Below are 115,343 nucleotides of genomic sequence, written 5' to 3' on the forward strand. Positions count from 1 at the left end.
TGACCTCCCAGATAGCAACCCTAAGCCAGGCCCCACAAGCCTTAGCAGCAAATGGCGCCTATGAGTTTAAGCTTCTGAGTCATCGTATTTCAGCGGGATTTCCGAGTCCGGCGGCCGATTATGCCGAGGAAGGCCTTGATTTAAACCACTATTTAATCCAAAACAAGCCAGCCACTTTTATGTTCACCGTAAAAGGGGATTCAATGATGGGTGCGGGTATTTGTGACGGTGACAAGGTGGTAGTTGATAAAGCCCTCAAGCCAAAAAATAAAGACATCGTAGTTGCTGTAGTGGATGACGAGTACACCATCAAGCGCCTCTATCAATTGCGCGGCAAAACAGAACTTCAGCCAGAGAACCCCAATTACGAACCCATTACCTTTAATGAGAGTAGCCAACTCCAAATTTGGGGTGTAGTGGTTGGGGTAGTGCGTAGATACAGCCATGCTAGTAGCAGAAATGGTAAATCTATATGAGCATCAAGATGCCAGAAAACGCTATAAATCAAGCGTGCCAAACCAACCAGCTTTTCGCACTCGTTGATGTGAACAACTTCTACGTATCTTGTGAGCGGGTATTTGCGCCCAAGTTGGAAGATGTGCCGATGGTAGTTCTATCCAATAACGATGGCTGCGCAGTAGCACGTAGTGCTGAAGTTAAAGCGCTGGGCGTGAAGATGGGTACACCTTGGTTTCAGATGAAGGATCTGGCTCAGCAACATGGTATCCAAGCTTATTCCTCAAACTACACCTTGTATGGTGATATGAGCGGCAGGGTAGTGGAAGTCTTAAGAAAGTTCACACCCAATTTAGAGGTCTACAGTATTGATGAGAGCTTTTTGGCAATCGAGACGGTACTCAAGCAATACGCCAATCCCACTAGCCTAGGCCAAATCATCAAGCAAGATGTGAAAGACTCAACAGGCTTGCCTGTATGCGTTGGTATCGGTGCTAGCAAGACTCTCGCTAAGCTTGCCAATCACTTGGCTAAAAAGCACCCCCAGTTTACTGGTGTCTGTGACATCAGTTCTATGGCTAAAGAGGCCCTCTATCAATGGATGGCGGAGACAGCAGTAGGTGAGGTATGGGGTATTGGCGGGAAGACTGCCAAAAAACTTAAAGAGCTCAAGATCAATAGCGTCTTTGATCTGGTGCAAACTTCACCACAATCAATGCGCCAACAATTTGGTGTCGTGATTGAGCGTATTTGTTATGAGTTGCGTGGCGTATCCTGTTTGCAACTAGAAGAAGTGGCCCCAGCTAAACAACAGATTATTTCCTCAAGAAGTTTTGGTAAACCAGTTAGCTCCATGGATGAGTTGGCTGAATCTGTGGCTACCCATGCTGCAAGAGGTGCCGAGAAGCTCAGAAGTCAAAAGTCAGTCACGGGCGCGCTCACCATCTTTGTGCAAACTAATCCACACAAACCGTTTGAGCCGCAACACCATCAAAGCATCACAGTGGTTCTGAGTGATCCTAGCGATAACACCTTAACGCTCACTAGCGCTGCATTAAAAGGTTTGAGACAAATCTACAAAGCTGGCTTTAAGTACAAGAAGGCCGGAGTCATTCTTAATCTCTTGGCTGATAAGCCCACTATGCAGCAATCACTATTTGATGATATGGAAGTCAAAGGCAAATCCGCTGGCCTCATGAAAGCATTGGACTCGATCAATAGTCGTTTTGGTAACGCTGCCATTAAAACTGCAGCAGCGGGTACTAAACAAGACTGGCAAATGAGGTCAGGCAATAAGTCACCGAACTACACCACGCAGTGGGATGAATTACCCGTAGCGCGCTAAGAAATAGACGAGAAATAGGTGAAGAAAAAACAACAAACAACAATAAAAAATGAAGCAATTCTTACTAGCTCATTTCATGAGCCAGTAAGACTCTATTCTGAACACATAGAGGAAAAACAGAAGTAAAGACAGAGGTAAAGACAGAGGTAAATAACAGTAACAAATAACAGTGACAAGCAATAGCAATACAAAATTAATTAAACGTAGATAACACCAGGAGAAATCAAATGGAACTATTAAATAACTTTAACGGCATTTCACTCGCAGTGATCATGGTTTTGTCGTACTGCGCAGTATTGAAAAATACTAAGCGTCATGAGGGCGACACAAAACAAGTATTTACTCGTAAGTATCAGTAAGAGCAATACAAGAAATATGCAGCAGGCCTAGAAGGGGAATAAGGAAATCACGGACTCCTTATTCCCTAGTGAAGGTAGGGCATAGATATAAATACCCTTACATTGGGTACGTGCATTAATGTTATAAAAATGCCATGAATAGGGCTAAAATCATTTTCATGAATGATGACAAGTTGGCCAATGTAGATAAAAAGTTACGCCCATTGCCGCGCTGGATATTTATGTCCCGCTGGTTACAAGCGCCCTTATATATTGGCTTGATTGTTGCTCAGGGAGTTTATGTTTGGCAGTTTTGGTTGGAGTTGGTGCATCTCATTAGCATGATGGCCGATAAGTCCATGACTGAAACAGCATTGATGCTGATTGTCTTAGGCTTGATTGATGTGGTCATGATTTCCAACTTGCTGGTGATGGTGATTGTTGGCGGTTGGGAGACTTTTGTTTCTCGCTTGGAGCTAGAGAACCACCCAGATCAACCCGAGTGGTTATCGCATGTCAACGCAGGCGTGCTGAAGGTGAAATTAGCAACGGCCATTATCGGTATCTCATCGATTCATTTGCTCAAGACCTTTATCAATGCCGCCTCTTATGATGAAAAAACCTTGATGTGGCAAACCTTGATACACATTACTTTTGTGCTGTCAGCTGTTGCAATTGCCTATACCGAGAAATTAGTCGCTTCATCACAAAAACACCATTGATGCGTATTAACGAGTGGTAAGTTCAAGAGCTTTGCGCAAGTAAGGGGATACATTGTCCTGGCGCAACATCCACTGCTTATAGTCTGATGGAACTTGGCTAATCAGTTCGCCTTTATGTTTACCAAAAGGCATGGTCGTCGGAATGCGAGCCTTCTCAGACATTTCCCATAAAGCATCTAGAGAAGAGGGCTTAAGCTTATCCAAAATCTGACCCAAAATCTTAGAGCAAATCCAGACATCTGCTAACGCGCTATGCGCATCACGCAGTTGCTCTCTAGCGGTAGACCGCTCAAAGTTATAAAGTAAGGCGCTTTGAGTATGACTATCTAAATCAGGCCAAAGGCTACGAGATAGCGCAAGAGTGCAAATCCGCTTGACCTCAGGGCTACCAATGGCCTCCCAGTCAAAATCAACACTATGACCGATGATGTACTTAGTGCCAGCAGGCAATCTAAATGAGCTGCTGGCGGGGCAATTAACCAGCTCTTCATCCAGGATGTGATGGGTGGCTAAAGCACCCAAGCTAATCGGTTTACCAGGGTTGTAACGCTGTACCCAAGGATTGCCAACGGCAAGCGGGTTGATAGAGGTGACATCTAAAGAAGCAGCTTCAATAATGACGGCATCGTTTTTATCGGTTGCTTCAACATCGAAAATAATGGCTTGTGGCATGGGGATTTCTCTGGGTAGTGGGCTTGGTTAGATAGATATTGTGCCTTGAAGTGTTTCTCAAATTTACATATCAAAATATGACCAATTTTTCCCACTCTTAAATGATCCCCAATGCATATTATTTACCGTTCCAAACCTCTGCGCTGAGTCTTTCTGACTGCTGGGAGATTTGTAATATACGCAGCCATTAAATGCAGACATATGCAACAACGCTTATTGAGATTGGCGATGGATTCCCAGGTAGCCCTGGTTTTACCGATTATTTGGATGATTTAGGGAATTTTCAGGGTCCAAAAGATCCTGTAATTGGGCTGAATCTAGCTTAGGGGAGGTGGATGAGCCTGACCCCCGGCACTGACAGTGTTGGGTTTGGCTGCTTCGTTCCCGACCTGACCAGGTTATCCAAACCGCCATGCGGGGAGGCCCATCCAATTCCATTTTAGCTTGTTAGAATGTAATACATGACAGCATTGGCTTTAGCCCGTTCGTGGCGCCCTAAAACTTTCTCCCAATTGGTAGGACAAGACCATGTGGTTAAGGCTCTAACCCATGCCTTAGACCAAGGTCGACTACACCACGCTTGGCTCTTTACGGGTACTCGCGGGGTCGGAAAGACCACAATTGCCCGAATTATGGCCAAAGCCCTCAATTGCACTGGGGAAGACGGTCAAGGTCGCATGACCTCAGAACCTTGCGGAAAATGCCCAGCTTGCCTAGAAATCGATGCGGGTCGCTTTGTTGACTATATTGAGATGGATGCTGCCAGTAATCGCGGGGTAGACGATATTGCTGCTCTATTAGAGAAGGCAGCCTACGCACCCAGTAATGCGCGTTACAAGGTATACATGATTGACGAGGTGCACATGCTCACCAATCATGCCTTTAATGCCATGCTCAAAACGCTCGAAGAGCCACCTGAACATGTGAAGTTCATACTAGCAACTACCGATCCTCAAAAGATCCCCGTCACTATTTTGTCCCGTTGCTTGCAGTTCAACCTTAAGCAAATGCCAGTACCGCTCATTGTTGAGCACCTAGAAAAAGTACTCGCCGCAGAAAAAGTCGATTACGAAACTAATGCGTTGCGTGTCTTGGCAAAAGCCGCTCAAGGCTCTATGCGTGATGCTTTGTCACTCACAGATCAAGCGATCGCGTACGCAGCTGGTAAGGTATCTGAAGAAGCGGTACGTGGCATGCTTGGCACATTAGATGATGCCTACCTCATCAGAATTTTAGATTCACTTATAGCGAAAGATGGTGCAACATTATTGGCTATTGCTAATGAGATGGGTGAGCGCAGTATGTCTTTCTCATTAGCACTTGCTGATCTATCTAGCCTCATTCAGAAAATTGCTGCCGCACAAATTGTTCCTGAGTCAGTGCTAGAAGATTGGCCTGAAGCTGCAGAAATTCGTCGCTTAGCTAGTGCGATAACAAAAGAAGAGGCACAGCTTTTCTACCAAATCAGCATCACCAGCCGTCCTGATTTATCGCTTGCCCCTGATGAGCAAACCGGCTTTGCCATGACGCTCTTGCGGATGCTGGCCTTTCGCCCCAGAAATGAATCCCTAGGCAGAGCAGGTAACTCTGCACCACCAGTAGCATCGGCACCAAGATCTTCTGTACCAGTAAATCAAACTGCTACTCCAGTCAGACCCGCGCCTGCATCATCCGCTCCGGCGCCAGCACCTGCAACAGCTAAGCCCGCTGCGTCCGCACCTTCGGCTCCTCCAGTTTCAGCTTCGGCAGCTTCTATACCAGCAGCCTCAAGCGTAGACCGTCCAGATTGGCATGCCTTGATGCGTCAGATCCCTGTCAAAGGCATGGTTCAACAATTAGCATTTCAGACGGAGCTACAAGAGTGGAAAGATACCCCCGCAGGCGTACGCGTAACGGTCATGACACCAATGCCACAGCTAGCTTCAGAAGCATCTGTTGGCCGACTTGCTGACGCATTAACGGCGCACTTTGGCAAACCTGTAAAAGTATTGATTGAGAAGGGTGAAATTGAAGGTAAGACGGTAGCTAAAGTCGATGCCCAGATTCATCAAGAAAAAAGACAAAACGCTGAACAAATGATTGCTCAAGATCCATTTATTCGGCAATTAGAAAAAGAGTTTGGAGCCAAGGTCGTTGGTGGCTCAGTAAAGCCGCTCTAAGTAAAAGTTGATCTTCAATAAAACGTATTCAGAGATACACATAAGACAAGAAAAAGGGAAATAAAGCGATGATGAAAGGTGGCCTTGCTGGTTTGATGAAACAAGCCCAGCAGATGCAAGAGAAGATGAAGGTGGCGCAAGAGCAATTGGCTGCGCTAGAAGTCACTGGTCAAGCTGCAGGTGGATTAGTTAAAGTGACCATCTCTGGTAAACATGAAATGAAGCGCATTCAGATTGAACCAGCTGCAATGGATGATCGTGAGATGTTAGAAGATTTGCTGGTGACTGCCTATGCAGAAGCATTTAAACAGGTAGAGGCCGCTAATTCTCAGGTGATGTCTGGTGCAACGGCTGGTATGCCAATGCCTCCTGGCTTTAAGCTGCCGTTTTGATTGCTAATTTCTAATGGCACGTCATGAAGCTCCGCAAGATGCTCTTGGTCGTTTGATCGAGGCATTGCGCGTACTGCCAGGAGTAGGTCCCAAGTCTGCGCAACGCATGGCTTTTTATCTTCTTCAGCATGATCGCAATGGGGCGGCAGTTCTTGCCAAATCATTAGGTGAAGCAGTAGAGACTGTAGGTCACTGCGCCCGTTGCAATACTTTCTCAGAAACCCAAATCTGCATTACTTGCAGTGATGATCGTCGTGACCCCTCCTTGCTATGCATTGTGGAAACGCCCGCTGACCAAGTGATGGTGGAGCAGACAATGAGTTTCAAAGGCAACTACTTTGTCTTGATGGGTCGCATCTCACCACTCGATGGCATGGGCCCCAATGAAATCCATTTTGATCGATTACTCAACCGTATTGAAGCACCCGATACTGAAGTTCCAGTGAGGGAGGTAGTGCTCGCAACTAATTTCACAAGTGAAGGTGAGGCCACAGCCCATTACATTGGTGAAATGCTCAAATCCAAAGGCATCAAAGTCACCAGAATTGCCAGAGGTATTCCGGTGGGTGGCGAGCTAGAGTATGTAGATGCAGGCACCTTGGCCAGAGCGCTAATGGACCGCCGTACCGTTGGCTAGGCGCCACCAGATCTCTCAATAGTCACTAAATCGACATAAATTCTAGGTAAATTGCTCCATTTTGGGGATAATTTGGCCTGCACCCCTGTTGAGCTTCATTCTCACGCTGTGCCCATCTAATTTGTCTTATTTATTACCCTGGTAGATCTGACCTTAGTCATTGATGCTGCTTATTGTGAAATTCTGAATGACTCGCAAGCCCCATCTTCTCCTGTTGAGCTTACTTATCGCTGTATGCAGTACGACTGCACTTGCCCAAAAGGCAGGATCTGGCGCAGACCAGATCGAGACTTTTGCTGCACCCATTCCTGGGTTGCCAACTGAAGGCAATATTTGGGGTATGCCGGTAAATCTGCATGGTCAAACTACTTACATCAACCAGAGATATAACAATTTCAAATCCTCCTATTCTGGTCAGAACAGCTTGGATTCACTGAAGTCCATGAGTTACACCTGGTCAGGCACTTTGTTCTTTGGTGCTCGCATTGCACCCAATACCGATGTCTACTTCAATCCAGAAGTGGTGTCTGGTGTTCCTTTCTCTGACTTAGCGGGTCTTGGCGGCTTTACTAACGGTGAAGCAACAAAGGCCAATGGTGCACAAGCTAAGTTTTATTCTGCTCGAGCCTTTGCGCGTCATACGATTAATCAAGAGGGCGATAAAGTCGTTCTTGAAAACGAGGCCAATCAACTTACCCAAACGGTGAGCAGCAATCGCGTTGTGCTCACTGGCGGCCAGTTCTCTACACTGGATATCTTTGATGACAGCCGTTATGCCAAAGATCCCCGCATTCAGTTTATGAACTGGGGCAATATGACCTATCTTGCTTATGACTATGCAGCCGATGCACGCGGCTACAGCTGGGGCTTGGCGGGGGAGTGGTATCTCGATAACTGGGTCATGCGCGCCTCACGGATGCTTGCTCCAAAGTCTCCCAATGGACGTGATCTCAATTGGCAAATCTTTAACGCTTACGGAGATCAGGTAGAAGTTGAGCGCCAACACAATATTGCCGAACTTCCTGGCAAGGTGAGCGTTTTGGCCTATCGTAATCAGATGATCTTGGCACGTTTTCAAGATGCAACGAACTACATTAATCAAGACCCTGCCACGCGCCAAGGCTCTCAAGCAATTAATAATGTACGTACCAGCAATCAAATTAAGACGGGTATTGGCCTTAATGCTGAGCAGGCTTTAACTAAAGACTTGGGTATCTATGGCCGCGCCTTCACATCTGACGGCCATACAGAAACCATGTCCTTTACTGAGGCTGACAATTCAATCTCTGTTGGTATGGGCATGAACGGTACTCAATGGAAGCGACCAGATGACACCATTGGCATTTCGATGATGCAAAACGGCTTATCCAGTTATCGTCGCAGCTACCTTCAAGCAGGAGGTGTTTCTTATTTCATTGGTGACTATGCCAGCCCAAGCCAGACCATCTCGTATTCACCAGAGCGCATTGGTGAGATCTATTACAACGCGACCGTGATTAAGAACGTTCTCGCTGGTTTGAACTTTCAACACATCATCAATCCAGCCTATAACTCTGCCCGTGGCCCAGTCAACATCCTGTCTTTTAGGATTCATGCAGAGTTTTAAGCATTTCAGGGCAGTTGAATTTAATTATTCTCTTTAGAATCAATAAGATAGAAATCCTCAATTAATAGACTTTTAGGTTTTCTCACCTATAATCGTTCAAACCCCCTATAAATGCAGGGAAATCTGTATCTGGGGCTATAAAAACAGCATTAGCACCGATTTTGAGGCAGCCGATTTGATTCACGGCCAGAGTAAAACTAGCGAACGTATTGTTGCGAACATAAGCCTCCTAAAGTGGCTTGCTTGCGCCTTTGCCTCTATATTTTTTGCATCTGCTGTTTTTGCGCAATCGCCTTCTACGGGTTCTTCAACCCCTGCTAGCGTCACCGTGCAGACGAATGAGGCTAAAGATTCCTTATCGGCACCTCCAGTACTTGGTAGTGAGCCTAATCCTGCTAATGCAGCCTCTTTATTTGCGCCGGTAAAGCCGGGTAACACGCCAAAGATCTATGCCAAGGGTGCACCATCCGGTCCCGCGGAGATGGATTTACGTCAGCTATGGACTGAGCTCAAACTCAACAACCCTCAGTTATCTTCATTGCGTGAGTCTTATTTATCTGCCAAGGCAACCGTGCCCCAGATTGCGGCCCCTGCCAATCCACAAGTGGGCTTGGTGTGGTCAGGTATGCCAGTGAATTCACCATTTGCTTTAGGCGGGGCCAATACGCCAACGCCACAATATCAAAATGGTATCAGCAGCAATAACGCCATATCGATTGCTCAGCCATTTCAGTTTCCTGGCAAGAAGAGTTTGGCGTCGGATATTGCGAATACCAATGCTGAGGCACTGCTTGCTCAAAGCGAATCCACTTACTTGCAACTCGGTGCGCAGTTGTCTACCTTGTATTACACCGCCTTAGCATCGCAAAAGCAGCTTCAGGTTCTCAAAGAATCTGTCATGCGTTTGGAGATGATTAAGAATGTGGCTAAAGCGCGTTATTCCAATAATGCTGCCGCCTATGTTGAATATCTCAATGCTCAGGTTTCACAAAGTTCAGCTCAGGCAGATCAATTTAACGTTGAGCGTCAATTACAGGTAGCGCTAAACAATATCAACACCTTAGTGGGTCGCCACTCAAGAGAAAAGTTGGTGTTACGTGGTGATGTACGTCGCGCCATGAATAGCGTACCAACCTTAATTGAGCTGGAAGACTATGCGGAAACTAGTCATCCATCCTTAAAGAGCTCTGCCTTGCAATTAGAGGCAGCCCGTAAAGGCGTTGATTTGGCGAAGAAGGCGTACTTACCAGATTTCCAGGTCATTGGATCTTCCTACACGCCGCGCGGCCCATTCTCGGCAAATAATGGTGCGATGTTTTATCAGTTAGAACTAGACCTCATCATTCCACTATATTTTTTCACCAAGGAGAAGTATGGGGTAGAGCAGGCTCAACGCAATCAAGCAGCCGCAGAGGCGGGCAATATTTCTAATCGTCAACAAATTGTCTTGGCAGTAAATAGCGCATACGCTACGTACGAGCAATCCAAGAATCAAACCCAGTTTCTAAAAGAGCGTCAAGTGCCTCAGGCTGATGCAGCCTATAAGGTGGGCTTAACGCAATACTCCAATAACGGTCAGGGATTTAATGATTTGCTGACAGCGCAAACGCAATTACGTAATCTTGAAGTTCAATTAGCGCTCGCAGAAAGTAATCTTCTGCAAGCGCAAGCAGTGTTGCTAGTGACGTCTGGCAAAGAACCTTTTTAAGGAGCGGTATTGAAAGACCAAATTCTTTCTTTTCTAAAACAACTTGCCGATAAGGTAAAGCCCAGCATAGATAAAGGTGTGCATTTCGGTGGCCATCGTCTCCAGGTGGTACTGGCAAGTATTGCAGGGTTGTATTGGAATCTCAGTCCACAAAATCGTCATCGCTTACGTTTAGCGGCGTTTGCCTTTGCAATTCTTTCGATGGGTATCGTTTTGGGTCGCATCACAAACGTCAACCGCAACGTCAAAATTGAGGCATCTGATAAAGCGCTTAAGGTAGAGAAGAGCGGCATTCTGGAATTAAAACTGCCTGGCGTCAAACTCAATCCAGAGATTTATGTTTTTCAGGATGCTGAAAAAGTACAAGTTCCAGTCGACATCAAGGTGCCAGGCCGCTTGGCATTTAATGCGGAAAAATCTAAAGTCTTATCTGCGCGTGCGCCGGGTAGGGTGGAGCGTATTTACGCTTTTGATGGCGCTGAAGTCAATATTGGCTCACCAGTTGTGGAGCTCTATAGCCCCGAATTTATTTCCGCACAGCAAGAGTATTTGCTGTCATCCAAAACTGCGAAGGTTTTGGAATCTAGTAAGACTATGAGCGATTTGCTCGGCGATGCGCGTATTACTCAGCAAGCTGCAGCAAACCGCATGCGTAATCTCGGCGCTGGTGATGGCGATATTAAGTCGATTGAAACCACTGGCAAGACCCAGGCTAATCTAGTGATGCGTTCTCCGTTAAAAGGAGTAGTTGTTAAGCGTAATGTAGAGCCAGGCTCTGCAGTGAGTTCGGGTGATGTGATTGCTACCTTGGCTGACCCAAAGCAACTATGGTTCTTGGGTAATGTGTTTGAACAAGATTTTCGCTTGATTAAACCAGGGCAAAAATTGGTTCTGCAAGTGGAGGCCTATCCAGATAAGGAGTTTGTCGCCTATGCAAACTACATTTCTCCGGCGATTGACCCACAAACACGCGCATTACTTATTCGTGCCGATATTCCGAATGACGACGACTTATTGCGCCCCGACATGTACGCCTCTGCAAAATTAACCACTGGCATGGCTGATGCCATTGTGGTGCCACAGACTGCAGTGGTCCGTATTCGGGAGATGCGTTACATCATTATTAAAGTGGGGGATGAGGTATATCGTCGCTTGCCAGTCAAGGGTTATGACCTGAACAATAAGACTTTTGCCATTACGGATGGTGTTGAGCCAGGCTCACGTATTTTGGCCGAAGGCGCTGTGTTGTTAAACGATCGATTTGCTAAGCAGGAAGACTAAGTGAGCGCATTTACCTCCTTTATTCGGGGCGTACTTGAGAAGCGAGTGCTGGTCATTGTTGGCTCGCTCGTGTTACTTGGGCTGGGGATGTTCAGCCTCTCCAAGCTACCAATTCAGCCATATCCTGGCGTTGCCCCCTTAACGATTCAGGCGATCTCGCAATGGCCTGGTAGAAGTACGACAGAGGTGGAGCAGCAGGTCACCATCCCCGTGGAAAATGCCTTGGCTGGCATCCCTGGCCTACAAGCCTTCCGCTCAGTTTCTTTATTTGGCTTGTCGGTAGTGACGCTCAAGTTCAACGATACGACCGATCCCTTTAAAGCTCGCCAAACATTCATTACTAGTCTCGCCAACGTCAGTTTCCCGCCGGGCGTGACATCGAGTATTAGCCCAGACTCCGATGCAACTGGCGAGATCATGCGTTATGAGGTGAAGTCGGATTACGCGTCATCTACGCAACTCAAGACCCTACAGAACTACGATATTTATAAAGAACTGAAACAAACGCCTGGCGTGGCTGATGTTTCTTCTTTTGGCGGTAAGGTACGTCAGTATCAAGTAATCGTGAGCCCAGAAAGTCTTCAGGCTAAGGGTGTCACGGTGACGGACCTCATTACTGCTTTAACGAATGCCAATAGCAATACTGGCGGCGGCTTATTGCCTAGCGGCGAGCAGCAATTTGTGATTCGTGGCGTGGGCCTACTTAAAAATATTGACGACATTAAGCGTGTAGTGATTTCAATTCACAATGGCGTGCCGATTCGGATTGGCGATGTCGCGCGAGTAGAGATTGGTAATGCACCTCGCTTGGGTTTATTCCAGTTCAATGACAACCCTGATTCGGTTGAAGGTATCGTGTATTTACGTCGTGGCGAGAATGCTACTGAGGTATTGGCCCGTGTACGTAACACGGTTGAAAACATCAACAAGCAAGTGCTCCCACCAGGAATTGAAGTTGCGCCGTTTTATGATCGCCAAGTGCTCTTAGACATCACGATTGGCACTGTTAAACACACGCTCTTCTTTGGTATTTCTTTAGTGCTTGCGGTGCTCTTTTTCTTCTTGGGTAATTTGCGTGCTGCAGCCGTGGTAGCTGCAGTCATTCCTTTGGCTCTGTGCGTATCGTTTATTCAGATGCACATCTGGAGCGTACCGGCGAACTTGATTTCTTTGGGTGCCATTGACTTTGGTGTGATTGTTGACTCTGCTGTGATTCTGACGGAGAACGTCATGCGTCACTTGGAGGAGGGCGGTAAACGCCTAAACCAAAGCATTATTTTGGCTACTAGCGAAGTCCAGCGCGCTATGATTTACTCCACAGGCATCATTATTGTTGCTTACTCACCCTTGTTCTTTATGGGTGGAGTAGAGGGCATCATCTTTAAGCCAATGGCTTTCACAATGGGATTTGCCTTGATCGCTGCGATGATCCTGAGCTTAACCTTCTTGCCTGCCATGATCTCCTTGGTGTTTGGCGAGAACCTACACCACAAACCACCTGGATTTATTACTAAGCTTCTCAATGGCTACAAGCCTTTACTGAGAAAGTGGATGGATCGCCCATTGACAGTAGTGTCAGTAGCGGTATTTGTTCTCGGTTTGACTCTATTAAGTGTGACCCGTTTGGGAACAGCATTCTTACCGACCTTAGAAGAGAATAATATTTGGTTGCGAGTAACCTTGCCTAATACGGTGGACTTGGATTACTCCGTTAAGGTCGCCAATCAGTTGCGCGAAACCTTCTTAAAGCAACCGGAGATTGATAAGGTCGCCGGCCAAATTGGCCGTCCTGATGACGGGACCGACTCTACCGGTGTATTTAATCAAGAGTACGGCTTGTATCTCAAGAGTCCCGACAAGATGCCAAGCGGTTCTAGCAAGAAGGATTTGATTGCCCATCTAGAGCAAGAGCTCGATAAGATCCCTGGCGTTACCTACAGTTTCTCGCAATACATTCAAGATAACGTCAATGAGGCGCTTTCAGGTGTAAAGGGTGAGAACTCCGTCAAGATTTACGGTACAGATTTGGATGTCTTGGACCAAAAAGCACATGAAGTAATCAATCAACTCAAAAAAGTACGTGGCGTAGCTGATGAGGGCATCCTCAAGGAGCTTGGTCAGCCAACGCTGAATATTCAGATTGATCGTGAACGCGCAGCGCGCTACGGCATTAACGTGAACGACATTCAAACCGTGGTCGCTAATGCGATTGGTGGCGCCGCAGTAACCAATCTCTTGGAAGATGAAAAAACCTTCGGCATTGCCATTCGTTTGAATGAAGGCAGTCGTAATGACATTGCAGATATCGGTCATCTCTTGGTGGATTCACCTAATGGTCCATCGATTCCACTGTCAATGGTTGCCACTGTTCAGTTGTCTGACGGTCCGTTCTTTATTTATCGTGAAGCGGGTAAGCGCTATATTGCTATTAAGTTCAGTGTGCGTGGACGTGACTTAGGTAGCGCCGTAGAAGACGCTCAATTCTTGGTTGAGAAAAATATTACCTTGCCACCCAATTACTCGATTAGCTGGGATGGTCAGTTCAATCAAATGAAGCAGGCACAGAAGAAGCTGATGCTGATCGTGCCACTCGCATTGCTAGGCATCTTCCTCTTACTAGTGAGTGCGTTTGGTAATTTCCGTGATGCCGTGATTGTGATGATCAATGTGCCATTTGCTGCGATTGGCGGTGTCATCGCCTTGCATTTGGCTGGTGAGACTTTAAGCATCTCCGCTTTCTTTGGCTTCTTATCGCTCTTTGGTATTGCGATTCAGGATGGCGTCATTCTGATCTCCTTTATCAATAAGACGGCCGCAACCGAGCATGGCGAGATGAAGGACGTGATGGTAGAGGGCGCTTCTTTGCGCGTCCGCCCTGTTCTAATGACGGCGATGCTTTCTGGTTTAGGCCTGTTGCCAGCAGCTTTGTCCCATTCCATTGGTTCGGAGGCGCAACGCCCACTAGCTTTGGTGATCGTAGGCGGCATGGTGACCACTACTATTCTGACACTTTTGGTGTTACCAGTAATATATGGATGGTTTAGAGGTCGCGCATTAACCCAACTAGCTAAAGCCTAGGTACACAAAGATAATTAAGTCATGAGTGAAAATACAAAGCAGCCCCATATCCTGATCTCAAATGATGATGGATATCTTGCCCCAGGTCTCTTAGCCCTGGTTAATGCGATTCGTCCATTGGGACGAGTAACCGTCATTGCTCCTGAGCAAAATCACAGTGGCGCATCGAATTCTTTAACCCTCTCTAGACCGCTATCGATTCATCGAGTTGCTGGCGGTGAGCGCGATGGATTCTTATTTATTAATGGCACTCCAACCGATTGTGTGCATATTGCCATGACTGGCTTTCTGGATGAGAAGCCAGACCTTGTCATCTCCGGCATTAATCAAGGCGAGAATATGGGTGAGGACACTCTGTACTCTGGTACTGTTGCTGCTGCAGTTGAGGGCGTGATGTTTGGTGTTCCTGGTATTGCCTTTTCACAAATAGATAAGGGATGGAATCGGATTGAGGATGCTGCAAAGGCTGCCCACGATATTGTTGCGCAGATGTTGGTATCCAAGTTGGCGCATAGCGAAGGCGCAGCAACTTTATTGAATGTCAATATTCCAAATCGTCCTTACGCTGACCTCTATCGCTGGCGCGTAACCCGCTTAGGCAATCGCCACCATTCACAACCAGTAGTAGTTCAAAAAAGCCCGCGTGGCGAATTAATTTATTGGATTGGTGCTGCAGGGGATGCGAAAGATAGTTCTGAAGGAACTGATTTTCATGCAATTGATGACGGCTGCATTTCTATTACCCCAATGCAGTTGGATCTAACTCATCATGCCCGTTTGGCTGCTATGCGCGCTAATGGCTGGGATCGCGGTTGAAGTCTGCCGCAGAGCGCAACGCCGGTCATCGGCAAGCATTAGCCGCTAAAGTTTTGGCGGCAGGAGTAAAGCACGGCAAAACATTGGAAGCGATTGCTACGGTGCCACGCCACGCTTTTATGGATGCCGGCATGCATCCGCAGGCCTATGAAGATACGGCATTGCCAATTGGACACTCCCAAACGATTTCCAAGCCGTCAGTAGTGGCGCGCATGATCGAGCTTTTGCATAAGCCAAGACATAAACTGGGTAAGGTTCTGGAGATTGGTACTGGCTGTGGGTATCAAGCAGCAGTGCTGAGTTTGCTTGCTGAAGAGGTGTATTCGATAGAGCGTATTCGTGCCTTGCACGATATGGCTAGAGCAAAATTAAGGCCGTTCCGCATCAATAATCTTCGCTTGATTTATGGCGATGGTATTTTGGGATTGCCTCAGGCCGCCCCTTTTGATGGAATCATTCTGGCGGCAGCAGGCTTGGGTATTCCGGATGCCTTATTGGATCAACTGGCCATTGGGGGTAGATTGGTCGCCCCAGTAGCTAAAAATGAAAAAGAGCAGCAATTGATCATGGTCGAGCGCATGAGCTCCCAGCGCTATCAAAGAACCGTTCTGGACGAGGTCTTTTTTGTCCCTTTACAATCAGGGGTAGTATGAGAAAGCCCATGAATTTAATAACTAAATACTTCCTATTGATCTTTGCCGCTAGCACATTACTGCTGAATGTGGGCTGTTCAACAACGCCAAGAGCAAAACCCGCGACGGTAGTGGATCGTAGTGGAGGCAATAGTGAAGCTACGCCTCCTGGTTACTATCGCGTCAAGCGTGGCGACACCTTGGCACGCATTGCCTTGGATAACGGGCAATCCCCGCGTGATTTAGCGCAGTGGAACAACATGTCCAACCCGAATCAGATTGAAGTGGGGGATCTCATTTTGGTCAAACCGCCAGCAGGCTCAAAGTCTGCCGTGAAACCGCCCGTGAAATCTGCTGTCAATACTGATACTGCAAAAATAGATGCGCCTAAGGTGGATGCATCCAAGCCTGATACTTCAAAAGAAATGGTTGCTGAACCCGGCATTCGTTTGTCATGGCCTGCTAAAGGTAAGGTGAGCGATGATTTCAGTGAAAAAACCAAGGGTATAGATATTGCTGGTAAGTTGGGCGAGCCGGTTACTGCGGCTTCAGACGGTAAAGTGGTCTATGCCGGTAATAGCTTGCGTGGTTACGGCAACCTCGTCATCATCAAGCATGACAATACCTACCTCACAGCCTATGCCCACAACCGCACGCTCTTGGTAAAAGAGGGTGATACGGTGAAGAGGGGGCAGAAGATTGCTGAGATGGGTGACACCGATGCTAACGCGGTAAAACTCCACTTCGAATTGCGTGTGAATGGCAAGCCAGTAAATCCAACGCCATACTTACAGTAACTATTGCTTAAGTAGGCTTCGCCATGGCAACTGTTCTCGTCTTTGATATTGAAACCATTCCGGATGTCGCTGGACTGCGGCGCCTCAATAACTATCCAGATGCTTTGTCAGATAGTGAAGTTGCCGCTCAAGCCATGGCAGAGCGTGCCGAGAAAACCGGCAGTGAATTTCTTCCTCTCTATTTGCAGCGCATTTGCGCTATCTCTTGTGTCATTCGCAGGACGACTAAGGAAGGTGCGCCACAAATCAAAGTGGGTACCTTGGGCACACGACAAGACGAGGAGAAGGTGTTGATTCAGACCTTCTTTGAACTAGTTGAAAAGTACACACCCCAGTTAGTTTCTTGGAACGGCAGCGGCTTTGATTTACCTGTATTGCATTACCGCGCCCTTGCAAACCATGTTCAGGCGCCACGCTATTGGGAGATGGGCGAGAGCCAAGAAAATGATAGCCGTGAGTTCAAGTGGAACAACTACATCAGTCGTTATCACATGCGCCATTTAGACATGATGGATCTGTTGGCAAAATTTAATGGCAGAGCAAATGCACCATTAGATGGTTTGGCAAAACTCTGTGGCTTTCCTGGCAAGATGGGAATGGATGGCAGTCAGGTATGGCCGGCTTACCAAGAAGGCAAGATTGATGACATTCGTCGTTATTGCGAGACCGATGTGGTCAACACCTATCTCATGTATTGCCGTTTTCAATTGATGCGGGGTGGTTTCTCCTTAGAAGAGTACAAAGAGGAAATCATATTTGTAAAAGCCTATTTAGCAAAAGAATCTCAAGAGCCGCATGGTGCTCAGTGGCAAGAATATCTATTGGGTTTTGCTCCTGATGCGTAGAGGTGAAAAGCCAGTTCACATTGTTGTGACTGAGCCTGTACGAGTTGAATCCCTTGATCTAGATGCACAAGGGATTACTCGCTTAGCCCCTAATGATGAAGAGGCTGCGCAAGGTCAAAGTGGCAAAGTGGTTTTTATTCAAGGGGCGCTACCTACCGAGCTAGTAACGTACATCGTCACTCGAGATAAAGCCCGCTTCAGCAAAGCTAAAGTTCTCGATATTCTCCAGCCTGCTGTATTTAGGGCGGAGCCTAAGTGCAAAGCTTTTGGTATTTGTGGTGGTTGCACTATGCAGCATTTGGATATTCGGGCGCAGGTGGCAATGAAGCAACGAGTGCTCGAGGACGACTTAAAGCATATTGCTAAAGTGGCACCAGAGGAAATCCTCCGGCCGATGGGTGGGCCCGCGTGGGAGTATCGTCATCGCGCGCGTCTAAGTGCTGTCAATCGCTCCATTAAAAAAGGTACTGTTCTGATTGGCTTTCACGAAGGTAAGAGTGGCTATGTTGCCGACATGACTGCCTGTGAGATTTTGCCGAAGCATGTTTCGGATTTACTTCCAGCGATGCGTAAATTGGTAATGGGTTTATCCATTGTGGATCGCATGCCCCAAATTGAAATTGCGGTGGGTGAACCTGAGGATCCGAATTCAGATGATCCAACAAAATCCAAGCCAGTGACTGCATTAGTTTTCCGAAATCTTCTGCCCTTAACGCCGGCTGACGAGCAACTCCTCAGAGATTTTGCGGATGATCATCAGGTTTGGGTATGGTTGCAGCCTAAAGGTATTGAAACCGTTGCGCCGTTCTACCCATTGACCGGCAAGCTTTGCTATCGTCTACCAGAATTTGAGGTGGAGATGCCGTTTAAGCCAGCAGACTTCACCCAAGTGAATCACCTAATGAACCGCGCTTTAGTGAGTAGGGCCATTCGTTTGCTGGAAGTAAAGCCCACAGATCGCGTACTTGATTTGTTCTGTGGCATTGGTAATTTCACATTACCCTTGGCAAGAAGAGCAGAAGCTGCCTTGGGTATTGAGGGTTTAGAAAGCTTAACAACCCGCGCCAATGAAAATGCCGCACATAATCAGTTGACAGATAAAGCTAGCTTTATGCAAAGCAATCTATTTGAAGTGAGTGCCGAGACGGTTGCCTCTTGGGGCAAAGCCGATCGTTGGTTAATGGATCCTCCGCGCGAAGGTGCCATGGCGATCTGCCAGGCCTTAGCGCAATTACATGATCAACAAAGTGATCTGCCGCCTCAACGAATCGTGTACGTTTCCTGCAATCCAAAAACGCTAGCACGGGATACGGAGATTTTGTGCCATCAGGCGGGCTATGCCCTCAAGAGTGCCGGGATCGTCAATATGTTCCCTCACACCTCACATGTAGAGTCCATAGCAGTCTTTGAGTTGATCAAATCCTTCTAACAATCCATTGACTACTCTTTTATGTACTACTTCGGTGCATAGGGCGTTGATGCGGTGCAATACATCGAAATAGAGCTCTGGTCTAAGAGTAGATTGAAATTGTGCAGAGGCTTATTGCTGCCAGCGATGGATCTACCAATAGGAGTGCCTTATGAAGACCTCAGATAGCTTTGCAATCCTTTTAATTCTATGTAGCCTGTCTTATGCGGTAAGTGTGCTGGTGGCCGATTAAAAAAGGCGCCCGCAGGCGCCTTTGATGTGAAGCTTAGTGTTGGGATAAACGACTATTTAGTCTCTATCGCCACCAACAATACCTAGCAAAGCTAGCAAGTTAGTGAAGACGTTATAGACATCTAAGTAGATGGCTAAGGTAGCCATGATGTAGTTGGTTTCGCCGCCGTTGATGATGCGCTGAACGTCAACCAAGATGAAGGCAGAGAAAATCGCAATTGCCAGCACCATCACAGTCAACATCAGGGCCGGCAACTGCAACCAGATGTTAGCCAATGAAGCAACGATCAAGAGCAGTACGCCCACCATCAGCCATTTGCCCATGCCAGCAAAATCACTTTTGCTCACAGTCGCAATCGTTGCCATCACAGCAAAAATTGCACCAGTTCCACCAAAGGCCAGCATGATTAATGTAGCGCCGTTGCTATAACTGTTTAGGGTGTAACCCACTAAACCAGACATCATGATGCCCATGAAGAAGGTGAAGCCTAAAAGTAATAGAACGCCAAGACCAGTTTCTTTGTTTTTCTCAATAGCCCAGAAAAAGCCAAATGCGATTGCCATGAAGACGATGAAACCCAAGAAAGGGCTGCTCGCCATAAAATTAAGACCGAAAGCAACGCCAAGCCATGCGCCAATAACGGTAGGCACCATCGAGAGTGCCAACAGGGCATAGGTGTTGCGCAGTACACGGTTGCGTACCTGAGGGGTGCTAATCGAGCCAGTTTGCCCAAAGCCGTAAGAGTTAAGATCGCTCATATTGACTCCTTTTTCATAGTAATTACACGAGCCCACAAGGGGCTGTTACAAGTAAGTATAGACAAAATAGGGTAATTTCAAGCCCTCCATCAAAATATGGCTAAAAAGACTACAGACTGAAGGGTTATGCCCTGTAAATTCAATAGCTTAGCCTTACTCAGATCAGGGTAAATACGGTCAGCCGATGTATAATTTGGGGGTCGCTGAAATCCTGGCGCGCTGTAGGTGGAAGGGAAGTGATTCTCTAAAAGACCGCTTTTGCGCCATTTCAGCCTAAATCTTTAAAATCACTATTGGAGTTTTACATGGCTATTGAACGCACCCTTTCTATTATCAAACCTGATGCTGTAGCAAAAAACGTTATCGGCAAGATCTATGACCGTTTTGAATCTGCTGGTTTGAAGATTGTTGCGTCCAGAATGGCGCATTTGTCACAAGCTGAAGCTGAGCAGTTTTATGCTGTTCACGCTGCGCGTCCTTTCTTCAAAGACTTGGTGAGCTTCATGATTTCCGGTCCTGTCATGATTCAGGTATTAGAAGGCGAAGGCGCTATTGCTAAGAACCGCGACTTGATGGGTGCTACCGATCCTAAGAAGGCTGATGCTGGCACTATCCGTGCTGACTTCGCTGACAGCATTGATGCAAATGCAGTTCATGGTTCCGACGCTCCTGAAACGGCTGCTGCAGAAGTTGCATTCTTCTTCGCCGGCATGAACGTGTTCAATCGTTAATCAACGATTGATAACGAACAACCTATTTAATACATAAGTAGGCGCATTGACCTCCCCGCGCGTAAATCTCCTAGATTTTGATGCTGACCAAATGGCAGCATATGTCGCGGGGTTGAGTGAAAAGCCCTTTCGGGCAAAGCAACTCATGCAGTGGATACACCAACGTGGTGTATCTGACATCAACGACATGAGTGACTTAGCAAAAAGCTTTCGAGCAACGCTGCTCGATAAAGCGGAAGTCCTATCTCTCCCAGTGATTAAGGACGAGCACGCAGCAGACGGCACACGTAAGTGGTTGCTTGATGTTGGCGCTGGTAATGCTGTGGAGTCGGTATTTATTCCTGAAGATGATCGTGGCACTCTGTGCATTTCCTCTCAGGCTGGTTGCGCAGTTAACTGCCGTTTTTGCTCCACAGGGCATCAAGGCTTTTCACGCAACCTCACCGCCGGTGAAATCATTGGCCAATTGTGGTTTGCGGAACATTTGCTGCGCAACGATCCGAATGCGATTCGTCGCATTGAAGCATATCCAACGCCAGGCTGGGAGCATACCGGTCGCGTGATTTCGAATGTCGTCTTAATGGGCATGGGTGAGCCATTACTCAACTATGACAATGTAGTAACTGCTCTGCGCTTAATGCTAGACGATAGGGCTTATGGTTTATCGCGTCGTCGCGTCACTGTATCTACTTCTGGTGTAGTGCCCATGATTGATCGCTTGGCACAAGATTGCCCAGTGGCCCTAGCCGTCTCCTTGCATGCACCAAACGATAAGTTACGTGATCAGCTAGTCCCCTTGAATCTGAAATACCCCCTAAGAGAATTACTGGCTGCTTGCGAACGCTATTTACCATTCGCCCCAAGGGATTTTTTAACATTTGAATACTGCATGCTCGATGGTGTGAATGACTCTGATGTTCAGGCAAAAGAATTGGTGCGCTTATTGGCCAACATTAAGTGCAAGATCAACCTCATCCCATTTAATCCATTCCCTGAGTCTGGGTTGAAGCGCTCATCAGCGCAACGGATTCACGCGTTTGCGAGCATTCTGTTGGATGCTGGCATGGTCGCCACTGTACGTAAAACTCGTGGCGATGATATCGCTGCAGCCTGCGGACAATTGGCAGGTGATGTGGTGGATCGCACCCGAGTGCGTGAGCGCGCAGTCCATGACAATCAAATCAAGATGGATCAAGATGACCAAGCAAAAGACCTTGAACTTGATGATGACGAAGAAGAGCAAGAGTATCAGCCTGAGCGTCCAGTGCAATGGCTCAAAAGATTAGACGACTGATTTAGTAAAACAAATCTAATGAGTAATTCATCTAACAATCTTCCGCAGTTACCCTTAGGCCCCGCGCCTAAGCGCGCAACGCGTCAGGCAACTGTCGCCTGGAAGACCAACATCATTACGATTGGTGGTGATGCGCCTGTTCGCGTTCAATCTATGACGAATACGGATACTGCTGATGCGCTTGGGACTGCTATTCAGGTTAAAGAGCTGGCCCGTGCCGGATCAGAAATGGTTCGTATTACGGTAGATACACCAGCTGCTGCTGCGGCAGTGCCCTATATTCGTGAGCAGCTAGATAAGATGGATGTCTTGGTGCCCTTGATTGGCGACTTTCATTACAACGGTCACACCTTACTCAATGACTACCCAGAATGTGCAAAGGCTTTATCGAAGTACCGCATTAATCCAGGTAATGTAGGTAAGGGCGCTAAGCGCGATTCGCAATTTGCACAAATGATTGAAGCCGCTTGTAAGTATGACAAGCCCATTCGGATTGGTGTGAACTGGGGCAGCTTAGATCAAGACTTACTCGCGAGCGTCATGGATAGCAATGCTGCCTTACCAACCCCCAAGACTGCGCAAGAAGTCATGATTGAAGCGTTGATTCAGTCGGCATTGCAGTCTGCTGAGAAAGCAGTGGAGTTGGGCATGAACCCCAATCAAATTTTGCTATCTTGCAAAGTTAGTAATGTGCAAGATTTGGTGGCTGTCTATCGCGATCTCTCGCGTCGTTCAGATTACCCATTGCATTTAGGTTTGACTGAGGCGGGAATGGGTAGCAAAGGCATTGTGTCCTCAACAGCAGCAATGGGTATTTTGTTGCAAGAGGGCATTGGTGACACCATTCGAGTTTCTTTGACTCCTGATCCTGGTGCGCCACGCGAGAACGAAATTATTGTTGCGCAAGAAATTTTGCAAACTATGGGGTTACGCAATTTCACACCCATGGTGATTGCTTGTCCAGGTTGCGGTAGAACGACTAGCACCACCTTCCAGGAATTGGCTGCCAATATTCAGTCTTACCTGCGCCAACAAATGCCAGTGTGGAAGAAAACCCATCCGGGCGTTGAGGCTATGAACGTTGCGGTGATGGGTTGCATTGTCAATGGGCCGGGCGAGAGTAAGCACGCTAATATTGGTATCTCATTGCCTGGTACTGGAGAAACTCCTGCTGCACCAGTGTTTGTTGATGGAGTAAAAGTAAAAACTTTGCGTGGTGAGAATATTGCCCAAGAGTTTCAGGTGATAGTGGATGAGTATGTGAAGCAGAATTACGCATCGAAGTAGTGGATATATAAAAGCAAGAAGTAAAAGCAACACTTAAAAACAAGAACAATAAAACTACACTACAAGCACACATCATGACTGACCAGGTAAACCCAGCTAAAGCCCAAAAGATCCAAAAGATTAATGGCGTTCGCGGCATGAATGATCTCTTGCCAGCAGATGCTGCACAGTGGACCCATCTGGAGCACGTCTTGCGCGATCTCACTTGTGCTTATGGTTATGAGTTCTTGCGTACTCCGATTGTGGAAGCAACTGCAGTATTCCAGCGCGGTATTGGTGAAGTAACTGATATTGTTGAAAAAGAAATGTATTCCTTTGAAGATCGCCTCAATGGCGAGCAGCTCACATTACGCCCAGAAGGCACCGCTGCACTAGTGCGCTCTGTGATTGAAAACAATTTGCTGTACGAAGGGCCAAAGCGTCTTTGGTATACCGGCCCCATGTTCCGCCATGAACGTCCACAGCGTGGTCGCTATCGCCAGTTCCATCAATTTGGTATTGAGGCACTCGGTTTTGCTGGTCCCGATATCGATGCTGAAATCATTTTGATGGGTCAGCGTCTCTGGGACGAGCTCGGCCTTCAAGGTGTGCGCTTAGAGATTAATTCTTTAGGGCAGTCTAATGAGCGCTCGGAGCATCGCGCAGCCTTAGTAACTTATTTTGAGAAAAATAAAGAGCAGTTGGATGAGGATTCACAGCGTCGCTTGTTGACTAATCCATTGCGGATTCTGGATTCTAAAAATCCAGCGATGCAAGACCTGATTGAAGGTGCGCCAAAGTTATTGGATTTCTTAGGTGAGGAGTCTTTAAAGCATTTTGAGGGGGTACAGGCCCTACTTAAGGCTAATAACATTCCTTGCAAGATCAACCCCCGCTTAGTTCGTGGCTTGGATTATTACAACTTAACTGTATTTGAATGGATTACCGACGAATTGGGTGCCCAGGGCACGATTGCTGGTGGCGGACGTTATGACCCACTCATCGAGCGTATGGGCGGTAAAGCTGCCCCAGCCTGCGGTTGGGCAATGGGGATGGAGCGCGTCTTGGAGTTAATGAAGGTTTCTGGCTCTTTGCCAGAGCCACATGCTCAATGCGATGCCTTTGTGATTCATCAGGGCGGTGAAACCTTGACTGCAGCCATGATTATTGCTGAGCGCCTCCGCAGTGCGGGAATCGATGTCATCCTGTTTTGCCCTCCTGATGGCCAAACGGCTAGCTTTAAGTCCCAGATGAAGAAGGCTGATGCCAGCGGGGCGGCCTATGCCATCATTATTGGGCCGGACGAATTAGTCAAGAATGAGGCTCAATTCAAGGATTTGCGAAGCAGTGGCGAGCAGAGGGCAGTAGCGCTCGATAGCGTTGTAGAAGCAGTAATTGATGCCATAGTGGGCGCCACCGAATAGAATTACCTGATTGATTATTAAAGTCGTATTTAAATACCGTATTTATTAGCTTGGATTGACATGCCTTTAGACCTAGAAGAACAAGAACAATTAGATCAACTTAAAGCATTCTGGCAAAAATATCGCAACCTCATCACTGGCGTGGTGACTGCAGCTTTATTTGCTTATGCAGCTTATAGTGGCTATCAATGGTGGCGCACCAGCCAAGCTGCAATAGCTTCCCAGTTGTACGAGACAATGGTGGTCGCGATTAACAAGGGCGACAAGGATCAGACCTTGCGCGCTGCCGACGACTTGCAAAAGCAGTTTTCGGGTACGCCCTATGCAGCAATGTCCAGCCTGGTTGCGGCGAAGATTGCCTCAGATGCAGGCGATTCAGCCAAGGCAATGGACTACTTGCGTTGGGCTGCTAAGAATTCATCTGATCAAGGGTATTTGGCATTGGCCAAATTACGCTTGACAGCGCAATTGATTGAGCAAGGCTCTGAAAAAGATTTCGCAGAAGCCGATACCATCCTTAAGGAAAAGTCGGTCGCTGGCTTTGAGGCCCTCTGGCTGGAACGTCGCGGCGATTGGTATTTAGCTCAAAAGAATATCGCTGAAGCTCGTAAGAGTTATGAGGCTGCTTGGGTACAGTTAAATCAAGCAAAAGAATTCCCTGAGGAGGCGCGTCGTCTCCTAAAGGTTAAATTGGATGCCGTCGGAGGAGTAGCTCAGTAATGATGGATTACAAACGTGTAGCAAAGCTCGCAAGCACAGCCCTCATATTGGGTTCTGTGGTGGTGGCCTTAGCGGCCTGTTCTGGTGGCTCACGTGTTCGCAAGCCCGCCGAGCTCGTCCCAGTCAGCAATCAATTTGACTTGGCTCCCGTTTGGTCAACTAGCGTTGGCTCGTCTGAGTCATTTAACTTCCATCCGGCAGTGGCAGGCGATGCAGTTTATGCAGCATCCCATCGTGGCAATCTAGTCAAAATTGACATGATGACGGGCAATAAAGTATGGGAAGCATCTGTTCCAGATCGCCTCTCAATTGGCCCTGGATCTGATGGACGCACCACGGCGGTTGTGACTACTAAAGGTACGGTCTATGCCTATGACGATACCGGTAAGCCCATCTGGAATGTCAGTGTTGGTAGCGAAGTGTTATCTGAGCCAGTAGTTGCTGGTGGTGTAGTAATCATTCGTGCATTGGACAACCGCTTTATTGGTTTTGATGCACAAACTGGCGCACGTAAATGGACCTATCAACGCCAACAATCTGCACTCTCTTTGCGTGTAGGTTACGGTATGCTGGCGATTGGTAATGAGGTAATTGTTACTGGTTTTTCTGGTGGACGATTCGGCATGATTGCGATTGCCAATGGTGGTCTCGTATGGGAAACGCCGGTGTCCTTTCCTAAAGGTTTTTCTGAAATTGAGCGTTTGAATGATGTCACCGCAAAGCCAAGTATGGAAGGCGAGATTATTTGCGCTGTTTCTTATCAAGGTCGCGTTGGTTGTGGTCAAGCGCGTACAGGCAATTTATTGTGGTTCAAGGATTACTCAAGCTATACCGGTACAGCCCAAAGCCCTGATTTAGTTTTCTCATCCAATGAAAGATCCTATGTCACTGCTTTTGCGTTGAAGGATGGCACACAAGTTTGGGAAAATACTCAGCTGGCATTTAGAGATGTTGGTGAGCCCATGGCAGTTGGCAAGGTATTACTAGTTGGTGATGCGCAGGGTTATGTGCATGCACTTTCACAAGCGAATGGTGAAATGCTGGCACGCATTCGTCATGACAGTAGTCCAATCACAGCCGCACCGATTGCGGTGAATGGCCTCATCTTGGTTCAATCTCAAGGTGGCAAACTAGCGGCGTACAGTCCAAAATGAATCCAGTAATCACTATTGTCGGTCGTCCTAACGTTGGTAAATCGACCCTTTTTAATCGCTTAACGCGTTCACGCGATGCCTTAGTTGCTGACTTCTCAGGTTTGACTCGGGATCGTCACTATGGCAAAGGTCGTATTGGCGAGCGCGCATTTATTTGCGTCGATACCGGTGGTTTTGAGCCAGTAGCCAAGACTGGCATCGTTGCTGAGATGGCAAAGCAAACCAAACAAGCCGTAGCTGAATCTGACATCATTATTTTCTTGGTGGATGGTCGTTTGGGGATGGCGCCACAAGATCACGTGATTGCGGATTTCTTGCGCAAGACTGGTAGACCGGTGATCTTGGCGGTAAACAAAACAGAAGGCATGCAGGCAGGTATTGTGACTGCGGACTTCCATGAGTTGGGTTTAGGAGAGCCTTTCCCGATTTCCTCGGCGCACGGCGATGGTGTGCGTGGTTTGCTCGACGATGCCTTGGATTCATTGGGTATTCCTGAGCCCGAACCAGAAGAACTCGAGAATGATCCAAATCGCCCAATGAAAATTGCGGTGGTAGGGCGTCCCAATGTAGGTAAATCCACCTTGATCAATAAATTGATTGGTGAAGAGCGTGTGATTGCATTTGACATGCCTGGGACAACACGTGATGCGATTGAAGTTCCTTTTGAGCGCAATGGCAAACCGTATATTTTGGTGGATACCGCAGGTCTGCGTCGTCGTGGAAAAGTATTCGAAGCAATTGAGAAATTCTCAGTTGTTAAAACCTTGCAAGCGATTGCCGATTGCAACGTGGTGATCTTGATGCTCGATGCTCAGCAAGATATTTCCGAGCAAGATGCGCACATCGCAGGATTTATTGTGGAAGCAGGGCGTGCATTAGTCGTTGCTGTGAATAAGTGGGATGGTCTTGATTCCTACGTTAAAGAACGCGCCCGTTTGGAGATCGCTCAAAAACTACGCTTCTTGGATTTTGCAAATGTACATCCGATCTCTGCCAAAAAAGGCACTGGTCTTAAAGAGCTCTTTAAAGACGTTGATTTGGCTTACGCAGCCGCGATGGCCAAATTGCCAACACCAAAACTCACCCGTATCTTGCAGGAAGCGATTGAGCATCAACAGCCTAAGCGTGTGGGCATGGGTCGTCCGAAGCTGCGCTATGCCCACCAGGGTGGCATGAATCCCCCAATTGTGGTGATTCATGGAACATCCTTGAGTGGTGTAACCGATAGCTATAAGCGCTATTTAGAAGGCCGCTTCAGAGAAGTCTTTAAATTAACGGGCACTCCATTACGCATTCAGATGAATACCGCCAAAAACCCGTATGTTGATGCGGATAAAGGTAAAAAAGGCAAAAAGTAGTAAATCAGCGTACAGTTTTGGACGAAGAGCTTGATTTTCTTAAATCAGGCCCCTTATCTTCGAGGTAAGTAGCAAGCGGTTCATTTAATAAAAAAGCAAGACTCCCAAAATATAAAAATCCAATAAAAATCCAATAAGGAGCAGTATGAATACCAGCAAAATCCAATTACTACAGGACCCTTTCCTCAATGCCTTGCGCAAAGAGCATGTTCCGGTCTCCATCTATCTCGTTAACGGCATTAAGCTGCAAGGCAATATTGAGTCTTTTGATCAGTATGTGGTCCTCTTGCGTAATACCGTGACTCAGATGGTCTATAAACACGCCATCTCTACGATCGTTCCTGCTCGTGCAGTGGAGTTCCGTACGGAAGAAGTCGGCTCTGTTTAAAACAGGGGTAGATGCGGCTCGCGCTGTCCTGGTTGGAGTAGATACAGGGCGCGAGGATTTTGCCGATAGCATGGCAGAACTAAGTCTTTTGGCTGAGAGTGCCGGCTCTATACCTGCAGCTAGTGTGATTGCACGTAAGGGCAAAACAGATCCCGCTTTATTTATTGGATCTGGTAAGGCTAACGAAGTTAAAAAAGTGATGGAAGAACAAGAGGCTGAATTGGTCATCTTCAACCATCCGCTATCCCCAACACAGCAGCGCAATTTAGAGCGCCATATTGGCTTTCATGTCATGGACCGCACGGGTCTGATCTTAGATATTTTTAGCAAAAGAGCGCAAAGCCATATTGGTAAAACTCAAGTTGAACTAGCTCAGGTGCGTTATCGCATGTCTCGCCTAGTGCGCGCCTGGAGTCACTTGGAGCGGCAACGTGGCGGTATTGGTGTTCGTGGCGGCCCTGGTGAAACCCAGATGGAGCTTGATCGACGCATGTTGGCTACCAAGGCTAAACGCTTAGAGAATGAACTAGAAAAGCTCCAGCGCCAGCAAAGAACGCAAAGAAGGGCCAGAAATCGCAAAGATGTCTTCTCAGTCTCTTTGGTCGGCTATACGAATGCGGGTAAATCAACCCTATTCAATGCTTTGACTAAAGCTGGCGCTTATGCGGCCGATCAGCTATTTGCAACCCTGGACACAACCTCGCGTAAGGTGCATTTAGATGAGGTGGGGTCTATTGTGGTCTCTGACACCGTGGGTTTTATCCGAGAACTACCGCATCAGCTAGTAGAGGCCTTTAGAGCTACTCTGGATGAAACTATTCATGCCGACCTGATATTGCACGTGATTGACGCCTGTAGCCCAGTAGCGCGTGAGCAAAAAGCCGAAGTTGAGGCTGTTTTGCGGGAAATTGGGGCTGATGACATCCCCCGTATTGAGGTAATGAACAAAATTGACCAGATGCCCCAGACTTTTACAGAGGGTGCGGTCTTGGTGCGCGATTCTGAGGGGATTCCGAGCCAGGTTTTCCTCTCCGCCAGGACTGGCTTAGGCCTCGATTTATTGCGCTCAGCCTTAGCTGAATGCTCCCAAATGACTGATAGAATGAGGGTTGAGCAGAACCGTGCAAAGGTCCAAATGGCCTCAGACGAGTTTTTAGCCCCTTTACCTGAACGACCAGAGACTTCTGAATTTAATCCGATTCCCAACCGAAAATATTCACCTAATGATGCGTAAATTTCTCGAGCTTTTTTCGGTCAATGATCCAGGCTGGGGCAATAGCCACCCAGGTAGTGGATCTAAAGACGCCAAAGACGGGCAGGGAGGCGGCCAAACTCCGCAATCTGAGCCGAATAATCCTGAAGCTGAGAAGCCAGTAGAGGTTCAGCCGAAGAATCCTCAGCCTGCTAAGCCAGACGGCCCACCTGATCTAGATGAATTATGGCGTGACTTTAATGATCGTCTAGGGAGTTTGTTCGGTGGTAAGAAAAAGCCAGGTGGATCATCCAGCAAGCCTGCGAATAAGCCAAGCAGTACCGATATTCCTCCACCATCCCAGCGCGGAAATGGTGGCGGTAACAATGGTGGTGGTGGCATGAGTGCGCCTAACTTCAACTTCACCAATCCTTTTGGCTCTAAAGCCACAGTGATATTGGCTGCTGGTGGCGTGGTATTGATTTGGATTCTGAGTGGTTTTTACATCATTCAAGAGGGTCAGTCAGGCGTAGTGACTACCTTTGGTAAGTACTCTTACACGGCAGGTCCTGGTATCAACTGGCGCATGCCTTGGCCCGTGCAGGCTGAGCAGAATGTCAATGTTTCAGGGGTGCGTTCTGTAGAAGTGGGTCGCTCAATTTTGATTAAAGCAACCAATCAAAAAGATACTTCGATGTTGACCGAAGATGAAAACATTATTGATGTACGTTTTGCCGTCCAGTACCGCTTAAAAGATCCAACAGATTATTTATTTAATAATCGTGATCCTGATACAGCAGTAGTGCAGGCTGCGGAAACTGCGGTGCGTGAAATTGTGGCGCGTAGCAAGATGGATACCGTTTTGTACGAAGGCCGTGAAAAGATTGCAATTGATTTGGCTGCTTCAATTCAGAAAATTTTAGATAGCTATAAAACAGGTATTTACATTACGAGTGTGACCGTTCAAAACGTTCAACCACCAGAGCAAGTGCAAGCTGCGTTTGACGATGCGGTGAAAGCAGGGCAAGATCAGGAGCGCCTAAAGAGTGAAGGTCAGGCATACGCTAATGACATTATTCCACGCGCAAAAGGTACGGCTGATCGACTCATTCAAGAAGCCGAGGGTTACAAATCTAGAGTTGTTGCAACAGCAGAGGGTGATGCAAACCGCTTTAAGCAAGTTTTGACTGAGTATGCAAAAGCACCTGGTGTGACTCGTGATCGTATGTACATTGATACCATGCGTGAGATGTACAACAATGTATCTAAGGTGTTGGTTGATACCACTAAGAGCAATAGCATGCTCTACCTGCCTTTAGACAAGATCATTGCGCAAGTCAGCGCAGAAAGCGCGCAAGTAGCTACTGGTCAATCGCCGACCTCCACTCCTACTGGATCTGTGACAGTAGGGGGTGCGACGGGTAATCCAGCGGCTCCATTTAGCAACAATGCAACCAGCCCAAGCACCAGCAATACTTCGAGCATTGGTGCTTCCGAAAAACGCGACGGCCTGAGAAGCCGTGATAGAGGAGATGCAAGGTAATGAACGCAAATCGTCTCTTAGCCGCTATCGCCGGCCTGATTGCTCTAGTGTATGTTTTGGCCTCCAGTATTTTTGTCGTAGATCAGCGTAACTTTGCTGTGGTTTTTGCTTTCGGACAAATTGTGAGGGTCATTGAACAACCCGGTTTGCAATTGAAATATCCAGCGCCTTTTGAAAATGTGCGCTTTTTCGATCGTCGTATTTTGACCATTGACACCCCTGAGGCAGAGCGCTTCATTACCTCTGAGAAAAAAAAATCTCTTGGTTGACTCTTACGTTAAATGGCGCATTGTTGATCCACGTAAGTTCTTCGTAAGCTTTAAGGGCGATGAGCGTTTGGCGCAAGATCGTCTGACACAGCTAGTACGTTCAGCCTTGAATGAAGAATTTACTAAGCGCACGGTCAGGGAGATCATCTCAGATCAACGCGAACAAGTGATGCAGGGTATTCGTAAAAAAGTAGCTGATGATGCCGCTGATATTGGTGTTGAAATCGTTGATGTGCGCCTGAAGCGCGTAGATTTGTTGGCAGAAATTAGCGACTCTGTTTATAGGCGGATGGAGGCAGAGCGTAAACGCGTCGCCAATGAGTTACGTTCAACGGGCGCTGCCGAATCAGACAAGATTCGAGCTAATGCAGAACGTCAGCGCGACACGATTTTGGCTGAAGCTTATCGTGAAGCCCAAAAAATTAAAGGCTCTGGCGATGCTAAAGCTACTGCGCTGTATGCCGAGGCATTTGGGCGTGATCCACAGTTCGCGCAGTTCTACCAAAGTCTGGAAGCCTATCGAAGCTCCTTCAAGGATAAGAGGGATGTCATGGTAGTTGAGCCTAATGGTGAGTTCTTTAAGTTCTTGCACAAAAAAAATTAAAAGTGAATATTTCAGATCATGAATCGTTGGTTACTGCCTGAAGATATTGCTGATGTTTTACCGGCTGAGGCTCGTAAGGTAGAGTCTTTGCGTCGTGCCATTCTGGATTTGTATCAGTCCTACGGTTATGAGCTTGTTGCACCTCCCATCTTGGAGTTCTTAGATTCCTTGCTAACAGGTACTGGCTCTGATCTCAATTTACAAACATTTAAGCTAGTTGATCAGTTATCTGGCCGCACTTTGGGTCTGAGAGCTGACATGACGCCGCAAGTTGCTCGTATTGATGCGCACTTGCTTAATCGTGAAGGCGTCACTCGTCTTTGCTATGCAGGTTCTATCGCGCACGCTCGCACCCCAGTGGGTAGCTCAGCTCGTGAAGAGTTGCAACTTGGTGCGGAGATTTACGGCTGCGCTACATGGGAAGCGGATTTTGAAGCAATCTCTTTGCTATTAAAGACCCTGAGTGTTGCTGGCTTAAACAAAGTCTACTTGGATCTCTCTCATGCTGGTGTACTTGAAGGCATTCTGGATGGCCAAACGATTGCCAAGACTGATATTGAGACGCTCTATAGCTTATTGCAAAGTAAGGATCGTCCACGCTTAGCCATTTGGGCTAAGTGCCTACCTGCAAAATCTGCAGAAGCACTTATGGCCTTAACTGAGCTAAATGGTCCCTGCGCACAAGTATTAGCAAACGCTAAGAAGGCTTTACCGAAACACAAACTCGTTGATGAAGCCTTGGCTCAGCTAGAAAAGCTAGTCTGTGCTACTGCGACACTTGCCAGTGATGTTGAGCTCAGTGTTGATCTGGCAGATTTACGTGGTTATCAATATCACAGCGGCGTGATGTTTGCTGCCTATGTCGATAAGTTGCCCCAGCCAATTGCTCGCGGTGGTAGATACGATCATGTTGGTCAGGCATTTGGACGTCCTCGTCCTGCCACTGGCTTTTCAATGGATTTATTGACCTTGGCTAATCTTGCGCCAGTAGCGCAAAGAAAGTCTGCGATCGTAGCGCCTTGGGCTTTTGATGCCGACTTAGCGATCAAGATTGCCGAATTACGCAATGCTGGTGAAGTGGTGATTCAGGCAATGTCTGGAGATGCCGTAGAAACCGCTGAATATTTCTGTGATCGTGAGTTGGTAGTGCAGGGTGGCTCATGGGAAGTAAACAAGAAATAAACAAGAAATAAACAAAAAACCGATACCGCATCTAATAACAAACTAATTCTGTAATTACCTTTTGGATTTCATTATGTCTTTAAAGCAACAAGCTCGTGGTCGTAACGTCGTTGTCATTGGCACCCAGTGGGGTGACGAGGGCAAAGGCAAAGTAGTTGATTGGTTAACTGACCATGCCAAAGCGGTAGTGCGTTTTCAGGGTGGACATAACGCCGGCCATACTCTCATCATTGGCAATAAGAAAACTATTCTACGTTTGATCCCATCTGGAATCATGCACAAGAATGTAATTTGTTACATTGGTAACGGTGTCGTGCTTTCTCCAGAGGCGCTCTTTAAAGAGATTGGCGAACTGGAAGCTGCTGGATTAGATGTTCAATCCCGCTTGAAGATTTCTGAAGCAACTACATTGATCCTCCCATATCACGTTGCAATTGATCATGCGCGTGAAAAGAAACGTGGCGACGCTAAGATCGGTACGACTGGCCGCGGCATTGGACCTGCCTACGAAGATAAAGTAGCGCGTCGTGCATTGCGCGTGCAAGATTTGTTCTACCCAGAAAAGTTTGCCACTCAGTTGCGTGAGAACTTGGAATATCACAATTTCATGCTGACGAATTACTACGGAGCGGAGTCAGTTGATTTCCAAAAGACTTTGGATGAGGCGATGTCCTATGCGGAGCGCATTAAACCGATGGTGGTTGATGTCTCTAGCGCGCTCTACGCTGCTGAACAAGCGGGTCAAAACTTGTTGTTCGAGGGTGCCCAAGGCACTTTATTGGACATTGACCATGGCACTTATCCCTACGTTACCTCCAGTAACTGTGTAGCAGGTAATGCTGCCGCAGGATCTGGTGTTGGCCCTGATTCCCTGCAATACATCTTGGGTATCACTAAGGCCTATTGCACTCGCGTTGGTGCTGGTCCATTCCCAAGTGAGTTGTATGATTTTGATAATCCAGCTAAGCAAGATCCTGTTGGCGTACGCTTAGCTGAAGTAGGTAAAGAGTTCGGCTCTGTTACCGGTCGCCCACGCCGTACTGGTTGGTTGGATGCGGCTGCGCTGAAGCGTTCAATTCAGATTAACGGACTATCTGGCTTGTGCATTACCAAGTTAGATGTGCTTGATGGTTTTGAAACAATTCGTCTTTGTGTTGGCTATAACTTAGATGGTCAACAATTAGATGTATTGCCGCGTGGCGCTGAAGCTGTTGCGCGATGTGAACCAATTTATGAGGACTTCCCGGGTTGGAAGGGAACGACTTTTGGTATTCGTGAATGGGACAAACTCCCACTAGAGGCGCAGAAGTTCCTGCGTCGTATCGAAGAAGTTGCAGGAAAGCCGATCGCCATGGTCTCAACAGGACCAGAGCGCGATGAAACTATTCTGCTGCAGCATCCTTTCCAGAATTAATGGAAAACATTCTTTTACTTATTTAATTAAACAACTAATACTAGCTCCAAGGGTTTTGAGATGACTGCACGTACACAATGTAATGGCCTTCAAGTGGCTACACCACTATATCGTTTTATTGAAGATAAAGTCTTGCCTGGTACAGGCATTAAAAGCGCAGACTTTTGGAAGGGTTTTGATGAAATCGTTAAAGATTTAAGCCCAAAAAATGCAGCGTTACTAGCCAAGCGTGATCGTTTACAAGTGGATCTGGATCAGTGGCACCAGGCAAACCCTGGCCCAATTCAAGATATGCCCGCTTATCGTAAGCACCTCAAAGAGATTGGTTATTTGGATGAAGTGCCAGGTAAGGTTCTAGGCACAACGAAAAATGTTGATGATGAATTAGCTCTCCAAGCTGGCCCACAATTAGTGGTACCAGTTCTCAATGCACGTTATGCATTGAACGCAGCAAATGCGCGCTGGGGCTCTTTATATGACGCGCTTTATGGCACTGATGTGATTTCAGAAGAAGACGGCGCTACTAAGGCGGGCGGATATAACCCAATTCGTGGCGCAAAAGTTGTCGCTTTTGCCCGTAAGTTTTTAGATCAATCTGTACCGTTGGCTAATGGTTCGCATGCAGATGCAACTGCTTACACGGTTGATGGCAACAAGCTTGCGATTAGCCTTAAAGACGGCAGCACTACTGGTCTTGCTGATGAGAAGCAGTTTGTGGGTTATCAAGGCGATGCTTCTGCACCTTCTTCAGTGCTCCTGCGTAACAACGGTGTGCATATCGATATTGAGATTAATAAGAGCAAAACCATTGGTGCTAGTGATGCCGCCGGTGTGAACGACCTTGTTCTCGAGGCAGCGCTTTCTACAATCTTGGATTTGGAAGATTCTATTGCCGCAGTTGATGGCGATGACAAAGTGCTTGCTTATGAGAATTGGTTGGGCATTCTCAAGGGAACTTTGGTTGAGGAGGTTAGTAAAGGCGGCAAGACCTTTACTCGTACATTAAATCCAGACCGAAAATACATTGCCGGTATTGGTGCAATAGATGCTAAAGATGGTGTTGTTACTCTGCATGGCCGTTCTTTATTATTCCTTCGCAATGTTGGCCACTTGATGACTAACCCAGCCATCATCACTGGTGAAGGCAAAGAAATTTATGAAGGCATGTTGGATGCCGTTGTGACTGTATTGATTGCTTTGCACGACATTAACCGTCCCGCAACTCAAGCAATTGGCAATACCCGTAAAGGCTCTGTTTATATTGTGAAGCCAAAAATGCATAGCCCAGAAGAAGTGGCCTTTGCTGGTGAGCTCTTTGGACGTGTTGAAAAACTTCTAGGCTTACCTGCTGACACGGTCAAGTTGGGAATCATGGACGAAGAGCGTCGCATGAGTGCGAACATCAAAGCTGCGATTGCAGCTGCAGGTGCACGCGTTGCCTTTATTAATACTGGCTTCCTAGATCGTACTGGCGATGAAATGCATACTGCAATGCATGCAGGTCCAATGATGCGCAAAGGCGATATGAAGACTAGTAAGTGGCTGTCTGCTTACGAGCGTCGTAATGTTCTCGCTGGTTTGGATTGTGGCTTGCGTGGCCGCGCTCAAATCGGTAAAGGTATGTGGGCAATGCCGGATTTGATGAAGGCGATGCTTGAGCAAAAGATTGTTCATCCTAAGGCTGGCGCAAATACTGCCTGGGTACCATCACCAACAGCTGCGACATTACATGCCTTGCACTACCATCAAGTCAACGTAGCTCAACTGCAAAAAGAAATGGAGCAGTTAGATACTGCTGCTGAAGCTGAAGCTTTGATCAATGATTTGTTGACGATTCCAGTAGTTGAAAAAGCCAACTGGTCTGCAGAAGAAATCCAGCAAGAGTTGGATAACAATTGCCAAGGCATCTTAGGTTATGTGGTTCGCTGGATCGATCAAGGTGTTGGTTGCTCTAAGGTTCCAGATATTCATAACGTTGGCCTGATGGAAGATCGTGCGACTTTGCGTATCTCAAGTCAGCACATTGCCAACTGGTTATTGCATGGCATCGTGACAGAGGCTCAAGTAAACGAGACTTTACAGCGGATGGCTAAAGTAGTTGACGGCCAAAATGCTAGCGATGTTCTGTACAAACCAATGATGCCGAATTGCAAAGACTCCTATGCCTATAAAGCAGCTAGCGACCTGATTTTCAAGGGTCTTGAGCAGCCCAATGGCTACACAGAGCCTTTGCTTCATGCATGGCGTTTGGAAGTGAAAAAGGCAAATGCTTAAGCGCATTGATCCTTAAACACAGGCTAGGATGGATTTGTCGCAAGACAAGTCCATTTTTTCTTTTACACAGCCCTTTTTTAATAAATAACCCGATCCCGTGTTTAGTTTTTTAAATCTCTTTTCCAGACCGAGCGCATTACAAAATCATGCGCTGGACTTTCGTCTTAATGATGGAGGGAGGGAAGTTGCTGGTTTTAAAGGTGGGGCTGGCGACTGCGTGGTGAGGGCAATTGCTATTGCTACCCAGATCCCATATATGCATGTCTATGAGGATCTTCGAGCAGCCAATGCAGCTTATGCGGACAAGCGTAATGATAAGTTGGCCCGTAGACTAAATACCAAGGGTGCTTCACCCCGCAATGGTAACCATCGTAATGTGTTTCACGATTACATCCTGGGTCACGGATTTAATTGGGTCCCTACCATGAGGGTTGGGGGTGGCTGCCAAGTTCATCTGCGTGCTGATGAGTTACCTTCTGGAACCTTAATTGTGAGAGTTTCTAAGCACTTAACTACGGTAATTAATGGAGTTATTCAAGATACACATAACCCATCTCGGGGCGGTTCACGCTGCGTTTACGGCTATTACATTAAGCGCTAGAGATTGTTTCTGAAAAAGAAAAAGCATCCAAAGGAATCTGGAGGCTTCTCTTAATGTTTGACCATAAATGACCTAAAACAGGGGTAAATCAGTCAAATATTACCAATTTCCGCTAGTTTTACGTGATTTCTGTTCCATTACTTTAGCTTCGCTAAATGCGGCAGCCAATAAGCCAAGAAAGTCTCTAATGGCCAATAAAGGCTTAAAGCTGAAAATGGGTGCTTGGTGAAATTGAACTGAGTTTGAATGTGCCATGGTGAGCTCCTTAAGGGTTAACCCTAATGATACTCCCAATATCCTGAAATTGTAGAAAATTACCTAATCTAGCTTAATGGGGATTGGTAAGGTGATATTTGAGATTCCAGGCATTTTTATAAGTAGTAGTCATGCCGATCATGATGGAAGTGGTCCAGGCCAAGGAAAAAAGCCCGCTAAATGAGATAAAAAAGGCAAAGGATTTCCAGCCATCGAGCAAGTTGTCGGACTCAAATCCTACGGTTGTATAGCAACTACCAGCAAAGAGAATGGCATCAATGGGTTCTTTCATGATGCCGATGCCGATAATGAAGAATGCCCAAAAAAGAATTTCCAATAAGTGAAACATGGCAAGGAATACAAAAGTGGCATAAAAATGGAAGAAGACGAGGTTGTATCGATTTTGCTGAATATTCTGACGCGTTAAGCGTTCGAAGCGCATATACACATGGTTAATAGCGCTCCCATGAAACATCAATATGCAGATAAGACCAATAATTCCCCAGGCGGCATCCCGCAGCAACAGTAGGAATGGGAAGTTGGAAAAGGCTGAAATGATATTCATGGGTAAGGTGGTTTAAAAAATGGAATAAAAAAACCGGGGCGGATCTAGGGCTTGAAGCGCAGAGATAAGGTCATAGGTTGATAATGTCACATCCCCAATTTCATGTAAAGAAGCCATTGACCAAGCATCACACGCCAGAAGGAAAGCAGAAAGAGCGCTTTTTCTTATTCTCTTTGGCTGGAATTCAGTTCACTCATATCCTGGACTTCATGATCATGATGCCTTTGGGGCCCGAATTTATTCGGGAGCTCAATATCAATACTCACGAGTTTGGCCTCCTACTGTCTTCGTATACTTTTGCCGCTGCTATCGCAGGTATATTTGCCACGTATTTTGTGGATCGATTTGAGAGGCGAGTGCTGCTACTTAGCTTATATGCCTGCTTCATTATTGCTACCTTAGTTTGCGGTCTGGCTCCCGATTATCATTCTCTTTTTATTGCCCGAGCTTTTGCTGGTGCCTTTGGTGGAATCCTGGGCTCTTTAGTGCAAACCATCATTGCAGACTCGATTCCATTTGAGCGCAGGGGTAAAGCTTTGGGGACTGTGATGTCGGCTTTCTCGGTATCAACAGTTGCTGGTGTGCCGCTGAGCCTATTGTTAGCCAATAACATTCCATCCTTGGGTTGGCGCGCCCCATTCATCTTCATTGCCTTGGTGTCGAGTCTGATCTTATATTTGGGTTATCGCCATATTCCAAAGATAGCTGGGCACCTAGGGCATACACATGAAGGTAGCCGCCTCAGTCAAATTTGGAATATCTTTTTTGCACATCAACATCTGCGCGCATTTATTTTTATGGCGTTAATCATGCTGACCGGTTTTTCTGTCATACCTTATATCGCCCTATATTTAACGTCAAATGTGGGTATTGATAACTCTTATATTTCACTGATTTATCTTTGCGGTGGTATTGCTACCTTGATGAGTTCAAAACTGATTGGTCATCTAGCTGATCGCCATGGCAAGGTGAAAGTATTTAGAGTGCTTGCCGTCATTAGTCTGGCTCCTTTACTGGTAACTACCAATCTGATGCCAGTGCCACTTTGGGTGGTGCTAATTAATTCAACCGCATTTTTCGTTTTGGTCTCCGGCCGCATGATTCCAGCTATGGCGATTGTGAGTCAAGTCGTAGATGCCAAAATCCGTGGTACTTTTATGAGTCTGGTTGGTTCCGTGCAAATGTTGGCCTCTGGCCTAGCCTCTGTCATAGCGGGGGTAGTCGTTACGATTGGCGCCGACGGGAAGATGGAGCATTACAACCTAGTTGGTTATGGGGCGGCAGCATGTGGCTTGCTTACCTTCTGGCTTGTGGGATATATTCATACGGACAAAAAAGTCGCATAAAATGCAGACCGAATTCATTTTTAAGGAAAATAGATTCCAGTGATTACATTTAAAAGACCAGATGGTAAATTAGCCGAGGCCTATTTAGCTGAGCCAGTTAATCCAGAGAACGCTCCCGGAGTTGTGGTCATTCAGGAGTGGTGGGGTCTTGATGATGAAATTCAGTCTGTTGCTGATCGTTTAGCAACAGCAGGTTACCGTGCTTTAGTACCCGATCTCTATCGTGGAAAATTAGCGCTTGAAGCAAATGAAGCCGAGCATTTAATGAATGATCTCAACTTCGGAGATGCAGCTAGTCAGGATATTCGTGGGGCTGTTCAGCACCTCAAGGCAACTGGAAGCTCGAAAGTGGCTGTGACTGGATTTTGTATGGGCGGGGCGCTCACAGTATTGTCAGCCGGCCTTATTCCCGAATGTGATGGCACTGTAGTTTGGTACGGATTTCCTCCATTAGAGTACGTTGACGCACAGGCTATTAAAAAGCCGATGTTGGCACACTGGGCTCTTCATGATGAATTTTTCTCTATAACTGGTGTCGATCAACTGGAAGAGAAATTGAAGGCTGCGGGGGTGAATTATGATTTCCAGCGCTACGATGCCAAGCATGCATTCGCGAACCCAAAGTCAGATTCAAGACATCTGCCGCCACTGCAATACAACCCAGCGGCTGCAAAATTAGCTTGGGATCGAACAATGACTTTCTTAAAAAATAATTTAGTGAATTAATAAAACTTGTAAAGGTTGGTATGTTTTTTAATTGGATTTATAAGAGAAGCAATGTCCAGATATTAATGATTCTGGTGGCGTTCTTTGTGGTGTTGTTAGATTTAATGCCGCGACTTTTGCAGGCAATCCCCTTGTTTTCTCCCACTGAGGACAGCACAAGATTAGGCTTGGGCTTATTTGGTTCGATCATTACCTTAAGCGGCCTTTTAATTGGTTTTTTGCTTAACCAAGCGCAAACTAATTTTCGTGAGGTTCAATCTCTAGTATCAAGAGAGGCCGGCCAAATTAATAATCTTGATCGCCTCTTAGTTCGCTATGGAGATCCCGCGATTGCTCCAATGCGGCAAGAGTTGTTTGAATACATGAACTCGATCGTTAATAGCGAGTGGGAATTATTAAAGAGTGGCCAGGGTAGCACTCAGACCCATATGCTGTGGCGTGGACTTTCTCGCAAAGTCTTGTCCCTTGAGCCGCAAACTAATAGACAAATGGCCATGTATACCGATATCCTCAAAAAGACTGAGGAAGTTGCCGAAAGTAGGGAGTCGAGAATAGAGCGCTCCTCAGCGCGACTGCCCAATTTATTTTGGGTAGTCATTATCATTTGTATGGTGGCTTTGCTAGGTATCAATACCTTATTCCTGCCTTCTAACTCTTTTTTCGTGGGCTTGAAAATTCTACCCGTTACCATGGGCGCACTCATCTCCCTCTTGGTAATTACGGATCAACCCTTTAAGGGTCAAAGTTCAGTTAAGGCAGACCCATTCCTTAAGATCATTGAGTCCATTAAAACTCGCACCGAATAATCCCTCACCTTATTACCTCTCATGCATCTTTTTGCCGAAAACCTCGCTGTTGAACTTTCCTCTTATTATCGAAATCTCACCTTAGGTCATGGCGTTGTTCCCAAGATCTTTACTTTGGTGAATGGGGAAGGCGATCAATATCTCTTTTTTATTGATGATCTGCATATGGATAAAGATGTAGAAAACCCATTTTTGGCTTACATTGTTCAAGAGCATGAAGCAGTTTGTTATGCGAGGGGAACTCTGGTCGTTCTGGATCAATCCCAGCAACTGATCGAATTTGCTGTAATTGATCAGGACGATGATGAAGCTATTGTTTGCTCTGCTCAGTTAACTCGAGATATAGACGATAAGCCAGTCGGACTAAGTGAGTTTGAGAATACTCTGGCCCCCAAAAAGACGGTCTTTTTCAGCGGCCTCTTTGAGCCTATTGAGCTATCAGAGGACAGGGCGGAGGAGTTTGAAAGCCTTTGGAGTGAAATGAAGCCCAAGATCCTGCATCGAACCATGGGCATTTAAGTCTCTATTGAAAAAGGACTGTTTAGTCCCCATATAGGTCTTAGTAGGTGTATTTGGTGCCCAGGAAGGGACTCGAACCCCCACAACCTTACGATCGCCAGCACCTGAAGCTGGTGCGTCTACCAATTTCGCCACCTGGGCATGCCGTTATTATAAAGGTATGTGCTTTTCGGCTCACTTTATAACCCCTTTTGGCTTTTCCCCATCAGACTTTAGTGTTTGATACAGTAGCTTAATTAAGAATAATCATTGAAATATAAGGCATGTATTGCCGAAGGAATTAAATGCGTAAAGCAAAAGACTTGGTTCCACGAGAGGCTGACCGCTTAGGGACAGTCCAAGGTCACCGAGATGGATTTGGATTTGTGATCCCGGATGATGGCGGTGAAGATATTTTTCTTTCTGAAAGAGAAATGTCCCGCGTTATGCACGGTGACAGAGTCAGTGTCAGAGTGTTGGGAACAGATCGCCGTGGTCGCCCGGAAGGTCAGATTGTTGATGTGATTTTGCACGCCAACAAGGTTGTCATCGGACGTCTCTTAAATGAGAACGGTGTTTTGATTGTTGCGCCAGAAGATAAGCGTATCGGTCATGATATTTTGATTCCACCAAAAGGTCAGGGTAACGCGAAATTAGGTCAAGTGGTGAGTGTGGAGATCATTGACTATCCAGATAGCTATCGTCAGGCTGTTGGACGTGTTGTTGAAGTGCTGGGTGAGATTGATGATCCTGGTATGGAAATTGAAATCGCTGTTCGCAAGTATGGCGTTCCCCATGAATTTTCTGCAGCCGCCAAAAAAGAGGCGGAAGGTTTGCCAGATACAGTTCAACAATCCGATCTAGAGGGTCGGGTTGATTTGCGTGATGTGCCGCTGGTAACCATTGATGGCGCCGATGCTCGTGACTTCGATGATGCGGTGTATTGCGAGCCGGTCATGTACGGAAAGAGCAAGGCTTGGCGCCTTATCGTTGCGATTGCTGACGTTTCTCATTACGTTAAGCCAGGCCATCCTTTGGATGATGAGGGTCTCCTGCGTGCAACCTCGGTGTATTTCCCGAGACGCGTTATACCGATGCTGCCAGAGAAAATCTCCAATGGGCTATGTTCATTAAACCCCGGCGTTGATCGCTTGTGTATGGTCTGCGACTCGGTCGTGGACAACAATGGTGTGGTGCTGGCTTATCAGTTCTACCCAGCAGTTATGCACTCAGCACAACGCTTTACATACGATACGGTGTGGGAGATTCTTTCTAATAGCAAAGGCCCTGAAGCCACTCGTTTTGCTGAGTTCAGGCCACTATTAACAAATCTCTATTCACTCTATAAGATTCTTTTGGAAGCACGTCAAAAGCGGGGTGCTATCGAATTCGAAACGACTGAAACTCAAATTATTAGTAACGAGCTCGGCAAGATTCTCAGAATTGAGCCTCGTCTTCGCAATGACGCTCATCGCTTAATTGAAGAATGTATGTTGACAGCTAATGTTTGTGCTGCAGACTTCATTGATAAGAATAAGCATCTCAGCCTTTACCGTGTTCATAGTGAACCCTCTGAAGAGAAGTTGGTTACCTTGCGTCAGGTCTTGCGCACGTCTGGTTTGTCATTGGATGGTGGTGAAAAGCCAAAGCCTAAGGACTTCGCTAAACTCATGCGCGACATCAAGGATCGTCCGGATGTCAATATGCTACAGACAGTAGTATTGCGTGCGATGCAGCAAGCGATGTATCAGCCGGATAATGATGGCCACTTTGGCTTGGCATATCCTGCCTACTCTCATTTCACAAGCCCAATTCGACGCTATCCCGATCTCTTAACGCATCGTGTGATTAAAGCGATCCTAGTCAAAAAACCTTACACACCAGTATTGCCACCATTAGTTCCTTTGAACCTCACTTTGCCACGTAAGGGTAAGGGTCGTGAAAACGCAGTAAATGCGAAGAAATCCCATAGTGATGCGAAAGAAGCTGCTACTAAAGGCACGCGTTTGCCTAAGTTACCCAAGGGCGCTAATGCTGCATTACCGATCTGGGGGCAGCTAGGGGTCCATTGCTCATCTAACGAGCGCCGCGCAGACGAAGCCTCTCGCGATGTTGAAGCTTGGTTGAAGTGCTACTACATGCGCGACCATTTGGGTCAAGAATATGCCGGTACCGTTACTGGGGTAGCAACGTTTGGTTTATTTATACAGCTGGAAAATCTCTTCGTCGAGGGCATGATTCATGTGACTGAGCTGGGTGGTGATTACTTCCAGTACGACGAGGCCCGTCAAGAGTTACGTGGTGAGAGAACGGGGATTCGTTATCGCTTAGGCGATCGCGTCCATGTCCTGGTCAGCCGTGTCGATCTAGATGCTCGAAAAATTGAATTTAGTCTGGTGAAGTCGGTAGGCCTTGAGCCAGGCGGCACAACCAATCGTCGTCAAATTGTTTTGGCAAGCGATACTGGTAAACCTAATAAGAAGGCCTCTCCAAAGAAGGGTCGCCCTGGTAGCAAGGAGCCTCAGAAACATGCTGGCATCAATGTGAATGCAGCTAAATCTGCCGGCACTCTGGGTGCGAATCAGGCAAAGAATCATTCTGGTCGGACCGCAAGTAAGCTAGCCAAATCCAGTAAACCGACTAGACCATCTGGCAAGCCTGCTGGCACAAAACCCCCCGTACGCAGTACCAATGCGCGCCGTAAATAAGCAGCAATAAAGAATCGAGATAAAGTAAAAATGAAGCAAATATTAGTTGGTTTTCATGCAGTGCAAGCGCGCTTACGGGTAGATGCAGAGAGTCTGAAGTCAGTTTATTTTGATCCTAGTCGCCGTGATCGTCGTATGGGTGATTTCTTAAAGCAGGCTGAAGAAGCGCTGGGAGAGAGATTGCATGCGGCGGATGCCGAGCGTCTCCATAAGTTAGCAGGCCATGATCGCCATCAAGGCGTGGTGGCCCTGGCTGAGAAAATGACTATTGCCCGCACCATTACCGAGGTAGTTGAGGATGCCGAAAGCAATAAGACCAAGGTGATGTTCCTGGTGCTTGATGGTGTCACTGATCCCCACAACTTTGGCGCCTGTTTACGCGTAGCTGACGGTGCTGGTGTGGATGCAGTTGTTATTCCTAAAGATCGATCAGCCTCTATTAATGCCACGGTGAGCAAGGTGTCTAGTGGTGCTTCTGAAGTAATGCCTGTGATTACCGTCACCAATCTTGTTCGCAGTATGAAAGAGATGCAAGAGGCAGGTGTTTGGTTGATTGGTACTGACGATGAAGCAGAAAAATCAATTTACGACATTGACCTCACCGGCCCTATTGGTATTGTGATGGGTGCAGAGGGCGAAGGTATGCGACGCTTGACTCGCGAGAACTGCGATGAGTTGGTGCGTATTCCGATGAAGGGTGTTGTGGAAAGTCTGAATGTATCTGTTGCAAGTGGCGTATGCTTGTATGAAGCACTAAGGCAGCGTTTAGCTAAAGAGCCAAAGTAAGCGCTTATCACAATCCACTTAAGGGGTTGATATGAAATGCAATATCGGACACACTGACCGCGTTCTGCGGATGACCGTTGGCGTTACCTTGATGGGTCTCGCTGGGTTCGGCATTACTGGACCTTGGGCTTGGATTGGCATAATCCCACTATTAACGGGGATGATTGGAAATTGCCCAGCCTATAGCATTTTGGGTATCAATACCTCTAAAAAATAAATCAGTTAGCTAGCTAGCTAACTGATTTACAAATTGCTCTAGTTGGGCAGGTGGTAAAGCACCGCTTACACGATTGATTTCCTTACCATTTTTAAATCCTGCCAGCGTTGGGATGGATCGTATATTCCATTGCGATCCGAGCCCTTGCTCTGCTTCGGTATTTACTTTTACAAACAGCACGCGATTTGCATGCGCAATCGCGCTTGCCTGAAAGGTGGGCCCAAACATTTTGCATGGCCCACACCAAGGCGCCCAGAAATCGACGATTACCGGCATGACTGTTTGAGCAACTAGTTCACTAAAGTTTGCTCCAGTAGCACTGATTGGTAGCGAGAGAAGCTCTTGCTGGCAGGCGCCACAGATCGGAGTTTGATTGAGCTTCTCAGTCGGAACCCGATTTCCTTTGCTGCAATGTGGACAATGAATAATCATTTTGATTCCTTAACAAGTTTAAGGGGGCGTTTACTTGCTTAAGAGTGCCTCTAGCTTTTCCGTATCAATGCAAAAATTACGAATACCCTCGGCTAACTTTTCCGTGGCCATGGCATCATTATTAAATTGCAACCTAAAGTTCGGTTCATCTAGTTTCAAGGGTGAAATATTCTCACTTGCGAGAGCGCTTGCAGCATTGCTGGCGTTGAGTTTTTTCTCAATCGTTGCAGTGCTTAATTGCAACTCACCTAACAATTCTGGGCTGATGGTCAGCAAGTCACACCCCGCCAGCTCTAATATTTGACTGGTATTGCGGAAGCTTGCACCCATGATCTCGGTGGCGATACCAAAGTGCTTGTAGTAGTGGAAGATGCGTTTTACGGAAGTGACGCCAGGATCATTTGCCCCACCGTTGGCAGTGTCGCTCCAATTACTGCCAAGCTTGGCTTTGTACCAATCGGTAATACGCCCTACGAATGGTGAAATGAGTGTTGCATTGACTGCGCCACACGCGGCAGCCTGCACCAAAGAAAAGAGCAGGGTCATATTGCAATGAATGCCTTCGGCCTCCAAAGCCTTCGCTGCCTGAATACCTTCCCATGTCCCGGCCAATTTAATTAATACGCGCTTGCGATCAATGCCGTGAGACTCATAAAGCGAGATCAGATGCTTAGCCTTATGAATTGTTGCCTGTGTATCAAAGGAGAGGCGGGCATCTACTTCAGTTGAAACTCTGCCGGGAACGATTTTTAAAATCTCCAAGCCAAATGCAACTAGGATGTAATCGACCAAGTCGGCTGGCTTCATGCCAGGGTGCGCTAATTTGGCTTGATTTACTAATGCTTGATAGTTAGCTTGCTGGGCAGCTTTGAGGATTAAGGAGGGGTTGGTGGTTGCATCCTGAGGCTGGTATTCCTCCATGCGCTCAAAGTCTCCCGTATCAGCCACGACGGTAGTAAGTTGCTTGAGTTGGCTCAGTGCGGAAGCGGTAGCATTCATAAAGTTTTTTAAAGCTCTTGATTGATTAATGTGGATTTACATTGAATATCATATGATAGATGCATCCATAACACCGTTCCAGCACAGACAAGGGTATTAGCTAAGATCATGAATCAAGATCAACTCAAACAATTAGTGGGAGAAGCGGCGCGCGATGAGGTTCTTAAATTGGCTGCCGGCCAGGTTTTGGGTGTCGGAACAGGATCTACTGCCAACTGCTTTATTGATGCCCTGGCGCCTCATAAGCATCATTTCTCTGGAACAGTATCGAGCTCTAATGCCACTACCGAGCGCCTCCTAAAACATGGTTTTAAGGTCTTGGATCCCAACGATGTCGATGTATTGCCGACCTATGTTGATGGTGCTGATGAAATCGATCCTGCCGGTCATATGATTAAAGGCGGCGGTGGCGCTTTAACCCGCGAAAAGATTATTGCCTCGATGGCCAAGCAATTTATCTGTATTTGCGATGCCTCTAAACAGGTTGCCGTATTGGGTAACTTCGCATTGCCCGTGGAGATTATTCCCCTATCTAAGGGAATTGTGACTCAAGAACTGGCAAAGCTTGGCGGTACCGTCAGTCTCAGAATGGCAAAAGACACGCGCGCTGATTTGGGCCAGACTCCAAGCCAGCCTTTTGTGACCGATAACGGCGGATGGATTTTGGATGTAGCTGGTTTGAAAATTACAAACCCGCTGGGACTCGAGACGCAAATTAATCAAATTGCTGGTGTGATTACTGTTGGCCTATTTGCTAAAGAGAAGGCCGATATCTTGCTGGTTAGCAACGTGTTAGGCGTAAGCAGAATGACCTTCTAATTAAAAAACCCGACGGGCCAGCAAGCTGAGCCATCGGGTTTGTTTGCCATGTTGATCATGGCGAGGGCAAAAGGAAGAGATTGAGTTCCTAGTGCCCAATAAGCATATAGATATGCTTACGTGTAGTGGCTTTCGCCAATGCAGCTAGCCACAGATGCTGACTAACTACAACTTCATCCTATTCCCAACAATTTCAGTCGTCAAGTGCTGGATGAAAATATTTAATCAGCAGGCGGTACGTAGCCCTGAGCCATGTCTGCACCACCTTCAAAGAAGTATTTTTCAACTTGCTTGAGTAGGTATTGACGAGCGCGGGGATCGGCCATATTGAGACGGTTCTCATTAATCAACATGGTTTGCTGCTTTAACCAAGCCGCCCAAGCCTCTTTGGAGACTTGATTCCAAATCTTTTTGCCTAGATCGCCAGGCAAGGGAGCAAAGTCCATGCCTTCAGCTTCTTTATTCAGTTTGATGCATTGAACCATGCGTGCCATCTGTAATACCTTTCAAATACTGTTTTAACTAAATGCGTAATATAAAGCGAATAGCGTTTAGAGATCTTTGGTGAGAACCATAGACTTGCGATCCCAGTTGTAGATCTGCTTTCTTTCATCTGGAAGGTCATCCACGGATGCACGCTTAAAGCCACGCTTTAAGAACCAGTGCTCTGTTCTAGTGGTCAAGACAAAAAGCTTCTTTATCCCTTCCCGTTTTGCCCGCATTTCAACTCGTTTAAGCAGGCGCTCTCCATCACCTGAGCCTTGGACGTCTGGATCTACTGCAAGGCAAGCAAGCTCACCTACGCCGTTGGGGAAGGGAAAGAGGGCTGCGCAACCGAAGAGCACTCGATCATGCTCAATCACAGAGAAGCGCTGAATATCACGTTCAATGACATCTTGGCCACGTGCAGCCAGAATCCCTTCTTCTTCAAGGGGGCTGGTCAACTGCAAGATGCCGCCAACGTCATCCTGATTGGCTTCACGCAGATTTTCAATATCAGATGAGGCCAGCATCATGCCAATACCATCATGGGTAAAGAGCTCTTCTAGGAGGGCGCCATCTTGATTGCATGGCAGGAAGTGCACACGACTAACGCCAGCACGAATTGCTCTGCCAGAAATATTTAGCAAGCTCTTCATGCCGAGATCAAGCTCATGATGTTGGGCTACATATTCTTGAAGCTGGGGCATGGAGAGTTCGGTGATGAAATCGCCTTCCTCGTCTTTTAAGCCGGCATAGGGGCTTAAGAAAATGAGCTTATCCGCTTTAAGCGCCGCAGCAGTAGATGCGGCTACATCTTCAAACGCAAGATTAAATGCCTGACCAGTAGGCGAGAAGCCTAATGGTGAGAGCAGCACAATCTTATTGCTATCGAGTGAGAGCTTGATTGAGGTGGAGTCTACCTTGCGTACCAAACCAGTGTGGATGTAATCAATTCCTTCAACTACACCTACTGGCATCGCTGTAATAAAGTTGCCTGAGATCACAGAGATGCGTGATCCTGCCATCGGCGTATTTGGAAGTCCACGACTAAATGCCGCTTCTATATCCAGGCGCAATTCTCCAGCAGCTTCTTTGACACACTCTAAGGCAGCGGCATCAGTAATCCGATAGGTATGCATTGCGCTCTGACCAAACTGACTCTTGATATTGCGCAGCATAAGCTGCTCTTCAATTTGAGGGCGGATACCGTGAACCAGGACAATCCGCATGCCCATGGCATGCAACATGGCGATATCTTCGATCAGATTTTCTAGGCCAATTTCTTGAGCTAGCTCACCAGCAAAGGCAATGACAAAGGTCTTCTCACGGAAGCTGTGAATATAGGGTGCAACGTCACGCAGCCATCCCACAAAAGGAAAGTTGGGGCTCGATTCTTCGGCGTTTGAGCCGGGGTTTGGTGCATTTGTTGGCATAGTGAGAAAATTATAGGGTGCAAGAGCCCATAAACCAACAAAAACCCAAAGCAAGCCCTGTGACTGTGCCTGCTTCCAACACACCGCGACGGCTGGAGATTCGCTTTCCGGAGGAGTTGCCAGTATCTGGCCAGCGTCAAGTCATTAAAGATGCCTTGAGCTCACATCAAGTGATCATTGTCTGCGGAGAGACTGGTTCGGGTAAAACAACCCAATTGCCCAAAATTTGCCTAGACCTCGGTAGGGGCACCATGAACGGCGGCAGGCTCATTGGCCATACTCAGCCCCGTCGAATTGCCGCAACGGCCACAGCTAAGCGTATAGCCCAGGAGCTGGGCACAGCAATTGGCCAGGATGTGGGATATCAGGTACGTTTTGCCGACAAGACCAGTCAAGGTGCTTCTATCAAGTTAATGACGGACGGTATTTTGCTGGCGGAGACGCAGCGAGACCCCCAACTCCGCGCTTATGACACGCTCATCATCGATGAGGCTCATGAGCGCAGCCTGAATATTGATTTTCTTCTGGGATATCTGCGGCAACTGCTTCCGAAGCGCCCGGACCTCAAGTTGATCATTACCTCCGCCACCATAGATGCTAAGCGTTTCTCTGAGCATTTTGCGATACACGGCAAGGCTGCTCCTGTTATTGAGGTTAGCGGACGACTCTTCCCAGTAGAGCAGCGTTATGAGCCGCTTGAACCCGATATAAAGCCGGATGGCAAAAAGGAATCCAAGCAAGCAAAAGAAATTCCAGATGCGGTTGTTGAGGCTATTACCAATGTATGGCGAGAGGGGGCATTGGGAGCTGGTGATGTCCTGGTCTTTTTACCTGGGGAGCGAGAAATTCGGGATTGCGCCGAAGCCCTCAGAAAAGACCATGTACTCCAACAGCGTTTTCATCCGGAGATATTGAGCCTATTTGCTCGACAATCGGTTTCTGAGCAAGAGCGCATTTTTAATCCCGGCAATGGTCGGCGCATTATTCTGACTACCAACGTAGCTGAGACCTCTTTAACTGTTCCCAATATTCGGTATGTGGTGGATAGTGGTTTGGCACGAGTCAAGCGCTACTCCTATCGCAACAAGGTAGAGCAACTGCAGATCGAGCCCATCTCACAAGCGGCCGCCAATCAGAGAGCGGGTCGTTGCGGACGAGTATCGGATGGTATATGCATTCGCTTATATAGCGAGCAAGATTATTTAGGGCGACCAAAATTTACCGACCCAGAAATTCTGCGTAGTTCTTTGGCGGCAGTTCTTCTGCGTATGAGCTCTTTACGCTTACCCAGAATTCAAGAATTCCCATTTATTGATAAACCCCTGGGACGAGCTATTGCAGATGGTGTGCAGCTCTTGGATGAGTTGGGTGCCATCGTCTATGACGATGCGGCTATTGGTGATAACAAAGATATCAACAACAGCTTTAAGCTCACCCCCACAGGCAAGCAATTAGCAGACCTTCCTCTAGATCCTCGGATTGGTCGAATGCTCTTGGCAGCTAAAGAGCAAAACGCATTGCGTGAAGTGACCATCATCGCCTCCGCCTTAGCGACGCAAGATCCGCGCGATAGGCCAATGGATCAGGCGGCAGCCGCCGATCAAGCGCACTTTCAATTTGCGGATGAACGTTCTGAGTTTCTGAGTTTTGTAAAGCTCTGGGATTGGTATCAGGATGCCCTCCAACATAAACATAGCAATCGCCAACTAGAAAATCTTTGCCGTAGTAAATTTTTGTCTCCAAGACGTTTGCGCGAATGGCGCGATGTCCACGGACAGTTGCATACCATGCTGGGTGAAAAGGGTTGGAAAGACAATCCTTCGGCTGCCACTTATGAACAGGTTCATTTATCTTTATTGACAGGCTTATTAGGCTATGTCGCCAAAAAAGAAGAAGATGAAAAATCGCAAGAGCGCGGCAGTAAGACTGGTAGTTATATTGGGGCGCGCGGTATTCGTCCATTCATTTGGCCTGGCTCAACCATTGGCAAGAAAGCTGGGGCCTGGATTTTGGCTGGTGAGCTCCAAGAAACCAATCGCATGTATGCCCGTACGATTGCAAAGATTGAGCCTCAATGGGTAGAAAAAGTCGCCGCTCATCGCCTTATCAAATCCCTGAGCGATCCATTTTGGGATAGCCGCCAAGGTGAGGTGATGGCATTTGAACGTGGCACCCTATACGGATTACCCATCTATCACGGACGTCGTGTGCGCTATGAGTCGCATAACCCGGAAGAGGCGCGTGAATTATTTATTAAGCAGGCTTTAGTCCAAGAAGAAATGTTTGGGCGTATGGATACGCCGGCATTGATGCGGGAGACTGAAGCGGATGCGAGAAAAAAATACCCTGGTAGTTTTGAATTTTTCTGGCATAACCGCAGGCTAATTAAAGAGATCGAAGCGCTGGAGCACCGCTCACGTCGCCCCGATGTGCTGGTAGATGACGATCTCTTGTTTGCTTTTTATGATTCACGCATACCTCAAGATGTATTCAGTCGCGAGGGGATGAAGGCTTGGTTAAGAAATTCAAGTAAAAACCAAGATCCAACCCAAGAGAGCTCTGACGCTCAGTTGCGTTTAGCTAAAGCGGACTTAATGCGCCATGAAGCTGCTGGTATTACGGTAGATCGTTATCCCAAAAAGATGACGGTTGGCGGTGGCGAGCTAGATTTAACTTATCACTTTGAGCCGGGCAGCCCTAAGGATGGCGTCACTCTCGTAGTCCCGTTGACGCTATTGAATCAAGTGGACGGACGTCGTTGCGAATGGCTAGTTCCGGGGATGTGTGAGGAAAAAACTCACTTGTTACTCAAATCACTCCCCCAGAAATTACGGCGCCACTGTGTTCCTTTGCCTGAATATGCAAAGTCCTTTCTGGAGCGAATGTTTACAGAGAAGCAGTTTGGTGTCGGCGATTTCTTAGATAGTCTCATTACGGATATTCGTAAAGAGCGCGGCTTGGAGATTAAGCGCACAGACTTCAGGCCAGAATCTTTACCATTGCATTCTTCTATGAATTTTCGCCTAGTAGATGAGCATGGGCGGCAGCTTGAGTTGGAGCGTAATTTAGCGCGTCTGCGGGCGGAGTATGGAGAAACTGCCCGAACGGCTTTTCAGGCCATCGCCCAGCAAGCTGTCCATGAGGAGCTTGGTGTTGATGTACTAGTGACTACCGCCGCGCAAACTCAGCAAAAAAGTTCTGCTTCTACAGTCAAGGCTGTAGAGCAGGGCGGCTATCGAGCTTGGAATTTTGGTGAATTGCCAGAAACTCTGGAAATTCAAAAAGGCAATCGCACTCTATTTGGTTATCCAGCCTTAGTGGATCGGACTGAAGCATGTGATCTCGAGGTATTTGATGATTTGGTCGAAGCTAGAAAGCATCACTGGCTCGGATTGAGACGCCTCTTTGCTTTATCAAATAAAGATACGCTTAAAGCTCTACAGAAACAGCTCCCCGGCATTCGGGAGCTAGGATTGTTGTTTATCAATGTGGGTTCAGTCGACGGCTTGATTGAGCAAATCCTCAATCTCGCTCTAGAGCGTGCGTTCATGAGTGACCCATTACCTGTGAATGCTGAGCAATTTTCGGAGCGTCTTCAGGCGGGAAAGCCACGCTTGGCTTTAATTGCACAAGAAGTATCTAAGCATGCATTAGCAGCATTACAGGCCCATGCTGATCTGCAAAAAAAGCTCGCCCAAGCAAAAGCTGCTTCAGTAACTGCTTATGCAGATATTCAGACCCAAGTGCAGGGCTTAATTTTCTCGAAATTTGTCTCAGATACACCTTATGGCCAGCTCGTGCATTTCCCGCGCTATCTCAAAGCCATTGCTCTGCGAATTGACAAGTTGCGCTCCAATCCCGCTCGCGATGCGCAGTGCCAAAAGGAGTGGGAATCGGTTGCCCGTCCTTGGCAAAAACTTGTGCAAGGTAGCCGTGGATCTGCGGCGTATGCCATGACCGAAGACCAGGCTTTGACGGATTTCCGCTGGCAACTTGAGGAGCTAAGGGTGGCTCTATATGCCCAGGAGTTAAAGACCCCAACCCCAATGTCCCTCAAGCGCCTGGAAAAGGTCTTATCCAGCTTGCGTTAGATCAAATCGGCCATTATTAAGCCGGCTTACCTGGAACATCAATTGCTTACAATGGATGCTATGTATACATATACCATTAAAGCCAAATTTGGCGCTATTTCAGCCTTGATCACATTTGCCCTCGTGGGCTCGCAGAATATCGCGCTTGCCCAAGCGTCAGCAACAGCAGATTCCAAGGCGGAGCCAAAGTTAGCGATTGTATTGAACTCCGGCGATGCATCTGTGAGTTTGATCGATATGCCTACTCGCAAAGTCATCAAGACAGTGCCAGTTGGTAAGGAGCCCCATCATCTAATGATGACCCCAGACCAGAAGACTTTGCTGATTGCAAATGCTGCGGGTAATGACGTTGTCTTAATGAACCCCGTTAGCGGTGAGTTGACTGGCAAGATTCCGGACATCATTGATCCATACCAAATTGGCTATTCACCAAACCATAAATGGTTTATTGCAAACGGCAATCGTTTGGATAGGGTTGATGTCTACCACGCGCAGGGCGCTGATTTGAAGCTGGCTAAATCGATTAAGCTGGGCAAGACACCAAGTCACGTAGCCTTTACGGCGGATAGCAAAACCGCATTTATTACATTACAAGATTCTAATGAGCTTGCCGCCATTGATTTGGATACCCAAACTGTTACATGGAAGATGACCACAGGTAAAGTGCCTGCTGGTGTATGGATGACTCCAGGGGATCAGTATCTATTGATTGGTATTACTGGCGAAGATAATGTTCAAGTCATTGATTGGAAAAATCGAAAAGAAGTAAAGCGCATTTATACAGGCAAGGGCGCTCATAACTTCCGCCCACTTGGCGACAAGAAGCATATCTTTTTGAGTAACCGAATTGCATCGACCATTAGCCTCATTAATATGCAGACCTTAGAAAAGGTTGGCGATATCACTGGTTTGCCTGCAGGCCCAGATGATATGGAGATAACACCTGACGGCAAGACCTTATGGGTGACTTTTCGCTTCTCCAAAAAAGTAGGCGTGATTGATATTCCTTCAATGAAGTTGGTCACCGTTATCCCTGTTGGAAAATCCCCGCATGGTGTTTTCTTCACACCGCGTGCTGGTTGGGAGTAATTAAAGCCGATGCATTTCAAGGTGACCCTGACAAGACTTGCAGTACTATTTTTTTTAACGACATGTTCCTCGCTTGGGTTTTCACAAGGGGCGCAGTGTAAAAAAACGGTTTACCTTACTTTCGATACTGGCAATATGTCTGTGGCACAAGTTGTTGCCGATGTCTTGAATCGTCAAAACATCAAGGCAACCTTTTTTCTTGCAAATGAAAAGACCAATCGTGGCGATTTCTCATTGGATGATTCCTGGAAATCCTATTGGCAGGATCGCGTTCGCGAAGGCCATCATTTTGGGAGCCATACATTTGATCATGTCTACTTTATAAAAGACGGTCCTCCGGGCGAGGTCTTCGTCAAGCCGCAGTTTGGATCCAAGGCGGGGGTAATAAGTCTTTATAAGGAGGCGGCTTATTGTCGTGAAATTAGACGGGTTGACGATCGGTTTAAAGAGTTAACCGGTGCAAACCTTCAAAAAATTTGGCGTGCTCCTGGCGGTAAAGCCTCACCTCGTTCCATCAACATGGGGGATCAGTGTGGCTATCAGCATATTGCCTGGAGTCCAGCAGGCTTCTTAGGCGATGAGCTTAGCTCGCAGACACACCCTAATCAGGTGCTTTTGGATAGTGCGGGTAGCAAGATCCAGGATGGGGATATCACGATGGCTCATCTTGGTATTTGGTCAAGAAAAGATCCCTGGGCACCTGCGGTTTTAGAGCAACTCATTATTAAGCTTAAAAATCGTGGCTTTTGTTTTGCGACTCTGCCAAAACTGGATAAATAAGCCAAAATATGCAGATGGAGCCCAATTCAATACTTGACAGTATTTCAGCCGCTTACGCCAGCATCCAAGAATTTTTGTTTGCCAATGCAGCTGGTCCGATTTTGTATCAGTTTGATCTGATGTCGATGGCAGAAGATGTCTTCGACGGTATAGACTGGTTTTTATTTGGCTGCATTCAAATTCTACTGATCATGATCATATTGCGCACTTGGGAAAAGTTGGCGCCAGCAGAGCCACAGGAGAATTTTGCCAAGTCATCTAGGGCAGATGTCTTTTATACCCTGTTTCATCGATTAGGTATTTTTCACGGGCTGATTTTTATCGCCTTATCAGGATTCTTTTTTCAAATTGATTCGGTGTTGCATGATTTCCGCTTCGGCAGGCTCAATGTTGAGTCTTGGTGGCCTCCAGTTACATCCATACCTTTGGTCAGTTTTTTTATCTACTTCGTATTATTGGATTTCGTTGAGTATGTCTATCATCGCGCTTCACATACTTTTAACTGGTGGTGGCAACTGCATGCTTTGCATCATAGCCAAACGGTCATGACCGCATGGTCTGACGATCGAAATCATATTTTGGATAGCATCCTGCATGCTCTCGTATTTGCATTCTTTGCGTTGCTCTTTGGCGTTTCCCCGGGCCAATTTATTTTATTGGTGGTCTTCAGTCAGTTTATCCAAAGCTGGCAACACGCCAATATCAAGGTTCATCTTGGCCCCTTGCAATTTTTTTTAGTTTCGCCAATGTATCACCGGATGCATCATGCAGTTGGCTATGGGCACGAAGCCATGGGTAAGCCGGGGGTTTTAGGTGGCTGCAACTTTGGTGTGCTTTTTCCCTGGTGGGACATGATATTCAATACCGCTATTTTTCCAAGAGAGGTGCATCCAACTGGGGTGAGAGGTTTGTCGGTATCGCCTAATTTAGTTCATCAACAATGGCAAGGCTTCGTGCACGCAGTTCGCGAGATCCTGCCTAAGGGCAAATAAAATATATGGATAGCATGCAACAAGTATTTAAGTCTTTTGGCTTGGCTTTGGTTGGTACTATGCATCCAAAAATGCTTTGGTTGAGCTTCCGCCCATTTCTTATTATTTCTGTTTTGTGGGGTTGTTTAATTTGGCTTACTTGGACGCCCGCCTTAGAAATGCTCAGTATTTTTTTAACGACCTCAATGTTTACAAGCTGGATTCAGGATGTTTTGATCTGGGCAGGATTTGAAAATGCGAGAGCGTGGATTGCGCCTCTCTTTTTTGTCATGCTACTCATTCCCTCAATCTCGATTAGCTTATTGGTCTTCATTGCATTTACAACTGTGCCGGCGATTGTAAAAATCGTTACTCGTCAACATGCGTATAAGGATATTGAGAGGAAAAAGGGTGGCGGTTTATTTGGTAGCTTCCTCTATACCATTTGGTCAGCATTAATCTGCTTGACTCTAGTTATATTGACATTACCGGTGTGGTGGATACCTCCATTGGTAGCGGTCCTACCGCCATTACTCTGGGGTTGGTTAACGATGCGCTTGATGTCTTATGACGTCTTAGCTCAACATGCCAGCACCCAAGAGCGAGACACCCTCTTGCACCAACACCGTTGGCCACTGCTGGCCATGGGTATTGCGTCTGGCATGCTCGGTGCTGTGCCCACTTTCTTTTGGGCGACATCTGCTTTGGCTTTGGTGTTATTTCCAATTGTGAGTTTTGTAGCGCTCTGGATCTATTCCTTAATTTTTGTATTTGCTGCACTCTGGTTTACGCATTATTTGCTCGAAGCATTAAAAGAGTTGCGCAGAAATGAATTGGATCAATCTTTAAATATTGAGGCGCGTGTAATTGATATGGAGCTCCCGTACCATGGTTGATGCATTTAAGAAGCTTGCTGTTGATGTACCTGATGTGAAGGCGCGTCGTTTTGGTTTAATTGTGATTGGTGATGAAATACTGTCTGGGCGCCGTCAAGATAAACACCTCAGTAAATTAATTGAACTCCTGAATGAGCGTGGACTGAGTCTTTCTTGGGCTAAATATGTCGCAGATGATCCCGAGCACATCACCGCAACCCTGAAGGATAGTTTCGCTAGTGGCGATGTAGTCTTTAGTACCGGCGGCATTGGCGCCACTCCGGATGATCACACTAGGCAGTGCGCTGCTTTAGCGCTTGGAACAAAAACTCAATTACATCCGACTGCACAAGAGTTGATAGCAGGACGTATCCAGTCGATGGCTGAAGGCGATCCCATTAAGGCGGATCTGAGTAGTCCTGAGAACCAACACCGCTTCAAAATGGGTGAGTTCCCTCTGGGTAGTGACATCATCCCCAATCCCTATAACCAGATCCCTGGCTTCTGTATTCGGGAACACTATTTTGTTCCAGGATTTCCAGTCATGGCTGCTCCGATGATGGCTTGGTGCTTAGATACCCACTATCAGAATCTATTTCATGGTGAGAACTGGGCGGAACAGAGCTTCATTGTGCCTAAGGGGATTGAATCGACCTTAACGCCTTTAATGGAGCGCATAGAGGCAACTTTTCCTGGGGTTAAGGTGTTTAGCCTTCCATCTGTTGGGGATGCATCAAAAGGCGGTGTTTATGCTGAGCGCCATATTGAATTGGGCATTAAGGGGAACGCGAATCTACTAGAAAGCGCATGGATTGCGCTTCGTGCAGGTACTGAGGCCTTGGGTTATGTGATTCACGATATTCCGAAATCTTAATTAGCACTAATTTGGTGCAATTAACGTATTTTTAGGTTTTTAGGGGGGTATTTCAGCACTTAAATAGTGCAATAATGACTGTTCCCGCTTGTTTGCTTCAGTAAATTAGATACATCCCAAGGGCATATTTGATGCCTGGAATGAACAAGGGTGTACACCTTAAGTTTGTATTCCGAATTTAGTTAATAGAGGAGATTTGCATGACGAAGACCGTCGCTGATGTGATGAAGTTGGTTAAAGAGAAAGAATGTACTTTCGTTGATTTCCGCTTTGTAGATACAAAGGGTAAAGAGCAGCACACAACAGTACCTATTTCCCATTTTGACGAAGACAAATTTGAGAGCGGTCATGCGTTTGACGGTTCATCTATTGCTGGCTGGAAAGGTATTGAAGCATCTGACATGTTGTTGATGCCGGATCCAACAGCTTGCTATATCGACCCATTCTATGAAGAGTCAACATTGGTGATCACATGTGATGTGATCGAGCCAACCGATGGCAAAGGTTACGATCGTGACCCACGTTCTATTGCTAAGCGTGCTGAGTCTTATTTGAAAAGCACTGGTTTAGGTGACACAGCTTATTTTGGCCCAGAGCCAGAATTCTTTATTTTTGACGGCGTCCGTTGGGGTGCTGACATGCAAGGTTGTTTCGTAAAAGTTGAATCTGAAGAGGCTCCATGGTCTTCAGCAGCTGAAATCGAAGGTGGTAATACTGGTCATCGTCCAGGCAAAAAAGGCGGTTACTTCCCAGTTTCTCCAGTAGATTCATTCCAAGACATGCGTTCTGAAATGTGTTTGATCCTCGAATCATTAGGCATTCCTGTTGAAGTTCATCACCATGAAGTTGCTGGTCAAGGCCAAAACGAATTGGGTACCAGGTTCAGTACATTAGTACAGCGTGCTGACTGGACCATCTGGCAGAAGTATGTTGTTCAAAACGTAGCCCACGCTTATGGCAAGACAGCAACATTTATGCCTAAGCCAATCGTTGGCGACAATGGTTCCGGTATGCACGTTCACCAATCTATTTGGAAAAACGGCGAGAACTTGTTTGCTGGTAACGGCTATGCTGGTTTGTCAGAGTTCGCATTGTTCTACATTGGCGGCATCATCAAGCATGCTAAGGCATTGAATGCAATTACTAACCCAGGCACAAACTCATACAAGCGTTTGGTTCCAGGCTTTGAGGCTCCAGTGAAATTAGCGTACTCTGCCCGTAACCGTTCTGCTTCGATTCGTATTCCGCATGTCTCTAGCCCTAAAGGCCGTCGTATTGAGACTCGCTTCCCTGATCCATTGGCTAACCCATACCTCTGCTTCTCTGCATTGATGATGGCTGGTTTAGATGGTGTTCAGAACAAGATTCACCCAGGTGAAGCTGCTGATAAGAACTTGTATGACTTGCCACCAGAAGAAGATGCAAAGATCCCAACCGTTTGTGCAAGCTTGGAAGAAGCATTAGAAGCCTTGAACAAAGATCGTGAGTTCTTGACTCGTGGTGGTGTCTTTACGGACTCTATGCTTGACGCATATATCGCATTGAAGATGGAAGATGTCACACGTTTCCGTATGACAACTCATCCGATCGAATTCGATATGTACTACTCCCTGTAAGCGAGGGGGAAATGTTGAGCGCAGGTCCATTGCGCAATTCGTTCAAAGGGGCAGCTTCGGCTGCTCCTTTTTTTCCGACATTGCTTGACCAGATGCCTAATGCCATTGTGGTATTTGAGGCAGAGAGCCAACAATTGGTTTACGTGAATCCAGCTGCAGAGTCAGCATTGGATCTTTCTCGTAAGTCGCTTGAGGGTCAGTCTGTGCACAACTTGTTTGGAGATAACGAGTCGCTTAAGCTCATGATTGAAGAGATTAAGGCTGGACATGTTTCCGCTCAACGCCAAGAAGTGGTGTTGCATTCTTTACCTGGAAGTATTCATCAAGAGTCCACTCCTGCGCACGTGGTAGTGGCAAGCCTTGAGGATCCCTCACTCATCATGATGGAGTGGTTTCCTATTGATCAGCAATTGCGCAGTGAGCGTGATGAACGAGTGACTCAGCAGGTTGAGGCAAATAAACAGTTAATGCGTAACTTAGCGCATGAGATTAAAAACCCATTGGGTGGTATTCGTGGCGCTGCTCAATTATTGGAGTTCGAGCTGCCAGAAAAAGGCTTGCGCGAATATACCCAAGTCATTATTAAAGAATCCGACCGCCTTCAGAATCTGGTAGATCGGCTACTAGCACCGCATCGTAAAGCGCATGCTATGGAATCATTTAACGTGCATGAAGCATTGGAGCGCGTGCGTAGCCTAGTCTTGGCAGAGTTTCCTAAAGGCTTACGGATTATTCGTAACTATGACACTAGCCTTCCGGATTTGCTGGGTGATCGCGAGCAGTTAATCCAAGCAGTTTTGAATATTGCCCACAATGCTGCCCAAGCTCTTACAGATGAAATTGCCCAAGGCATTGCTCAAATTGAATTGAAGACCAGGGTGGCTCGCTCAGTCACTATTTCAAAGCAGCGCTACAAGATGGCAATGGATTTGCATGTCATTGATAACGGGCCTGGTATCCCTGAAGATATTCGCGAGCGGATTTTCTTTCCATTAGTTTCTGGTAGAGATGGGGGTAGTGGCCTGGGTCTCACCTTGGCTCAAACTTTTGTACAGCAGCACCAGGGTTTTATTGCTTGTGACAGCCGTCCTGGACGGACTGATTTTCAAATTCAAATTCCTTACCGTAGGCAGGAGAAAGCATTATGAAACCCGTTTGGATCGTGGACGATGATCAATCAATTCGCTGGGTGCTAGAAAAAGCACTCACTCGCGAGAACATCCCACACAAGAGTTTTTCCAATCCCAATGACGTGCTCAATGCCTTGGAAAAAGAGGCGCCTCAGGTATTGATTTCGGATATTCGCATGCCGCGTGGCAATGGCTTGGATCTTTTGCAAAATGTAAAAGAAACTCACCCGATGCTTCCCGTCATCATCATGACTGCATACTCTGACTTGGATTCAGCGGTATCGTCTTTTCAGGGTGGCGCATTTGAATACCTCACTAAACCTTTTGATATTGATAAGGCGGTAGAGTTGATCCGTCGTGCGATGGAGCAAAGCGAGCGTAATCAGTCCGGCAACAAAGAGATTAACGGTTGGAGACAAGACTCCACTGAAATTATTGGTCAAGCCCCAGCAATGCAGGAGGTCTTCAGGGCGATTGGTCGCCTTGCCCAGTCCCATTCAACGGTATTAATTACTGGTGAATCTGGAACAGGTAAAGAGCTGGTGGCTCAAGCTTTGCATAAGCATAGTCCTCGCGCCAAAGGCCAATTCCTTACATTTAGTACTGCTGCAGTACCTAAGGATTTATTGGAATCAGAATTATTTGGCCATGAACGTGGAGCATTTCAAGGGGCATTAACTTTACGTCGTGGCCGTTTTGAGCAGGCCGACGGCGGTACCTTATTTTTAGATGAAATTGGTGAAATCCCATTTGATTTACAGACTCGCTTATTGCGCGCGTTAACTGATGGTCATTTTTATCGCGTTGGTGGACAGGACCCCATCAAGGCAAATGTCCGCATTATTGCGTCGACCCACCAAAATCTAGAGGCGCGGGTTGCTGCTGGCGCTTTCCGTGAAGACTTGTTGCATCGCTTAAATGTGATTCGTTTGCGCATGCCTTCCTTGCGCGAGCGCGCAGAAGACATTCCTGTATTGGCTCGTCACTTCATGCTGTCCTGTGCAAAATCTTTGGGTGTTGAGTGCAAAAAACTCTCTGATGAAGCTTTAAAAGATATTAGTGCAATGCCGTTTCCTGGCAATGTTCGCCAATTAGAAAACCTCTGCCATTGGTTGACTGTAATGACGCCATCTAATGTCATTGGTGCTGGCGATTTACCTGCGGATATATTGGCCGAAGCAAGTGGTCAGCCTGTTGTGTTGCAAGGAGAGTCAGACCCCGCTAATCCAACGGTCACACGAGGTGGGGCTGTTGATTGGGAAGGCGGACTAGGGCGCTTAGCAGTCAAAATGCTTCAGGATGGCGATACGGGAGTTTATGACGCCCTATGCTCCAAATTTGAAAAGGCTGTTCTACAAGCTGCACTCGAGGTTACTCGCGGCAGACGTGTCGAGGCTGCGCAGCGTCTTGGAATTGGTCGCAATACGATTACACGTAAGTTGCAGGAGTTGGGGATAGATGACTGAGTTAGTGCGAATAGCCGCCTGGAATGTTAATTCAATCAAGGTGCGTTTACCCCAAGTCTTGAGATGGTTGCAGGATCAAGAAAAAGCGAAGAAGCCAATCGACGCTTTATGTCTTCAAGAGCTAAAGTTAACGGATGATAAATACCCGCATCGCGAGTTAGAGGAGGCTGGCTACCTTAGTCTAGCTGCCGGACAAAAGACCTATAACGGCGTTGCTATTATTGTTCGCAAAGCTGCATTGGCACCTATGGCATCTGACTTGGAAACCGCTTTCTTAAAGCCTGTTAGAAATATTCCAGGTAATGCAGATGAGCAGCAACGCATCTTGGCGGCCACAGTATGTTTTAAAGGAATGCAGCCTGTTCGATTGGTATCAGCTTACTTTCCCAATGGCCAATCGCCGGATAGTGATAAGTTTGTTTACAAGTTAGGGTGGCTTAAAGCGCTTGAAGCTTGGCTAAAGGATGAATTGAGCCAGAATAGTCGCCTCGCATTATTAGGCGACTTCAATATTGCACCTACCGATGTCGATGTATATGATCCCTCGAAGTGGGTTGGTCAAAATCTGGTATCTCCGCCTGAGCGAGAAGCATTCCAAAGGCTGATTGAGTTGGGCTTAACGGATTCTTTCCGGATGTTTGAGCAAGCTCCCAAATCATTTAGTTGGTGGGATTACCGCATGATGGGCTTTAGACGTAATGCTGGAATGCGGATTGATCACATCCTGCTAAGTGACGCTTTAAAAGAGAAATGCAGTGCGAGTCTGATAGATAAAGAGCCTCGCACTTGGGAACAGCCTTCTGATCACGCTCCCGTCATCGCAGAAATTAAAGCCTAGGTAGCCAATCCACCGTGACGAAGTAGCGCGTCAATACTGGGCTCTCGTCCCCTAAAAGATTTAAAGGATTCAGCAGCAGGGCGACTGCCACCGACTTCCAAAATTTCTTTTCTGTAACGCGCCCCTGTCTTGGGATCAAGCACACTGCCAGTGAGTTTTGCTGCCTCCTCAAAGGCCGCATAAACATCGGCGGATAGTACTTCAGCCCACTTATAGCTATAGTAACCAGCCGCATAGCCACCTGCAAAAATATGGCTAAATGAGTTAATCCAACGCGAGATCTCGGGTTGCGGAATGATGTTGTATTGATCGGCTATGACTCTTGAGGCATCGAGTACGGCTTGACCTTTTGCCCCTTCAGTATCAAAGCTCGAATGTAAGCGCCAATCCGTTAATGACATCACGATTTGACGTAGGGTGGCTAAACCATTTTGATAATTCTTAGCGGCTAACATTTTGTCAAAGAGCTCCCGAGGCAATGTTTTGCCGGTTTCAACATGAGCAGTCATTTTTTCTAAGACTTCCCACTCCCAGCAGAAGTTCTCCATAAATTGACTTGGCAATTCGACTGCGTCCCACTCAACACCATTGATGCCAGAAACACCTAAGGCGGCAACTTGGGTGAGAAGATGATGTAGGCCATGACCACTTTCATGAAAGAGGGTGATCACATCATCGTGGGTAATGGTTGGTTGGCGTAATACGCCATCCACTTTTACTGGAGGAGCAAAGTTACATACTAAATAGGCAACTGGAATTTGTATTTCCCCATTTGGCAGCTCTCTACGACCGCGAGCATCATCCATCCATGCCCCACCACGCTTTCCTGGGCGTGCATAGGGGTCTAAATAGAAGTAGGCGACGATCTGATCCTGGCAATCCTTTACTGAAAAGGATTGAACATCGGCGTGCCAGGTGGGTAAGTTGGCAGAATCAATTTTGACGTCAAATAGCGTCTGGATCACTCCGAATAATCCATCCAATACTTTAGGTAGAGGGAAATATTGCTTGAGCTCATTCTCGGAAAAAGAGTAGCGCGCTTGCTTTAAGCATTCAGCGGCAAAGGGAATATCCCAAGGTTCAAGTCCATTAGGCAGGCCTAGCTCTGCAGTTGCAAAATCACAAAGCTCTTGCCAATCTTTCTGGGCAAATGGTTTTGCTTTAATGGCAAAGTTGGTCAGAAAGAGATCTACCTCTTCTACGGTATTGGCCATCTTTGGTGCCAAGCTTAAATCCGCGTAACTAGAAAATCCCAGCATGCGAGCTTCTTCATTCCGGAGGCGCAGTTGATCCAGCATGTTTTGCGTATTGTCCCAATCGACCTTAGCTTTTGCGTATTGCGACGCTAATTCTGATGAGCGCGTTACATAAGCCTGGTACATCAGTTGACGGAGTTCTCTATTCTCGGAGTACTGCATTACCGGGTAGTAGGAAGGAAAGTGTAGGGTGAACGCCCAACCTTGCAGATTCTTTTGTGTCGCCAAGTCAGCGGCTGCTGCGATAGCATCTTCTGGAAGCCCAGCTAAATCAGAAATATCTTGAAGCACATGCACAAATCCATCTGTTGCATCCAAAACATGATCTGAAAAAGCTTTTCCTAGCAGAGCTTGTTCATCCTGAATTTCTGAAAAACGTGGCTTTTGTGAATCTGAAAGCTCTGCACCTCCCAGACGAAAATCCCGCAATGAGTTTTCAATCACTTTTTTCTGGGCAAGATTCAATGTAGAAAAGGCATTGCTTTGATTCAGATCCTTGAACTTTTGGTAAAGCGCGAGATTCTGTCCCAAGCTTGAGAAGAAGGCGGTGACTTTAGGCATCATCTCGCCGTAGGCAGTGCGAAGCTCCGGTGTATCTGTAACGCTATTGAGATGGGAGATCACACCCCAAGATCTGCTCAAAGATTCAGTGGCATCCTCAAGGGGCTCGACTAAATCATTCCACTTTGCTGGAGTAGTGGGGTTGACTGCATGATCTACTGCATGTTGTGCTTGTTCTAGTAGAAATTCAATTGCGGGTGCAATGTCGCTAGGCCTTACGTCAGGGTAGGTAGCAATGCCTCTACCAAACGAAATTAATGGATTCTTTTGAAGTTCAGTGGAAAGCTTTAGGGATGTAGAGATAGTCATCCCTATAGCTTAATGGACGATAGAAAAATTTGCCAAATAGCGTGGCAATCAGACTCTACGGGTTAGATGGTTTAGATGCCTTTTCTGCTGCCTCTAAGGTGTTCATTAAGAGCATGGTGATGGTCATAGGGCCAACGCCACCTGGGACGGGCGTAATCCAGCCAGCAATGTATCTAGCAGCATCAAAGTCGACATCACCACATAGTTTTCCATCTGGCAGGCGATTAATGCCTACATCAATTACTACGGCCCCGGTTTTTACCATGTCACCAGTAATCATTCTTGGCTTACCAGTGGCAACTACCAGAATATCTGCATCCTTGGTATGGTGTGCCAGGTCCCGGGTCTTACTGTTGCAAATGGTGACTGTTGCTCCAGCTTGGAGCAATAACATGGCCATCGGTTTGCCAACGATATTAGAGGCGCCAACGATCACGGCACGTGCGCCACGAATGGGGTAATCAATGCTTTCTAAAATCTTCATGCACCCATAAGGAGTACAAGGCTTGAATTCGGGTTGACCGACCATTAAGGCGCCAGCATTAGCTACATGAAAACCATCTACATCTTTCTCAGGAGAAATAGCTTCGAGTACACGCTCTGCTGCAATGTGTTCGGGAAGGGGGAGTTGAACTAGGATGCCATGAATCGATGGATCAGCATTGAGCGTAGCAATACGGGCAAGCAATTCTTCTTCGCCCAACTCTACAGAGTAGCGCTCGAGCACAGAATGAAAGCCAACATCCTCACAGGCCTTTACTTTATTTCTGACATAAACCTGACTGGCAGGATTTTCGCCAATAACAATAACCGCTAACCCTGGTCTGATACCTTTCGCGGTAACAATTGCCCCACGCGCAGCAATTTCAGCGCGTAGTTTTTTAGAGAGGGCGACGCCATCAAGTAACTGTGCAGGCATGGGAAATTAATTTGGTTGTGGATCTGAGAGTGCTAAACGGAGGAGGTCGGCAACGGTATTCACATTGAGTTTTTCCATGATGTTGGCGCGATGCGCTTCTACCGTCTTAATGGAGATACCAAGATCGTCAGCAATTTGTTTGTTCAAGCGTCCAGCCACGATGCGTTCGAGTACTTGGCGCTCACGACCAGTTAGCTTACTTAATAGGCTTTGGGTAATCTTACGTTGACTTGCTTGTGAATAATCAATGCGTGCTTTAGCAAGCATTCGATCGACTAAGCCGCAAAGATCATTTTCTTTAAATGGCTTTTCAATAAAATCTACTGCACCACGTTTCATGGTGGAGACTGCCATCGAGACATCACCATGGCCAGTAATAAAGGCAACAGGCATTGGTAAGTTCTCACTAATCAAGCGTTCTTGCAATTCAAGGCCAGACATGCCTGACATTCGAACATCCAGGATGGCGCAAGAGATTGTGGACTTATCCGTGCTTTGCAAGGATTGCAAGAATCGTTCAGCACTGGCGTGACAGCGAACCACATAGCCATTACTTTCTAGCAGCCAGGTGAGGGAGTCACGAACTGCTTCGTCGTCATCTACAACATAAACTACTTCGGCTTGATTGGGTTTATTAGTAGCGCTGATATTCATAATGGCTCTCGCAGATAAATCTTAAAAAATTGCATAAATTAACTAGTAGCTTTAGAGCCCGGGGATTCTAGAGGTAATAGTATTGTAAAGGTGCAGCCAGATAGCTTTGTATGTTCCGCATCCATCTGATTTTTTGCCCAAAGGCGACCGTGGTGAGACTCGATGACTGACCGGCAAATATTCAAGCCCATACCCATGCCATCGCTTTTGGTGCTAAAAAAGGGCTCAAACATACGTTCAATGACTGATTGGGCGATTCCGCCACCGCTATCGGTCACTTGGATGCGCAGCATAGCGGGGAAGGTGCTCGTATCTAGATCTGCTGAAATTTGGACTGGGGGTGCTGACCAGCGTGAGGAAAGTGGGTAAACCTCTCTCACACTATCTAGAGAATTCTTGAGGAGGTTGACCAATACCTGCAGAATCAAGACGGGATCCAAGTCAACCAGCGGTAGATTTTTAGCAATCTCGGTGCTGATGCTCAGGCGATGGCGGTGCGCTTCAATCTCCACTAAACCAACCGCATCGCTAATAATTTCGCTGATATCACAAGATTTACGTTGTGGTTCACTACGCTTCACAAAGCCCTTGATGCGCTGAATAATCGTTCCGGCCCTATGTGCTTGATCAGATGCCTTTTCTAATGCCGGAAGGATGTCTTTTTGTAGATCTGGATCTATATGCCCCTGTAAGCGTTTTGCCACACCCATGCAGTAGTTCGAGATCGCGGCAAGAGGCTGGTTTAATTCATGGGCTAATGAAGAGGCCATTTCACCCATAGTTGTTAAGCGGCTTGTAAATTGCATGCGCTCTTCTTGTTGACGAGCTAAATCATCCGCCTCAATACGAATCGTGATGTCAGTTGCAATCAGAAGTTGTGCTAGATGCCCATCTACCCACGGGACAAAACGTCTACGAACCTCATACCACTTTGAGGTTCCCGTGGCCTCATCGAGTAGTTGAATTTCTTCTGATTCAGACTCCTTATATAAGAAGGAGGGGGGAATATTGGTAGTTGCAGTGTTATCAGATTCTTCCAATAGAGCTTGCATCGTATTTTGAATGATTTCACCGCCAGCCAATGCAAAATGGCCCTTAGAGGTATTGTCAAAACGCTCACGATAAAAACGATTTGCAAATAACAATTCGCCAGTTTCGTTTGACACTACTGAAACTGCCGCATCCAAACCCTCTAACACTGTCACGAAGCGTTCTTGTGATGCCGCCAACTCTTCACGAATTTTCTTCGGTTCAGAAATGTCGATTAAAGAGGTAACCCAGCCAGTTTGGGTTCCTTTTTCATTGATCAATGGTGCGATAAAGGTGCGCGTTTGAATGACTGTGCCATTGCGATGCAATATTGAACCTTCAATACCAATTTTCTTCTCTTGACTCATGGCGAGCTCGAGAGCTCTATTCATTTTCTCATTGAGCTCACCTCTTAGCCCTTCAGGCCAAAAGGCAAAAGGGGGGTTTTGTCCAATAAGCTCTTTGGCGGACCAACCTGTCATTTCGCAAAATGCTGGGTTAACATAGGTAATTGTTTTATTCATATCGTGAGCGCGGATACCAACGGGGGTTGAGTTTTCCATGGCGCTACGAAAATTGGTTTCTGCGCGAAGATTGGCTTCGGCTTCTTGGCGAACCTGCATTTGCTTTAATACCGACCACAGACTCCAAATCACAAATGCGCTTAAGCCCAGTACTACACCAATCAACATTCTAAAAGAGAGGTTAGTAGCGGGTGGGTAAGTGTCAATGCGCAAGCTTAGATTTGGGCTGAGTACTCCAAGATCAAGACTAGTTTGGTTGCTAAAAGCGCGCTTTGGCGTATTTTTATCAGATGAAATCGCAAGAATTTTTTCACTATCGGTAATTAATGTGAATCGATACTGTCCTTTAAGCTCCCCGGGGATCATTTCGAGCACACCCTGCGTTGTATAAAGTACTGCAACCATTCCCTTTATCTCGCTCCCGTAAATCTGAGGAACTGCTTGCCAAAATACATTGCGGATTTCTTTTGATATGAGCTCATCGCTTGGAACCTCCAACGATATAAATTGACTAAAGGCTGGTCTATTTGTTGCGGCGCTTAATTCAATTGTTTTTTTCAGCGCCTGGTTCAGGACGCTAGCATTTTCCGGTTTGTTGAACCAATCCGTCTTCAAGTTGTCCATTGGAATTTTCCACTGGCGCTGTGCGGTTTCATTGATCCAAATAATTTGCGCTATTTCATGATTGCTTTGCAGTAAATTTTCTGCCTGAATTACGACATTCTCTTTTGCTTTGGCGGATTCACTTGAAATAATGTAGTCCCTACCGATCGATTGCAAAACATCAGTGTTATTTGCAAAGCGTAATTGAATGCGTTGTTTTGCAAAAGAGAGCTCTCTAAATAGGGCTGCTTCTTGCTGGCCTTTTTCCTGAAGTTGCAGGGTACCCATAATGACCCCCATGACTACGGTAAAAAGCATAATGGCTATTAATGGGGTGTAGATAAGCTTAAAACTCCGCATACGACGGAGCCACTTCACAGGCTTAAGCTGCCAGATTGAAAGTACGATTTTTTTCATGTAATCGGCTTATTTTGCCTGATTAGCAGCCTTATCCGCTGTATTTACAAGAAATCAAGAATCTATTTGCATTGCAACAAAATACCATATAGTGAGAAATACTATCATTATGTGAAAAATTGCTTGTTTACACCCATAGACCTTCCTAGAATATTGCCTATAAAGTAGACAAATAACATCGATGTAACCAATGGAGGCAGTTTATGGCAGCAGTTCCAGATCAAATTTTGGGTAGCGCAGGCAAGCAGGATGCGGATCCAGGTGAAACCCAAGAGTGGTTGCAGGCGATAGATGGCGTAATTCGGAATGAGGGTCCAGCAAGAGCTGCTTATCTCATTGACCAACAAATTTCTCACGCACGAGTTAATGGTGTGAACCAACCATTCCATGCTGAAACGCCCTATATCAATACGATTCCAGTAGAGCAGCAAGCGCGCCTACCTGGTGATCAAAATGTAGAGCATCGAATTCGTTCTTACACGCGTTGGAATGCGATGGCGATGGTTTTGCGCGCCAACAAGGACACCAACGTTGGTGGGCACATTTCATCATTCCAGTCTGCAGCTACTTTGTATGACGTAGGTTTCAACCATTTCTGGCATGCACCATCTCCCGACCATGGTGGCGATCTCATATTTGTTCAAGGACACTCTGCGCCTGGCGTTTACGCCCGCGCCTATATGCTCGGACGTTTGGCAGATGAGCAGTTAGATAACTTCCGTCAAGAAGTAGGCGGCAAAGGTATTTCTAGTTACCCGCATCCTTGGTTGATGCCGGATTTCTGGCAGTTCCCGACAGTGTCCATGGGCCTAGGCCCAATCATGGCCATTTATCAAGCGCGTTTTATGCGCTACATGCAGGACCGTGGATTTATTAAATCTGAAGGTCGTAAAGTCTGGGCCTTTTTGGGTGACGGTGAAACAGATGAGCCGGAGTCACTCGGCGCAATTGGCATGGCCGGTCGCGAAAAATTAGACAACCTAATTTTTGTTGTGAACTGTAACCTGCAACGCCTTGATGGCCCCGTGCGTGGAAACGGCAAGATTATTCAAGAGCTCGAAGGCGAATTCCGTGGAGCAGGTTGGAATGTGATTAAAGTAGTTTGGGGTGGTAATTGGGATGCTTTGTTCGCGCGCGACAAAAAAGGCATCTTGATGCAGCGTCTTGGCGAAATTGTCGATGGCCAGTACCAAACTATGAAGTCTAAGAACGGTGCCTATGTTCGTGAGATCGTATTTAATACACCCGAGTTAAAAGCTTTGGTAAGCGATTGGAGTGACGATGAGATTTGGCAGCTCAATCGTGGTGGCCATGATCCCCATAAAGTATTTGCAGCCTTTCATTCGGCTGTAAATCACAAAGATCAACCTACTGTTATCTTGGCTCACACCATTAAGGGTTACGGCATGGGTGGTTCTGGTGAGGCGATGAACATTGCCCATCAAGCAAAGAAGATGAATGCGGATGACGTACGCCGTTTCCGTGATCGCTTTGAGATCCCCGTTAAGGATGAGCAGTTAGATGAAATGCCTTTAGTGAAGTTTGCTGATGGCAGTCCAGAGCTTGAATACATGAAGGCCCGCCGTCAAGAGTTGGGGGGCTATCTTCCGCAACGTCGCATGAAGGCTGAGAGTTTGCCGGTACCCGCCTTAGATGTTTTTGCCCCATTGCTTGAGGCTACATCGGAAGGTCGCGAGATCTCCACAACCATGGCATTTGTCCGCATGCTCAATATGATTGTGCGGGACAAGGTTCTTGGAAAGCGCGTAGTACCGATTGTTCCTGATGAGTCACGGACTTTTGGTATGGAAGGTATGTTCCGCCAGTTGGGTATTTGGAGTCAGTTGGGTCAGCTTTACACCCCTGAAGATCATGATCAATTGATGTTCTACAAGGAAGACAAGACTGGCCAGATTTTGCAAGAGGGCATTAATGAAGCGGGCGGTATGTGCGATTGGATTGCTGCTGCAACTGCCTACTCGACCCATGGCGTGCCGATGTTGCCTTTCTATATCTTCTACTCCATGTTTGGTTTCCAGCGTATTGGAGATTTAGCTTGGGCTGCAGGCGATATGCGTAGCCGTGGATTCTTATTGGGCGGTACTGCTGGGAGAACCACTTTAAATGGTGAAGGTTTGCAGCATGAGGATGGTCATAGCCAGGTGTGGAGTGCTGCTGTTCCAAACTGCATTAGCTACGATCCTTCATTCTCTTTTGAGGTTGCGGTAGTTATTCAGGATGGTATGCGTCGTATGCTTGCAGACCAGGAGGATGTCTACTACTACATCACCTTGATGAATGAAAACTACGCCCATCCAGCGATGCCAAAGGGTGCCGAGCAAGACATCATTAAGGGCATGTACAAGCTGAAATCTGTTGGCGATGCCAATGCGAAATTACGCGTACAGCTTTTAGGTTCAGGCACGATCTTCCGTGAAGTTATTGAGGCTGCTGAAATCTTGTATAAAGATTGGGGTATTGCTTCTGATTTGTGGGGTTGCCCAAGCTTTACTGAGTTGGGTCGCGACTGGACTGCTGTTCACCGTAACAATCTGCTTAATCCAGCAACCACACCAGCTCTATCTCATGTGGAGAATTGCCTCAAAGATACCGTCGGACCAGTCATTGCTGCAACTGACTATGTGCGCTTATTTGCTGAGCAAATTCGTCCGGCCATTCAACATATGGGTCGTCGTTTTGAGGTATTGGGTACAGATGGTTTTGGACGCTCTGATACTCGTGAAAAATTGCGCGACTTCTTTGAAGTGGATCGTCGTTGGATTGCTCTCACCGCATTACGTTCTTTGGTTGATGCTGGTCAGCTTGATCGCCAAAAGCTTGCCGAAGCAATTAAGAAATACGACATCGACACCGCTAAACCAAATCCAATGACGGTTTGATAAGAGACAGATAATATGAGCCAACTAATTGATATTAAAGTCCCGGATATTGGGGATTACAAGGATGTGCCTGTCATCGAGGTTTTAGTAAAAGCCGGTGACCGTGTTGAAAAAGAGCAGTCTATTGTTGTGTTGGAGTCTGACAAGGCGACCATGGATGTTCCCTCATCTCACTCTGGTGTGGTGAAAGAGGTCAAAGTTAAAGTAGGTGATTCGATCTCTGAGGGCGCTATTGTTCTCGTTCTCGAGGAGAGTGGTGAAGCGACGGCCCCGGCCGTAGCACAAGCCGCTCCTGCTCCTGCACCCGCTCCAAAAGTAGAGCCGCCGATTGTTCGTGCTCCAGCACCTCCGCCTGTGAGCAATACTCCGGTTGATGTAGACCCAACTGCAAGTCATGCCAGTCCTTCAGTGCGTAAGTTTGCCCGTGAACTCGGTGTGACTGTTCATCAAGTAAAGGGCTCTGGTCCTAAGGGAAGAATTACTCAAGAAGATGTGCAAGCTTTCGTAAAAGCCGCGATGAGTGGCGGAGCAGGAAGTGGCTCTAATGCATCTGGTGGCAGCTTAGGCGGTCTGAATTTAATTCCTTGGCCAAAAGTAGATTTCTCCAAGTTTGGTGATACAGAGCGTCAGCCATTGAATCGCATTAAGAAACTCACTGCTGCAAACCTCGGTCGTAATTGGGTGATGATTCCTGCGGTGACTTATCACGAAGATGCAGACATTACAGATCTAGAGGCATTCAGAGTTCTCACCAATAAAGAGAATGAAAAGCAGGGTCTGAAAATTACTATGCTGGCTTTCTTAATGAAGGCTGCTGTAGCAGCACTGAAGAAATATCCTGAGTTCAACAGCTCAATTGATGGCGATGACTTGGTATTGAAGAAGTATTTCAATATTGCGTTTGCTGCCGATACGCCAAATGGTTTAGTGGTGCCAGTGATTCGTGATGCAGATAAAAAGGGTATTTTTGAGCTTGCCCGAGAAACTTCCGAATTGGCTGCGCTTGCGCGTGATGGCAAATTAAAGCCAGATCAAATGCAGGGCGCTAGTTTCACTATTTCTTCATTGGGTGGTATTGGCGGTACTTACTTCTCGCCAATCGTGAATGCTCCTGAGGTGGCGATCCTGGGCGTGAGCAAGGCTGCTATGAAACCAGTTTGGGACGGCAAGCAATTTGTACCACGCTTAATTTGTCCATTGTCATTAAGTGCCGACCATCGCGTAATTGATGGTGCTTTGGCAACGCGTTTCAATGTCTATATTGCTCAGCTGATGTCCGACTTCCGTCGCGCAGCACTATAAGGGGAAGATATGGCTAAGCAAATTATTCTTGTTCCAGATATTGGCGATTATTCAGATGTACCAGTGATTGAAGTGCTCATCAAAGTAGGTGATGTCATTGAAAAAGAGCAACCACTGCTCGTTCTGGAATCTGACAAGGCAACCATGGAAGTTCCTGCGGATGCAGCTGGAACCATCCTTAGCATCTCTGTAAAGGCGGGCGATAAAGTTGGCAAGGGCAGTATCGTTGCTGAAATAGAAACAGGCGCTGCAGCAGCACCTGCTGCTCCTTCTTCCGCTCCAATACCTGCGGCAGTAGCTGCCGCGGTGATCAGCGCCCCCATTGCTGGTCAATACAACGGTAAGGTTGATCATGAGTGTGAGGTGCTCGTATTGGGCGCCGGCCCTGGTGGTTATAGCGCTGCTTTCCGTAGCGCAGATTTAGGTATGAGCACAATCTTGGTGGAACGTTATTCAACATTAGGTGGCGTTTGCTTAAATGTGGGTTGCATTCCTTCCAAGGCTCTATTGCATACGACTTCAGTTATGGATGAAGTCAAAACGATGTCTAAACATGGCATTAGCTATGGCGCCCCCAAGATTGAGATTGATCAACTGCGTGGCTATAAAGATTCCGTCATTGCAAAACTCACTGGTGGTTTAGCGGGTATGGCTAAAGCACGCAAAGTTACGGTAGTGCGTGGATTGGGTCACTTCTTGGATGCAAATCACGTTGAGGTTGAACTTACTAAGGGTGATGGCCAGGATCTGGTGGGTCAAAAAGAAGTCATTCGTTTTAAGAAGGCGATCATTGCAGCGGGTAGCCAGCCAGTAAAGCTTCCATTTTTGCCTGAAGATCCACGTATTGTGGATAGCACTGGCGCTTTATTGCTCAAGAGTATTCCAAAACGCATGTTGGTTATTGGCGGCGGCATTATCGGCTTAGAGATGGCTACTGTGTACAGCACCTTAGGCTCACGTATTGATATTGCCGAAATGATGGATGGCTTGATGGCTGGCGCTGATCGTGATTTAGAAAAGGTTTGGGAGAAATTTAATGCCGGCCGATTCGAAAAAATTATGCTTAAGACGCGGGCTGCTAAAGCAGAAGTAAAAGCCGATGGCATTCAAGTCAGCTTTGAGGGAGAAAATGCTCCGACAGAACCGCAAACCTATGATCTCGTACTGGTTGCAGTAGGGCGCACACCTAACGGCAAGAAGATTGATGCGTCAGTTGCCGGCGTCATTGTGGATGAGCGCGGTTTTATCCCAGTCGACAATCAAATGCGCACTAATGTAAATAATATTTTTGCAATTGGTGACATTATTGGTCAACCTATGCTCGCTCATAAAGCTGTTCATGAAGGTCACGTTGCTGCAGAAGTTGCTGCTGGTGAGAAATCCTATTTCGATACCAAACAAATTCCTTCGGTTGCTTATACCGATCCAGAAGTAGCTTGGGCTGGTTTGACGGAAGAGCAATGTAAAGCGCAAGGAATTGCTTATGAAAAAGGCTTATTCCCGTGGGCTGCCAGCGGTAGAGCGATTGCGAATGGTCGTGACGAAGGTTTCACGAAATTAATTTTTGATGCTACAAGCAAGCGCATTATTGGTGGCGGAATTGTTGGAACTCACGCAGGTGATTTGATTGGCGAAGTTTGCCTTGCCATTGAGATGGGTGCGGATGCGGTTGACATTGGTAAAACCATTCACCCACATCCCACTCTAGGGGAGTCTGTTGGTCTTGCTGCAGAAGCTGCTCATGGCCACTGCACTGATTTACCGCCAGTGAAAAAGAAAGCGCATTAATGCATCAATAATTCCGGCATAGCTGGATGAGAAAAAGCCCCGATCGCTGAACTGACTCACAAAAGTTGGACAGTTCAGAGATCGGGGCTTTTTTTGTGTCTACTTCAATACGAATGCTGCAGTATTTTGGAGTGCCTAAACTACTCGGAATTACTTCTTAGTACTAGTTTTACTTGCTGTCTTAGCAGCTGTTTTTACTGTTTTTTCAATAGAGCTCGTAGCATTGTTGAGATTGGTTTGTGCAACTTCAACTGCGTGCTTGACAGCCTTTTGGCTAGTTTCAAATACATTGGTGGCGGAAGCAATTGCTTGTTTCATGGCATTCACAGCAGCATCAGATCCTGCTGGTGCGTTATTGGTCCAGTCTTCAACTAAGGCATTGATTTTCTTTTGACCAGCTTGAAATTCTTTCTCAGCTGACTTGGTAAAGTTTTCTTGAGTTTCATGAGCCAGCTCATATAAATGACGGCTATAAGCCATGATTTTTTCAGCCATGGGTTGAACAGCCTCTGCTTGATGCGCGAGAAGTTGTTGAATATCTTTTACTTCTAATGCTTTTTTTGCGCTACTCATGCTGTCACTTAAGCTTTGCTTGGCAATGTGCATATTTAGCTCGACTAATTTCTCGATGCTTTTAAGTGCTTGATTTGTGAGGCCACTCAAAGTTTCTAAATTCGCTTTTTGCGCTGCCGCAATCTGTTCTGGTGTTAAGTTCATTTCAATCCCTTTCTTGTGGACTCTCTCTGTTTGCTCACTATGAGCTTTATTTATACATTATCAATCCCATGCAATTTCCATTTTATAGTATTTATATTGCATTGCAATATAAAACAATGCTTTCTCAAGCTTGGGACAGCGGAAATCAAAATGAGCCTAAAATCATCGATTACCTACAAAAAAACCCATATATTCAATAAGTTATCTATGAAATTGAAGCTTGACGGCCTGATTGCACCCTTGTTTGTATTAATTTGGAGTACTGGCTTCGTCATTGCGCGTTTGGCTATGCCGTACGTTGAGCCAGCAACATTCCTGTTTTGGCGATTTGCAGGCGTACTAATGGCTATGGCGTGCCTTAGTTTGGTATGGAGAATCAGTTGGCCGAGTTGGTCTCAGTTCAAACATATCGCTGTAGCGGGGATATTGCTGCAGTTTGGCTATCTACTGGGCGTATGGTTCGCAGTTCGCCTTGGTATGACCGCAGGACTGGTGGCAATCATTGTGGGTTTACAGCCCATCATCACTGCCTGGTTCGCTGCTTGGGTTTCGGAGAAGGTGACTGGACGACAGTGGATTGGTTTGGGTTTTGGATTTGCTGGTGTCGCATTGGTGGTGGTAGAGAAAATTGGTTTTGCCCATATACCGCTCTTTAGCTATGTTCTGGCATTTGCTGCCTTGCTTTCAATTACCTTTGGCACGTTGTATCAAAAGAAATTCTGCCCAGTATTTGATCTGCGTGCAGGATCCTCGATTCAGTTTGGTGTATCAGCTGTTCTTTGTTTTGCTTGTATGTACTTCTTTGAGTCTGGTGTCATGGTTTGGAATGCCTCTGTTATTGGCGCATTGCTATGGGCCATCTTTCCCCTATCGATTGGATCAATCAGCTTGCTATTTATGATGATTCGTAAGGGGGCAGCAACCAAAGTAACAAGTCTGCTCTATCTGACGCCTCCAACTACTGCTGCGATGGCATGGTTCTTGTTTGATGAGCCCTTCACACTAATGATGGCGGGCGGCTTGTTGCTGACCATGACGGGGGTGGTTTTGGTCAATCGAGGGCAAACAAGCACCGTGGCGACGATTGCGGAATAAGTGTGCCCTAGACACGGGCATTATTGAGCCCTACGCATGTAATAAGCGCGGTGTAGATAAAAAAGTTATTTATCATTCTGTATGTTAAAAGTTTTGGAAGGTAATTGGGGATGCATTTGAATCGATTTTGGCTCATAGTGGCCGTTGGCCTTGTGTCGTTTGGCGTCGCCACTTCTTTTCAGGCAAGTGCAGTCAGTAAAGATTCTCAAACCGCAAAGTCGACTAAGGTGTCAGCAAAGACGCCAGCTAAATCAGAAGTCAAGAAGACGGCAAAGTCTTCCAAGAAGCCCAAAGTTGTTCGTATTACCGTTACTCGCACTAGCGAGCCAGTGGTAGAGGCAAGACCTTCATTTGCAACTGCATTGGGTTTGCGTGGTCAGCATGATGACCTCAGCTTGAAGTCTAGCGTGGCTATGGTGGTTAATCAGGACACCAAGGAAGTTTATTTTGAGAAAAATTCCTCAGTTAGCCTGCCGATTGCTTCTATTACCAAACTGATGACTGCAATGGTGGTGCTCGACTCTAAATTACCGCTTAATGACACCATTGTGATTAATGCAGATGACGTTCATATTTATCGTAGCTCACGCCTTGCTGGCGGAACAGTATTGACGCGAGAAGAGGCTTTGTTGCTAGCTCTAATGTCTTCTGAGAACCGTGCTGCTTATACTCTTGGTAGAAATTACCCGGGCGGTATCCCAGCATTTGTTGATGCCATGAATCGTAAAGCGCGAGAAATTGGAATGACCCATTCCCATTTTGCAGATCCTACCGGCCTGATGAGCGAGAACGTGGCATCGGCCGAAGATCTAACGCGCATGCTGGGTGCTGCTTATCAATACAAAATGATTCGTGAGTTTTCTACTTGGCCAGATCTGACCATGGTGATTGCAAAGCGACCACAGAAATTCTTAAATACCAATCGCCTAGTTCGTGCTGGCGACATGAATATCGGCCTACAAAAAACAGGATTTATTAATGCGGCAGGTAAGTGTTTGGTAATGCAGGCCAGAGTGAATAACACACCCTTGCTATTAGTCTTCTTGGACTCTGTTGGGACGCAATCGCGCTTTGCGGATGCTGTGAGGGTGAAGGATTGGTATGAGCGTATGCCATCTGGAGAGCCTCAAGCTATTCGCCGCTTAATGTAAGCGATACAGCGGTACTGCGACTATATGAATGAGCTTAAGTTGACTTGGGTTTATAGCCCATGCCTTTTGAAATTTGCAGTGCGGTATCTTGCAATAACCGCAACCACTCTGCCTTGATGCGATCAGTAGGGGAGCTCAGCGAAAGGCCGGCAACTAATTTTCCGCTGTCATCAAAGATTTCGGCTGCCACGCAGCTCACACCCAACTCCAATTCCTCATTGTCACGTGCATGACCTAGTTGCCGTACTTGAGTGAGTTCAGAATCCAGTTTCCCTAATTCCGTAATGCTATTTCTGGTGTGACCGGCTAGGCCAGTACGAGTGACGTAGGCTCGAACCTGGCTTGCATCATCGCTGGCCAAAAATAATTTGCCAACTGAGGTTAAGTGGAGCGGGGCACGACCACCGATAGCTCGGACCACCTGCATGCCAGATCGCTCGCTATAAGCGCGGTCGATATAGACGATTTCATCGCCTTGGCGAACCGAAAGATTAATTGTTTCACCAGTGAGCTTATGTAAGGCTCTCATGGGTGCTTGCGCCGCCTCACGAACAGATAGACGCGCTTTTACTAGATTACCGAGTTCAAGTAACTTAAGGCCGAGCCGATACTTGCCACCATCACCACGCTCTACTAAACGACAGGCTACTAAGTCATTGAGGATGCGATGCGCTGTCGACGGGTGCAGATCCGTTTGCTCAGCGAGGTTTTTAAGGCTACTGGATTCTTCATGAACAGCGAGGGCGTCAAGTAGATTCATCAGGCGTTCAACTACCTGAATAGCTGTTTTACCGGCTTCCCCTGGAGTTTTAGGCGCTTTAATGGGCTTGCTCGTTGTCATGCTGTCAATTGTAGCGATTTTTATTTAAATTGCACAATATGAAATGTCATTTCAGCACTAAAGGAAAAGCTGGGGGAGGTGGCTAATTGCGTAAAGCAGTGACACATTCATTAATAAGGGCCGGCCCCTTGTAAATAAGTCCGCTATACAGTTGAACCAAGCTGGCACCAGCAGCCACTTTCTCCTGAGCATCTTTGCCAGAGAGGATGCCGCCAACGCCAATAATGGGTATTGAATCACCTAAATTTTCTTTGAGACTGTGGACTACTCGAGTAGATGCAAGGCGCACTGGAGCGCCAGAGAGGCCGCCGGCTTCTTGCCCAAACTCAAGGTCTTGAACGGTGTCGCGCGCAATCGTAGTGTTAGTGGCAATGATGGCATCAATGCCAAACTCCATTATGAGTTCGGCAATAAGCTTGATGTCATTTTCATCTAGGTCTGGTGCTATCTTTAAAAAGAGTGGCTTGCACACGCCGTATTGATCGCTAAGAGCTGCACGAGCCAAATGCAGTGAGCCAAGCAAGGAGCGAAGCATTTCCTCTCCCTGGAGAGCACGCAAATTCTGAGTGTTTGGTGATGAGATATTGACCGTAATGTATGAGGCCACCTCATAGACCGCTTCCATTGCGGTCACATAGTCGCTAGCAGCGTTTTCAATGGGTGTACTTGCGTTCTTGCCAATATTTAAACCAACAATGCCACCATTTTGCCAATAAGCAGAATTGCGCACACGCTTTACGCAAGCGTCGACACCATCATTGTTAAAGCCCATACGGTTAATAATTGCCTGCGCTGCTGGAAGGCGGAACATCCGCGGCTTAGGATTACCGGGTTGCGGTTTTGGGGTAACGGTACCAATTTCTAAAAAACCAAAACCCAAGGCGCCTAGCGCATCAATATGCTTACCATCTTTATCTAATCCAGCAGCTAGGCCAACCGGATTGGGAAAGGTGATACCGCAAAGAGTGCGTGGGTCTGGAGTTGGTTGCTGGACCAAGCGACGTAATAGTCCCCAGCGCTCAGCGCGGTCTAAATTACTCAGCGTGAGATTATGGGCCCGCTCCGGATCTAAGGAGAACAGCCAAGGACGAAGGAGTGGGTAGCTATCGATCATGGGTTGATATTATGGCCCAATGATGGGTTGCCAGTGGTCATCAATCAAACCTTCAATAGGCTGAAACTTAGCCTTATAGGACATTTTTTCACTATTCTCAATGTAGTAACCCAGATAGAGATAAGGAAGGTCTAGCTCTAAGGCCTGCTGAATTTGCCACAGAATGCTAAAGCTTCCATAGTTAGCTGAGCTGCTATCCGTATCAAAGAAGGTATAGACCGAAGAGATGCCTTGATCCAAGATATCAATCATGCTGACCATGCGCAAGCGACCTGGGTGAGGATCATGCTGGCCATCGCGAAACTCTACAATTCTGGAGTTAACGCGACTTTGTAATAAAAACTGCATGTACTGATCTTGATTATCTTGATCCATATCGCCGCCGGCATGTCGCTCATTTTGGTAGCGTTGATATAGTTGATAGTGCTCCTCTTGATAGCCTAGGTTGAGGACGCGGACATCTAGTCCAGCATGTTTTTTCCAGGCGCGTCGCTGGCTGCGGTTGGGCTCAAAGTGTTTGACCGGAATGCGAGTGGCTGTACAGGCATTGCATTCATCGCAGTAGGGTCGATAAGTATATAAACCACTGCGACGAAATCCAGCATTAACTAACTCGCCATATAAATCTGCATGAATTAAGTGTGATGGTGTTGCGACTTGTGAACGAGCAGTTTTGCCGGGAAGATAGCTGCATGGGTAGGGCGCTGTTGCATAAAACTGCAGCGCAGTGAGCGGAAGTTCTTTTAATTGGGTCATAGCCAGTGACGCAAAATCTCTTTATTCAGTTTCCAAGGAATCTCTATATTAGTTTGCTTTAAGGCAATCTGCAGATGTGATAAAAATTCATCTCGAGAAATGGGCGCTGCCCCTAGAGAATCCAGGTGTGCAGTCTCTTGCTGGCAGTCGATCATTGCTACATGGTGTTGATTACACCAAGCGGCAAGAGTGGCCAATGCAATTTTGGAGGCATCTGTTTGGTGGCTGAACATGGATTCGCCAAAAACCATACCGCCAAACGCAACGCAATATAGGCCACCAACGATGCACCCATCTTCCATTACTGCAATGCTATGGGCATGACCTTGTTCATGTAGATTGGTATATGCATCCATGATTTCATGGGTAATCCAAGTGCCATCTTGATCTTTTCTTCTGGCGGTGGCGCAGGAGCGAACGACGGCACCAAAATCTTGATCAACCAAGATTTCCTTCCGAGAGTCTAACAAAAAATGCCGAATAGTTTTCTTGAGTGAATCATGGCACTTAAAGTCGACAGGCTTTAATACCATCCGGGGGTTAGGTGACCACCATAAGACGGGTTGGTTATCTGAATACCATGGAAATATCCCCATTTGGTATGCACGAGCTAATTGCCCTGGATAAATTCGATCACTGACTGCAATTAAGCCTGGAACGCTGGGGTCGGGATCCTTGCAGTGAATAGGATTGGGAAAGTCATCTTGCGCTCCCAGCCAACGGATATTGCTCATATGCTTTTGGTGTCTAAATCTTTTCTGATGGAAGAATATCTCTACTGCGAACACTAAATTCATTCTCAGCATCAAAAATCCCTGCAGCACGATCCGCAAAGTACCACTCTAGAGTCTGTTTTACCGTAGGAAAGGCAATTTCATTCCAGGGGATATCTTGCTCATGAAAGAGGGCGACCTCCAAACTTTCTTCACCAGCATGAAATTCTGGAGAAGTCATATTGGCTAAGTAGAAGAGATGGACTTGCTCTGCATGAGGAACATTTAGCAATGAATAGAGGGGGCCAATATCAACAATTGCACCAGCTTCTTCTTGTGTTTCTCGAGCTGCTCCAGCGCTAGTGCTTTCACCAAGCTCCATAAATCCAGCGGGCAAGGTCCAGTAACCGTGTCTAGGCGCTATCGCACGCCGACACAACAGTATTTGATTCTCAAATACCGGGATGCTACCAACAACATTGCGTGGATTAAAGTAATGAACCACTCCACAGGATTCACAAACATGGCGCTCCCGTGAATCATCCGCGGGGATCTTCATGGTGATGGGCGAAGCGCAATGCGAGCAAAACTTCATGCGGACTTTCTAAAAATGAGCGGGGATAATCCCGCGTAATGCATTGCACAGCATAATCTCTTTCGCATTACGAAGTTCTTCAATACTGAGGTTAACCTCCTGGGCATTCCATTTTGGATCATTCAATATGATCGACCTCATGACTCCGGGTAGCAGGCCCGCTGCCACCGGCGGTGTAAGCCAGCGATCTCCAGACTTGATAAAAATACTACTCCTACCGCCTTCAGTAACAAATTCTTGCTCATTAATAAAGAGGGCATCAAAACCACCAAGACTCTCGGCTAATTTCCAGGCCTGGTCATAGATATTTCGATGACTCACTTTGTGCCGTAACAACATATTGCCGGAGTAAAGGATAGCGTGATCGGGATTGGGAAGAATATCACTAGCCCAAAAAATCTTGACCGGATTTGTCTGTGGAATCAAAGGGGCCAGTTGAAAGCTTACTTGCCCAGCATGATCAAGATCTAATCGCAATCGATATTCCGTATCAATGGTGCAATTTTCGCAGGCATGACCAATGACTTTTTGGATATCTGGCAAGTGAAAAGGAATTCCGAGCGCTTTCGCTGAATGCGCTAAGCGATCCAAGTGGAGTTCTAGATGTTGGGGTGTTGACTTGCGTACTAAGATTGTTTCGAATAAACCAATCTCACTGGGCAGTTCGCTCAAGAATGCAGCTTTAATATGGCATTCTTCCCATTCTTTTTTGGCTTCTGAGTCAATTGTGATGCCGGCACCCACTCCTAAGGTGAAGGCTGAAGCATTTGAAACTGAGTTGCGATCAATTTCAATAGTGCGGATCGGAACACTGAATGCAAAATCACCACCAGGATCTAACCAGCCGAGCGCGCCACAGTAGTAGGCGCGATCTTCTGCTTCTAGCTCCTGGATAATCTCCATGCTTCTTTTTTTCGGGGCGCCAGTAACGGACCCACAAGGAAATACTGCACTGAGTACATCCTGCAGTTGAATACCAGGCTTTACTTTTGCCTGAACGGTTGAGGTCATCTGCAAAACATCCCCATGCCTAGCGACTTCAAATAATTGCGGGACCGTTACAGTGCCCGGTAAAGCAAGGCGGCTAAGATCGTTGCGCAATAAATCGACGATCATGACATTTTCAGCTTGATTCTTTGCGTCTTTAGATAAGTGATCTGCTGTATCGCTCAGTGCGCTCGCGGTCCCTTTCATGGGCATCGCTTTTAAAGTATTGCCTTGACGCTGGATAAATAATTCGGGGGATTGCGATAGGATGAAATTGGAATCTTGCGCAATGAATGCCCCGAATCTGCCTGGTTGGCGATCTCTCAGTCGTGAATATAGGGCCAGTGGATCACCATAAGTTTCGCCTGTAATGCGAAAGGTATGGTTAATTTGATACGTATCACCATTGCGAATGTACTCTTGAATAGTCTTGATATCAGAGGTGAACCGCGCCTTATCCACAGAAAATTGAAGATTAGCCACACCGGCTATTTGAGTATCGGGTTCAAGTGCGCGTATGCCATTCTTGATGAATGCATCCACTTGATCTTTGCCTAAGCTCTCATAGGATGTGTAAGACCACGCTTGAATTAAGGGATGTTGAACTGCGTTGGTATTCTTACGCTGCTCGAGTTTGTGAATGTATTGACCCAACTCATAAGCAAATGCTGCTACAACGTATATACCGCTGGCGAGGGCTTCATTGATCTCTTGAAGGCACCGATCTACTGCGGCAATAGTTTCTGAGCGGCTAGAGCCGGGGTAAATAGCCCAACGTCGAAGTGCTTGCTTATATAAGCGGCTACTGGGTTTAGCCCTGGTGCTTTGGGCATCATCCAGCAATATCATGCAGTTAGTCCTTGGGTCTAAAAATTTAGTGGCAATTACTTTAGAACAGTAGCTGATTCAATGGTGACAGTTTTGCTTGGCACATCAGACATGCGCCCCATTCTTGGTGCTGATGCAACCATGGTGGGGATTCTACGTATCGCATCTATTGTTTGTGTACCGGAAATGACTTTGCCAAATACGGTGTAGCCATCACCCATAGCATTTGGATAATTCAATCCCTCATTGTCCTTAACGTTAATAAAGAACTGAGCAGTTGCTGAATCAGGGTCAGAAGTGCGAGCCATAGCAATGGTGTAGGTTTGATTCTTTAGGCCATTTTGAGCTTCTGACACCACGGGTGCATTAGTCGGTTTTTGCGTTAAGTCCGGAGTGAAGCCTCCGCCTTGAATCATGAATCCGTCAATGACGCGATGAAAAATGGTGCCGTTATAAAAACCGCTATTGACATAGTTCAAAAAGTTGGCAGTAGTCTTTGGCGCTTTGAGGGAATCAAGCTCAACAACAAAATTTCCCATCGTCGTTTTGAACTCAACTTTAGGTCCAGCTACCGTTGCAGCGCTGGCGAGGAGACTGGTCACAATAAATAGCGAGGCGATGATTTTGCGCATGATGTAGATCCTTAAAGTTCCAGAAAAGATTGTATAAATATGATTGTATTGCTCAAAGCCCGGACGGTACTTGGCCGGCGTAGCGGTAAGCCATTTCGGTAAACATGCCTGGTCTGTCTAGGTAATCTAGAGCCCAGTCGATCGTGTCAACCCCCCAAAAAGCATGTCCATCAAGCACGAGGGTTGGTACACCAAATGCGCCATCAGCTTTTGCCGATTCCGTATTGGCCACTAGTTGCGCTTTGATCTCTGGGGCATCAGGCTTTGGGGTATCCACTGCAAGCCCAAGATATTGACAAAATTCTGGCCAGGATAAATTGGGGTCTTTGCCTTCTACCCAAACATATTCAAATGCTCGTTCAACCATATCCCATTGGGCATTTTGCTGAACTAGTAAGCGTTGTGCTGCAACGGTCAGAAAAGGGTGGTGCTCTGGAAATCGAAACGGTAGACCCAATTTTTCAGCGAGCCATAAGCAGTATTGGTAAGTATGAGGGCGTTTTGCTTCTACCTCGCCAGGACCGCGATTGTCGGTTGCTCGAAAAAGACCGCCCAGCAAGATCGGTACGGGTTTGATATCCACCCGTTTCTCCAGGCGATGGCGCTGCTTAATATAAAAATACGAAAATGGTGAAATGATGTCGTAATAAAAAATACCCTTAATAGGCGCTGCGCTCACCAGTTCTTGATTCATTTCTTGTTGAATTCCGCATCTAGCTTACGTAAAAAAGCCATCTTCTCGGCAATCTGAGTTTCTAGGCCTCGGTCGACCGGCTCGTACCAATGGGGCTCGGTCATTCCGTCCGGGAGGTAGGATTCTCCGGCGGCATAGGCATGGGGCTCGTCATGCGCATAGCGATATTCTTTCCCATGCCCCAACTCCTTCATGAGTTTGGTTGGTGCATTGCGTAGATGATTGGGCACCGGCTTACTTTGATCGTTTGCGACGTAAGCGCGTGCAGCATTAAACGCCTTATAGCTGGCATTGCTTTTGGCAGCAATCGCCAGATACACCACGGCTTGACCTAAGGCTAATTCGCCTTCAGGAGAGCCAAGACGCTCAAAAGTTTGAGCAGCATCATTAGCTAACTGTATTGCGCGTGGATCAGCAAGGCCTATATCTTCCCAGGCCATGCGGATAATTCTTCTAGCCAGATAACGCGGATCTGCGCCTCCGTCCAGCATCCGACAAAACCAGTAGAGGGCTGCATCAGGATTAGATCCACGAACCGATTTATGTAGCGCAGAAATTTGATCATAAAACTGGTCTCCACCTTTATCAAAGCGACGTGCTTGGACAGTTAATGCATTCTCAATAAAGTGCTGATCTACAGTCTCCATATTGGAATTCGGTGTAGAAACGGCATTGCGCACTTGCTCTACTAAGTTCAGTAGTCGACGAGCGTCGCCATCTGCATGAGAAATCAGACTATCAATCGCAGTCGATTCAAATGCAATATCAGGCATTGCATACTCGCGAGCTCGATCAAACAGTTGCTTAAGCTCTAGGGCGCTCAAGGACTTCAGTACATAGACCTGGGCACGTGAGAGTAGGGCGGAATTCACTTCAAAAGAGGGGTTCTCAGTCGTGGCGCCAATAAAAGTAAATAGGCCGGATTCAACATGAGGCAATAAGGCGTCTTGCTGACTTTTATTAAAGCGATGAATTTCATCAACAAAGAGAATTGTCTGCCTGCCATATTGAGACATGCTTTGCTGTGCTTGCTCTATTGCTTCACGAATTTCCTTTACACCAGCCAAGACGGCTGAAATAGCAATAAATTCACGATCAAAGGCTTTGGCAGATAGGCGGGCTAAGGTAGTTTTTCCAACGCCTGGAGGCCCCCACAAGATCATGGAGTGCGGTTTACCGGAGGCAAAAGCCAGATTCAGTGGCTTACCTGCGGCTAGTAGATGAGTTTGACCAATGACTTCTTCAATCGTTTTAGGGCGTAAAGCTTCCGCTAAAGGTGGCGGCGGTGCTTGCTCAAATAGATTACCCATATTCCCTGATTTAATTCTGTATAAATAAGATCACGAGGGCCGCCCAAAGCAAACATCCAGCCGAAACTATTGTGAGCCGATTGCGTAAAGTAATAAATGCTTTGCAAGCTTCTTCACTAGAAAAATAATATTGATATGTTTCTTTATCAATATTGCGTTGGATGACTAATGCAGATGCCAGAATAACCAAGCCAACAGGAATATAAATATGCAAGGCTACCCAGGCGACCAATGCGGGTATGACGCCCCAAATCCAAGCATTACGATCTTCCCAGCGATCTCCCGGAGGTACTTTTCCTAGAGTGTGTAAATTAGCACCCCAATGCAATGCACCCATAAATGCGGTGATGATTGCTCCATAACTAGCCAAGGACTCTGCACTTAAATAATTGAGCGGGGTTGGTGCTAGCTGAACCATTAGAGCTAGTCCTACAAAAGGAATTAGGCCGGCGTAGGCTAATTTGAGTACTAGGGGGGGCAATGGATTCACAAAGACTTCTTCATTTGGGTTGGGGGCTAAGTTTCTCAGTTACTGGGTTGCTAAATTATTGATCATAGGTGTAGACGCCGCGACCAGTCTTACGTCCGAGATAGCCAGCAGCAACCATTTCGCGTAGGAGTGGGCAAGGGCGGTATTTAGAGTCGCTGAAGTTCTCAAAATATACTTCCATAACAGCTAAGCAAGTATCTAGACCAATTAAGTCGGCTAAGGCAAGTGGGCCAATAGGTTGGTTGCAGCCTAATTTCATGCCAGCATCAATATCTTCTGGGCTAGCGAGCCCTTCATAGAGAACAAAGAAGGCTTCATTAATCATTGGCAACAAGATGCGGTTCACAACAAAGCCAGGAGAGTTCTTAACGGTGATTGGCTCCTTGCCAATGCGTTTAGCCATTTCAATAATGGCAGCATGAGTGGCATCTGAAGTTTGTAATCCGCGTATGACTTCAACCAGCGCCATCATGGGAGGTGGGTTAAAGAAGTGCATGCCAATAAAACGACTTGGATTGGAATCGAGGGCGGCAAGTTTCGTGATCGATAGCGAAGAAGTATTGGTTGCGATGATGACTTCTTTGCCAACAATCTCGTCGACTTGATGCAAAATCTTTTCTTTAATTAATTGATTCTCGGTGGCAGCTTCAATCACCAATTGCAAGCCCTTGAAGTCAGCATACGATGTGCTGCCCTTGATGCGCTTGAGTGCAGCATCTTTGCCTTCGGCCGTGAGAGTTTCTTTCTTTACTAGGCGATCTAAGCTTTTGCTAATTTGACTTAAACCACGCTGAACAGCAGCATCACTAATATCAACCATCACCACGTCTAGACCGGCAACTGCGCATACTTGCGCAATACCATTGCCCATCGTACCCGCACCGATTACTCCGACCGATTGAATCTTCATGCTATTTCCTTTTTTGATACTGTGATGAACCAAATAACTGTTCCCTTGCCTTGTCATCATGCAAAGGCTTGCGTAATGCTGTTAATACTTCAACGCCACGCTTTACAGCAGGGCGCTCACTAACCATTTCAAACCAGCGCTTGAAATTAGGATACTCATTAATATCGATTCCCTGATTCTTCCAATTGCGTGTCCAAGGAAAAATGGCGATATCTGCAATAGAGTAACTTTTTCCTGCGATATAGGGATTATCTTTCAGTTGATGATCAATTACTCCATAAAGGCGCTTGGCTTCATTAGTGTAGCGAGTAATCGCATAATCAATTTTCTCTGGTGCATAGATCCTAAAGTGGTGGTTTTGCCCTAAAAGAGGGCCTAATCCACCCATCTGAAACATCAGCCATTGCAGTACCTCATATTTGCCGCGGGTAGATTTAGGTAAAAACTTCCCTGTTTTGGCGGCAAGGTAGAGCAGGATTGCGCCAGATTCAAAGAGGTGGATGGGTTTGCCATCTGGCCCTTGAGGATCTTGAATAGCCGGGATTTTATTATTTGGGCTAATAGCCAAGAAGTCTGGTTTGAACTGATCGCCTGCACCAATATCAACCGGATGAGCTATCCAATCTTTACCGAGCTTATAGCCGCACTCCTCAAGCATGATGTGTACCTTATGCCCATTCGGAGTTGGCCAGCTATAGACATCAATAATGTCTTGTTTGGATTTGCTTTTCGCCACTTTAGATTCCTTTAATTTTTACAGGGATTGCAAACGCGTTAATGCATTGGAAAGTGTTTGTTCTTTTTTAGCAAAACAAAAACGAATCACGCCAGACTCAACTGGGGCTGCATAAAAAGCAGAGACCGGAATAGCTGCTACACCAATCTCCGAGGTGAGCCAAGTGCAAAATTCTGCTTCACTCAACTTCGATTGCGGGATATCTAGATCCGTGTAGTTAACGCACTGAAAATACGTTGCTGGCGCAGGCAGTAGTTTGAAGCCAGTTGCTCGCAAACCAGTTTGGAAGTAATCCCGCTTAGATTGATAAAAAGAGGGTAGGCTTAAATAATGATTTTCATTCTTCAAGTATTTCGCTAAGCCATATTGCATGGGGGTATTGACCGTAAATACATTGAACTGATGTACTTTGCGGAACTCCCTCATCATCGCCGCAGGTGCTGCCACGTAACCGACTTTCCAGCCAGTAACGTGATACGTTTTACCAAAGCTGGAAATTAAAAAACTTCTCGCAGCTAGTGCAGGGTGGCTAGCAATACTTTGATGTACATGCCCGTCATAGACCATATGTTCATAAACCTCATCACTCAGGATGAGCGTGTTGGTGTTCTTTACCAATTGGGCCAACCGAAGAAGATCAGATGCTTGCCACACTATTCCGGTTGGATTGTGTGGCGTGTTAATAATGAGTAGTCTCGTTTTTGGGCCAATTGCATTGGCAAGATCTTCCCAAGGGATTGCATAAGAATAGACCCTAGATTGATCATCGCGTTTTGCAAGTAAAGATACTGCGATGGTTTTCCCGCCAGCTAAATCAATCGATGGGCGATAACTATCGTAAGCGGGTTCAATAATGACAACCTCATCACCTGGGCTCACGCATGACAAGATTGCAGTCATGATTCCTTGAGTGCCACCTGCGGTGATGGTAATTTCTGTTTCTGGATCGTAGTCATGACCGTAAAGGGCGGAAATTTTCTGGGCTACGCTATGCCGTAACTCTGCAACCCCTGCCATCGGTGGATATTGGTTGTGATCAGCTAGCATTGCTGCATTGACCTCGGCTATTAACTCTCTATCGCAAGGGAAGTCTGGAAAACCTTGACCTAAGTTAATGGCTTGGTGCTTTGCTGCTAGGGCTGACATGACCGTAAATACCGTTGTTCCCACCTCAGGTAGGCGACTCGGAAATGCTGGTGTCAGATGGGAGTTTTGGTCCATGCGGGCGGTTTAAGGCAAATAAAGTAGGTAGTCGCTAGAATGGAAGAAATTCATATTCAAATTGTGCCATGCTGATTGTTCTTTCACCCGCTAAATCCCTAGATTACAAAACCCCGGCCAAGGTCAAGGCGCCCACCTTGCCTGAGTTTGTCTCGGAATCGGCAAAGCTCATTGCCGATCTCAAGAAACTCTCACCTCAGGAAGTTGCCAATTTGATGGGTTTATCCGACCAGTTGGCCGCGCTCAACGTTGGCCGCTATCGAGATTGGTCTAAGAAATTTACCGAAGAAAACAGCAAGCCAGCCATTTATGCCTTTGATGGTGATGTCTATGACGGGTTTGACGTTAAGACGCTCAATACCAAGGCAGTGGATTTCGCTCAGGACCATATTCGAATTCTTTCTGGTTTATATGGCGCTCTGAGGCCTCTCGATTTAATGCAGCCTTATCGCCTAGAGATGGGCACTTCTTTTAAGAATGCTCGAGGCAAAGACTTGTATGCATTTTGGGGTGAGCGGGTCACGGACTCTCTTAAGAAGGTTTTGGAGAAGCAAAAGAAGCCCATACTGCTTAATCTGGCATCTGAAGAATATTTCAAAGTACTGCAGGCAAAAAATTTGGACTGCCCAGTGATTTCTCCGGTATTTCAGGATGCCAAGGATGGAAAGTACAAAATTATTTCCTTTTATGCTAAACGCGCTAGAGGATTAATGGCGCGCCACGTTGTTGAAAATCAGATTACCGATCCCGCAGATTTGAAGGGCTTTAATTTGGATGGCTACAAATATATTGCCTCTGAATCTAAGCCTGAAAAACCGCTATTTAGACGTCCAGAAAGAAAGTAGGAGGGTGCATCATGGCTGTACATCGCACTAAATCCTCGCAACGCTCTTCGCCAGATGTAGAGCGCTTGGTTGCAGATGCTATTTCTTTGGCAGCCTCAGGCAGTCATATTGAAGATCAGTTCTGGGAGGAGCGCTTAAATATTCGTTTAATGCGCTTACTCAAGAGTCAAAATCAAAATGTAATTGATGCGGCTTTGGATCAAACCTTCAGAATTAATACGGTGGCCTTTGAAGTGCTTGCTGATTGCGCTGAGACTCTGGCAGAGTCTTTGGTGATGGAGCATGAAGGGCGGAATTGGGATGTGCTGTTGCTGGCCATGCCTATTGTTGCCCATACCCGCTATCAAATTCCATCCGGCCCGCTATCCGTCAGCGCCATTGAAGCGACTGCTGCTGCGCTGCACAGCTCAATCGCATCCACAGAGACGCGCTTAGCAATCATTCCTTGGCTATACAGCATCGATCAAATGCCACACTCCCATTGCCAAACTCGATTGCTTACTGAAGCTCTAGCAACAGCGGCCATTACTGGAAGTGAGATCAAAATAGAGTTGCGCGAGATGTCTGAGACGATTGCGGTATTGGCTGATCCACGTTTTATTATTGCGGCTATTTCTGCCCCATCTGGTTCGCCACTATTTCGTTGGCAAGCTGAACCCCCAACTCGACAAGAGCGTGGCGTGAGCATCATCGGATGGCAAAACACCATGCAAGAGCCGATTGCCTCACTCTTGCCTGGTTGCGAATTTGAGCTCTTATTGCCAGAGGCTTATTTTACTAACTGCCGTTTAGCAGATAAACATGTTCGTCCATTAAGCATTAGGGCTGCCGTGAATTTCTTGGAAAGCACCCTTGGAATCTTGCCCGCTGGAATTTCATGCGTCGTTGGCGCCTTTGGCGAAGATCAGGCTGATGAATATCGCATTTCATTTAGCGTGAAGGGATCCTCAGAGGTTGTCTATGGTGTGATTTGGCCCCTGTACGATCGTGAGAGCGTTGCCAATGATGCGCTCAATGATTTATCGGATGACGATAGTCCGATGAAGAGAATTGCAGATGCACTGCGTGATGCTGGTGTCGATGACGTCTTCCGCCATGCGATGCTTTTTGACCCTGAGCTTTGTGATGATTGTGGTGCGCCCTTATTCCCAGATCGATCAGGCGATGCCGTGCATGCAGAGTTGCCCGATGATGCCCCAACACAGCAGCCTTTGTTTCATTAGGCGAACTCCAGACTTCTCAGTAGAAATAATAAAAAGCCGAGAAATTCTCGGCTTTTTATATTGAAGCTAAAACAGGAATACCGCTATTAGTTCTGTGTAAAAGGCTCTGCACCAGCAAATAAATGTGGAAGTTTGCCGGTCTTCATTTCTGCGGTTTGACAGAAATCAGCCAGACGAGTTCCAGACTTAATATTGAAAAGCATCGCTTTATTACCCAGCACCACAAGATCATGGCCAGTAGTGGTGTTCTTGTAACGCAAACTACCCGGTAAAGAATTCTCACGACTGAGGTCAAAGGTTTTAGATTCCCAAGTAAGGCGAACCTTTTCCGTTGTTCCCGTAGTTTTGAATTGCTTACTTTCACTACAAGTCCAAGTAGATACTTCTTCGCTAGCAAAGGCCGGCGCTGAACCCAAAAGTCCTGCTACAGCCAAGCCAACGATAAGAAGAGTTTTTTTCATGTGTATAAATCCTTATGAGAGGAGATGCTTAACACCAGCTTGTTCTTCAAGCAATTCATTCAGAGTGTGATTCATGCGCTCACGTGAAAACTCATCAATCTCCAAGCCTTCAATCATCTTGTATTCACCGTTTTCACAAACTACTGGATAGCCGTAGATCACTTCAGCAGGAATACCATATTCACCTTTAGATGGAATACCCATAGTGACCCATTTGCCATTCGTACCGAGAACCCAATCACGGATGTGATCGATTGCTGCGTTAGCGGCAGAAGCTGCAGAAGATAAGCCGCGCGCTTCAATAATCGCTGCGCCACGTTTTCCAACGGTAGGAATAAAAGTATCTTTGTTCCAGGCTGCATCGTTGATGCTGTCTTTTACAGACTGGCCATCAACGGTTGCGAAGCGATAGTCGGGGTACATCGTTGGGCTGTGGTTACCCCAAACAACCAATTTCTCGATATCGGCAACTGGCTTGTTCAACTTGTTTGCCAACTGTGATAGTGCGCGGTTGTGATCAAGGCGCAACATTGCTGTGAAGTTTTTCGCAGGAATATCTGGAGCAGATTTCATGGCGATGTAAGCATTGGTATTTGCTGGGTTACCAACAACCAAGACTTTGACAGTTTTCTTAGCAACCGCATTAAGCGCTTTGCCTTGTGCAGTGAAAATTTGAGCATTTGCTGAGAGCAAATCTTTGCGTTCCATGCCTGGACCACGTGGACGTGCGCCAACTAATAATGCAACGTCAATATCTTTGAAAGCTGTCATTGGGTCAGAGTGGGCTGTCATGCCAGCAAGCAATGGGAATGCGCAATCTTCCAATTCCATCATCACGCCAGCCAACGCTTTTTGAGCTTTTTCGTCTGGAATTTCTAGTAACTGGAGGATTACTGGCTGGTCTTTGCCCAACAAGTCGCCATTGGCGATGCGAAAGAGAAGGGAATATCCGATTTGACCGGCTGCACCGGTGACTGCAACACGCATTGGGGCTTTTGCCATTACTAATAACTCCAGTTCAGGTTAATTAATGAAAACTCTTCCATTATCCATTCAAGTGTATGGACTTTCCAATTACACTGTCAATGTCTTATATAAGATATGAGATAAACCTGGATTTTATCCAACTGAAGCTGTCCTGGAGTTAATTTGTCACTTATATCCGAACCAATTGCCTCATTTAGCCCGCTTTATGAGCAAATCAAAGCCATGATTCTGGCTAGCTTACAGGCATCCGAGTGGTTGCCTGGGGATGCCATTCCCAGTGAAATGGAGCTTGCAGCTCGTTATGCTGTCAGCCAGGGCACTGTGCGTAAGGCGATTGATGAGTTAGCCGCACAAAATTTATTGGTCAGACGTCAAGGGAAGGGCACTTTTGTTGCCACCCATCAAGAGGAGGGCTGGCAGTACCGCTTTTTACGTCTTGAGCCTGATTCCGGTGAAAAACTCCAACTCAAAAACCAGTTTTTAGCTTGTGAATACATCAAATCTGATGAATATATCGCCCATTTGCTTAAATTAAAGGCAGGTGACCCGATTATTCGTATTGATCGAGTGCAAAGTTCCGCAGGTAGACCTATCGTGTTTGAAGAAATTTGGCTGCCAGAAGGCCGTTTTAAGGGGCTGACTTTAAATGCCTTGAATGCCTTGTCTGGCCCCATGTATGCGCTTTATGAGGGTGAATATGCAACTCATATGGTGCGTGCTGAGGAGAAAATTAAGGCTGTTCTTGCAAATGACGACCTTGCTCAATATTTACAAGTTCCGGTTGGCGCAGCTTTACTGTCGGTTGAAAGGGTGGCTTTCACCTACGGGAATAAACCAGTAGAAATTCGACACGCAAGATACGACACTGCTGATCAGCACTACGACAATAAATTGAACTAGGTAGTACACTGAAAAATCAGTAAAAACCACTATTAAACCCCTTTAAACGCTAAAAAGTCCCCACCACCTCTAAGGTTTCCAATAGAATATGTTGCGACACAACAAAGCCACACTGAACCTCCACCGAAAGATTGAGATTGCCCATGGTTGATGCACAGCAAAACGTAAAAAAAGATAGACCGGTTTATCGAAATATTGGTCTAGCCCAGTTGATTAAGTACCGCCTTCCTTGGGCTGGGAAAGTTTCTATTCTTCACCGCATTAGCGGGGCAGCATTATTTTTGATGTTGCCTTTCCTGTTGTACCTCCTAGATCAAAGCTTAGCTTCTGAGATGAGCTATCAAAAGTTTCAGGAAATTACAGGTCATGTGCTGGTCAAAATCATTCTTCTCGGTTTAATTTGGTCCTTCTTGCACCATTTTTGCGCAGGCATACGTTATCTCTTGCTAGATTTAGAGATTGGCGTTGAAAAAGCCGAAGCAAATCGCTCAGCGATTTTTGTATTTCTCTTGGGTCTCGCTTTGACGGCGGTTGTTGGCCTCAAATTATTTGGCTTGTACTAAGCGTTTGTTCATTAAGGAAATCTAATGCCTATTTATCAAATTGGACCGAAGCGTTTAGTTGTTGGCGCTCACTACGGCCTTAAAGAGTGGATTATTCAGCGAGTAACTGCCATTGTTATGGTGGTTTTCACTATTGTTTTGCTAGCTGACTATTGCATTACTGGTAGCGCTACTTATGAAGGCTGGGCTGCATTGTTTAGCAATCAGTTTATGAAGCTCTTGACCCTCTTGTTCTTCATCAGCCTGTTCTATCACGCATGGATTGGTATCCGTGATATCTGGATGGATTACATCAAGCCCGTCAGCATTCGTTTAACACTTCAGGTGTTAACTGTTCTGTATCTCGTAGCCTGTGCGGCCTATGCCGTACAAATTTTGTGGAAAGTGTAATTCAATGACCGCGATTAAAAAAGTATTGCCACGCCGTCGTTTCGACGCAGTAATTATTGGTGCAGGTGGTTCAGGTATGCGCGCTTCTTTGCAATTAGCAGAAGCTGGCTTGAACGTTGCGGTATTAACTAAGGTTTTCCCAACACGCTCACATACTGTTGCTGCACAAGGTGGCATTGGCGCTTCCCTCGGCAATATGAGTGAAGACAACTGGCACTATCACTTTTACGACACCATCAAAGGTTCCGACTGGTTAGGCGATCAAGATGTCATCGAGTTTATGTGCCGCGAAGCTCCTAAAGTAGTTTATGAGCTCGAGCACTTTGGAATGCCATTTGACCGTAATCCAGATGGCACGATTTATCAGCGCCCATTTGGAGGTCACACCGCTAACTATGGCGAGAAGCCTGTTCAACGTGCTTGCGCTGCAGCTGACCGCACTGGTCACGCGATGTTGCACACTTTGTATCAACGTAACGTGCGTGCAAAAACAAACTTCTTTGTTGAGTGGCTCGCTTTGGATTTAATTCGTGATGATGCTGGCGATGTCGTTGGTGTTACTGCCCTCGAAATGGAGACTGGCGAGGTTTATATTCTCGAAACTAAAGTAGTCATGATGGCTACCGGTGGTGCGGGTCGTATTTGGGATGCATCCACAAACGCATTTATCAATACTGGTGACGGTATGGGTCTAGCTGCTCGTGCAGATATTCCATTGGAAGATATGGAGTTCTGGCAATTCCACCCAACTGGCGTAGCTGGTGCGGGCGTATTGTTGACAGAAGGTTGTCGCGGCGAAGGCGGCATTTTGCGTAATAAAGATGGTGAGCGCTTTATGGAGCGCTATGCGCCAACCTATAAAGATTTAGCGCCACGCGATTTCGTATCCCGCTGTATGGATCAAGAAATTAAAGAGGGACGCGGTTGCGGTCCTAATGGTGATTATGTAGTGCTCGATTTGACTCATATTGGCGCAGAGACCATCATGAAGCGTTTGCCTTCTGTGTATGAGATCGGTATCAACTTTGCAAACGTGGACGTAACAAAAGAGCCTATTCCAGTTGTACCAACCATCCACTATCAGATGGGCGGTATTCCAACAAACATCAACGGTCAAGTTGTTGTGCCTGCTAATGGCATACACAACGAGATTGTTAATGGTCTTTATGCTATCGGTGAGTGTTCTTGCGTATCTGTGCACGGTGCAAATCGTTTGGGCACGAACTCTTTGCTCGACTTGCTAGTTTTCGGTCGTGCAGCTGGTAACCATATCGTTGCGATGGATCTCAAGAATCGTGAGTTCAAACCTTTGCCTGAAAATGCAGGCGAACAAACATTGGCACGTATTGCAGCGCTGGATAATTCGACTTCAGGTGAATACGCGCAAGATGTTGCAAACGACATTCGTAAAACAATGCAGAAGTACGCTGGTGTATTCCGCAATCAAGAATTGATGGACGAAGGTGTTCGTCAAATGGCGAAATTAACTGAGCGCGCAAAGCACTTATGGTTAAAAGACAAGTCTCAGATTTTCAATACAGCTCGTATTGAGGCCTTGGAAGTGGCTAACCTGATTGAGGCTGCCAACGCCACAATCACCTCTGCAGCTGCTCGCAAAGAGAGTCGTGGTGCACACTCGCACGATGATCATCAAGAGCGCGATGATGACAACTGGATGAAGCATACCCTTTGGTATAGCAATGGCAATAAGCTGTCTTACAAGCCAGTGGTGTTAAAGCCCTTAACCGTTGAGTCCTTCCCTCCTAAAGAACGTACTTTCTAAGCGAAGAGAAATAGAAAATGAGTGATATTCGTATATTTGAAATTTACCGCTACGATCCTGATGTCGATGCAGCTCCACGTATGGAACGTTATGAGCTTGAGTTGACTGGTGAACGTATGTTGTTGGATGCCTTGATTTCTTTAAAGAAGCAAGATGAGAGCATCACCTACCGCCGCTCATGCCGTGAAGGTGTTTGTGGCTCAGATGCCATGAACATTAACGGTAAGAATGGTTTAGCTTGCTTAACTAATATGTTGACTTTGCCAAAAGTGATCACATTGCGTCCATTGCCTGGCTTGCCAGTTGTGCGTGATTTGATTGTTGATATGACTTTGTTCTTCAAGCAATATTTGTCTATCAAGCCTTATTTAGTGAATGACAATCCTGCGCCTGAAAAAGAGCGCTTGCAGAGCCCTGAAGAGCGTGAAGAGTTAAATGGATTGTATGAGTGCATCTTGTGCGCCTCATGCTCCACATCATGCCCGTCTTTCTGGTGGAATCCGGACAAGTTTGTTGGCCCAGCGGGCTTACTCCAGGCCTACCGCTTTATTGCCGATAGTCGTGATGAAGATACTGCGCAGCGCTTAGATAACTTGGAAGACCCATATCGTTTATTCCGTTGCCATACCATCATGAATTGTGTGGATGTATGTCCTAAGCATTTGAATCCAACCAAGGCAATTGGAAAGATCAAGGAATTAATGGTTCGTAGGGCGGTATGACCCTTAGCAATGCAGAGTTATATCGTTTAAAGAGTGATGCCCGCAGGGGCTTACTTGAGAATGATTTAATTCTGCAGCGTTTCTTTGGGCGCTACGGTGCCCAGTTAAATGCGGAAGATGGAAAAGTTTTAACCCAATTACTGGCCCTGGAAGACAATGACTTGATGGATTTATTAATCGGTCGTAAGGATTCTGTGGCTGTGCTGGAAAAAGAAGCTCAGGAGGCCTCTTTTAAAGCGGTTTTACAAAGGCTGAGAGAGAAGTAACTCGGCACTTTGATGTAGTTGTAGCGCGGATGCATAATCAAAAAGCGTATTAATCATCAATTTGAATGACTAAGGATTAGAAATGATTGAATCGGATATCAAGGCAAAACTCTCGTTTTCGGATGGCACCCCAGATATTGATCTGCCAATTTACAAGGGGACTGTTGGCCCTGATGTAATCGATATTCGTAAGCTCTACGGCCAGACTGGTAAGTTTACTTACGATTCAGGCTTTCTTTCCACCGCCTCATGCAACAGCAAAATTACCTACATCGATGGTGATAAAGGTGAGTTGCTATATCGCGGCTACCCAATCGAAGATTTAGCGCATAACTGTGACTTCTTAGAAGTTTGCTATCTATTGATTAATGGTGAATTACCAAACGCTGCACAGAAAAAAGATTTCGAAGAATTGGTCATGCATCACACGATGGTTCATGAGCAAATGCAATTCTTCTTGCGCGGTTTCCGCCGTGACGCCCATCCAATGTCCGTGTTGACTGGCTTGGTTGGTGCAATGGCAGCTTTCTATCATGATGAGATCGATTACAGCCAGCCACACGCTCGTGAAGTAGCGCAAATTCGTTTGATCGCGAAGATGCCAACATTGGTTGCCATGGCTTATAAGTATTCTGTTGGCCAGCCATTTATCTATCCTGATAACTCTTTGTCATACACAGCAAACTTTATGCGCATGATGTTTGCAACTCCTTGCGAAGAGTACAAAGTGAACCCATTATTGGTGCGCGCTTTAGACCGCATCTTCACATTGCATGCTGATCATGAGCAAAATGCATCGACTTCAACAGTACGTTTGTGCGGTTCTTCGGGAACAAATCCATTTGCCGCCATCTCTGCCGGTATTGCATGCCTGTGGGGCCCAGCTCATGGTGGTGCAAACGAAGCTTGTTTACAGATGTTGAATGAAATTCAAGCAAATGGTGGCGTTGAGAAGATTCATGAATTCATCGCTCAAGTGAAAGATAAGAACTCTAGCGTTCGTTTGATGGGCTTTGGTCATCGCGTCTATAAAAACTTTGATCCACGCGCAAAATTAATGCGTGAGACTTGCTACGAAGTATTGAATGAGCTTGGTCTGCAAGATGATCCATTATTCAAATTAGCAATGACACTTGAGAAAATTGCATTAGAAGACGACTACTTTGTAAGTCGTAAGCTCTATCCAAACGTAGACTTCTACTCAGGCATCGTGCAGCGCGCCTTAGGTATTCCAACAGAAATGTTTACCTGTGTTTTTGCTTTGGCAAGAACAGTGGGTTGGATTGCTCAATGGGAAGAGATGATCACTGATCCTGAGTACAAGATTGGTCGTCCACGTCAGTTATATGTTGGAGAAACTTCACGTAAAGTTCCCAATATTACTGTTCGTAAATAAAAGTTTTAAAGGGTTTTCATGTCACGCACGCTTTACGATAAATTGTGGGATGACCATGTCGTCTATTCAGAACAAGATGGCACGGCCACGATATATATAGATCGTCAGTTATTGCATGAGGTGACAAGCCCTCAAGCTTTTGAGGGCTTGAATATTGCCGGCCGCCCTGTTTGGCGTATTTCTGCCAACTTGGCGGTATCCGATCACAATGTTCCAACTACCGACCGCTCCGAAGGGATAGCAGACCCTATTTCTAAGTTGCAGGTAGATACGCTAGATCAAAATTGCGATGCCTTTGGCATTACGCAGTACAAAATGAATGACTCCCGTCAAGGGATTGTGCATGTAATTGGACCGGAGCAGGGTGCTACTTTGCCTGGCATGACCGTTGTCTGTGGCGATTCACACACCAGCACTCATGGCGCATTTGGAGCATTGGCATTTGGTATTGGTACGTCAGAAGTTGAGCATGTACTAGCCACCCAAACCTTGCTAATGAAAAAGAGCAAAAACATGTTGGTTAAGGTTGATGGGCGTTTGCAACCTGGCTCTACTGCTAAAGATATTGTTCTTGCGGTCATTGGTAGGATTGGTACTGCTGGTGGTACGGGCTACACCATCGAGTTTTCTGGCGAGGCTATTCGCAACCTGTCCATGGAAGGTCGGATGACTGTCTGCAATATGGCAATCGAGGCAGGTGCTCGCGCTGGCCTAGTGGCGGTTGATGAGACCACGATTGACTACATTCAAGGTCGACCTTACGCTCCCAAGGCAGAAGCATTGCGTCATGCTCTGCAATACTGGCGCACTTTGCATTCAGATGTCGATGCGAAGTTCGATGCCGTAGTGGAGTTGCGTGCCGAAGAGATTGCCCCTCAAGTGACTTGGGGTACTTCGCCTGAAATGGTTCTTTCTATTGGTGATCGCATTCCAGATCCTGAGAAAGAGCACGATACGAATAAGCGTTCCGCAATGGAGCGTGCGCTGGAATACATGGGTCTCGTTCCAAATACCCCAATGAGTCATATTTCTGTAGATAAAGTATTTATTGGTTCCTGCACAAACAGTCGCATTGAGGACATTCGTGCTGCTGCTAAGGTCGTAGACCGCTTAGGTAAAAAAGTTGCTGCTAATGTCAAATTGGCAATGGTTGTGCCTGGCTCTGGTTTAGTCAAGGCTCAGGCCGAGCGAGAAGGTTTAGATCGGGTCTTTAAAGCTGCTGGCTTTGAATGGCGCGAGCCTGGTTGCTCCATGTGTTTGGCCATGAATGCTGATCGCCTTGAGCCAGGTGAGCGTTGCGCCTCTACCTCCAATCGTAATTTTGAAGGTCGCCAAGGTAATGGCGGAAGAACGCATTTGGTTAGCCCGGCAATGGCTGCTGCTGCTGCCATTGAAGGTCACTTTGTTGATGTTCGTAAGATTTCTTAAGGAATTAGCGTGTTTAAATGGTCTACTTTCACAATGATTAAAAAACTTACTATCGTTGCTATTGCAGGAATTATTATTTCAGCCTGTAGCAATACGATGGAAGGTCTTGGTAAAGATATGCAAACCATGGGCAACTCCATGGGTGGCAATAGCACTACAACCAACCAATCCCAAACAAAAGGGAAAGATGTTGTTGTAACGCCAGTGAAGTAAGTGCTTTTAAATAAGTAATCAGTCGATATTTAGCAAAAGATCATCATGGAAAAATTTACGGTATACAAAGGTTTAGTTGCTCCGCTTAATCGCGAGAACGTAGATACCGATGCCATCATCCCAAAGCAATTCTTAAAATCGATTAAGAAAACAGGCTTTGGTCAGAATCTATTTGATGAGTGGCGCTATTTAGATCATGGCGAACCTGGTCAAGATTGCAGCATCCGCCCAATTAACCCTGATTTTGTTTTAAACCAACCACGCTATAAAGATGCGGGTATTTTGCTAGCCCGCAAGAATTTCGGTTGCGGTAGCTCGCGTGAACATGCGCCATGGGCACTGGATCAGTATGGCTTCAGAGCGGTGATTGCCCCTAGTTTTGCAGATATTTTCCACAATAATTGCTTCAAGAATGGCATTTTACCGATTGCTCTATCAGAACTACAGGTAGACCATTTGTTTAACGAAACGCTGGCATTTAACGGCTACCAGCTCACGATTGATCTGGAAAGCCAGCAGGTGATTACCCCTGATGGCACGGCCTATAGCTTTGATGTGGCGCCATTTAGAAAGCATTGCCTGCTAAACGGATTAGACGATATTGGCTTAACCCTGCAACATGCAGATAAAATCAAGGCTTACGAAGCTGAGCGCATCCTCAAGATGCCTTGGCTTGCTACACAACTGCCGTAGTTTTATAGAGTTAAAGGCCTTTCATGAAAATTGCAGTCCTACCGGGCGATGGTATCGGCCCGGAAATCGTTGCTGAAGCCGTTAAGGTATTAAACGCGCTTGGCCCTAAATTTGACCTCGAGACAGCCCCTGTTGGCGGCGCTGCTTATGATGTTGCCGGTCATCCATTGCCACCTGCGACTCTAGAGTTGGCCAAAAAAGCAGATGCTATTTTGTTTGGGGCTGTCGGTGACTGGAAATACGATACCTTGCCACGTGAACTGCGCCCTGAACAAGCCATTTTGGGATTACGTAAGCATTTGGAATTATTTGCTAATTTTAGACCCGCAATTTGTTATGACGAGTTAACTGCTGCATCTAGCCTAAAGGCAGAGATTATTGGTGGTCTCGATATTTTGATTATTCGTGAACTGAACGGCGACATTTATTTTGGTCAACCGCGCGGTATTCGTACTTCAGAGCTTCCTTTGTTCAAAGGTGCGCGTGAAGGTTATGACATGATGCATTACAGCGAGCCAGAAGTTGAACGTATTGGTCGCGTTGCATTTGAAGCGGCGCGTAAACGAGGTAAAAAAGTTTGCAGCGTTGATAAAGCAAACGTTTTAGAGACATCGCAGCTCTGGCGTGAGGTAATGACCCAAGTTGCTAAAGACTATCCAGATGTGGAGTTGTCACATATGTATGTCGACAATGCAGCAATGCAACTAGTCAAGGCACCAAAAGCATTTGATGTAGTGGTAACTGGCAATCTGTTTGGTGACATTCTGTCTGATGAGGCAGCGATGTTAACCGGCTCTATTGGCATGTTGCCATCAGCTTCATTAGATAAAAATAATAAAGGCCTGTATGAGCCTAGCCATGGATCAGCCCCCGATATCGCTGGCAAAGGTATTGCAAACCCTTTGGCGACCATTTTGTCAGCTGCCATGATGTTGCGTTACTCCTTGGGTTTACCACAGGAGGCTGATCGTATTGAGGCGGCGGTCCAAAAAGTTCTTGCACAAGGGTTACGAACGGCCGACATCTACACAGAAGGCACGAAGAAGATTTCCACCGTTGAAATGGGCGATGCTGTAGTAGCGGCTCTTTCAAAATAAGAAATACATACACTCAAAATAAATCATCACACTGAATAGATAGTCGATCATCATGGCAAATACAAATACACCATTAGTAGGCTTAGTCGGCTGGCGCGGTATGGTTGGTAGCGTTCTCATGGAGAGAATGTTGGCTGAAAAGGATTTCGAGCTTATAGAGCCAATTTTTTTTAGTACCAGCCAAGCAGGCGGTGAAGTGCCGCTGTTAAATGGTCAAAAGGTTACCAAGAACGAAAACGCCCTACAAGATGCGCATGACATCAAAGCGCTATCACGTTGCGACATCATTTTGACTTGTCAGGGCGGTGATTACACCAATGACATTTTTCCTAAGCTACGTGCCGCTGGATGGCAGGGCCATTGGATTGATGCAGCAAGTGCCTTGCGCATGAAAGATGATGCTGTTTTAGTTTTAGACCCCGTAAATCGCTCTGTGATTGATAACGCCTTAGCTGCCGGTGGAAAAAACTGGATTGGTAGTAATTGCACGGTGAGTTTGATGATGATGGCCATGGGCGGTCTAGTGAAGGCTGATATGGTTGAGTGGATTAGCGCTATGACCTACCAAGCTGCATCCGGTGCTGGTGCGCAGAATATGCGCGAACTCCTTTTGCAAATGGGTGCTTTGCGTGACAGTGTTGCAACTGAACTAGCTGATCCTTCATCTTGGATTTTAGATATCGATCGCAAAATTACCGAGACACTCCGCTCTCCCGATTTTCCGAAGAAAAACTTCCGTAACACGCCTTTGGCGGGTAGTTTGATTCCTTGGATTGATGTTCCGGTTGAGAATGGCCAAACGAAAGAAGAGTGGAAGGGTGGAGCTGAATTCAATAAGATCTTAGGTCGACCTGCATTTAGAACGCCTGGCAGCATTCCAATTGATGGTCTTTGCGTGCGTGTTGGTGCCATGCGTTGTCACTCACAAGGTTTGACAGTCAAACTCAAGAAAGATATTCCATTAAAAGAGATTGAGGAAATCTTGGCTAACGATAACCAATGGGTAAAAGTGATTCCTAACGATCGTGAGACCACTGAGCGTGAATTATCACCAGCCGCAATCAGCGGTACCTTGACTGTACCTATTGGCCGCCTGCATAAGATGGCAATGGGTCCTGAATATCTTGGTGCCTTTACTGTCGGGGATCAGCTCTTATGGGGTGCTGCTGAGCCACTGCGTCGCATGCTGCGCATCCTGCTTGAACATTAATGTTTCGAATTAGCCGGATACAGTTTGCAAAAGCACTTTGCTTAGTTTGGCTAAGTTGGTCTTGCTCGGCAGGCGCGATCTCACTGGGTTCGCCCAAGCTTCTCTCTAGGCCTGGTGAGCCACTAAAGGTGGAGTTTCCGATTCGGGTGGGTATTGATGAGCAATCAGCACTACCTAGTCTGAATGTTGCCATCTCTAATAGAGCCTCCTATGAGCGCCTCGGGATTTCTAAAAAAATAATAGATTTAAATCCGCAGGCAATGATTTATCGCAACCAACAACAGCAGCTCATGGTGTTGCTTGAAACGGTTGAGGCTGTTCCAATAACAGATGATCCATTCTTAGATGTCTTAGTGACACTCAATTGGTCTGCAGGTAGCCTTACTAAGGCCTATACCTTGTTATTGGGTGATGCTCAGAAAATTTTAGTCAGACCAGGTCAAACATTATCTGAAATTGCAGCTCAATTAGCACCTCAGTTGCCAGGCGCGAGCTTAGATCAAACGATGATGGCTTTGTTTAAAGCCAACCCCGATGCATTTGCTAGCGGTAGCATTAATCGTCTTGAGGCTGGTGCTGAACTCAATACGCCTAACCAAGCATTACTGAGATCTATTAGCCCGGCAGAGGCAAATCAATTCGTAGCTGAATCTAATGCTCAGTGGCGCTCTGATCAAGAAGCCAAGAGTGGGGCATCATCTACCTCCAGCGTCGAAAAGAATGTTGCTGAATTAGCCCCTAAAGATAGACTCAAGATTGGATCTAGTGCTGAAGGTAGTTCTGAGGAGCGCCGCTATACGGAAGAACTAGTTGCTCAGGAAAAAACGTTAGAGCAGACTCGTGCACGCATTGTTGAGCTTGAGAAAAATATTGCAGATTTACAGCGTCTCGTTGTTCAAACAAAGGGAAGAGATAAGGATAAGGATCTGAATACCCTTAACAATCTTGGGCTGGGTGGATTTGCACCTGCTTTACTGGCCCTAGTATTGATGGGCTTTACAGGTTTACTGCTTTGGTTATTGGCAAAGAATGCGCGCAAATCTGAGCTACGTAATTTTTCTAAAGAAGCAACAAACGCGATAACTCCCTTGAAGGATCATTCCGTATCTCATGGGGTGATGCCTGAGCGTGCTAAGGCGCTATTTGCAGGGATTGATTTGGAGTTAACTTCTCCCAAAAAGCCTGCCCCAACATCCCCCATTGTGGCAAATCCTCTTGCCGAGGCCTTACGTGTGAAGTTAAATTTGGCTCGAGCCTACATCACGATTGAGGACTTTTCGGCAGCCAAGAAATCATTGCAGGAAATCGTTCATATTGGTGGGTCTATTGATCCAGCAATTACGGTAGAAGCTCAAGGCCTCTTGCTTGAGTTGTCACACAGCAATAACTAAGGTCTTCCTATGCGTATAGCCTTAGGCCTCCAATATGATGGCAGCCACTTTTCAGGCTGGCAGTCTCAAGTAAATCAAAATACTATTCAAGATGAATTAGAAAAAGCCATTTCTGCATTTGTTGGAATTGATGCTCTGAAGTCCAATCCCATACGCGTGATTACTGCTGGTAGAACGGATACAGGTGTTCATGCATTGGGGCAGGTTGTTCACTTTGATGTTGAGGTGGAGCGTGAAAATTGGTCGTGGGTGAGGGGGGTTAATACCTTCCTTCCCGAATCAATTGTGGTGAACTGGGCGCAGCCAGTTTCTGATGAGTTTAGCGCCCGCTATTCCGCCCATGAGCGCACTTACATTTACGCATTGCACGCTGGGCCTTGCCGCTCCCCAATGAGCGCTTCACGCGCGGGTTATGTGATGCTTCCTGCTGATCGCTGGTTTGATGTGGACGCCATGAAGCGCTCTGCAGGATATTTAATTGGTGAGCACGATTTCACCTCATTTAGATCTTCGGAGTGCCAGAGCAAGACCCCTGTGAAAACTATCTATTCCATTGAGATTTTCTCTGATGAGCCGTGGCTGTATTTCAAGATTAAAGGGAATGCCTTTTTGCACCACATGGTACGCAATTTGGTGGGTAGCTTTATTCAAATTGGCATTGGCAAACAATCTGCCGATTGGATGGCTAAAGTATTGGCTGCAAAAGATCGTAGCATTGCAGCGCCCACATTTTCACCAGCCGGCCTTTATCTAGCTCAAATTGCTTACCCAGAAGAATTTAATATCCCCAAACCTTGGCTTGAGAACTCTTGGCTCCCTAAAAACCTCTTTTAATCAAAGCCTGTTATTTCAGGGCTAAAGCCTTATCATTTCCTTTATGGGCTTACTTAATTATTCCTCCGGTCGAACCAGAGTCAAAATCTGCGGTCTTAAGACGCCTACAGATGTCGATGCTGCTGTTGCTGCTGGGGTAGATGCGGTAGGTTTCGTTTTCTATCCCCCGAGTCCGAGGGCTGTGAGTCCTAATATCGCTGCCACCTTGATCTCTAGGCTCCCTGCAGGGGTAGATGCTGTAGGTTTGGTTGTAAACCCTACAGATGCAGAATTTGAGGCTATTCGAGCTGTTGCCCCAATCACTTTATGGCAGTTTCATGGGGATGAGTCCCCTGCGGAATGCCAACGCTTAGCGGCAGGTCAGCCATGGATTAAGGCTGCCCGTGTAGGCGCCGACTTCGCTTTTGCTGATTTTTCCCTACAATATGGTCAAGCAAGTGCCTTTTTGCTCGATGCCCTAGTTGAGGGATATGGAGGGGGAGGCATTCCTTTTGATTGGTCAGGAATCCCGCAAGTATGGATAATCGCAAACGCGCCTCAGGTCGTTTTGAGTGGTGGATTGAACGTTCACAACGTGGGCGAAGCCATTTCACGTCTACACCCTTGTGCGGTTGACGTCTCTAGTGGCGTAGAAATCAGCAAGGGCGTCAAAGATCACGCCTTGATGAAGGAATTTATCCAGGCGGTGCGCGCGGCAGACGCAAGCGCATCCCCCTAATATTTGCGGTAATTAATTAAAAGAGGTATTTATGTACGATAAGCCAGATGCACGAGGACACTTTGGTCCTTATGGTGGCGTATTTGTTTCGGAAACTTTAATGTTTGCTTTGGATGAGCTCAAAGCTGCTTATGCTAAATATCAATACGATCCAGAGTTCCTTGAGGAGTTTCATTACGAGCTCAAACATTTTGTAGGTCGTCCATCACCGGTTTATCACGCGAAGCGTTGGAGCGAGATGCTAGGCGGTGCGCAGATCTATCTGAAGCGCGAAGATTTAAATCACACTGGCGCTCACAAAATTAATAACGTCATCGGCCAGGCAATGCTGGCTAAACGCATGGGCAAGCCTCGCATTATTGCGGAGACTGGAGCGGGGCAGCATGGTGTTGCTACTGCAACCATCTGCGCACGCTTTGGCTTGGATTGCACTGTGTACCAGGGCTCCGTTGACGTTGCCCGTCAAGCGCAAAATGTGTTCCGCATGAAGTTGCTCGGTGCAAAAGTAGTCCCCGTTGAATCGGGCACCAAGACACTAAAAGATGCGCTTAATGAGGCGATGCGTGATTGGGTTACTAATGTGGACGATACCTTCTACATCATCGGCACTGTTGCTGGCCCACACCCATACCCCATGATGGTCAGAGATTTCCAGAGTGTGATTGGTGAAGAGTGCAAAGTTCAAATGCCTGAGCTCACTGGCCGACAACCTGATTATGTAATGGCTTGCGTTGGTGGTGGTTCCAACGCAATGGGTATCTTCTATCCCTATATAGATTTTCCTGAAGTGAAACTCATTGGTGTTGAGGCTGCAGGACATGGCTTGAACAGTGGTTTGCATTCAGCAGCACTGTGTGTTGGTAAGCCGGGTGTATTGCACGGTAATCGCACTTATCTTTTGCAAGATGAGAATGGTCAGATTTCTGAAACGCATTCAGTTTCAGCAGGCATGGATTACCCAGGCGTTGGTCCTGAGCATGCCTGGTTGAAGGATTCGGGTCGCGCTGAATATGTTGCAGTGACAGATGAAGAGGCTCTTAAAGCTTTTCACGATTGCTGCCGTATCGAAGGCATTATTCCTGCGCTTGAATCCTCTCACGCAATTGCTTATGCCTGTAAATTAGCACCTACACTCCCCAAAGACCAAACTATTTTGGTGAACCTATCTGGTCGTGGTGATAAGGACATGCATACCGTTGCTCAGGCTACTGGTTCTGAAGGCTAATTCGCAGTTATTCACTGCGCTACACAAAGAAATTTATACGAATTGTTATGTCAAAAATTACTGCACTCTTTAACGACTTAAAAGCTTCTGGGAAAAAAGGGCTTATTCCTTTTATTACTGCTGGTGATCCCGATCCTAAACTTACTGTTGAGTTGATGCATGCCTTAGTTCGTGGTGGTGCCAACGTGATTGAGTTGGGGGTTCCATTCTCAGATCCGATGGCCGATGGCCCAGTCATTCAGCGTTCCTCTGAACGAGCTCTGTCACAAGGCGTTACTTTGCATGGCTGTTTGGAAATGGTCAAAGAGTTTCGCAAGTCTGATGTAAATACGCCAGTAGTGCTGATGGGTTATGCAAACCCAGTCGAGCAGATGGGGGCAGAGCGTTTTGCCACTGAAGCAAAGGCTGCGGGCGTTGACGGTGTCCTGATTGTGGATTACCCACCAGAAGAGTGCATTGATTTTGCGGCGCGTATGCGTGTAGCTGGAGTTGACCCTATTTTTTTATTAGCCCCCACTTCATCACTGGAGCGCATAAAAGAGGCCGCCAAAATAGCTTCTGGTTATATTTACTACGTCTCTATGAGGGGGGTTACAGGCGCATCCCATCTCAATACTCAAGATGTAGCCAGCATTATTCCCAAAATCCGTGAAGTTACTCAAATCCCGATTGCTGTAGGTTTTGGTATTAATGATGCAGAAAGTGCCCGCACGGTATCAAAAACAGCGGATGCAGTGGTCATTGGTAGTCGAATTATTCGCCTTTTGGAGGATTCACCCCCTAGCCAAGCGGTACAATCACTTGAAACCTTTATACGTGAAATTCGCGTCGCTTTAGATAGTTAATGCACTGGATAGTTAGAGACTGATGAGCTGGATTGATAAATTACTACCCCCACAAATCCAACATACGGATCCTGCGAATCGCAAATCTGTTCCTGAGGGACTTTGGGTTAAGTGCCCCAGCTGTGAAATCGTGCTTTACAGCGCTGATATTGAAGCCAATCTCTCCGTCTGTCCAAAATGTAGTCATCACATGCGTATTGGCGCCCGTCAGCGACTCGATAGTCTCTTAGACCCTAAAGGCCGCTACGAAATCGGCGCAGATATTTACCCAGTTGACCCGCTCAAATTTAAAGATTCAAAAAAGTACTCTGACCGCCTGAAAGAGGCGACCGACGCTTCCGGTGAATCCGAGGCATTGATTGTTATGAGTGGAAAAATAGAGAGCATTCCAGTGGTAGCGGCCTGTTTCGAGTTCCAGTATATGGGCGGCTCAATGGGCTCCGTTGTTGGAGAGCGTTTTGCTCGTGGCGTGCAAGAGGCAATTGCTAAAAAGTGTGCTTTTATCTGCGTAACTGCAACTGGTGGCGCTCGTATGCAAGAAAGCTTGCTATCACTTTTCCAGATGGCCAAAACAAACTCCATGTTGACCTTGCTATCTAAAAAAGGCTTGCCTTACATTAGTGTGTTGACTGATCCAACAATGGGCGGTATCTCAGCCAGCTTTGCTTTTATGGGGGATGTCGTGATGGCGGAACCTAAAGCATTGATTGGTTTTGCAGGCCCCCGAGTAATTGAGCAAACTGTGCGTGAAAAATTACCAGAAGGTTTTCAGCGTTCTGAATTTTTAATGCAAAAGGGCGGTATCGATATGATTGTTGATCGTCGCCAAATGCGAGGTGAGATAGCCCGTTTGTTGGCTTTGCTTCAGCAGCTTCCTGAGCCTGCGATTGCGGGTAGCGCGGCTGTATAAAGCGCTTGATTACCGCACACCAAGCCCCTATTCTTTTTTCTAGCCTCACGGCCTGGCTTAGTCACCTCGAAACAGCACACCCTGTCGGCATTGACATGGGGCTTGACCGCATTAATCGCGTCAAAGCAGCTTTGGGCCTTCATTTTGATTGCCCCGTCATTACGGTTGCAGGCACCAATGGCAAGGGCTCAACCTGTGCCTACCTTGAAAGTATCTTACTGGCATCGGGTTACAAAGTTGGATGCCACATGTCGCCGCATTTGTTGTCTTTCAACGAGCGCGCACGCGTCAATGGCGAGGAAGTTAAAGATGATCTATTGCTAGAGCATTTTGCTGCAGTAGAAAGGGCTCGCGTCAGCTTGGTTAATGCGCCAACCCTAACTTATTTTGAATTCACAACCTTGGCAATCATGCATCTATTTTCTAACGCGAACTTAGATGCTGTAGTGCTAGAAGTGGGTATGGGCGGTCGTTTAGATGCTGTCAATATTGTTGATGCTGATTGCGCTATCGTAACTAGCATTGACATTGATCACGCTGATTTCTTGGGTGGTACTAGAGAAGCTATTGGTCTAGAAAAAGCGGGAATTTTCCGCGCTGGCGGCATTGCGGTTTGTGGGGACCCTGTACCGCCGCAATCTTTAATTGATTACGCTGAAAAACTAGGTTGTGATTTATGGTTACAAGGGCGAGACTATAACTTCCAAGGCGATAAGCAACAGTGGGGCTGGGCAGGCCGTCAAAAACGCTTTAGTGGCTTAGGCTACCCCGCCTTGCGTGGTGCCAATCAGATTCTTAATGCTTCCGCAGTCATTGCTTCGTTGATGGCGCTTCATCAGCGCTTGCCTGTGAGTGCCCAAGACATTCGTAATGGATTTGCTTTAGTTGAGCTCCCAGGTCGATTCCAGGTGCTTCCTGGACAGCCCACCGTGGTCTTAGATGTTGCCCATAATCCACATGCTGCTGCCACCCTAGGTCAGGGGCTAGATAAGATGGGCTACCACCCATATACCTATGCTGTTTTTGGAGTCATGGCCGATAAAGATATTGCGGGTGTCATTAAACCCCTTCTAAATAGCGTGGACTTCTGGTTTTGTACGGATTTACCCACTCCACGGGCGGCTAGTGCCAAAGCTATATCTGAGAGGCTTGAGGAGCTGGGAGTTGCTGTCAAAAATGGTGAGGATGGCGGTATTGAGTGCTTCCCAGATCCTGCTGCAGCGTATCAAAAAGCCCTTTCTAAAGCGGGTGAGGGTGATAGAATCGTCATCTTCGGATCCTTCTATACCGTTGCCGGCGTAATGGCATATCGAAATAACCAGGCGCATTGATCCATGATTCGTTTACCTAAGCTTTTTAAGCGAAACCCCGAGACTGAAGACCTCGACCGAGGTTCGGTAAGGGGTCGCCGTACCGTAAATAAATTAGCCCCCCGCAGTTTTCAACGTGCTCAGGAAAATGAAGAGCTTGCTCTAACTGAAGACCCAGAGCAGCAGCGTGCCCGCCACCGCCTCATTGGTGCAGGTGTTTTGGTTCTGATCGCCGTAGTAGGGCTCCCACGAATTTTGGATAACAAGCCAAAATCCGTGAATAACGATATTGCTGTGAACATTGTCACTAGTCTTCCAGTGCCCAATGCTTCGATACCAGCTATTGAAGAGAAGGTTAAATCTTCAATAGACTTTCCATTGAAAGAAAAAGAAATTGGCTCATCCAAGGCGGTGGTCGCCACACCTACACCCGAGATGAAGTCTGAAATTAAGGTTGATCCCAGACCTACTCCTGTATCGAATAAAGCAAACTCGATCGGCTTAGCCGCTGGAGAGGAAGTGGTTGCAATTCCAAACTCAAACAATAAAACGGAAGAGCTTCCTAAAAAGGTTGGCTCTGGTAAGTATGTGATTCAGATTGGCGCCTTTGCATCGGAAGAGCGGGCTAAAGGTTGGATTACCAAAATGAAAGATCAAAAGATTCCGAACTACGTACTCAATAAAACAGCTGCCGATGGCACCAAGCTGTATGTTTTAAGAGCTGGGCCATTTGCCGAAAAGGATGCAGCTGAAGCTGCCGAGAAAAAAGTAAAAGCTATGGGCTTATCTCCAAGACTTGTTGAGGTTGGAGCGCCTTAATGGAATATTTATCCACCCTGAAATTAACTACGGTGGATTACTTCACCTTAGTAGTGTTGTTAGTGTCCGCATTGGTGGGTATTTCTCGGGGTTTATTTAAAGAAGTACTAGCGCTAGCCTCCTGGTTTGTTGCTGCATGGGTTGCCTACCACTACACCAACTACTTATCCACAGAATGGCTATCAACATTCCATATGGATGAGCTTTTAAGTTTGGGTGTGAGTTTCTTGATTTTGTTCATACTCAGCCTGATTGTTTGCGGGCTGATTGGTAACGTCATTCAAAAAATTATTCTGTCTGTAGGCTTGAGCATGACAGACCGTTTTCTGGGTCTCGTTTTTGGTTTGGTTCGAGGTGGTTTAATTGTGGTGGTAATGGCCACCTTAGCTGCACTGACTCCAATTCCTCAGAGCGTGGCTTGGCAAAAAGCAATCACACGACCTGCAGTCGATATGGCTACAGGTTTAATTAAAAGCTGGCTACCAGCTGACTGGGCAAAACAATTGGGTGATGCAATGCCTAAAATTACACCCACCGTAACACCTTCATTAACAATAGGGATCTAGGCTTATGTGCGGCGTCGTCGGAACTGTTTCCCACTCCTCAGTTAATCAACTCATATATGACGCGTTGTTGCTCTTGCAGCACCGCGGTCAAGATGCTGCCGGTATGGCAACAATGAATGGCAATTCATTCACGATGCACAAAGCCAATGGTTTAGTGCGGGATGTATTTAGAACGCGCAATATGCGTAGCTTGATAGGCAGCGCTGGCATTGGCCAGGTTCGCTATCCAACTGCCGGCTCTGCAAGTAGCGAAGAAGAGGCTCAGCCGTTTTACGTTAGCGCTCCTTACGGAATTATTCTGGCTCATAACGGCAATCTAACTAATGCAGCTAGTTTGCGTGTGGAAATGGCTTACCGTGATCGTCGTCATATCAACACTAGCTCTGATACCGAAGTCCTGCTAAATGTATTGGCGGATGAGTTACAAAAAGAAACCAATAGCGTTGCCTTGGACGAGAGCGCAATGTTTAATGCCGTTACTCAAGTAACTAAGCGCGTTAAAGGGTCGTATGCTGTTGTTTCATTGATTGCTGGCTATGGCCTATTGGCTTTTCGTGATCAATTTGGCATTCGTCCTTTATGTATTGGGCGGATCGATACACCAAAAGGTCCGGAGTGGATGATTGCCTCGGAGTCTGTGGCCTTAGATGGCCTCGGTTTTACTTTTGTTCGTGACGTTAATCCTGGTGAAGCAATCTACATTGATTTGGATGGCAACTTCTATTCACGTCAATGTGTACCAGATGCAGTTTTGACGCCTTGTATTTTTGAATACGTCTATATGGCTCGCCCAGATTCCACAATCGATGGCGTTACGGTATACAACGTGCGTATGCGTATGGGCGACTATCTTGCTGAAAAGATTCGCAAGGAAACGATTCCTGGCGAGATAGATGTGGTGATGCCGATTCCAGACTCTAGTCGTCCAGCAGCAATGCAGGTGGCTAAGCGTTTGGGCGTTGATTACCGAGAAGGCTTCTTTAAAAACCGTTATATCGGTAGAACCTTCATCATGCCCGGTCAGGCAGTGCGTAAGAAATCTGTACGTCAAAAACTCAATGCGATGCGTATTGAGTTTAAAGATAAGACTGTCTTGATTGTGGATGACTCGATTGTGCGCGGTACTACCTCATTTGAGATTGTGCAGATGGCTCGTGAGTCTGGTGCTAAAAAGGTCATTTTTGCCTCCGCAGCTCCTCCTGTTCGCTTTCCGAATGTGTACGGTATCGATATGCCAACGCGTAGTGAATTGGTTGCTTATGGTCGTACTGATGAAGAGATTAACAAGATGATTGGTGCAGACCAGTTGATCTATCAAAGTGTTGAGGATATGAAGCAGGCTGTAAAAGATATCAATCCCAATATCCAGCATTTTGAAGCCTCTTGTTTCGATGGGCACTACGTCACAGGCGATATTAATGAGTCCTACTTGGATGCCTTAGAGGCTGCCCGCAATACCTCAGAGGCAAAGGCAGATCGTCAGCGTGATTCGAGTGACTTTGCCCGTTCACAGCTTCATCTGCATTTGGCAACCGAAGACTAAAAACAACGATAGAGTTCCTCGGGCGCTGCAGCCTGGGGCAATTCTGCGATTCGGTGTCAAAATAGCGGTATGAAGAGTACAACTACCCGCAAAAAACCTGATTTCTCAAAACTTGCCCTTGAAACCCTAGCCGTTCGGGCGGGCACTCGCCGTACTGCTGAGTATCAAGAGCACTCAGAGGCCATGTTTCTGACTTCCAGCTTTTGTTTCGATAGCGCGGAACTTGCGGCCGATGGCTTTGCTCATGCTGATCAAGGCTTTATTTATTCACGCTTTACCAATCCAACAGTCAGTATGTTTCAAGATAGACTGGCTGCTCTAGAGGGTGGTGAGGCTTGTATTGCGACATCTTCAGGTATGGCTGCTATTTTGACGATGGCCATGGCTCATCTTCAAGCGGGTGACCATGTGGTTTGTTCTCGCTCTGTCTTTGGCGCAACGATTCAGCTATTTAGTAACATTTTAGGGCGCTTTGGTATTGCAACTACCTATGTAGATTTATCAAATACTAAGGCTTGGCAAGATGCCGTCCAAGAAAACACCAAGTTGTTTTATTTGGAAACACCATCCAATCCTTTAACTGAGATTGCTGATATCAAAGCCATCTCCAAGATCGCTAAGAAAGCAAAAGCACTCTTTGCTGTGGATAACTGCTTCTGCACTCCGGCTTTGCAAAGACCACTGTTATTAGGTGCTGATGTCGTGATTCATTCCGCCACTAAATATCTTGATGGCCAGGGTCGCGTTGTCGGTGGAGCAATTGTGGGTAGTAATGATTTCATCATGGGTAAAGTATTTCCCTATGTGAGAACTGCCGGTCCAACATTGTCAGC

The 115,343-nt window shown here is 46.6% G+C and carries 105 protein-coding genes, 1 tRNA gene, 1 other RNA gene and 2 pseudogenes (2 of these 109 only partly in view); 79 read left to right on the top strand and 30 right to left on the bottom strand.

All coding sequences use genetic code 11. The features are described 5' to 3' along the window. The 4 genes from CBI30_RS05780 to CBI30_RS05790 form a co-directional block, all read left to right on the top strand. Nucleotides 1–476, top strand: the 3' portion of a protein-coding gene (locus CBI30_RS05780) for a LexA family protein (RefSeq protein WP_206075581.1). The gene continues 13 nt to the left of window position 1, outside the view; the window shows 476 of its 489 coding nt (coding positions 14–489); the start codon falls outside the window, past its left edge; its stop codon occupies nucleotides 474–476. Then, nucleotides 473–1,801, top strand: coding sequence for a Y-family DNA polymerase (locus CBI30_RS05785; RefSeq protein ID WP_206075582.1), 1,329 nt, complete (start codon nucleotides 473–475; stop codon nucleotides 1,799–1,801). Before CBI30_RS05780 ends, CBI30_RS05785 begins: the two co-directional genes overlap by 4 nt. Before the next feature lie 227 nt (nucleotides 1,802–2,028). Beyond that, the gene (locus CBI30_RS11365; protein ID WP_276207144.1) at nucleotides 2,029–2,160 is read left to right on the top strand and encodes a hypothetical protein; all 132 of its coding nucleotides are present in this window, start codon (nucleotides 2,029–2,031) and stop codon (nucleotides 2,158–2,160) included. Between the two features lie 134 nt (nucleotides 2,161–2,294). Next, complete coding sequence (locus CBI30_RS05790; RefSeq protein WP_240553513.1) at nucleotides 2,295–2,861, top strand: TIGR00645 family protein; 567 nt, start codon at nucleotides 2,295–2,297, stop codon at nucleotides 2,859–2,861. Nucleotides 2,862–2,867: 6 nt separating this feature from the next. On the opposite strand, the gene CBI30_RS05795 is transcribed toward CBI30_RS05790, so the two are convergent. Both CBI30_RS05795 and ffs read right to left on the bottom strand, forming a co-directional pair. Then, nucleotides 2,868–3,533: a putative quorum-sensing-regulated virulence factor gene (locus CBI30_RS05795; RefSeq protein WP_088527370.1), complete on the bottom strand. Its 666-nt coding sequence runs from the start codon at nucleotides 3,531–3,533 to the stop codon at nucleotides 2,868–2,870. Between the two features lie 331 nt (nucleotides 3,534–3,864). Beyond that, nucleotides 3,865–3,962: signal recognition particle sRNA small type (gene ffs, locus CBI30_RS05800), an RNA gene on the bottom strand. Between the two features lie 32 nt (nucleotides 3,963–3,994). Here ffs and dnaX point away from each other — a divergent pair. The 12 genes and pseudogenes from dnaX (at nucleotide 3,995) to rlmD (ending at nucleotide 18,913) form a co-directional block, all read left to right on the top strand. Next, entirely contained in the window at nucleotides 3,995–5,692 is a 1,698-nt protein-coding gene (gene dnaX / locus CBI30_RS05805; RefSeq protein ID WP_088527371.1) for a DNA polymerase III subunit gamma/tau, read from the top strand. A 68-nt stretch (nucleotides 5,693–5,760) separates the two neighbouring features. Next, nucleotides 5,761–6,084: a YbaB/EbfC family nucleoid-associated protein gene (locus CBI30_RS05810; protein WP_088527372.1), complete on the top strand. Its 324-nt coding sequence runs from the start codon at nucleotides 5,761–5,763 to the stop codon at nucleotides 6,082–6,084. Between the two features lie 13 nt (nucleotides 6,085–6,097). Next, nucleotides 6,098–6,721 (top strand): recombination mediator RecR, encoded by a 624-nt coding sequence (recR, locus tag CBI30_RS05815; protein WP_088527373.1) that lies wholly within the window; start codon nucleotides 6,098–6,100, stop codon nucleotides 6,719–6,721. A 187-nt stretch (nucleotides 6,722–6,908) separates the two neighbouring features. Further along, nucleotides 6,909–8,327 (top strand): carbohydrate porin, encoded by a 1,419-nt coding sequence (locus CBI30_RS05820; RefSeq protein ID WP_088527374.1) that lies wholly within the window; start codon nucleotides 6,909–6,911, stop codon nucleotides 8,325–8,327. A 175-nt stretch (nucleotides 8,328–8,502) separates the two neighbouring features. Further along, on the top strand, nucleotides 8,503–10,035 hold the full coding sequence (locus tag CBI30_RS05825) for a TolC family protein (protein WP_088527375.1): 1,533 nt from the start codon (nucleotides 8,503–8,505) through the stop codon (nucleotides 10,033–10,035). A gap of 9 nt (nucleotides 10,036–10,044) precedes the next feature. Next, on the top strand, nucleotides 10,045–11,316 hold the full coding sequence (locus CBI30_RS05830) for an efflux RND transporter periplasmic adaptor subunit (protein ID WP_088527376.1): 1,272 nt from the start codon (nucleotides 10,045–10,047) through the stop codon (nucleotides 11,314–11,316). Then, nucleotides 11,317–14,394, top strand: a complete 3,078-nt coding sequence (locus tag CBI30_RS05835; protein WP_088527377.1) for an efflux RND transporter permease subunit — start codon at nucleotides 11,317–11,319, stop codon at nucleotides 14,392–14,394. 21 nt (nucleotides 14,395–14,415) lie between these two features. Further along, nucleotides 14,416–15,210 carry a 5'/3'-nucleotidase SurE gene (gene surE / locus CBI30_RS05840; protein ID WP_088527378.1) on the top strand — a complete coding sequence of 265 codons (795 nt, stop codon included), beginning with the start codon at nucleotides 14,416–14,418 and terminating at the stop codon, nucleotides 15,208–15,210. A 29-nt stretch (nucleotides 15,211–15,239) separates the two neighbouring features. Beyond that, nucleotides 15,240–15,863, top strand: a pseudogene (locus CBI30_RS05845) (protein-L-isoaspartate(D-aspartate) O-methyltransferase); the annotation flags it as partial. An 8-nt stretch (nucleotides 15,864–15,871) separates the two neighbouring features. Continuing rightward, complete coding sequence (locus CBI30_RS05850) at nucleotides 15,872–16,639, top strand: peptidoglycan DD-metalloendopeptidase family protein (RefSeq protein ID WP_088527510.1); 768 nt, start codon at nucleotides 15,872–15,874, stop codon at nucleotides 16,637–16,639. Between the two features lie 23 nt (nucleotides 16,640–16,662). Continuing rightward, entirely contained in the window at nucleotides 16,663–17,484 is an 822-nt protein-coding gene (locus CBI30_RS05855; protein WP_088527380.1) for a 3'-5' exonuclease, read from the top strand. Beyond that, nucleotides 17,477–18,913 carry a 23S rRNA (uracil(1939)-C(5))-methyltransferase RlmD gene (gene rlmD / locus CBI30_RS05860; protein ID WP_088527381.1) on the top strand — a complete coding sequence of 479 codons (1,437 nt, stop codon included), beginning with the start codon at nucleotides 17,477–17,479 and terminating at the stop codon, nucleotides 18,911–18,913. The genes CBI30_RS05855 and rlmD overlap by 8 nt, the downstream gene beginning before the upstream one ends. Before the next feature lie 288 nt (nucleotides 18,914–19,201). Here rlmD and CBI30_RS05865 read toward each other — a convergent pair whose 3' ends face one another. Next, nucleotides 19,202–19,903: a Bax inhibitor-1 family protein gene (locus CBI30_RS05865; protein ID WP_088527382.1), complete on the bottom strand. Its 702-nt coding sequence runs from the start codon at nucleotides 19,901–19,903 to the stop codon at nucleotides 19,202–19,204. 305 nt (nucleotides 19,904–20,208) lie between these two features. On the opposite strand from CBI30_RS05865, the gene ndk reads away from it, so the two are divergent. The 15 genes and pseudogenes from ndk to CBI30_RS05940 all read left to right on the top strand — a co-directional run bounded on the left by ndk (nucleotide 20,209) and on the right by CBI30_RS05940 (nucleotide 37,317). Further along, a complete protein-coding gene (gene ndk / locus CBI30_RS05870; RefSeq protein WP_088527383.1) occupies nucleotides 20,209–20,634 on the top strand; it encodes a nucleoside-diphosphate kinase in 426 nt (141 codons plus the stop codon). A gap of 91 nt (nucleotides 20,635–20,725) precedes the next feature. Next, entirely contained in the window at nucleotides 20,726–21,928 is a 1,203-nt protein-coding gene (rlmN, locus tag CBI30_RS05875) for a dual-specificity RNA methyltransferase RlmN (protein ID WP_240553519.1), read from the top strand. 18 nt (nucleotides 21,929–21,946) lie between these two features. Further along, the gene (ispG, locus tag CBI30_RS05880; RefSeq protein ID WP_088527385.1) at nucleotides 21,947–23,215 is read left to right on the top strand and encodes a flavodoxin-dependent (E)-4-hydroxy-3-methylbut-2-enyl-diphosphate synthase; all 1,269 of its coding nucleotides are present in this window, start codon (nucleotides 21,947–21,949) and stop codon (nucleotides 23,213–23,215) included. Nucleotides 23,216–23,289: 74 nt separating this feature from the next. Beyond that, nucleotides 23,290–24,618, top strand: coding sequence for a histidine--tRNA ligase (hisS, locus tag CBI30_RS05885; RefSeq protein ID WP_088527386.1), 1,329 nt, complete (start codon nucleotides 23,290–23,292; stop codon nucleotides 24,616–24,618). Nucleotides 24,619–24,678: 60 nt separating this feature from the next. Then, complete coding sequence (locus CBI30_RS05890) at nucleotides 24,679–25,338, top strand: YfgM family protein (protein ID WP_088527387.1); 660 nt, start codon at nucleotides 24,679–24,681, stop codon at nucleotides 25,336–25,338. Further along, nucleotides 25,338–26,492 carry an outer membrane protein assembly factor BamB gene (gene bamB / locus CBI30_RS05895; protein WP_088527388.1) on the top strand — a complete coding sequence of 385 codons (1,155 nt, stop codon included), beginning with the start codon at nucleotides 25,338–25,340 and terminating at the stop codon, nucleotides 26,490–26,492. Before CBI30_RS05890 ends, bamB begins: the two co-directional genes overlap by 1 nt. After that, nucleotides 26,489–27,850 carry a ribosome biogenesis GTPase Der gene (der, locus tag CBI30_RS05900; RefSeq protein WP_088527389.1) on the top strand — a complete coding sequence of 454 codons (1,362 nt, stop codon included), beginning with the start codon at nucleotides 26,489–26,491 and terminating at the stop codon, nucleotides 27,848–27,850. The genes bamB and der overlap by 4 nt, the downstream gene beginning before the upstream one ends. Before the next feature lie 145 nt (nucleotides 27,851–27,995). Continuing rightward, nucleotides 27,996–28,238 carry an RNA chaperone Hfq gene (hfq, locus tag CBI30_RS05905; protein ID WP_088527390.1) on the top strand — a complete coding sequence of 81 codons (243 nt, stop codon included), beginning with the start codon at nucleotides 27,996–27,998 and terminating at the stop codon, nucleotides 28,236–28,238. Beyond that, nucleotides 28,198–29,472 (top strand): GTPase HflX, encoded by a 1,275-nt coding sequence (gene hflX / locus CBI30_RS05910; RefSeq protein ID WP_276207145.1) that lies wholly within the window; start codon nucleotides 28,198–28,200, stop codon nucleotides 29,470–29,472. The genes hfq and hflX overlap by 41 nt, the downstream gene beginning before the upstream one ends. Beyond that, nucleotides 29,462–30,973: an FtsH protease activity modulator HflK gene (hflK, locus tag CBI30_RS05915; RefSeq protein ID WP_088527391.1), complete on the top strand. Its 1,512-nt coding sequence runs from the start codon at nucleotides 29,462–29,464 to the stop codon at nucleotides 30,971–30,973. Before hflX ends, hflK begins: the two co-directional genes overlap by 11 nt. Further along, nucleotides 30,973–31,846: pseudogene (hflC, locus tag CBI30_RS05920) on the top strand (protease modulator HflC). The gene hflK and the pseudogene hflC overlap by 1 nt, the downstream one beginning before the upstream one ends. 18 nt (nucleotides 31,847–31,864) lie before the next feature. Then, on the top strand, nucleotides 31,865–33,028 hold the full coding sequence (locus CBI30_RS05925; RefSeq protein ID WP_088527392.1) for an ATP phosphoribosyltransferase regulatory subunit: 1,164 nt from the start codon (nucleotides 31,865–31,867) through the stop codon (nucleotides 33,026–33,028). Nucleotides 33,029–33,101: 73 nt separating this feature from the next. After that, entirely contained in the window at nucleotides 33,102–34,442 is a 1,341-nt protein-coding gene (locus CBI30_RS05930) for an adenylosuccinate synthase (RefSeq protein WP_088527393.1), read from the top strand. Nucleotides 34,443–34,502: 60 nt separating this feature from the next. Beyond that, nucleotides 34,503–36,716, top strand: coding sequence for a malate synthase G (locus CBI30_RS05935; RefSeq protein WP_088527394.1), 2,214 nt, complete (start codon nucleotides 34,503–34,505; stop codon nucleotides 36,714–36,716). Between the two features lie 97 nt (nucleotides 36,717–36,813). Then, nucleotides 36,814–37,317 (top strand): hypothetical protein, encoded by a 504-nt coding sequence (locus tag CBI30_RS05940; RefSeq protein WP_088527395.1) that lies wholly within the window; start codon nucleotides 36,814–36,816, stop codon nucleotides 37,315–37,317. Nucleotides 37,318–37,416: 99 nt separating this feature from the next. Here CBI30_RS05940 and CBI30_RS11120 read toward each other — a convergent pair whose 3' ends face one another. Further along, a complete protein-coding gene (locus CBI30_RS11120; protein ID WP_161492278.1) occupies nucleotides 37,417–37,572 on the bottom strand; it encodes a hypothetical protein in 156 nt (51 codons plus the stop codon). 73 nt (nucleotides 37,573–37,645) lie between these two features. Then, entirely contained in the window at nucleotides 37,646–38,137 is a 492-nt protein-coding gene (locus CBI30_RS05945; protein WP_088527396.1) for a hypothetical protein, read from the bottom strand. A gap of 83 nt (nucleotides 38,138–38,220) precedes the next feature. Here CBI30_RS05945 and CBI30_RS05950 point away from each other — a divergent pair, with 83 nt between their 5' ends. Genes CBI30_RS05950 through CBI30_RS05965 form a run of 4 tightly spaced genes read left to right on the top strand, consistent with a single transcriptional unit; the run spans nucleotide 38,221 to nucleotide 41,534 of the window. After that, nucleotides 38,221–39,483: an MFS transporter gene (locus tag CBI30_RS05950; protein ID WP_206075584.1), complete on the top strand. Its 1,263-nt coding sequence runs from the start codon at nucleotides 38,221–38,223 to the stop codon at nucleotides 39,481–39,483. Between the two features lie 39 nt (nucleotides 39,484–39,522). Further along, complete coding sequence (locus CBI30_RS05955; protein WP_088527397.1) at nucleotides 39,523–40,209, top strand: dienelactone hydrolase family protein; 687 nt, start codon at nucleotides 39,523–39,525, stop codon at nucleotides 40,207–40,209. A gap of 20 nt (nucleotides 40,210–40,229) precedes the next feature. Continuing rightward, nucleotides 40,230–41,015, top strand: coding sequence for a bestrophin-like domain (locus CBI30_RS05960; protein WP_088527398.1), 786 nt, complete (start codon nucleotides 40,230–40,232; stop codon nucleotides 41,013–41,015). A gap of 21 nt (nucleotides 41,016–41,036) precedes the next feature. Next, nucleotides 41,037–41,534 carry a hypothetical protein gene (locus CBI30_RS05965; protein ID WP_088527399.1) on the top strand — a complete coding sequence of 166 codons (498 nt, stop codon included), beginning with the start codon at nucleotides 41,037–41,039 and terminating at the stop codon, nucleotides 41,532–41,534. Nucleotides 41,535–41,588: 54 nt separating this feature from the next. On the opposite strand, the gene CBI30_RS05970 is transcribed toward CBI30_RS05965, so the two are convergent. Then, nucleotides 41,589–41,675: transfer RNA gene (locus tag CBI30_RS05970), tRNA-Leu, on the bottom strand. A 143-nt stretch (nucleotides 41,676–41,818) separates the two neighbouring features. On the opposite strand from CBI30_RS05970, the gene rnr reads away from it, so the two are divergent. Genes rnr through CBI30_RS05985 form a run of 3 tightly spaced genes read left to right on the top strand, consistent with a single transcriptional unit; the run spans nucleotide 41,819 to nucleotide 45,224 of the window. Next, nucleotides 41,819–44,221, top strand: coding sequence for a ribonuclease R (gene rnr, locus CBI30_RS05975; protein WP_088527400.1), 2,403 nt, complete (start codon nucleotides 41,819–41,821; stop codon nucleotides 44,219–44,221). Between the two features lie 30 nt (nucleotides 44,222–44,251). Beyond that, on the top strand, nucleotides 44,252–45,007 hold the full coding sequence (gene rlmB, locus CBI30_RS05980) for a 23S rRNA (guanosine(2251)-2'-O)-methyltransferase RlmB (RefSeq protein ID WP_088527401.1): 756 nt from the start codon (nucleotides 44,252–44,254) through the stop codon (nucleotides 45,005–45,007). A gap of 31 nt (nucleotides 45,008–45,038) precedes the next feature. Then, a complete protein-coding gene (locus CBI30_RS05985; RefSeq protein ID WP_088527402.1) occupies nucleotides 45,039–45,224 on the top strand; it encodes a YgaP family membrane protein in 186 nt (61 codons plus the stop codon). Nucleotides 45,225–45,233: 9 nt separating this feature from the next. On the opposite strand, the gene trxC is transcribed toward CBI30_RS05985, so the two are convergent. Beyond that, nucleotides 45,234–45,656 (bottom strand): thioredoxin TrxC, encoded by a 423-nt coding sequence (gene trxC / locus CBI30_RS05990; RefSeq protein ID WP_088527403.1) that lies wholly within the window; start codon nucleotides 45,654–45,656, stop codon nucleotides 45,234–45,236. Nucleotides 45,657–45,686: 30 nt separating this feature from the next. Further along, nucleotides 45,687–46,655 carry a transaldolase gene (tal, locus tag CBI30_RS05995; protein ID WP_088527404.1) on the bottom strand — a complete coding sequence of 323 codons (969 nt, stop codon included), beginning with the start codon at nucleotides 46,653–46,655 and terminating at the stop codon, nucleotides 45,687–45,689. Between the two features lie 108 nt (nucleotides 46,656–46,763). Between tal and rpiA the strand changes: the two genes are divergently transcribed. Further along, entirely contained in the window at nucleotides 46,764–47,474 is a 711-nt protein-coding gene (rpiA, locus tag CBI30_RS06000) for a ribose-5-phosphate isomerase RpiA (RefSeq protein ID WP_088527405.1), read from the top strand. A 221-nt stretch (nucleotides 47,475–47,695) separates the two neighbouring features. On the opposite strand, the gene CBI30_RS06005 is transcribed toward rpiA, so the two are convergent. Together CBI30_RS06005 and argA are read right to left on the bottom strand one after the other, a co-directional pair. Further along, a complete protein-coding gene (locus CBI30_RS06005) occupies nucleotides 47,696–47,968 on the bottom strand; it encodes an oxidative damage protection protein (protein WP_088527406.1) in 273 nt (90 codons plus the stop codon). 57 nt (nucleotides 47,969–48,025) lie between these two features. Then, the gene (argA, locus tag CBI30_RS06010; protein ID WP_088527407.1) at nucleotides 48,026–49,390 is read right to left on the bottom strand and encodes an amino-acid N-acetyltransferase; all 1,365 of its coding nucleotides are present in this window, start codon (nucleotides 49,388–49,390) and stop codon (nucleotides 48,026–48,028) included. A 17-nt stretch (nucleotides 49,391–49,407) separates the two neighbouring features. On the opposite strand from argA, the gene hrpA reads away from it, so the two are divergent. From hrpA to xth, 10 genes are all read left to right on the top strand, one after another. Next, nucleotides 49,408–53,481 carry an ATP-dependent RNA helicase HrpA gene (gene hrpA, locus CBI30_RS06015; protein ID WP_088527408.1) on the top strand — a complete coding sequence of 1,358 codons (4,074 nt, stop codon included), beginning with the start codon at nucleotides 49,408–49,410 and terminating at the stop codon, nucleotides 53,479–53,481. Between the two features lie 60 nt (nucleotides 53,482–53,541). Further along, nucleotides 53,542–54,570, top strand: a complete 1,029-nt coding sequence (locus tag CBI30_RS06020) for a YVTN family beta-propeller repeat protein (protein WP_088527513.1) — start codon at nucleotides 53,542–53,544, stop codon at nucleotides 54,568–54,570. A 9-nt stretch (nucleotides 54,571–54,579) separates the two neighbouring features. Next, complete coding sequence (locus tag CBI30_RS06025) at nucleotides 54,580–55,350, top strand: polysaccharide deacetylase family protein (RefSeq protein ID WP_088527409.1); 771 nt, start codon at nucleotides 54,580–54,582, stop codon at nucleotides 55,348–55,350. A gap of 29 nt (nucleotides 55,351–55,379) precedes the next feature. Continuing rightward, nucleotides 55,380–56,342, top strand: coding sequence for a sterol desaturase family protein (locus CBI30_RS06030; RefSeq protein WP_476704253.1), 963 nt, complete (start codon nucleotides 55,380–55,382; stop codon nucleotides 56,340–56,342). A 14-nt stretch (nucleotides 56,343–56,356) separates the two neighbouring features. Next, on the top strand, nucleotides 56,357–57,217 hold the full coding sequence (locus CBI30_RS06035; protein ID WP_240553515.1) for an EI24 domain-containing protein: 861 nt from the start codon (nucleotides 56,357–56,359) through the stop codon (nucleotides 57,215–57,217). Next, the gene (locus tag CBI30_RS06040; protein WP_088527411.1) at nucleotides 57,210–58,070 is read left to right on the top strand and encodes a competence/damage-inducible protein A; all 861 of its coding nucleotides are present in this window, start codon (nucleotides 57,210–57,212) and stop codon (nucleotides 58,068–58,070) included. The genes CBI30_RS06035 and CBI30_RS06040 overlap by 8 nt, the downstream gene beginning before the upstream one ends. Nucleotides 58,071–58,270: 200 nt before the next feature. Further along, nucleotides 58,271–59,686, top strand: coding sequence for a type I glutamate--ammonia ligase (glnA, locus tag CBI30_RS06045; protein ID WP_088527412.1), 1,416 nt, complete (start codon nucleotides 58,271–58,273; stop codon nucleotides 59,684–59,686). An 11-nt stretch (nucleotides 59,687–59,697) separates the two neighbouring features. After that, the gene (gene glnL / locus CBI30_RS06050) at nucleotides 59,698–60,834 is read left to right on the top strand and encodes a nitrogen regulation protein NR(II) (RefSeq protein ID WP_088527413.1); all 1,137 of its coding nucleotides are present in this window, start codon (nucleotides 59,698–59,700) and stop codon (nucleotides 60,832–60,834) included. Next, entirely contained in the window at nucleotides 60,831–62,282 is a 1,452-nt protein-coding gene (gene ntrC, locus CBI30_RS06055) for a nitrogen regulation protein NR(I) (RefSeq protein WP_088527414.1), read from the top strand. The genes glnL and ntrC overlap by 4 nt, the downstream gene beginning before the upstream one ends. Continuing rightward, on the top strand, nucleotides 62,275–63,120 hold the full coding sequence (xth, locus tag CBI30_RS06060; RefSeq protein ID WP_088527415.1) for an exodeoxyribonuclease III: 846 nt from the start codon (nucleotides 62,275–62,277) through the stop codon (nucleotides 63,118–63,120). Before ntrC ends, xth begins: the two co-directional genes overlap by 8 nt. Here xth and CBI30_RS06065 read toward each other — a convergent pair. The 4 genes from CBI30_RS06065 to CBI30_RS06080 are packed head-to-tail and all read right to left on the bottom strand — an operon-like array spanning nucleotide 63,117 to nucleotide 69,392. After that, nucleotides 63,117–65,246: a M3 family metallopeptidase gene (locus CBI30_RS06065; protein ID WP_088527416.1), complete on the bottom strand. Its 2,130-nt coding sequence runs from the start codon at nucleotides 65,244–65,246 to the stop codon at nucleotides 63,117–63,119. The two genes, xth and CBI30_RS06065, sit on opposite strands and share 4 nt — an antisense overlap. A gap of 55 nt (nucleotides 65,247–65,301) precedes the next feature. Further along, complete coding sequence (gene folD, locus CBI30_RS06070; protein ID WP_088527417.1) at nucleotides 65,302–66,165, bottom strand: bifunctional methylenetetrahydrofolate dehydrogenase/methenyltetrahydrofolate cyclohydrolase FolD; 864 nt, start codon at nucleotides 66,163–66,165, stop codon at nucleotides 65,302–65,304. A gap of 6 nt (nucleotides 66,166–66,171) precedes the next feature. Next, the gene (locus CBI30_RS06075; protein ID WP_088527418.1) at nucleotides 66,172–66,819 is read right to left on the bottom strand and encodes a response regulator transcription factor; all 648 of its coding nucleotides are present in this window, start codon (nucleotides 66,817–66,819) and stop codon (nucleotides 66,172–66,174) included. A 38-nt stretch (nucleotides 66,820–66,857) separates the two neighbouring features. Further along, a complete protein-coding gene (locus CBI30_RS06080; protein ID WP_088527419.1) occupies nucleotides 66,858–69,392 on the bottom strand; it encodes a PAS domain-containing sensor histidine kinase in 2,535 nt (844 codons plus the stop codon). Between the two features lie 203 nt (nucleotides 69,393–69,595). Here CBI30_RS06080 and aceE point away from each other — a divergent pair, with 203 nt between their 5' ends. Genes aceE through lpdA form a run of 3 tightly spaced genes read left to right on the top strand, consistent with a single transcriptional unit; the run spans nucleotide 69,596 to nucleotide 75,382 of the window. After that, nucleotides 69,596–72,292, top strand: coding sequence for a pyruvate dehydrogenase (acetyl-transferring), homodimeric type (gene aceE, locus CBI30_RS06085; protein WP_088527420.1), 2,697 nt, complete (start codon nucleotides 69,596–69,598; stop codon nucleotides 72,290–72,292). Nucleotides 72,293–72,307: 15 nt separating this feature from the next. Then, nucleotides 72,308–73,594: a dihydrolipoyllysine-residue acetyltransferase gene (aceF, locus tag CBI30_RS06090; protein WP_088527421.1), complete on the top strand. Its 1,287-nt coding sequence runs from the start codon at nucleotides 72,308–72,310 to the stop codon at nucleotides 73,592–73,594. A gap of 9 nt (nucleotides 73,595–73,603) precedes the next feature. Beyond that, complete coding sequence (lpdA, locus tag CBI30_RS06095; protein ID WP_088527422.1) at nucleotides 73,604–75,382, top strand: dihydrolipoyl dehydrogenase; 1,779 nt, start codon at nucleotides 73,604–73,606, stop codon at nucleotides 75,380–75,382. A 150-nt stretch (nucleotides 75,383–75,532) separates the two neighbouring features. Here the strand turns inward: lpdA and CBI30_RS06100 are convergent, their stop codons facing one another. Then, nucleotides 75,533–76,099 carry a phasin family protein gene (locus CBI30_RS06100; RefSeq protein WP_088527423.1) on the bottom strand — a complete coding sequence of 189 codons (567 nt, stop codon included), beginning with the start codon at nucleotides 76,097–76,099 and terminating at the stop codon, nucleotides 75,533–75,535. Between the two features lie 207 nt (nucleotides 76,100–76,306). On the opposite strand from CBI30_RS06100, the gene CBI30_RS06105 reads away from it, so the two are divergent. Further along, complete coding sequence (locus tag CBI30_RS06105) at nucleotides 76,307–77,194, top strand: DMT family transporter (RefSeq protein WP_088527515.1); 888 nt, start codon at nucleotides 76,307–76,309, stop codon at nucleotides 77,192–77,194. Between the two features lie 110 nt (nucleotides 77,195–77,304). Beyond that, nucleotides 77,305–78,345 (top strand): serine hydrolase, encoded by a 1,041-nt coding sequence (locus CBI30_RS06110; protein ID WP_088527424.1) that lies wholly within the window; start codon nucleotides 77,305–77,307, stop codon nucleotides 78,343–78,345. A gap of 34 nt (nucleotides 78,346–78,379) precedes the next feature. Here CBI30_RS06110 and CBI30_RS06115 read toward each other — a convergent pair whose 3' ends face one another. The 13 genes from CBI30_RS06115 to CBI30_RS06175 all read right to left on the bottom strand — a co-directional run bounded on the left by CBI30_RS06115 (nucleotide 78,380) and on the right by CBI30_RS06175 (nucleotide 90,172). Further along, nucleotides 78,380–79,186: an IclR family transcriptional regulator gene (locus tag CBI30_RS06115; protein ID WP_088527425.1), complete on the bottom strand. Its 807-nt coding sequence runs from the start codon at nucleotides 79,184–79,186 to the stop codon at nucleotides 78,380–78,382. Nucleotides 79,187–79,268: 82 nt separating this feature from the next. Beyond that, nucleotides 79,269–80,300: a quinone-dependent dihydroorotate dehydrogenase gene (locus CBI30_RS06120; protein ID WP_088527426.1), complete on the bottom strand. Its 1,032-nt coding sequence runs from the start codon at nucleotides 80,298–80,300 to the stop codon at nucleotides 79,269–79,271. Nucleotides 80,301–80,309: 9 nt separating this feature from the next. Further along, on the bottom strand, nucleotides 80,310–81,056 hold the full coding sequence (locus CBI30_RS06125; protein WP_088527427.1) for an arginyltransferase: 747 nt from the start codon (nucleotides 81,054–81,056) through the stop codon (nucleotides 80,310–80,312). Further along, nucleotides 81,053–81,790: a leucyl/phenylalanyl-tRNA--protein transferase gene (aat, locus tag CBI30_RS06130; RefSeq protein ID WP_088527428.1), complete on the bottom strand. Its 738-nt coding sequence runs from the start codon at nucleotides 81,788–81,790 to the stop codon at nucleotides 81,053–81,055. Before aat ends, CBI30_RS06125 begins: the two co-directional genes overlap by 4 nt. A 13-nt stretch (nucleotides 81,791–81,803) precedes the next feature. Further along, nucleotides 81,804–82,364 carry an NUDIX hydrolase gene (locus tag CBI30_RS06135; RefSeq protein ID WP_088527429.1) on the bottom strand — a complete coding sequence of 187 codons (561 nt, stop codon included), beginning with the start codon at nucleotides 82,362–82,364 and terminating at the stop codon, nucleotides 81,804–81,806. A 9-nt stretch (nucleotides 82,365–82,373) separates the two neighbouring features. Further along, the gene (locus CBI30_RS06140; RefSeq protein WP_088527430.1) at nucleotides 82,374–84,200 is read right to left on the bottom strand and encodes a bifunctional chorismate-binding protein/class IV aminotransferase; all 1,827 of its coding nucleotides are present in this window, start codon (nucleotides 84,198–84,200) and stop codon (nucleotides 82,374–82,376) included. Nucleotides 84,201–84,235: 35 nt separating this feature from the next. Next, nucleotides 84,236–84,811 (bottom strand): peptidylprolyl isomerase, encoded by a 576-nt coding sequence (locus CBI30_RS06145; protein WP_088527431.1) that lies wholly within the window; start codon nucleotides 84,809–84,811, stop codon nucleotides 84,236–84,238. A gap of 52 nt (nucleotides 84,812–84,863) precedes the next feature. Beyond that, entirely contained in the window at nucleotides 84,864–85,505 is a 642-nt protein-coding gene (locus CBI30_RS06150; protein WP_088527432.1) for a 2-hydroxychromene-2-carboxylate isomerase, read from the bottom strand. Continuing rightward, nucleotides 85,502–86,815, bottom strand: coding sequence for a replication-associated recombination protein A (locus CBI30_RS06155; protein WP_088527433.1), 1,314 nt, complete (start codon nucleotides 86,813–86,815; stop codon nucleotides 85,502–85,504). Before CBI30_RS06155 ends, CBI30_RS06150 begins: the two co-directional genes overlap by 4 nt. Before the next feature lie 10 nt (nucleotides 86,816–86,825). Continuing rightward, nucleotides 86,826–87,305 carry a DUF3429 domain-containing protein gene (locus tag CBI30_RS06160; protein ID WP_088527434.1) on the bottom strand — a complete coding sequence of 160 codons (480 nt, stop codon included), beginning with the start codon at nucleotides 87,303–87,305 and terminating at the stop codon, nucleotides 86,826–86,828. 55 nt (nucleotides 87,306–87,360) lie between these two features. After that, a complete protein-coding gene (locus CBI30_RS06165; protein WP_088527435.1) occupies nucleotides 87,361–88,215 on the bottom strand; it encodes a 3-hydroxybutyryl-CoA dehydrogenase in 855 nt (284 codons plus the stop codon). 1 nt (nucleotide 88,216) lies between these two features. Further along, entirely contained in the window at nucleotides 88,217–88,924 is a 708-nt protein-coding gene (locus CBI30_RS06170) for a glutathione binding-like protein (protein WP_088527516.1), read from the bottom strand. Between the two features lie 45 nt (nucleotides 88,925–88,969). Then, on the bottom strand, nucleotides 88,970–90,172 hold the full coding sequence (locus CBI30_RS06175; protein WP_088527436.1) for a methionine aminotransferase: 1,203 nt from the start codon (nucleotides 90,170–90,172) through the stop codon (nucleotides 88,970–88,972). A 68-nt stretch (nucleotides 90,173–90,240) separates the two neighbouring features. Between CBI30_RS06175 and yaaA the strand changes: the two genes are divergently transcribed. Beyond that, nucleotides 90,241–91,017: a peroxide stress protein YaaA gene (gene yaaA / locus CBI30_RS06180; protein ID WP_088527437.1), complete on the top strand. Its 777-nt coding sequence runs from the start codon at nucleotides 90,241–90,243 to the stop codon at nucleotides 91,015–91,017. An 11-nt stretch (nucleotides 91,018–91,028) separates the two neighbouring features. Beyond that, complete coding sequence (locus tag CBI30_RS06185) at nucleotides 91,029–92,240, top strand: DUF2863 family protein (protein WP_088527438.1); 1,212 nt, start codon at nucleotides 91,029–91,031, stop codon at nucleotides 92,238–92,240. 86 nt (nucleotides 92,241–92,326) lie between these two features. On the opposite strand, the gene CBI30_RS06190 is transcribed toward CBI30_RS06185, so the two are convergent. Further along, on the bottom strand, nucleotides 92,327–92,701 hold the full coding sequence (locus tag CBI30_RS06190; RefSeq protein WP_088527439.1) for a hypothetical protein: 375 nt from the start codon (nucleotides 92,699–92,701) through the stop codon (nucleotides 92,327–92,329). 12 nt (nucleotides 92,702–92,713) lie between these two features. Next, nucleotides 92,714–93,703 (bottom strand): malate dehydrogenase, encoded by a 990-nt coding sequence (locus tag CBI30_RS06195; protein WP_088527440.1) that lies wholly within the window; start codon nucleotides 93,701–93,703, stop codon nucleotides 92,714–92,716. Nucleotides 93,704–93,850: 147 nt separating this feature from the next. Between CBI30_RS06195 and CBI30_RS06200 the strand changes: the two genes are divergently transcribed. The 23 genes from CBI30_RS06200 to CBI30_RS06310 form a co-directional block, all read left to right on the top strand. After that, entirely contained in the window at nucleotides 93,851–94,588 is a 738-nt protein-coding gene (locus CBI30_RS06200; RefSeq protein WP_088527441.1) for a GntR family transcriptional regulator, read from the top strand. Between the two features lie 143 nt (nucleotides 94,589–94,731). Then, nucleotides 94,732–95,151 carry a succinate dehydrogenase, cytochrome b556 subunit gene (sdhC, locus tag CBI30_RS06205; RefSeq protein ID WP_088527442.1) on the top strand — a complete coding sequence of 140 codons (420 nt, stop codon included), beginning with the start codon at nucleotides 94,732–94,734 and terminating at the stop codon, nucleotides 95,149–95,151. A 24-nt stretch (nucleotides 95,152–95,175) separates the two neighbouring features. Continuing rightward, nucleotides 95,176–95,541, top strand: a complete 366-nt coding sequence (gene sdhD, locus CBI30_RS06210; protein WP_088527443.1) for a succinate dehydrogenase, hydrophobic membrane anchor protein — start codon at nucleotides 95,176–95,178, stop codon at nucleotides 95,539–95,541. 4 nt (nucleotides 95,542–95,545) lie between these two features. Then, nucleotides 95,546–97,324, top strand: coding sequence for a succinate dehydrogenase flavoprotein subunit (gene sdhA / locus CBI30_RS06215; protein ID WP_088527444.1), 1,779 nt, complete (start codon nucleotides 95,546–95,548; stop codon nucleotides 97,322–97,324). A gap of 17 nt (nucleotides 97,325–97,341) precedes the next feature. Further along, nucleotides 97,342–98,046, top strand: a complete 705-nt coding sequence (locus tag CBI30_RS06220) for a succinate dehydrogenase iron-sulfur subunit (protein ID WP_088527445.1) — start codon at nucleotides 97,342–97,344, stop codon at nucleotides 98,044–98,046. Further along, nucleotides 98,043–98,312, top strand: coding sequence for an FAD assembly factor SdhE (locus tag CBI30_RS06225; RefSeq protein ID WP_088527446.1), 270 nt, complete (start codon nucleotides 98,043–98,045; stop codon nucleotides 98,310–98,312). The genes CBI30_RS06220 and CBI30_RS06225 overlap by 4 nt, the downstream gene beginning before the upstream one ends. Before the next feature lie 82 nt (nucleotides 98,313–98,394). Next, on the top strand, nucleotides 98,395–99,708 hold the full coding sequence (gene gltA / locus CBI30_RS06230; protein WP_088527447.1) for a citrate synthase: 1,314 nt from the start codon (nucleotides 98,395–98,397) through the stop codon (nucleotides 99,706–99,708). Nucleotides 99,709–99,726: 18 nt separating this feature from the next. Beyond that, nucleotides 99,727–101,136, top strand: coding sequence for a 3-isopropylmalate dehydratase large subunit (gene leuC, locus CBI30_RS06235; RefSeq protein WP_088527448.1), 1,410 nt, complete (start codon nucleotides 99,727–99,729; stop codon nucleotides 101,134–101,136). A 9-nt stretch (nucleotides 101,137–101,145) separates the two neighbouring features. Continuing rightward, nucleotides 101,146–101,349: a hypothetical protein gene (locus CBI30_RS06240; protein WP_088527449.1), complete on the top strand. Its 204-nt coding sequence runs from the start codon at nucleotides 101,146–101,148 to the stop codon at nucleotides 101,347–101,349. A gap of 45 nt (nucleotides 101,350–101,394) precedes the next feature. Further along, complete coding sequence (gene leuD, locus CBI30_RS06245) at nucleotides 101,395–102,042, top strand: 3-isopropylmalate dehydratase small subunit (protein WP_088527450.1); 648 nt, start codon at nucleotides 101,395–101,397, stop codon at nucleotides 102,040–102,042. Between the two features lie 23 nt (nucleotides 102,043–102,065). Next, a complete protein-coding gene (gene leuB, locus CBI30_RS06250) occupies nucleotides 102,066–103,139 on the top strand; it encodes a 3-isopropylmalate dehydrogenase (protein WP_088527451.1) in 1,074 nt (357 codons plus the stop codon). Between the two features lie 52 nt (nucleotides 103,140–103,191). After that, nucleotides 103,192–104,349 carry an aspartate-semialdehyde dehydrogenase gene (gene asd / locus CBI30_RS06255; RefSeq protein ID WP_088527452.1) on the top strand — a complete coding sequence of 386 codons (1,158 nt, stop codon included), beginning with the start codon at nucleotides 103,192–103,194 and terminating at the stop codon, nucleotides 104,347–104,349. Beyond that, the gene (locus CBI30_RS06260) at nucleotides 104,349–105,740 is read left to right on the top strand and encodes a FimV/HubP family polar landmark protein (protein WP_088527453.1); all 1,392 of its coding nucleotides are present in this window, start codon (nucleotides 104,349–104,351) and stop codon (nucleotides 105,738–105,740) included. Before asd ends, CBI30_RS06260 begins: the two co-directional genes overlap by 1 nt. A 9-nt stretch (nucleotides 105,741–105,749) precedes the next feature. After that, nucleotides 105,750–106,574: a tRNA pseudouridine(38-40) synthase TruA gene (truA, locus tag CBI30_RS06265; RefSeq protein ID WP_088527454.1), complete on the top strand. Its 825-nt coding sequence runs from the start codon at nucleotides 105,750–105,752 to the stop codon at nucleotides 106,572–106,574. 43 nt (nucleotides 106,575–106,617) lie between these two features. Further along, nucleotides 106,618–107,292, top strand: coding sequence for a phosphoribosylanthranilate isomerase (locus CBI30_RS06270; protein WP_088527455.1), 675 nt, complete (start codon nucleotides 106,618–106,620; stop codon nucleotides 107,290–107,292). A 31-nt stretch (nucleotides 107,293–107,323) separates the two neighbouring features. Further along, complete coding sequence (gene trpB / locus CBI30_RS06275) at nucleotides 107,324–108,517, top strand: tryptophan synthase subunit beta (RefSeq protein WP_088527456.1); 1,194 nt, start codon at nucleotides 107,324–107,326, stop codon at nucleotides 108,515–108,517. 47 nt (nucleotides 108,518–108,564) lie between these two features. Beyond that, a complete protein-coding gene (gene trpA, locus CBI30_RS06280; RefSeq protein WP_088527457.1) occupies nucleotides 108,565–109,362 on the top strand; it encodes a tryptophan synthase subunit alpha in 798 nt (265 codons plus the stop codon). A 22-nt stretch (nucleotides 109,363–109,384) separates the two neighbouring features. Continuing rightward, on the top strand, nucleotides 109,385–110,272 hold the full coding sequence (gene accD / locus CBI30_RS06285; RefSeq protein WP_088527458.1) for an acetyl-CoA carboxylase, carboxyltransferase subunit beta: 888 nt from the start codon (nucleotides 109,385–109,387) through the stop codon (nucleotides 110,270–110,272). Nucleotides 110,273–110,277: 5 nt separating this feature from the next. Next, nucleotides 110,278–111,603: a bifunctional tetrahydrofolate synthase/dihydrofolate synthase gene (gene folC / locus CBI30_RS06290; protein WP_206075585.1), complete on the top strand. Its 1,326-nt coding sequence runs from the start codon at nucleotides 110,278–110,280 to the stop codon at nucleotides 111,601–111,603. A gap of 3 nt (nucleotides 111,604–111,606) precedes the next feature. Next, complete coding sequence (locus CBI30_RS06295) at nucleotides 111,607–112,401, top strand: SPOR domain-containing protein (protein ID WP_088527459.1); 795 nt, start codon at nucleotides 111,607–111,609, stop codon at nucleotides 112,399–112,401. Then, entirely contained in the window at nucleotides 112,401–112,967 is a 567-nt protein-coding gene (locus CBI30_RS06300; protein ID WP_088527460.1) for a CvpA family protein, read from the top strand. Before CBI30_RS06295 ends, CBI30_RS06300 begins: the two co-directional genes overlap by 1 nt. 4 nt (nucleotides 112,968–112,971) lie before the next feature. Beyond that, nucleotides 112,972–114,510, top strand: coding sequence for an amidophosphoribosyltransferase (purF, locus tag CBI30_RS06305; RefSeq protein WP_088527461.1), 1,539 nt, complete (start codon nucleotides 112,972–112,974; stop codon nucleotides 114,508–114,510). A gap of 69 nt (nucleotides 114,511–114,579) precedes the next feature. After that, nucleotides 114,580–115,343, top strand: partial view of an O-succinylhomoserine sulfhydrylase gene (locus CBI30_RS06310; RefSeq protein WP_088527462.1) — the 5' portion only. Its footprint extends 445 nt past the window's final position; only the first 764 of its 1,209 coding nucleotides appear in the window; the start codon lies at nucleotides 114,580–114,582; the stop codon falls past the right edge of the window.

It is taken from the genome of Polynucleobacter aenigmaticus, assembly GCF_002206635.1.
Lineage (GTDB): Bacteria > Pseudomonadota > Gammaproteobacteria > Burkholderiales > Burkholderiaceae > Polynucleobacter > Polynucleobacter aenigmaticus.

Bases quoted from the DNA above. Each gene is read 5' to 3' on its own strand.
- CBI30_RS05785 (WP_206075582.1), top strand. From the start codon at position 473: ATGAGCATCAAGATGCCAGAAAACGCTATAAATCAAGCGTGCCAAACC.
- CBI30_RS11365 (WP_276207144.1), top strand. From the start codon at position 2,029: ATGGAACTATTAAATAACTTTAACGGCATTTCACTCGCAGTGATCATG.
- CBI30_RS05790 (WP_240553513.1), top strand. From the start codon at position 2,295: ATGAATAGGGCTAAAATCATTTTCATGAATGATGACAAGTTGGCCAAT.
- CBI30_RS05795 (WP_088527370.1), bottom strand. From the start codon at position 3,533: ATGCCACAAGCCATTATTTTCGATGTTGAAGCAACCGATAAAAACGAT.
- dnaX (WP_088527371.1), top strand. From the start codon at position 3,995: ATGACAGCATTGGCTTTAGCCCGTTCGTGGCGCCCTAAAACTTTCTCC.
- CBI30_RS05810 (WP_088527372.1), top strand. From the start codon at position 5,761: ATGATGAAAGGTGGCCTTGCTGGTTTGATGAAACAAGCCCAGCAGATG.
- recR (WP_088527373.1), top strand. From the start codon at position 6,098: ATGGCACGTCATGAAGCTCCGCAAGATGCTCTTGGTCGTTTGATCGAG.
- CBI30_RS05820 (WP_088527374.1), top strand. From the start codon at position 6,909: ATGACTCGCAAGCCCCATCTTCTCCTGTTGAGCTTACTTATCGCTGTA.
- surE (WP_088527378.1), top strand. From the start codon at position 14,416: ATGAGTGAAAATACAAAGCAGCCCCATATCCTGATCTCAAATGATGAT.
- CBI30_RS05850 (WP_088527510.1), top strand. From the start codon at position 15,872: ATGAATTTAATAACTAAATACTTCCTATTGATCTTTGCCGCTAGCACA.
- CBI30_RS05855 (WP_088527380.1), top strand. From the start codon at position 16,663: ATGGCAACTGTTCTCGTCTTTGATATTGAAACCATTCCGGATGTCGCT.
- rlmD (WP_088527381.1), top strand. From the start codon at position 17,477: ATGCGTAGAGGTGAAAAGCCAGTTCACATTGTTGTGACTGAGCCTGTA.
- CBI30_RS05865 (WP_088527382.1), bottom strand. From the start codon at position 19,903: ATGAGCGATCTTAACTCTTACGGCTTTGGGCAAACTGGCTCGATTAGC.
- ndk (WP_088527383.1), top strand. From the start codon at position 20,209: ATGGCTATTGAACGCACCCTTTCTATTATCAAACCTGATGCTGTAGCA.
- rlmN (WP_240553519.1), top strand. From the start codon at position 20,726: ATGGCAGCATATGTCGCGGGGTTGAGTGAAAAGCCCTTTCGGGCAAAG.
- ispG (WP_088527385.1), top strand. From the start codon at position 21,947: ATGAGTAATTCATCTAACAATCTTCCGCAGTTACCCTTAGGCCCCGCG.
- hisS (WP_088527386.1), top strand. From the start codon at position 23,290: ATGACTGACCAGGTAAACCCAGCTAAAGCCCAAAAGATCCAAAAGATT.
- CBI30_RS05890 (WP_088527387.1), top strand. From the start codon at position 24,679: ATGCCTTTAGACCTAGAAGAACAAGAACAATTAGATCAACTTAAAGCA.
- bamB (WP_088527388.1), top strand. From the start codon at position 25,338: ATGATGGATTACAAACGTGTAGCAAAGCTCGCAAGCACAGCCCTCATA.
- der (WP_088527389.1), top strand. From the start codon at position 26,489: ATGAATCCAGTAATCACTATTGTCGGTCGTCCTAACGTTGGTAAATCG.
- hfq (WP_088527390.1), top strand. From the start codon at position 27,996: ATGAATACCAGCAAAATCCAATTACTACAGGACCCTTTCCTCAATGCC.
- hflK (WP_088527391.1), top strand. From the start codon at position 29,462: ATGATGCGTAAATTTCTCGAGCTTTTTTCGGTCAATGATCCAGGCTGG.
- CBI30_RS05925 (WP_088527392.1), top strand. From the start codon at position 31,865: ATGAATCGTTGGTTACTGCCTGAAGATATTGCTGATGTTTTACCGGCT.
- CBI30_RS05930 (WP_088527393.1), top strand. From the start codon at position 33,102: ATGTCTTTAAAGCAACAAGCTCGTGGTCGTAACGTCGTTGTCATTGGC.
- CBI30_RS05935 (WP_088527394.1), top strand. From the start codon at position 34,503: ATGACTGCACGTACACAATGTAATGGCCTTCAAGTGGCTACACCACTA.
- CBI30_RS11120 (WP_161492278.1), bottom strand. From the start codon at position 37,572: ATGGCACATTCAAACTCAGTTCAATTTCACCAAGCACCCATTTTCAGC.
- CBI30_RS05945 (WP_088527396.1), bottom strand. From the start codon at position 38,137: ATGAATATCATTTCAGCCTTTTCCAACTTCCCATTCCTACTGTTGCTG.
- CBI30_RS05950 (WP_206075584.1), top strand. From the start codon at position 38,221: ATGTCACATCCCCAATTTCATGTAAAGAAGCCATTGACCAAGCATCAC.
- CBI30_RS05960 (WP_088527398.1), top strand. From the start codon at position 40,230: ATGTTTTTTAATTGGATTTATAAGAGAAGCAATGTCCAGATATTAATG.
- CBI30_RS05965 (WP_088527399.1), top strand. From the start codon at position 41,037: ATGCATCTTTTTGCCGAAAACCTCGCTGTTGAACTTTCCTCTTATTAT.
- rnr (WP_088527400.1), top strand. From the start codon at position 41,819: ATGCGTAAAGCAAAAGACTTGGTTCCACGAGAGGCTGACCGCTTAGGG.
- rlmB (WP_088527401.1), top strand. From the start codon at position 44,252: ATGAAGCAAATATTAGTTGGTTTTCATGCAGTGCAAGCGCGCTTACGG.
- CBI30_RS05985 (WP_088527402.1), top strand. From the start codon at position 45,039: ATGAAATGCAATATCGGACACACTGACCGCGTTCTGCGGATGACCGTT.
- trxC (WP_088527403.1), bottom strand. From the start codon at position 45,656: ATGATTATTCATTGTCCACATTGCAGCAAAGGAAATCGGGTTCCGACT.
- tal (WP_088527404.1), bottom strand. From the start codon at position 46,655: ATGAATGCTACCGCTTCCGCACTGAGCCAACTCAAGCAACTTACTACC.
- rpiA (WP_088527405.1), top strand. From the start codon at position 46,764: ATGAATCAAGATCAACTCAAACAATTAGTGGGAGAAGCGGCGCGCGAT.
- CBI30_RS06005 (WP_088527406.1), bottom strand. From the start codon at position 47,968: ATGGCACGCATGGTTCAATGCATCAAACTGAATAAAGAAGCTGAAGGC.
- argA (WP_088527407.1), bottom strand. From the start codon at position 49,390: ATGCCAACAAATGCACCAAACCCCGGCTCAAACGCCGAAGAATCGAGC.
- CBI30_RS06020 (WP_088527513.1), top strand. From the start codon at position 53,542: ATGTATACATATACCATTAAAGCCAAATTTGGCGCTATTTCAGCCTTG.
- CBI30_RS06025 (WP_088527409.1), top strand. From the start codon at position 54,580: ATGCATTTCAAGGTGACCCTGACAAGACTTGCAGTACTATTTTTTTTA.
- CBI30_RS06035 (WP_240553515.1), top strand. From the start codon at position 56,357: ATGCAACAAGTATTTAAGTCTTTTGGCTTGGCTTTGGTTGGTACTATG.
- CBI30_RS06040 (WP_088527411.1), top strand. From the start codon at position 57,210: ATGGTTGATGCATTTAAGAAGCTTGCTGTTGATGTACCTGATGTGAAG.
- glnA (WP_088527412.1), top strand. From the start codon at position 58,271: ATGACGAAGACCGTCGCTGATGTGATGAAGTTGGTTAAAGAGAAAGAA.
- glnL (WP_088527413.1), top strand. From the start codon at position 59,698: ATGTTGAGCGCAGGTCCATTGCGCAATTCGTTCAAAGGGGCAGCTTCG.
- ntrC (WP_088527414.1), top strand. From the start codon at position 60,831: ATGAAACCCGTTTGGATCGTGGACGATGATCAATCAATTCGCTGGGTG.
- xth (WP_088527415.1), top strand. From the start codon at position 62,275: ATGACTGAGTTAGTGCGAATAGCCGCCTGGAATGTTAATTCAATCAAG.
- CBI30_RS06065 (WP_088527416.1), bottom strand. From the start codon at position 65,246: ATGACTATCTCTACATCCCTAAAGCTTTCCACTGAACTTCAAAAGAAT.
- folD (WP_088527417.1), bottom strand. From the start codon at position 66,165: ATGCCTGCACAGTTACTTGATGGCGTCGCCCTCTCTAAAAAACTACGC.
- CBI30_RS06075 (WP_088527418.1), bottom strand. From the start codon at position 66,819: ATGAATATCAGCGCTACTAATAAACCCAATCAAGCCGAAGTAGTTTAT.
- CBI30_RS06080 (WP_088527419.1), bottom strand. From the start codon at position 69,392: ATGAAAAAAATCGTACTTTCAATCTGGCAGCTTAAGCCTGTGAAGTGG.
- aceE (WP_088527420.1), top strand. From the start codon at position 69,596: ATGGCAGCAGTTCCAGATCAAATTTTGGGTAGCGCAGGCAAGCAGGAT.
- aceF (WP_088527421.1), top strand. From the start codon at position 72,308: ATGAGCCAACTAATTGATATTAAAGTCCCGGATATTGGGGATTACAAG.
- lpdA (WP_088527422.1), top strand. From the start codon at position 73,604: ATGGCTAAGCAAATTATTCTTGTTCCAGATATTGGCGATTATTCAGAT.
- CBI30_RS06100 (WP_088527423.1), bottom strand. From the start codon at position 76,099: ATGAACTTAACACCAGAACAGATTGCGGCAGCGCAAAAAGCGAATTTA.
- CBI30_RS06105 (WP_088527515.1), top strand. From the start codon at position 76,307: ATGAAATTGAAGCTTGACGGCCTGATTGCACCCTTGTTTGTATTAATT.
- CBI30_RS06110 (WP_088527424.1), top strand. From the start codon at position 77,305: ATGCATTTGAATCGATTTTGGCTCATAGTGGCCGTTGGCCTTGTGTCG.
- CBI30_RS06115 (WP_088527425.1), bottom strand. From the start codon at position 79,186: ATGACAACGAGCAAGCCCATTAAAGCGCCTAAAACTCCAGGGGAAGCC.
- CBI30_RS06120 (WP_088527426.1), bottom strand. From the start codon at position 80,300: ATGATCGATAGCTACCCACTCCTTCGTCCTTGGCTGTTCTCCTTAGAT.
- CBI30_RS06125 (WP_088527427.1), bottom strand. From the start codon at position 81,056: ATGACCCAATTAAAAGAACTTCCGCTCACTGCGCTGCAGTTTTATGCA.
- aat (WP_088527428.1), bottom strand. From the start codon at position 81,790: ATGAGCAATATCCGTTGGCTGGGAGCGCAAGATGACTTTCCCAATCCT.
- CBI30_RS06135 (WP_088527429.1), bottom strand. From the start codon at position 82,364: ATGAAGTTTTGCTCGCATTGCGCTTCGCCCATCACCATGAAGATCCCC.
- CBI30_RS06140 (WP_088527430.1), bottom strand. From the start codon at position 84,200: ATGATATTGCTGGATGATGCCCAAAGCACCAGGGCTAAACCCAGTAGC.
- CBI30_RS06145 (WP_088527431.1), bottom strand. From the start codon at position 84,811: ATGCGCAAAATCATCGCCTCGCTATTTATTGTGACCAGTCTCCTCGCC.
- CBI30_RS06150 (WP_088527432.1), bottom strand. From the start codon at position 85,505: ATGAATCAAGAACTGGTGAGCGCAGCGCCTATTAAGGGTATTTTTTAT.
- CBI30_RS06155 (WP_088527433.1), bottom strand. From the start codon at position 86,815: ATGGGTAATCTATTTGAGCAAGCACCGCCGCCACCTTTAGCGGAAGCT.
- CBI30_RS06165 (WP_088527435.1), bottom strand. From the start codon at position 88,215: ATGAAGATTCAATCGGTCGGAGTAATCGGTGCGGGTACGATGGGCAAT.
- CBI30_RS06175 (WP_088527436.1), bottom strand. From the start codon at position 90,172: ATGGACCAAAACTCCCATCTGACACCAGCATTTCCGAGTCGCCTACCT.
- yaaA (WP_088527437.1), top strand. From the start codon at position 90,241: ATGCTGATTGTTCTTTCACCCGCTAAATCCCTAGATTACAAAACCCCG.
- CBI30_RS06185 (WP_088527438.1), top strand. From the start codon at position 91,029: ATGGCTGTACATCGCACTAAATCCTCGCAACGCTCTTCGCCAGATGTA.
- CBI30_RS06190 (WP_088527439.1), bottom strand. From the start codon at position 92,701: ATGAAAAAAACTCTTCTTATCGTTGGCTTGGCTGTAGCAGGACTTTTG.
- CBI30_RS06195 (WP_088527440.1), bottom strand. From the start codon at position 93,703: ATGGCAAAAGCCCCAATGCGTGTTGCAGTCACCGGTGCAGCCGGTCAA.
- sdhC (WP_088527442.1), top strand. From the start codon at position 94,732: ATGGTTGATGCACAGCAAAACGTAAAAAAAGATAGACCGGTTTATCGA.
- sdhD (WP_088527443.1), top strand. From the start codon at position 95,176: ATGCCTATTTATCAAATTGGACCGAAGCGTTTAGTTGTTGGCGCTCAC.
- sdhA (WP_088527444.1), top strand. From the start codon at position 95,546: ATGACCGCGATTAAAAAAGTATTGCCACGCCGTCGTTTCGACGCAGTA.
- CBI30_RS06220 (WP_088527445.1), top strand. From the start codon at position 97,342: ATGAGTGATATTCGTATATTTGAAATTTACCGCTACGATCCTGATGTC.
- CBI30_RS06225 (WP_088527446.1), top strand. From the start codon at position 98,043: ATGACCCTTAGCAATGCAGAGTTATATCGTTTAAAGAGTGATGCCCGC.
- gltA (WP_088527447.1), top strand. From the start codon at position 98,395: ATGATTGAATCGGATATCAAGGCAAAACTCTCGTTTTCGGATGGCACC.
- leuC (WP_088527448.1), top strand. From the start codon at position 99,727: ATGTCACGCACGCTTTACGATAAATTGTGGGATGACCATGTCGTCTAT.
- leuD (WP_088527450.1), top strand. From the start codon at position 101,395: ATGGAAAAATTTACGGTATACAAAGGTTTAGTTGCTCCGCTTAATCGC.
- leuB (WP_088527451.1), top strand. From the start codon at position 102,066: ATGAAAATTGCAGTCCTACCGGGCGATGGTATCGGCCCGGAAATCGTT.
- asd (WP_088527452.1), top strand. From the start codon at position 103,192: ATGGCAAATACAAATACACCATTAGTAGGCTTAGTCGGCTGGCGCGGT.
- CBI30_RS06260 (WP_088527453.1), top strand. From the start codon at position 104,349: ATGTTTCGAATTAGCCGGATACAGTTTGCAAAAGCACTTTGCTTAGTT.
- truA (WP_088527454.1), top strand. From the start codon at position 105,750: ATGCGTATAGCCTTAGGCCTCCAATATGATGGCAGCCACTTTTCAGGC.
- CBI30_RS06270 (WP_088527455.1), top strand. From the start codon at position 106,618: ATGGGCTTACTTAATTATTCCTCCGGTCGAACCAGAGTCAAAATCTGC.
- trpB (WP_088527456.1), top strand. From the start codon at position 107,324: ATGTACGATAAGCCAGATGCACGAGGACACTTTGGTCCTTATGGTGGC.
- trpA (WP_088527457.1), top strand. From the start codon at position 108,565: ATGTCAAAAATTACTGCACTCTTTAACGACTTAAAAGCTTCTGGGAAA.
- accD (WP_088527458.1), top strand. From the start codon at position 109,385: ATGAGCTGGATTGATAAATTACTACCCCCACAAATCCAACATACGGAT.
- CBI30_RS06295 (WP_088527459.1), top strand. From the start codon at position 111,607: ATGATTCGTTTACCTAAGCTTTTTAAGCGAAACCCCGAGACTGAAGAC.
- CBI30_RS06300 (WP_088527460.1), top strand. From the start codon at position 112,401: ATGGAATATTTATCCACCCTGAAATTAACTACGGTGGATTACTTCACC.
- purF (WP_088527461.1), top strand. From the start codon at position 112,972: ATGTGCGGCGTCGTCGGAACTGTTTCCCACTCCTCAGTTAATCAACTC.